At 42.6% G+C, this 104,858-nt stretch carries 93 protein-coding genes and 7 pseudogenes; 52 read left to right on the top strand and 48 right to left on the bottom strand.

Annotation, left to right across the window (positions count from 1 at the left end):
* Positions 1-106 precede the first annotated feature (106 nt).
* From KZ793_RS18835 to metC, 3 genes are all read right to left on the bottom strand, one after another.
* On the bottom strand, positions 107-601 hold the full coding sequence (locus tag KZ793_RS18835) for a type II toxin-antitoxin system YhaV family toxin (protein ID WP_225816725.1): 495 nt from the start codon (positions 599-601) through the stop codon (positions 107-109).
* 6 nt (positions 602-607) lie between these two features.
* A complete protein-coding gene (locus tag KZ793_RS18840; protein ID WP_225816726.1) occupies positions 608-958 on the bottom strand; it encodes a type II toxin-antitoxin system PrlF family antitoxin in 351 nt (116 codons plus the stop codon).
* A 145-nt stretch (positions 959-1,103) separates the two neighbouring features.
* Positions 1,104-2,312: a cystathionine beta-lyase gene (gene metC, locus KZ793_RS18845; RefSeq protein WP_225816727.1), complete on the bottom strand. Its 1,209-nt coding sequence runs from the start codon at positions 2,310-2,312 to the stop codon at positions 1,104-1,106.
* Positions 2,313-2,605: 293 nt separating this feature from the next.
* Here metC and exbB point away from each other — a divergent pair, with 293 nt between their 5' ends.
* Positions 2,606-3,634: a tonB-system energizer ExbB gene (gene exbB, locus KZ793_RS18850; RefSeq protein WP_397443640.1), complete on the top strand. Its 1,029-nt coding sequence runs from the start codon at positions 2,606-2,608 to the stop codon at positions 3,632-3,634.
* Between the two features lie 3 nt (positions 3,635-3,637).
* Positions 3,638-4,063 carry a TonB system transport protein ExbD gene (gene exbD / locus KZ793_RS18855; RefSeq protein WP_225816728.1) on the top strand — a complete coding sequence of 142 codons (426 nt, stop codon included), beginning with the start codon at positions 3,638-3,640 and terminating at the stop codon, positions 4,061-4,063.
* 173 nt (positions 4,064-4,236) lie between these two features.
* Here exbD and KZ793_RS18860 read toward each other — a convergent pair whose 3' ends face one another.
* The 3 genes from KZ793_RS18860 to KZ793_RS18870 all read right to left on the bottom strand — a co-directional run bounded on the left by KZ793_RS18860 (position 4,237) and on the right by KZ793_RS18870 (position 6,124).
* The gene (locus tag KZ793_RS18860; protein ID WP_118986878.1) at positions 4,237-4,524 is read right to left on the bottom strand and encodes a helix-turn-helix domain-containing protein; all 288 of its coding nucleotides are present in this window, start codon (positions 4,522-4,524) and stop codon (positions 4,237-4,239) included.
* Positions 4,514-4,834, bottom strand: a complete 321-nt coding sequence (locus tag KZ793_RS18865) for a type II toxin-antitoxin system RelE/ParE family toxin (protein ID WP_225816729.1) — start codon at positions 4,832-4,834, stop codon at positions 4,514-4,516. The genes KZ793_RS18860 and KZ793_RS18865 overlap by 11 nt, the downstream gene beginning before the upstream one ends.
* Before the next feature lie 108 nt (positions 4,835-4,942).
* Positions 4,943-6,124 (bottom strand): MFS transporter, encoded by a 1,182-nt coding sequence (locus KZ793_RS18870; RefSeq protein ID WP_225816730.1) that lies wholly within the window; start codon positions 6,122-6,124, stop codon positions 4,943-4,945.
* Between the two features lie 181 nt (positions 6,125-6,305).
* Here KZ793_RS18870 and KZ793_RS18875 point away from each other — a divergent pair, with 181 nt between their 5' ends.
* From KZ793_RS18875 to KZ793_RS18885, 3 genes are all read left to right on the top strand, one after another.
* On the top strand, positions 6,306-7,199 hold the full coding sequence (locus KZ793_RS18875; protein WP_225816731.1) for a LysR family transcriptional regulator: 894 nt from the start codon (positions 6,306-6,308) through the stop codon (positions 7,197-7,199).
* 510 nt (positions 7,200-7,709) lie between these two features.
* Positions 7,710-9,458 (top strand): GH39 family glycosyl hydrolase, encoded by a 1,749-nt coding sequence (locus KZ793_RS18880; protein ID WP_225816732.1) that lies wholly within the window; start codon positions 7,710-7,712, stop codon positions 9,456-9,458.
* 695 nt (positions 9,459-10,153) lie between these two features.
* Positions 10,154-11,908 carry a GH39 family glycosyl hydrolase gene (locus KZ793_RS18885; RefSeq protein ID WP_225816733.1) on the top strand — a complete coding sequence of 585 codons (1,755 nt, stop codon included), beginning with the start codon at positions 10,154-10,156 and terminating at the stop codon, positions 11,906-11,908.
* A 176-nt stretch (positions 11,909-12,084) separates the two neighbouring features.
* On the opposite strand, the gene abiEi is transcribed toward KZ793_RS18885, so the two are convergent.
* The 4 genes from abiEi to KZ793_RS18905 form a co-directional block, all read right to left on the bottom strand.
* Positions 12,085-12,642 carry a type IV toxin-antitoxin system AbiEi family antitoxin gene (gene abiEi / locus KZ793_RS18890; RefSeq protein ID WP_225816734.1) on the bottom strand — a complete coding sequence of 186 codons (558 nt, stop codon included), beginning with the start codon at positions 12,640-12,642 and terminating at the stop codon, positions 12,085-12,087.
* A gap of 261 nt (positions 12,643-12,903) precedes the next feature.
* Complete coding sequence (locus KZ793_RS18895; protein ID WP_225816735.1) at positions 12,904-13,956, bottom strand: Fic family protein; 1,053 nt, start codon at positions 13,954-13,956, stop codon at positions 12,904-12,906.
* 124 nt (positions 13,957-14,080) lie between these two features.
* Positions 14,081-14,992, bottom strand: a complete 912-nt coding sequence (gene rdgC / locus KZ793_RS18900; protein WP_225816736.1) for a recombination-associated protein RdgC — start codon at positions 14,990-14,992, stop codon at positions 14,081-14,083.
* 315 nt (positions 14,993-15,307) lie between these two features.
* Positions 15,308-18,190 (bottom strand): aldehyde dehydrogenase family protein, encoded by a 2,883-nt coding sequence (locus tag KZ793_RS18905; protein WP_225816737.1) that lies wholly within the window; start codon positions 18,188-18,190, stop codon positions 15,308-15,310.
* Positions 18,191-19,792: 1,602 nt separating this feature from the next.
* Between KZ793_RS18905 and KZ793_RS22600 the strand changes: the two genes are divergently transcribed.
* From KZ793_RS22600 to KZ793_RS18980, 16 genes are all read left to right on the top strand, one after another.
* Positions 19,793-19,924, top strand: a complete 132-nt coding sequence (locus KZ793_RS22600) for a hypothetical protein (RefSeq protein ID WP_255417047.1) — start codon at positions 19,793-19,795, stop codon at positions 19,922-19,924.
* A gap of 63 nt (positions 19,925-19,987) precedes the next feature.
* Complete coding sequence (locus KZ793_RS18910; RefSeq protein WP_225816738.1) at positions 19,988-21,952, top strand: bifunctional 2',3'-cyclic-nucleotide 2'-phosphodiesterase/3'-nucleotidase; 1,965 nt, start codon at positions 19,988-19,990, stop codon at positions 21,950-21,952.
* An 84-nt stretch (positions 21,953-22,036) separates the two neighbouring features.
* Positions 22,037-22,810, top strand: coding sequence for a ribonuclease T2 family protein (locus KZ793_RS18915; RefSeq protein ID WP_225816739.1), 774 nt, complete (start codon positions 22,037-22,039; stop codon positions 22,808-22,810).
* 191 nt (positions 22,811-23,001) lie between these two features.
* Positions 23,002-23,253 carry a helix-turn-helix domain-containing protein gene (locus tag KZ793_RS18920; protein WP_225816740.1) on the top strand — a complete coding sequence of 84 codons (252 nt, stop codon included), beginning with the start codon at positions 23,002-23,004 and terminating at the stop codon, positions 23,251-23,253.
* Positions 23,254-23,256: 3 nt separating this feature from the next.
* Positions 23,257-23,712 carry a HipA N-terminal domain-containing protein gene (locus tag KZ793_RS18925; RefSeq protein WP_225816741.1) on the top strand — a complete coding sequence of 152 codons (456 nt, stop codon included), beginning with the start codon at positions 23,257-23,259 and terminating at the stop codon, positions 23,710-23,712.
* Entirely contained in the window at positions 23,675-23,929 is a 255-nt protein-coding gene (locus tag KZ793_RS18930) for a hypothetical protein (protein WP_225816742.1), read from the top strand. Before KZ793_RS18925 ends, KZ793_RS18930 begins: the two co-directional genes overlap by 38 nt.
* A 351-nt stretch (positions 23,930-24,280) precedes the next feature.
* Positions 24,281-24,457, top strand: a complete 177-nt coding sequence (locus KZ793_RS18935) for a hypothetical protein (protein WP_225816743.1) — start codon at positions 24,281-24,283, stop codon at positions 24,455-24,457.
* Positions 24,458-24,572: 115 nt separating this feature from the next.
* On the top strand, positions 24,573-25,178 hold the full coding sequence (locus KZ793_RS18940) for a DUF1062 domain-containing protein (RefSeq protein ID WP_225816744.1): 606 nt from the start codon (positions 24,573-24,575) through the stop codon (positions 25,176-25,178).
* Between the two features lie 176 nt (positions 25,179-25,354).
* Positions 25,355-26,869, top strand: coding sequence for an MFS transporter (locus tag KZ793_RS18945; RefSeq protein WP_225816745.1), 1,515 nt, complete (start codon positions 25,355-25,357; stop codon positions 26,867-26,869).
* Positions 26,870-27,382: 513 nt separating this feature from the next.
* Complete coding sequence (locus KZ793_RS18950) at positions 27,383-27,958, top strand: fimbrial protein (RefSeq protein ID WP_225816746.1); 576 nt, start codon at positions 27,383-27,385, stop codon at positions 27,956-27,958.
* Between the two features lie 101 nt (positions 27,959-28,059).
* Positions 28,060-28,776, top strand: coding sequence for a fimbrial biogenesis chaperone (locus KZ793_RS18955; RefSeq protein ID WP_225816747.1), 717 nt, complete (start codon positions 28,060-28,062; stop codon positions 28,774-28,776).
* The gene (locus tag KZ793_RS18960; protein ID WP_225816748.1) at positions 28,776-29,348 is read left to right on the top strand and encodes a fimbrial protein; all 573 of its coding nucleotides are present in this window, start codon (positions 28,776-28,778) and stop codon (positions 29,346-29,348) included. Before KZ793_RS18955 ends, KZ793_RS18960 begins: the two co-directional genes overlap by 1 nt.
* Positions 29,349-29,450: 102 nt before the next feature.
* Entirely contained in the window at positions 29,451-30,116 is a 666-nt protein-coding gene (locus KZ793_RS18965; RefSeq protein WP_225816749.1) for a fimbrial biogenesis chaperone, read from the top strand.
* Positions 30,117-30,179: 63 nt separating this feature from the next.
* On the top strand, positions 30,180-31,001 hold the full coding sequence (locus KZ793_RS18970; RefSeq protein ID WP_225816750.1) for a fimbrial biogenesis chaperone: 822 nt from the start codon (positions 30,180-30,182) through the stop codon (positions 30,999-31,001).
* Positions 31,002-31,083: 82 nt separating this feature from the next.
* Complete coding sequence (locus tag KZ793_RS18975; protein ID WP_225816751.1) at positions 31,084-33,726, top strand: fimbria/pilus outer membrane usher protein; 2,643 nt, start codon at positions 31,084-31,086, stop codon at positions 33,724-33,726.
* 93 nt (positions 33,727-33,819) lie between these two features.
* Positions 33,820-34,974, top strand: a complete 1,155-nt coding sequence (locus tag KZ793_RS18980; protein ID WP_225816752.1) for a DUF1120 domain-containing protein — start codon at positions 33,820-33,822, stop codon at positions 34,972-34,974.
* 73 nt (positions 34,975-35,047) lie between these two features.
* On the opposite strand, the gene KZ793_RS18985 is transcribed toward KZ793_RS18980, so the two are convergent.
* The 6 genes from KZ793_RS18985 to KZ793_RS19010 all read right to left on the bottom strand — a co-directional run bounded on the left by KZ793_RS18985 (position 35,048) and on the right by KZ793_RS19010 (position 41,932).
* Positions 35,048-35,476: an NUDIX domain-containing protein gene (locus KZ793_RS18985; protein WP_118986447.1), complete on the bottom strand. Its 429-nt coding sequence runs from the start codon at positions 35,474-35,476 to the stop codon at positions 35,048-35,050.
* Between the two features lie 16 nt (positions 35,477-35,492).
* Positions 35,493-36,752, bottom strand: a complete 1,260-nt coding sequence (locus KZ793_RS18990) for an adenylosuccinate synthase (protein ID WP_225816753.1) — start codon at positions 36,750-36,752, stop codon at positions 35,493-35,495.
* Between the two features lie 191 nt (positions 36,753-36,943).
* The gene (locus KZ793_RS18995; protein WP_225816754.1) at positions 36,944-37,606 is read right to left on the bottom strand and encodes an HAD family hydrolase; all 663 of its coding nucleotides are present in this window, start codon (positions 37,604-37,606) and stop codon (positions 36,944-36,946) included.
* A gap of 2 nt (positions 37,607-37,608) precedes the next feature.
* On the bottom strand, positions 37,609-38,811 hold the full coding sequence (locus tag KZ793_RS19000; protein ID WP_225816755.1) for a phosphoribosyltransferase: 1,203 nt from the start codon (positions 38,809-38,811) through the stop codon (positions 37,609-37,611).
* Between the two features lie 2 nt (positions 38,812-38,813).
* On the bottom strand, positions 38,814-39,590 hold the full coding sequence (locus tag KZ793_RS19005; RefSeq protein WP_225816756.1) for a HisA/HisF-related TIM barrel protein: 777 nt from the start codon (positions 39,588-39,590) through the stop codon (positions 38,814-38,816).
* 1,001 nt (positions 39,591-40,591) lie between these two features.
* The gene (locus KZ793_RS19010; RefSeq protein WP_225816757.1) at positions 40,592-41,932 is read right to left on the bottom strand and encodes an MATE family efflux transporter; all 1,341 of its coding nucleotides are present in this window, start codon (positions 41,930-41,932) and stop codon (positions 40,592-40,594) included.
* A 1,405-nt stretch (positions 41,933-43,337) separates the two neighbouring features.
* On the opposite strand from KZ793_RS19010, the gene tnaC reads away from it, so the two are divergent.
* The 3 genes and pseudogenes from tnaC to KZ793_RS19025 form a co-directional block, all read left to right on the top strand.
* Positions 43,338-43,436, top strand: coding sequence for a tryptophanase leader peptide (tnaC, locus tag KZ793_RS22975; protein ID WP_225816758.1), 99 nt, complete (start codon positions 43,338-43,340; stop codon positions 43,434-43,436).
* 123 nt (positions 43,437-43,559) lie between these two features.
* Positions 43,560-44,615: pseudogene (locus KZ793_RS19020) on the top strand (tryptophanase).
* Between the two features lie 41 nt (positions 44,616-44,656).
* Positions 44,657-45,037, top strand: a pseudogene (locus KZ793_RS19025) (aromatic amino acid transport family protein); the annotation flags it as partial.
* A gap of 347 nt (positions 45,038-45,384) precedes the next feature.
* Here KZ793_RS19025 and KZ793_RS19030 read toward each other — a convergent pair.
* Positions 45,385-45,801: pseudogene (locus KZ793_RS19030) on the bottom strand (Tm-1-like ATP-binding domain-containing protein); the annotation flags it as partial.
* On the bottom strand, positions 45,726-45,935 hold the full coding sequence (locus KZ793_RS19035; RefSeq protein WP_225816759.1) for a hypothetical protein: 210 nt from the start codon (positions 45,933-45,935) through the stop codon (positions 45,726-45,728). The pseudogene KZ793_RS19030 and the gene KZ793_RS19035, both read right to left, overlap by 76 nt.
* A gap of 230 nt (positions 45,936-46,165) precedes the next feature.
* Here KZ793_RS19035 and KZ793_RS19040 point away from each other — a divergent pair, with 230 nt between their 5' ends.
* The 5 genes from KZ793_RS19040 (at position 46,166) to KZ793_RS19060 (ending at position 57,735) form a co-directional block, all read left to right on the top strand.
* Positions 46,166-46,795: a TetR/AcrR family transcriptional regulator gene (locus tag KZ793_RS19040; RefSeq protein ID WP_225816760.1), complete on the top strand. Its 630-nt coding sequence runs from the start codon at positions 46,166-46,168 to the stop codon at positions 46,793-46,795.
* Between the two features lie 655 nt (positions 46,796-47,450).
* The gene (locus tag KZ793_RS19045) at positions 47,451-49,772 is read left to right on the top strand and encodes a hypothetical protein (RefSeq protein ID WP_225816761.1); all 2,322 of its coding nucleotides are present in this window, start codon (positions 47,451-47,453) and stop codon (positions 49,770-49,772) included.
* A 283-nt stretch (positions 49,773-50,055) separates the two neighbouring features.
* A complete protein-coding gene (locus KZ793_RS19050) occupies positions 50,056-52,923 on the top strand; it encodes a Tc toxin subunit A (RefSeq protein ID WP_255619436.1) in 2,868 nt (955 codons plus the stop codon).
* 48 nt (positions 52,924-52,971) lie between these two features.
* Complete coding sequence (locus KZ793_RS19055; protein ID WP_225816763.1) at positions 52,972-57,390, top strand: Tc toxin subunit A-related protein; 4,419 nt, start codon at positions 52,972-52,974, stop codon at positions 57,388-57,390.
* Positions 57,391-57,495: 105 nt separating this feature from the next.
* Positions 57,496-57,735: a type II toxin-antitoxin system HicB family antitoxin gene (locus KZ793_RS19060; protein WP_225816764.1), complete on the top strand. Its 240-nt coding sequence runs from the start codon at positions 57,496-57,498 to the stop codon at positions 57,733-57,735.
* Between the two features lie 52 nt (positions 57,736-57,787).
* On the opposite strand, the gene KZ793_RS19065 is transcribed toward KZ793_RS19060, so the two are convergent.
* From KZ793_RS19065 to KZ793_RS19110, 11 genes and pseudogenes are all read right to left on the bottom strand, one after another.
* Entirely contained in the window at positions 57,788-58,087 is a 300-nt protein-coding gene (locus KZ793_RS19065; RefSeq protein WP_225816765.1) for a helix-turn-helix domain-containing protein, read from the bottom strand.
* Positions 58,084-58,185: pseudogene (locus tag KZ793_RS22980) on the bottom strand (type II toxin-antitoxin system RelE/ParE family toxin); the annotation flags it as partial. The gene KZ793_RS19065 and the pseudogene KZ793_RS22980, both read right to left, overlap by 4 nt.
* On the bottom strand, positions 58,145-58,354 hold the full coding sequence (locus tag KZ793_RS19070; RefSeq protein ID WP_225816766.1) for a hypothetical protein: 210 nt from the start codon (positions 58,352-58,354) through the stop codon (positions 58,145-58,147). The gene KZ793_RS19070 and the pseudogene KZ793_RS22980, both read right to left, overlap by 41 nt.
* Positions 58,355-58,441: 87 nt before the next feature.
* On the bottom strand, positions 58,442-59,497 hold the full coding sequence (gene fbpC / locus KZ793_RS19075; protein WP_225816767.1) for a ferric ABC transporter ATP-binding protein: 1,056 nt from the start codon (positions 59,495-59,497) through the stop codon (positions 58,442-58,444).
* Positions 59,498-59,512: 15 nt separating this feature from the next.
* Complete coding sequence (locus KZ793_RS19080; protein ID WP_225816768.1) at positions 59,513-61,591, bottom strand: ABC transporter permease; 2,079 nt, start codon at positions 61,589-61,591, stop codon at positions 59,513-59,515.
* Positions 61,592-61,727: 136 nt separating this feature from the next.
* On the bottom strand, positions 61,728-62,759 hold the full coding sequence (locus tag KZ793_RS19085) for an ABC transporter substrate-binding protein (RefSeq protein WP_225816769.1): 1,032 nt from the start codon (positions 62,757-62,759) through the stop codon (positions 61,728-61,730).
* Positions 62,760-62,776: 17 nt separating this feature from the next.
* Positions 62,777-64,108, bottom strand: coding sequence for an MFS transporter family glucose-6-phosphate receptor UhpC (gene uhpC / locus KZ793_RS19090; RefSeq protein ID WP_225816770.1), 1,332 nt, complete (start codon positions 64,106-64,108; stop codon positions 62,777-62,779).
* Between the two features lie 88 nt (positions 64,109-64,196).
* A complete protein-coding gene (locus KZ793_RS19095) occupies positions 64,197-65,741 on the bottom strand; it encodes an MASE1 domain-containing sensor histidine kinase (protein ID WP_225816771.1) in 1,545 nt (514 codons plus the stop codon).
* Complete coding sequence (locus KZ793_RS19100) at positions 65,738-66,370, bottom strand: response regulator transcription factor (RefSeq protein WP_225816772.1); 633 nt, start codon at positions 66,368-66,370, stop codon at positions 65,738-65,740. The genes KZ793_RS19095 and KZ793_RS19100 overlap by 4 nt, the downstream gene beginning before the upstream one ends.
* A gap of 138 nt (positions 66,371-66,508) precedes the next feature.
* Positions 66,509-66,658, bottom strand: a pseudogene (locus KZ793_RS19105) (NadS family protein); the annotation flags it as partial.
* A gap of 85 nt (positions 66,659-66,743) precedes the next feature.
* The gene (locus KZ793_RS19110) at positions 66,744-67,061 is read right to left on the bottom strand and encodes a type II toxin-antitoxin system RelE/ParE family toxin (protein ID WP_225816773.1); all 318 of its coding nucleotides are present in this window, start codon (positions 67,059-67,061) and stop codon (positions 66,744-66,746) included.
* 207 nt (positions 67,062-67,268) lie between these two features.
* On the opposite strand from KZ793_RS19110, the gene KZ793_RS19115 reads away from it, so the two are divergent.
* Both KZ793_RS19115 and KZ793_RS19120 read left to right on the top strand, forming a co-directional pair.
* The gene (locus KZ793_RS19115; RefSeq protein ID WP_225816774.1) at positions 67,269-67,748 is read left to right on the top strand and encodes a CesT family type III secretion system chaperone; all 480 of its coding nucleotides are present in this window, start codon (positions 67,269-67,271) and stop codon (positions 67,746-67,748) included.
* Positions 67,749-67,784: 36 nt separating this feature from the next.
* Positions 67,785-69,083 carry a phospholipase gene (locus tag KZ793_RS19120; protein ID WP_225816775.1) on the top strand — a complete coding sequence of 433 codons (1,299 nt, stop codon included), beginning with the start codon at positions 67,785-67,787 and terminating at the stop codon, positions 69,081-69,083.
* Positions 69,084-69,163: 80 nt separating this feature from the next.
* Here the strand turns inward: KZ793_RS19120 and ampC are convergent, their stop codons facing one another.
* Entirely contained in the window at positions 69,164-70,321 is a 1,158-nt protein-coding gene (gene ampC, locus KZ793_RS19125; protein ID WP_225816776.1) for a class C beta-lactamase, read from the bottom strand.
* 399 nt (positions 70,322-70,720) lie between these two features.
* On the opposite strand from ampC, the gene agaR reads away from it, so the two are divergent.
* The 9 genes from agaR to KZ793_RS19170 are packed head-to-tail and all read left to right on the top strand — an operon-like array spanning position 70,721 to position 79,439.
* Positions 70,721-71,494 (top strand): transcriptional repressor AgaR, encoded by a 774-nt coding sequence (gene agaR, locus KZ793_RS19130; protein WP_225816777.1) that lies wholly within the window; start codon positions 70,721-70,723, stop codon positions 71,492-71,494.
* 35 nt (positions 71,495-71,529) lie between these two features.
* On the top strand, positions 71,530-72,825 hold the full coding sequence (locus KZ793_RS19135; RefSeq protein WP_225816778.1) for a D-tagatose-bisphosphate aldolase, class II, non-catalytic subunit: 1,296 nt from the start codon (positions 71,530-71,532) through the stop codon (positions 72,823-72,825).
* Positions 72,822-74,003, top strand: a complete 1,182-nt coding sequence (locus KZ793_RS19140; protein WP_225816779.1) for an AgaS family sugar isomerase — start codon at positions 72,822-72,824, stop codon at positions 74,001-74,003. Before KZ793_RS19135 ends, KZ793_RS19140 begins: the two co-directional genes overlap by 4 nt.
* 2 nt (positions 74,004-74,005) lie before the next feature.
* Complete coding sequence (gene agaV, locus KZ793_RS19145; protein ID WP_198672799.1) at positions 74,006-74,488, top strand: PTS N-acetylgalactosamine transporter subunit IIB; 483 nt, start codon at positions 74,006-74,008, stop codon at positions 74,486-74,488.
* A gap of 11 nt (positions 74,489-74,499) precedes the next feature.
* Positions 74,500-75,285, top strand: a complete 786-nt coding sequence (agaW, locus tag KZ793_RS19150) for a PTS N-acetylgalactosamine transporter subunit IIC (protein ID WP_225816780.1) — start codon at positions 74,500-74,502, stop codon at positions 75,283-75,285.
* On the top strand, positions 75,275-76,168 hold the full coding sequence (locus KZ793_RS19155; protein WP_225816781.1) for a PTS system mannose/fructose/sorbose family transporter subunit IID: 894 nt from the start codon (positions 75,275-75,277) through the stop codon (positions 76,166-76,168). The genes agaW and KZ793_RS19155 overlap by 11 nt, the downstream gene beginning before the upstream one ends.
* A gap of 22 nt (positions 76,169-76,190) precedes the next feature.
* A complete protein-coding gene (gene agaF / locus KZ793_RS19160; protein ID WP_225816782.1) occupies positions 76,191-76,625 on the top strand; it encodes a PTS galactosamine/N-acetylgalactosamine transporter subunit IIA in 435 nt (144 codons plus the stop codon).
* A gap of 9 nt (positions 76,626-76,634) precedes the next feature.
* Positions 76,635-77,495, top strand: a complete 861-nt coding sequence (locus KZ793_RS19165) for a tagatose bisphosphate family class II aldolase (protein ID WP_225816783.1) — start codon at positions 76,635-76,637, stop codon at positions 77,493-77,495.
* A 39-nt stretch (positions 77,496-77,534) separates the two neighbouring features.
* Positions 77,535-79,439: an alpha-galactosidase gene (locus KZ793_RS19170; RefSeq protein WP_317987487.1), complete on the top strand. Its 1,905-nt coding sequence runs from the start codon at positions 77,535-77,537 to the stop codon at positions 79,437-79,439.
* 128 nt (positions 79,440-79,567) lie between these two features.
* Here the strand turns inward: KZ793_RS19170 and KZ793_RS19175 are convergent, their stop codons facing one another.
* Positions 79,568-79,978: a type II toxin-antitoxin system HicB family antitoxin gene (locus KZ793_RS19175; protein ID WP_225816784.1), complete on the bottom strand. Its 411-nt coding sequence runs from the start codon at positions 79,976-79,978 to the stop codon at positions 79,568-79,570.
* 262 nt (positions 79,979-80,240) lie between these two features.
* Here KZ793_RS19175 and KZ793_RS19180 point away from each other — a divergent pair, with 262 nt between their 5' ends.
* Positions 80,241-80,402, top strand: a complete 162-nt coding sequence (locus tag KZ793_RS19180) for an isochorismatase family protein (protein ID WP_112877039.1) — start codon at positions 80,241-80,243, stop codon at positions 80,400-80,402.
* Here KZ793_RS19180 and KZ793_RS19185 read toward each other — a convergent pair.
* Together KZ793_RS19185 and KZ793_RS19190 are read right to left on the bottom strand one after the other, a co-directional pair.
* Positions 80,389-80,547: pseudogene (locus KZ793_RS19185) on the bottom strand (IS982 family transposase); the annotation flags it as partial. The gene KZ793_RS19180 and the pseudogene KZ793_RS19185 overlap by 14 nt on opposite strands.
* Positions 80,548-80,630: 83 nt before the next feature.
* On the bottom strand, positions 80,631-81,104 hold the full coding sequence (locus tag KZ793_RS19190; RefSeq protein ID WP_225816786.1) for a hypothetical protein: 474 nt from the start codon (positions 81,102-81,104) through the stop codon (positions 80,631-80,633).
* 198 nt (positions 81,105-81,302) lie between these two features.
* Between KZ793_RS19190 and KZ793_RS19195 the strand changes: the two genes are divergently transcribed.
* The 3 genes from KZ793_RS19195 to KZ793_RS19205 all read left to right on the top strand — a co-directional run bounded on the left by KZ793_RS19195 (position 81,303) and on the right by KZ793_RS19205 (position 82,343).
* Positions 81,303-81,392: an S-4TM family putative pore-forming effector gene (locus KZ793_RS19195; RefSeq protein WP_232832504.1), complete on the top strand. Its 90-nt coding sequence runs from the start codon at positions 81,303-81,305 to the stop codon at positions 81,390-81,392.
* A gap of 309 nt (positions 81,393-81,701) precedes the next feature.
* On the top strand, positions 81,702-81,884 hold the full coding sequence (locus tag KZ793_RS19200; protein WP_225816787.1) for a type II toxin-antitoxin system HicA family toxin: 183 nt from the start codon (positions 81,702-81,704) through the stop codon (positions 81,882-81,884).
* A 51-nt stretch (positions 81,885-81,935) separates the two neighbouring features.
* Positions 81,936-82,343: a type II toxin-antitoxin system HicB family antitoxin gene (locus tag KZ793_RS19205; protein ID WP_225816788.1), complete on the top strand. Its 408-nt coding sequence runs from the start codon at positions 81,936-81,938 to the stop codon at positions 82,341-82,343.
* Positions 82,344-82,425: 82 nt separating this feature from the next.
* Here the strand turns inward: KZ793_RS19205 and KZ793_RS19210 are convergent.
* From KZ793_RS19210 to KZ793_RS19225, 4 genes and pseudogenes are all read right to left on the bottom strand, one after another.
* Positions 82,426-82,931, bottom strand: a pseudogene (locus tag KZ793_RS19210) (transposase); the annotation flags it as partial.
* A 150-nt stretch (positions 82,932-83,081) separates the two neighbouring features.
* Positions 83,082-83,876, bottom strand: a complete 795-nt coding sequence (gene speD, locus KZ793_RS19215; RefSeq protein ID WP_225816789.1) for an adenosylmethionine decarboxylase — start codon at positions 83,874-83,876, stop codon at positions 83,082-83,084.
* A gap of 28 nt (positions 83,877-83,904) precedes the next feature.
* The gene (gene speE, locus KZ793_RS19220; RefSeq protein ID WP_225816790.1) at positions 83,905-84,768 is read right to left on the bottom strand and encodes a polyamine aminopropyltransferase; all 864 of its coding nucleotides are present in this window, start codon (positions 84,766-84,768) and stop codon (positions 83,905-83,907) included.
* A 111-nt stretch (positions 84,769-84,879) separates the two neighbouring features.
* A complete protein-coding gene (locus KZ793_RS19225) occupies positions 84,880-85,227 on the bottom strand; it encodes a YacC family pilotin-like protein (protein WP_118986483.1) in 348 nt (115 codons plus the stop codon).
* A gap of 206 nt (positions 85,228-85,433) precedes the next feature.
* Between KZ793_RS19225 and cueO the strand changes: the two genes are divergently transcribed.
* The 4 genes from cueO to hpt all read left to right on the top strand — a co-directional run bounded on the left by cueO (position 85,434) and on the right by hpt (position 88,804).
* Positions 85,434-86,978 carry a multicopper oxidase CueO gene (cueO, locus tag KZ793_RS19230; protein ID WP_225816791.1) on the top strand — a complete coding sequence of 515 codons (1,545 nt, stop codon included), beginning with the start codon at positions 85,434-85,436 and terminating at the stop codon, positions 86,976-86,978.
* A 164-nt stretch (positions 86,979-87,142) separates the two neighbouring features.
* A complete protein-coding gene (locus KZ793_RS19235) occupies positions 87,143-87,682 on the top strand; it encodes a Panacea domain-containing protein (protein ID WP_225816792.1) in 540 nt (179 codons plus the stop codon).
* Positions 87,683-87,685: 3 nt separating this feature from the next.
* Positions 87,686-88,156, top strand: a complete 471-nt coding sequence (locus KZ793_RS19240; protein WP_225816793.1) for a hypothetical protein — start codon at positions 87,686-87,688, stop codon at positions 88,154-88,156.
* 111 nt (positions 88,157-88,267) lie between these two features.
* Positions 88,268-88,804: a hypoxanthine phosphoribosyltransferase gene (gene hpt, locus KZ793_RS19245; protein WP_225816794.1), complete on the top strand. Its 537-nt coding sequence runs from the start codon at positions 88,268-88,270 to the stop codon at positions 88,802-88,804.
* Between the two features lie 167 nt (positions 88,805-88,971).
* Here the strand turns inward: hpt and KZ793_RS19250 are convergent, their stop codons facing one another.
* The 3 genes from KZ793_RS19250 to can all read right to left on the bottom strand — a co-directional run bounded on the left by KZ793_RS19250 (position 88,972) and on the right by can (position 90,714).
* On the bottom strand, positions 88,972-89,313 hold the full coding sequence (locus tag KZ793_RS19250) for a type II toxin-antitoxin system ChpB family toxin (RefSeq protein WP_225816795.1): 342 nt from the start codon (positions 89,311-89,313) through the stop codon (positions 88,972-88,974).
* Complete coding sequence (locus KZ793_RS19255) at positions 89,313-89,567, bottom strand: AbrB/MazE/SpoVT family DNA-binding domain-containing protein (RefSeq protein WP_225816796.1); 255 nt, start codon at positions 89,565-89,567, stop codon at positions 89,313-89,315. The genes KZ793_RS19250 and KZ793_RS19255 overlap by 1 nt, the downstream gene beginning before the upstream one ends.
* A gap of 493 nt (positions 89,568-90,060) precedes the next feature.
* A complete protein-coding gene (gene can, locus KZ793_RS19260) occupies positions 90,061-90,714 on the bottom strand; it encodes a carbonate dehydratase (RefSeq protein WP_225816797.1) in 654 nt (217 codons plus the stop codon).
* A gap of 187 nt (positions 90,715-90,901) precedes the next feature.
* Between can and KZ793_RS19265 the strand changes: the two genes are divergently transcribed.
* Positions 90,902-91,813, top strand: coding sequence for an ABC transporter ATP-binding protein (locus KZ793_RS19265; RefSeq protein WP_225816798.1), 912 nt, complete (start codon positions 90,902-90,904; stop codon positions 91,811-91,813).
* 11 nt (positions 91,814-91,824) lie between these two features.
* Complete coding sequence (locus KZ793_RS19270; RefSeq protein ID WP_225816799.1) at positions 91,825-92,595, top strand: ABC transporter permease; 771 nt, start codon at positions 91,825-91,827, stop codon at positions 92,593-92,595.
* A gap of 99 nt (positions 92,596-92,694) precedes the next feature.
* Here the strand turns inward: KZ793_RS19270 and panD are convergent, their stop codons facing one another.
* The 8 genes from panD to sfsA form a co-directional block, all read right to left on the bottom strand.
* A complete protein-coding gene (gene panD / locus KZ793_RS19275) occupies positions 92,695-93,075 on the bottom strand; it encodes an aspartate 1-decarboxylase (protein WP_225816800.1) in 381 nt (126 codons plus the stop codon).
* Positions 93,076-93,142: 67 nt separating this feature from the next.
* Positions 93,143-93,997, bottom strand: coding sequence for a pantoate--beta-alanine ligase (panC, locus tag KZ793_RS19280; protein WP_225816801.1), 855 nt, complete (start codon positions 93,995-93,997; stop codon positions 93,143-93,145).
* A gap of 53 nt (positions 93,998-94,050) precedes the next feature.
* On the bottom strand, positions 94,051-94,842 hold the full coding sequence (panB, locus tag KZ793_RS19285) for a 3-methyl-2-oxobutanoate hydroxymethyltransferase (protein WP_225816809.1): 792 nt from the start codon (positions 94,840-94,842) through the stop codon (positions 94,051-94,053).
* Between the two features lie 70 nt (positions 94,843-94,912).
* Positions 94,913-95,428: a 2-amino-4-hydroxy-6-hydroxymethyldihydropteridine diphosphokinase gene (gene folK, locus KZ793_RS19290; protein ID WP_225816802.1), complete on the bottom strand. Its 516-nt coding sequence runs from the start codon at positions 95,426-95,428 to the stop codon at positions 94,913-94,915.
* Positions 95,429-95,434: 6 nt separating this feature from the next.
* Positions 95,435-96,799 carry a polynucleotide adenylyltransferase PcnB gene (gene pcnB / locus KZ793_RS19295; RefSeq protein ID WP_225816810.1) on the bottom strand — a complete coding sequence of 455 codons (1,365 nt, stop codon included), beginning with the start codon at positions 96,797-96,799 and terminating at the stop codon, positions 95,435-95,437.
* 289 nt (positions 96,800-97,088) lie between these two features.
* On the bottom strand, positions 97,089-97,976 hold the full coding sequence (gene gluQRS, locus KZ793_RS19300; RefSeq protein WP_225816803.1) for a tRNA glutamyl-Q(34) synthetase GluQRS: 888 nt from the start codon (positions 97,974-97,976) through the stop codon (positions 97,089-97,091).
* Positions 97,977-98,026: 50 nt separating this feature from the next.
* A complete protein-coding gene (gene dksA, locus KZ793_RS19305) occupies positions 98,027-98,482 on the bottom strand; it encodes an RNA polymerase-binding protein DksA (protein ID WP_118986499.1) in 456 nt (151 codons plus the stop codon).
* 194 nt (positions 98,483-98,676) lie between these two features.
* Positions 98,677-99,384: a DNA/RNA nuclease SfsA gene (gene sfsA / locus KZ793_RS19310; protein ID WP_225816804.1), complete on the bottom strand. Its 708-nt coding sequence runs from the start codon at positions 99,382-99,384 to the stop codon at positions 98,677-98,679.
* Positions 99,385-99,470: 86 nt separating this feature from the next.
* On the opposite strand from sfsA, the gene hrpB reads away from it, so the two are divergent.
* Positions 99,471-101,915 carry an ATP-dependent helicase HrpB gene (hrpB, locus tag KZ793_RS19315; RefSeq protein ID WP_225816811.1) on the top strand — a complete coding sequence of 815 codons (2,445 nt, stop codon included), beginning with the start codon at positions 99,471-99,473 and terminating at the stop codon, positions 101,913-101,915.
* A gap of 95 nt (positions 101,916-102,010) precedes the next feature.
* Entirely contained in the window at positions 102,011-104,473 is a 2,463-nt protein-coding gene (mrcB, locus tag KZ793_RS19320) for a bifunctional glycosyl transferase/transpeptidase (RefSeq protein WP_225816805.1), read from the top strand.
* The last annotated feature ends 385 nt before the right edge of the window (positions 104,474-104,858 follow it).

Genomic DNA, 104,858 nt, shown 5'->3' on the forward strand with positions numbered 1-104,858 from the left:
CTCGAAATCTATTAGGTATAAGATAAATTTATTGCATCTGTATATATAAAGTCAGTTTACAGTAAAAGCTTAAGCATGGCTTGATTTTATCCCTTATTAGGAGAAACTATGGCTGATGTTCATTAATAAGTTTAGTTAAGTGTGGTGAATCAATAGATTCTTTTAAAAGAGAATTCCAGTCATCTGGTGGGTGTCCAGCATTAAGCATTTCATCAAATACTTTGTAAGCATCATGCTTATCACCATATGTCCTTTTTGTTTTCTCATCATTTACCCAGACAAAGATAATAATTTTACTTTCGACGTGAAAACGGAAAAAAAGGCGATATTGTTGGAAAAATTTTGCTCTGAACCAGTGTTTTCTTTTGCCACCTAATGTGTCACCTAAACGAAAGGTTATATTAGCTGGGTCACTGGGAATAATTTCAGTGACAAGTTTTATGATTGCCGCCAAGCGTTTTGTATCATTTTTTTTCAGGTAATCATTTGGATATTTTTGCTGAAGTTGTTCTGCCTTATCTATTGCTTGTTTTAATTGTTCTATAAAGCATGGATGAGCAAAAAGAGCCCATCCGTTTATTACACATATTCGATCATACATAGTTCTTTACTCATCGTCATCGGATAATGGATTGTTCAGATCTATGTCTATTCCAGCGGTAAGTGACTTCCCCCGGTTAATGAGTTGTTCATCTAATTGTTGTACTTGTTCAGGATGTTTCTTAATGTCTTTTGCCAGAAAGTTCAGAAATGATTCCATGACAGGATCTTTTTCTTCTTTGCTGTTTTTACGACTAATAAGTACATCACCAGAAGATAAAATCTTATATGTGATACTGTCATGGCCTGGTTTTAGCTTAAGCGCTTTACGGACAGAAGTTGGGATAGTTGTCTGGCTGCGGCTGGTGAGCTTGGATTCTGCACCAACCTCGAACTCAACACGTGGTAATGCGTGCATATTTCTACCTCGTTATGCTGATTTGAGAATCTGTTTAACGAAGTGTAATGCAAATGCATTGTACTGGCAATGTATCTATATTATCGCTTCATTATGACTTCTAAGTGTTAAGTTTTTCAGTTTATTACATTGAATAACGATAAAATTAATCAACAGAAATTCGCTTAAACCCCTCAGCGAGATCATCAATCAAATCTTGAACATTCTCCAGCCCAATGTGTAAGCGGAACAAAGAGCCCGTTCTTTGTGGAATCGTCCTTTGTGAAATATCGTATTGGCGTATTATTTTTATCTCTTCTGGTTGATAACCCAGAATGAGGGATTCAAAACCGCCCCATGAGAATGCCATTTTAAAATGGTGAAAATTATCCAGATAATTCGTAAATTGTTGGGGAGTTAACTTCTTTTTCAATTGAAAAGAGAACAGGCCGCTACTGCCACTGAAATCACGGATAAAGTTATGGTGACCGGGGCAGGAAGGCAGAGCGGGATGATAGACAGCGGCCACTTCGGTTCGTTGTTGCAGCCAGCGTGCTATTTCAATACTGCTTTTTTCATGTTGTTTCAGACGAATGGCTAAAGTACGTAATCCTCGACTGGCCATATAGACCGTATCGGCATCTGCTATCTGCCCCATCAAATAGGAATTCTCTCGCAGTTGCGCCCAACAACGTTCATTAGCGACAGCAATACCTAACATTGCGTCTGAGTGACCAATAATATATTTGGTGCCCGATTGAATCGAAATATCGATGTCGAATTCTAGCGCTTTAAACAACACACCTGCCGCCCAAGTATTATCGATCATGATGACAATATCTGGATTGGTGCGTCGTACCGCACGGACAATCGCGGGAATATCCTGTACTTCCATCGTGATAGAGCCAGGGGATTCAAGAAACACCACTTTGGTATTGGGCTTAATCAGATCAGCAATCTCCTCGCCAATCATAGGATCGAAATAATCGGTGGTAATATTCATCCGTGACAATATTTTGTCGCAGAAGTTTTGCGTCGGGTCATAAGCTGAACCGGTTAATAGAATATGATCACCGGCGGAGGCAAAAGCGAGAATGGCATGACTAATCGCGGCAGCCCCAGAAGGGTAAAGCATACAGCCTGCGCCACTTTCCAGTTCAGCCATTGCTGCTTGGAAAGAGAAATGAGTCTGTGTACCACGGCGACCATAAAACAGTTCGCTCTTGCCCCGGTTTTGCGTTGCATGTCTTTTGGCGGCGACAGAATCGAAGATCACCGATGAAGTTCGCTGAATGATGGGATTGACTGCGCCTTGAGTAAATTTTTGGCTTCTACCTACATTGACCAGTAAAGTTTCCAGTTTTTTTTCTGCCATGATCCATTGCCGCCTTTAACACTTCAATTTCTGAAATGGTGTAAAAAAATAGAGTTAACACGTTAAAAGATTTAGCCCTTTTTGTACAAAGGGATTAAGACAACTTGACGAAAATTCATCTCATTACCTGTGAGTAGGGGCTCTCTAACTTTATTTTGTGAAGGGGTAATACTTTTTTATTAAACAATAATGATAATTACTATCAAATCACTTAATGTTTGATATTATCAGCCTGCATGTTCATTCAGTCTGGTGAAGATGAGTGAAGACTCAGTACAAATAAGGTTAGTGAGATGACGAAAAGTAATTCACTGCTAAATAACAAGGTTTATAGCAAAGGGAGTAAAGGCCAACTGATGCGAAATTTGACTGCTTCAATAATATTAGCGTTCGGGCTGACAGGTTCAGCATTGGCTGATACAGCATCTGCAACAGATAACAATACCACGGCAAAAGCCGTACAGATTGCAGGATCTACCCCGGCTACCATCTCGGCAACGACGGATGCAACTGCACAATCTGCAAATCAGATTGCGCCGCAAACGGCATCTGCGACAGAATCCACCCAAGTTACGCCGGTTGCAACGGATGAGGTTGCAGCTAAAGTTACTGCTGATGAAGCTAGCCTTTCCAGTGGTTTTGCTACCGATCTGTCTATTTGGGGCATGTATCAGAACGCTGATATTGTGGTTAAGGCTGTTATGATCGGCCTGGTGATTGCTTCTGTTATTACTTGGGCTCTGTTCTTCTCAAAAGGTACTGAACTGCTGGCTGCTGGCCGTCGTTTACGTAAAGAGCAATTTGCTTTAACGAACGTGAATAGCCTTGATCAGGCTGCGGAAATTGCCGAAGGTTTCAGCAAACACAGTATCAGCCGCTTGTTGCTGAGTGAAGTACAGGCAGAACGTCAATTATCTTCTGAGAGCACTGACTTGAATAGCACGAAAGAACGTGCTGCGTTCCGTCTGGAACGTTCCGTTGCGGCTATCAGCCGTCATATGGGGCGTGGTAATGGCTATCTGGCAACCATTGGGGCGATATCTCCTTTCGTTGGGCTATTTGGTACGGTGTGGGGCATCATGAATAGTTTTATTGGTATTGCCCACTCACAGACAACTAACCTTGCGGTTGTCGCGCCGGGTATTGCGGAAGCTTTGTTAGCGACAGCACTTGGTTTGGTCGCGGCGATCCCTGCCGTTGTAATTTATAACATCTTCGCCCGTATGATCTCGGCTTACCGTGGTCAGGTTGGTGACATGGCGGCACAGTCATTATTACTGCTTGGCCGTGATTTGGATTTGGCAAATAGCAAGACAAGGTGATTTATGGCAATACGTCTTAATGAAGATCTGGGCGATAGCGGCGAATTGCACGAAATTAACGTCACACCATTTATTGACGTGATGTTGGTGTTGTTGATTATCTTCATGGTAGCAGCACCACTGGCAACCGTTGATATTAAAGTGGATTTACCTGCTTCGTCGGCAAAACCGCAGCCGCGTCCAGAAAAACCGGTATTCTTGACGGTTAAAGCTGATCGCCAGCTTTATGTCGGAGATCAACAGGTCGATTATGATACTTTGGCGGCGGTATTGGATCAGACCACCCAATCCAATAAAGAGACAACCATTTTCTTTCAAGCTGATAAAACTGTGGATTATGAAACACTGATGAGTGTGATGGATTCTTTGCGTAAATCGGGCTATCTGAAAGTGGGCTTGGTAGGGATGGAAGCGGTTTCATCGAGTTAGCGGCCTCTTCACTAAATAACCGCGCTAAGAAGCGCGGTTAAGATTAGGAAGCATTGGTGGAAAAAAGTGGTAAATGAAATTTTCGGTGGGAACAGATAAACCTCATCATTGGGCTCGGATTGCTAATAACTTGGTTCAGTAACTAAGGGTAGCAACTTTACCTGTCCTTTCAATTAGACTTGAAAGCTAATACTTAAACTGACTCCACAAGCAGCAGCATAGCGCTCAAGTGTTAAGATACTGGCCTTCCCAGCATTTCTTTCCAGTTTGCTTACAGCGGGTTGAGTGATCCCCATCCGTTCGGCAACTTGGGTGCTGTTTAATCCTGCCTGATTACGCATATTAAGAAGAAGCTCCTTCAACTCTTCTTCTTTTTTCTCAGCCATATAAAGGGTGTGAACTTCTGGATCAGCAAGCAGTTCAGCTTTAACGTCGGAATATGGGACACCTTTAATGCTCATCATTCAACTCCTCAAGCCTTTTTAAGGTTATGGCTATTTCGGTGGGGGGTGTTTTTAGTGTTTTCTTTATAAATGTATGTAAGATATAAATTTTCTTTCCCTTAGCGAAGGCAAAAAAAGTTCGCGTAATATCTTTCTTGCCAACTCGCAATTCAAATAATCCCTCACGAATAATATCAGTATTGGGATAACGTAATACATTGCCTTTTGCTTCTAGTTTATCAAGTGCCGTTAATACTTTTGCTTTCATTGGCTTATCGAGCGCCCGAATTTCATTTAAAGCATCAGGGTGAAATATCAACTCAAACATTCAGCCTCCTTTAACAGAGGAGGTTATATCGCATCTTGAGGTATAACTCAAGAGTTATGTATAACTTATAGGTTATGATTGGATGTATGATTTTCACTGACGTAACTTCTATCTGCTGTTTGAGCTAAACAGAACCCTCAGAACGGCTAATAATGCGCATCCTCCGCCGCTGAAAGCGACGCCATACCAAGAAAAATACCAGGCGGCGACAGCGCCTAAAGAGGAACCTATTGCGCCGCCGGCGAAATAACAGGTCATAAATACGGTATTTAGTCGGCTGCGGGCATCAGGTAATAATGTATATAACCGTGTTTGATTTGCCACTAAACCTGCTCTGCTGCCAAGATCCAACAGAATAATACCGGCGAATAAAAATAGAATACTGTGGCTCGTGCCGCTAATTAGACACAAGGCTAATGTCACTAATAAAGCACCTGTGGCAACAATAGTTCTCCCACCAAAGCGATCTGTCAATGAACCTATTATTGGTGAAGCTAGCATTCCCACAATTCCCGTCAAACCAAAGAGACCTACGATATCGCTTCCCCATCCGTAAGGTGGTTGGGAAAGTAATAAAGCCAGAGAACCCCACAACGTATTAAAAGCGGCGAACAGTAAAAAACCGGATAATGCCGCTTCACGCAAAAGGGATTGCTGTTTTACTAATTTACTGAGTGAAATAAGAAGTTGGCTGTAACTTATCGTGGGTGGTGTTTCTATTTGTGGCAATACAAACCAGACCAGAATAAACAGGCATATATCAATTAAAGCTGCCAATACAAACATTTCACGCCAGCCGAAATGTTCTCCGACTGCGCCGCTCAATGCCCTGGCAAGCAGTGCTCCGGCAAAAAGGCCACTCATTAGATTGCCTACCGCTCGGCCGCGCTTTTCTGGGATTACCCAACCGGATACGGCTGGAATAATGATTTGTGCTGAAATAGAAGTAAATCCCACAATCAGGCTACTTATTAGAAAACATGTAAAATTCGGCGCTGTGGCACACAAGGTAAGGCTGACTATATTGCCAATTAAGAGGCAGAAAATAAGCTTGCGGCGGCTTAGTGCATCTCCAAGCGGTCCAAAAAATAAAAGCCCCGCAGCGTAGCCGATTTGCGTTAATGTCGCGATCCAACCGGATATTGAACCATTAACGTTAAAACTTGTCCCAATTACTGGCAATAATGGTTGGTTATAATAAATGTTCGCTACAGCAAAACCACAAGCAGCAGATAATAAGATAAGAGAAACGGAAGAAATAGGGTTTGGTTTAATTGCCGTATTTAACATGGGAACTCTCAGCATTTGGCCGGAATTATGATGAAATGATTTTGACACTATCCGCAGATTGCGAGAATAAAGAGAGCGAGCGAAGTTGTTTTGCGTAGAATGCAAAGATGATAGCGGTGTTAGATATTGTGTATTATTTGTAATGTATAAGATGTTTGAATATTCGAAGGTAAAAATTGCGATGAAAGATTTATTACGTACCGATATGCTAGCAACATTCATTCATGTTGCTCGTTCACAAAGTTTTTCTGCCGTTGCTCGTTTGCAAGGTATGGCGGCATCTTCTATCACTCGTCAAGTAGATAACCTCGAACAGATGCTAGAGACAAAACTATTCTTTCGTTCTACCCGTGGTTTATCATTGACTGATGCCGGTGAGATTTTATTTTCAAGGGCGCAAGGTATTATCAATGATCTTGTTGATGTTCAGGCTGAATTAGCGGCATTGGATGGCGAGCCGCAAGGGATATTACGTATAGCTTGCCTGCCAACCTTTGGGCGTCAACATATTATTCCGATGCTAGCAGAGCTATTTACTCAATATCCTAAAATTCAGGTTGAACTTGATCAAACCGAGCGTTTAACTGATCCCGTCAGAGATCGTCTTGATGCTGTTATTCGTATTGGTGAATTAAAAGATAGCACGCTTTATTCAAAGTGCATCTCTACACAAACTTGGATTATTTGTGCCAGCCCAGGCTATATTCAAAGGTATGGAACACCGACGTCATTTACCGAATTAAATAATCACTATTTGCTTGATAAACATCATGACCCCGCTGGCATTTGCTGGTCACGTTATCGGGATTCTATTAACTTCAACGATGAGAAAAGGATTCTTCGCAGCGATGACTTTGAAACATTGAGAATGGCCGCGGTGAGTGGATTTGGAATAGCGCTTCTGCCTAATTGGGTGGTATCCACAGATATTCGTTCTGGAAAACTGGTGCCTTTATTTAATGATCCAGATGGACGTAAAGAAGATATTTATTTACTGCGGGCACTTGCTCACCCGCCAGCAAAATTAACAGTATTTATGTCGTTATTGCAGAGGCGGCTTGCTAAGATTGTTTAGTCGAATCCGCCTTATATACCCGTTATCTTTCAAGCTGCTGCTTTGTTGGCTACTTTCACTCACCCCAGTCACATAGTTATCTATGCTCCTGGGGATTCGTTCACTTGCCGCCTCGCTGCAACTCGAAATCTATTAGGTATATATATTAATGGTTTTATGCGATATTATTTAATATAACTCACTCACTATATGATTTTATTGGGTGTTTTTTTACTGTCGTTATTAATATCAATTTATTATTGAAGTATATGTTCTTTGCTGCTGATTTTATTAAATAAAGCACAGGAACGATTATTGGTGTAAATAATTATATCTATGTGATTATTGATTGATGTAATAAATTAAAATTAATGGATGGTAATTTTAAGATATAGTTAAAAGTGATATTTAACTATTATCTAAGTGTTCGATTCATTTATTGTTGTTGAGTTGTCATAGGAATATACTTATTCTCCTATATTATTTTTGAATTATAGCAATATTCTTTCTTAATGAATATAGAGGTTTATTATGACTAAAGTTTTTTCATTTAATAAAAATCATCGAGATTTATCGGCAGGACACCACTCATTGCTTAAAGAGGTTAATGGTGTTAATGGTGTCCCTAAATCTTTGATGCCGGGTTTCCCTGATTTAGATGATCAATTTAATCAGATGGGAATTACCCATATCCGGCTTCATGATGGTTTTGGTATTGGTGATATGGATAATTATTTCCAGGTGGATCGAGTTAATGATCGAAATCAAATTATTGTTAATGTTCCAGAAGACAAGAAACCCGCGGCTAAAAAACTGCTCACTGATATTTCAAATATCAGAAGTATATTTCCCAATGCGGCTGCCGGGATGAGAAATAATGATATTAGTCTTGCATTAAAAGAGGCTAATTATAAAATGACTGACACTTATCTGCGCGATATTATGAATAATAAAGCCGATCTGAACCCTGATAATATTCAGCGACAAATCATGTTTCGTATTGGACGTTCCGGTGATGGTGGTTATGAAATACCACAGGATTTTGATATTTATGCAATATTAGTCAGCGTACTGGTGAATCGCTACGCTTTACACTATGCCAGAATCGGTTTGCCAAGAAAAATAACCTATTGGCAGGTTTGGAATGAACCTGATTTGTTTTTTTTCTGGAATAATAATGATCCTAAAAAATATTATGAATTATATGCCAAAATTGCAAGGATAATTAAAGCGGTTGATCCTTCGGTTAAAGTCGGTGGTGCTGGTATTGCGTTTGCTGATAGAGCACAAGAAGATTACCTTGATGGGTTTTTACGGTATTGTAGAGATAATCATGTACCATTAGATTTCTTTTCTTGGCATGGATACGTTGAAACTGGAGATCCGCAAAATATTATTGATGTGGGGAATAAAGTTCAAAAAAGTTTGCATATTTATGGTTTTACCGATACAGAAAGTTTTTGTACTGAATGGAATTCTTGTCCTATTGGGACAAAAAATACATATACAAAAGTGCAGGGTATTAAAAATGCGGCATATATCGCTTCCACGTTGATTTATATGCAATATATAAAAGCCGACAGAGCTTATTATTATCGAGGAGATGGTTCATCTTTTGGTTTATTTAACAACCAGCCCAGTTCTAAAAATCCGAGTGTCAAAAATTTCTGTACCTATTCAGCTCAATCCTTTTACCTGTTTGCCAGAATGTTCGAAACACCTTATATTTTAAGTGGTAATAAGGATTTTTCCACAGGTTTAACTGTTTTGGCAACCGAGAATGCCGAGGGTAATAGAATTAATATCCTTGCCGCAAATTATAAAGTTGATAAGAGTCTTGCCGATGGTGATGCAGCTCCTGATTATTTATATCAACAATACTATCTTGATGCTAGCCGATCACTGAATCAATTAACAGATACCTGGAGTAAGAATAAATGGTTTGGTGGCGTTGATCCGACAGCCATTCAGGTTGATAATGCGGTAGTGCAACATGAGCCTGTTAAGCTATTTCCGGATAATAATATGTTGAGAGCTAAAAGTCGTGATTATACTGATAGCGACCAGGGTGTTACCGTAGTAATTAACCATATAGGTTATAAAAAATTTAAGATTAAAGCATTCCGTATTCAAGACGGTGGATCTTTGGTACAAATGACACCACCAGAGGTGACTAACCGGATTGATGTGTCTATAGTTAATAATAAATTAACGTTGGTGGATAAGGGAGCAAAGCCTGCAACGGTAACATTATATTCATTAGAGCTAGATAATAATTGATTTTATATGTGATGGAAATATTATAGTAAATTATCCCCTCCGATCAATTAATCAATGAAAAATAAAATCATTTTAATTTGATAGGCTCTAAAAAGAGCCTATTTAATAATAACTTATTAATTAATATGTATTTATTTATAGTTTCTGCTTTTTTTGTTATTTTTATATGATTTAAAATATGTCTATAATATATATTGATGGTTTTTCTGCGATATTGTTTAATATGGCCTTCTCTCTATGTGATTTTATTTCTTGCTACTTAATCATTGTTATTAACATCAGCTCATGGTTGATTTTTATATTGTTTTTCTCTTTTGATGCTGTGTTGTTAAATAAGTTGCAGAGTGAATTTTATTATCGTAAATAATTGTATTTACCTAATGGATTTCGAGTTGCAGCGCGGCGGCAAATGAACGAATCCCCAGGAGCATAGATAACTATGTGACTGGGGTGAGTGAAAGCAGCCAACAAAGCAGCAGCTTGAAAGATGAAGGGTATTAATGTAATTGTTTGGTTAATTCAATAAATTCAAAGTAACAGCTGGGAATTTTAAGGCGTAGTTAAAAGTGATATTTAACTATTATATAAGTCTTCCATTCATTTATTGTTATTGAGTTGTCAGAGAAATGTATTTATTCTTTGATATTATTTTTGGTTTATAGGAATACAATTTCTTAATTAATATAGAGGGTATTATGACTAAAGTTTTTTCGTTTAATAAAAATCATCGAGATTTATCAGCAGGGTATAACTCACGTCTTAAAGCGGTTAATGGTGTCAATGGTCTTCCTAAATCTCTGGCGCCGGGTTTTCCTGATTTAGATAATGAATTTAATCAGATGGGAATTACACATATCCGGCTTCATGACGGCTTTGGTATTGGGGATATGGATAATTATTTCCAGGTGGATAGGAAAAACAATCAAAATCAAATGATTGTCAATGTGCCAGAGGAAAATAAACCCGCAGCTAAAAAGCTTGTTGCTGATATTGCAAATATCAGAACTATTTTTCCCAATGCGGCTATCGGAATGAGAAATCATGATGTGAGTCTTGCATTAAAAGAGGTTAATTATGAAATGACGGATGCTTATCTGCGTGATGTTCTGAATAATCAAGCAGATCTGAATCCAGATAATATTCAGCGACAACTTATGTTTCGTATTGGGCGTTCACTTGATGGCGGTTATGAAATACCAGAGGATTTTGATATTTATTCAATATTAGTTAAAACCTTGGTGAATCGTTATGGTGTAAACTATGCCAGCATTGGGTTGCCGAGAAAAATAAGCTATTGGGAGATTTGGAACGAGCCTGATTTACTGTTTTTCTGGAATACTGATGATCCACAAAAGTATTATCAATTATATGAAAAAGTAGTGAGATTAATTAAAATGGTTGATCCTGATGCTAAAGTCGGTGGTGCAGGTATTTCGTTTAGTAATCATGCGGGAGGACATTATATTGATGGATTTTTCCGATATTGTCGGGATAATAATGTACCGTTAGATTTCTTTTCTTGGCATGGATACGTTGATACTGGAGACCCGCAAAACATTATTGATATGGGTAATACGATTCAGAAAAGTTTGCATACTTATGACTTTACTAAAACAGAGAGTATTTGTACTGAGTGGAACTCTAGTCCTTTTGGGTCGAGAAATACATTTACAAAAGTGCAGAGTCCTAAAAACGCAGCCTATATCGCTTCCTCGTTGATTTATATGCAATATACCAAAGTTGACCTGGCTCATTATTATCGGGGTGATGGTTTATCTTTTGGTTTGTTTAATGATCAGCCTAATCCTAAAGACCTAAACGTTAGAAATTTCTGTACCTATTCAGCTCAATCTTTTAGTCTTTTTGCTAAAATGTTAAAAACACCTTATATATTAAGTGGTCAGAAAGATTTTGCAACCGGCTTAACGGTTCTGGCAGCTGAAAATAAATCAGGTAATAAAATTAATATCCTCGCGGCAAATTATAAAGTGGATAAAGATTTTTCCGATGGTAATGTAGCACCCGTTCCTGCGGACTTATATCGACAATATTATTTGGATACGAGTCGAACATTAGATCAATTAACGGATACTTGTAGTCAAAATAAATGGTTTGGTGGTGTTGATCCGACAACCATTCAATCTAATAATGTGGTAGTACAAAATGACCCGGTACAGCAACTTCCTGAAGATTCTCTTTTAAGACCTAAAGCTCGGGATTATACTTATAGTGATCAGGGTGTTACAGTGGTGATTGATCATATAGGTTGCAAGAAATTTAAAATAAAAGCGTATCGTATTCAAGAAGGCGGATCGCTGGAAAAAATGACACCACCAGAGGTGACTAACCAAATTAATGTGTCTATAGCTAATAATAAATTAACGTTGGTAGATAAAGGCGCGAAACCTTCAACGGTAACATTGTATTCATTAGAGCTAATTCATCATTAATTTTATATGCAGAGAAAATATTAGAATAGATTATCTTCTTTTTACGTTAATTATTGGAGAGTAAAGTTAAACAGGCTCTTATAAGAGCCTGTTCAGATTATTGACAAAGTGCTGGTTTTTTATCCGGTACTTTGTTTTAATGAAATTCTGTTCGCCAGACGGAGCTTGCCGCCATGTTAAGGACACTGGCTCTCCAAACTTTCCCGCCAGAAACCCTCTCGCTTGACGAGCTGGGTATTGCGACCAACTCGTTTTAAATCACGTAATGCGCATTCAAGTTTGGCGAGTCTCAAAGGGCGGTCTGCTTGTGTGATACTCGCTAAGATATCTTCCTGTTGGCGTTTGGTATGAGTGAATTCAATAGTACCCAGTGGAGTGTGATAAAGACCTTTTCGGCCTGTTGTCATCACGGTGAGCCTATCGATCAGGATCTGTGAAATAACGCCATATTCGCTTAATGCTGATTCAAGGCTAACGTAATTGTACTCACCACGTCGTAGAGCTTTGGCAATATGTTCAATGGTGTAACTATCGTGACTATGAGCAAAGTTAAACAGATAAACTCCGCGTACAGGTCGTGAAAGCATCGATTCTTTAACCAGACGATTTAAGCCCGCTTGGAGTGTTTTGGGGCTATCTTCAAGAAAGATTTTTCTGAGATCGGCAAGGGTGAAGACACATCGCCCTTTTTTGTCCCAGTCAATAAAACGTTTCAATGCAGTAGATCTATCCATAACTAGACAATAACTCTATTTATTTGTGGTTTTGATGTTCACTTGATTATAGTTATTTTAAGTGGACATTAAAGCACTATATTTATGGTGTTAATGTCTACTTAATGAGTTTGCCGAAATAGTGAAAGGGGTAAATGTTTCGCTGATGTGGTTGAATTATTTTTTTTAATATATTGATATTTAAGTAAATATTATAGTCCTATTTTATTTGTGCAGGTTTTCATCGAAGTCTCCGATAGGGTAGGGATTGGTTACTTTTCGCTATTTGTGGTGAGTTTTTAAATTCACCCCTTTTTCTGTCAAACGATAGCGTTGTAATGGGCTGCTAGGTTTTTCTGGATGGCTCATTTCAATTAATCCCGCTTCTAGAGCGGGTTGCAAATAGCGCAGACGGAATGAATTACGATCTTTTAATCCAAGGGCTGATTGCAGTTGCCCGCGGTTCATTTCCCCTTTCAATACCATAATTAATTGTTTAACTTGTTGGGTAGCCTGATGGGTAGCCTGATGGGTAGCCTGATGGGTAGCCTGATGGGTAGCCTGATGGGTAGATGTCAGAATTGCATCACGGATCATGTGCAGCATAAATTCAATAAATGGCGCACAATCAACGAGTTGGCTACTGAGATTAATTGCCTGATAGTAATGAGCTTGATGTTCATAAATCAGGCTTTCAACGGGAATAAATTCGAATAATGGATTCCAGTGGTTTAGGATTAGTGTTTGCCATAATCTGCCCATTCTGCCGTTTCCATCGGCAAACGGATGAATGAATTCAAATTCGTAATGGAAAATGCAACTGGCAATAAGTGGGTGAATATCGGTAGAGCCTAACCAGTGAAAAAGGTCACCCATGAGGTTTGGAACCCGATTTGCCTGTGGCGCCATATGAATGACTTTTTCTCCATCCATCACACCGACTCCACCATGTCGATAACTGCCGGCATTATCTAGTAATCCTTTCATCAGAACATAATGGGCTTCCAGTAAGTTTTGCTCTGATGTGAAATGCCAATGGTTGAGCTTTTCATAAGCTAAGATGGCGTTACGCGCTTCTTGTATTTCACTGATTGGCGCAATAACGCGCTTTCCATCAACGATGGCGGTGATTTGGCTTACATCAAGTAAGTTACCTTCAATTGCCAGTGAGCCGTGAATGGCTAGTATCCGATTGATACGTCTCAATCGCAGAGCTTTTATTTGTTCCTGCTCTGTGCTTAACCGCCCGATATTCTCGCTAATTTCAGCAACTAATTGGATCATTTTAGCTGTAATTGAGAAAGGAGGTTGATAGCCTTTTTTAGCTGAATTCATTGAATACCTAGTTGGATTAATGGGATTACCGTGAATAGCTTTAACGTTATTATTGGCTCTGGAAATAGGTTGATATTATCGCCAGTAAGGGGGAACGAGCAATAGACTGGCGATTATTGTATGGTTATTTTTCTGCTTCGCCGCCGAGCGCTTCAATGGCGCTTTTAATCAGTGCGCTTAATTCACCAGTCATCAGAATAAAGTCAGCATCGAACCGTTGGGCAAAATCTTCCCGGTCGATGTCATCATTTTGTTCACGCAAAGTATCACTGAATTTTATGCGCTTGAAAGCACCATCATCTGACAACATAAATTGAATACGCTCTTCCCAATCGAGCGCCAGTTTAGTGACACATTTGCCGGCTTCTATATGGGTGGCGATTTCGTCAGAAACCAAGTCTTGTTTTTTACAACGGATCACGCCACCTTCTTCCAGAATAGCTTTTAGTTCAGCTTCATCCATTAAAGCAAAGCCTGTTGGTAAGTCACCGGAACGTACCCATTCTGTCAGGGTTAATTCTATTGGGTCTTTAAATGTCAGGGGAACAACAGGTAAAGAACCCAGACTTTTTCTCAATAATGCCAAATTATCTTCGGCTCGTTTAGCACTGGCAGCGTCAACAATGATCAGATTATTGGCGATATCGATCCAAATATAAGTTTGGCTGAATCGGCTAAATGCCCGTGGTAGCAGGGTATGCAATATTTCATCTTTCAGAGAGTCTTTCTCTGTTTTTTTAAGTTTGCGATGCTGTTCTCCTTCCAGTTTTTCAATTTTTGCTTGTAGCGCCTGCTTAATAACCGGTGAAGGCAACATCTTTTCTTCTTTACGGGCGCAAATCAGAATTTGATTATTCGCGACATGGGTAAAGGCATCACTGTGTGAACCCATTGGCGGCACCCAACCTGTTTTCGCCATATCTTGACTGCCACATGGGGTGAATGCTAACGGACTCAATTGTTTTTCCAGTTCATCCGCAGAAAGTGAAATTTCCCGGTTTAAACGGTAAATCATTAAATTTTTGAACCACAACATAAAAATACCCCATATTTTTTGCTCAATGAATCGGTGAGCATGACTAACATAAAGTAGCATGATAGCGAATCATAGGGATAAGCCCTAGTATCTTGTGTCAATTATCCTGATTAACGGCTTTTCTTGTAAAAGGTATAGCTATTTGTACGCTTCTGAACTGACTAAAAATATTTGCGGCTAATTGGGGCTGTGCTTTTATTGGCGTATTTTGGTAATGATTATATCCGTATTAAACGCTGAGACACGCCGTGCTTATTTGTGGAAAGTACGGCGCTGTCAGGGTCATCCGATGAAGTGAGGATTCACCGGAGTAGCTCAAGTTCCTGCTTGAACGCAGTGGCGCTTTTCACTCTTTGGCGTGGGAAGGGTATCAAAGGGTTCAATTAAATAATGGTATATATCACGTTGTGGCAACGTACTGCCGCTAATCCTATTACCGTCATACCAAAGACATGAAGCAGCGGGCCCTTGACCACCATAGGGAAGATAACCGTGTTCTTCCAGATGTAAGTCAGTATTACTCAGAATACTATCTGGCAGGTGAAGGCGTTCGCTGAGTTGATGATGGATATAGTCACTGGTACCAAACAGAGATATATACATAGCATTAGTAGAATACAAAGGATCAGAAAAATAATGGATTAAATCTTGATCCTGATAATATCTTTGTAAGAAGAAAACTGGGGCAAAAAATTCTTTATAATTGCCACCTAATGATAATTCTTTCTCGAAAATCGTCGGTTTTATCATGCCATTAATGGGATTAACTTCTCCTCCATAGGTGCAGTAGGGTCTATTTGCTTTAAATATTGAAGCAATTTTTATACTGTGATCAATATCGCTATTGGGACCGACGATATTATTATAGTCATTATAAGGTCCAACTCTATCTTCAATATTCTTCAAATCAGAGATTAATCGTTGCTTGAATAGATCGTATATATCATTGTGTACTAATATGGCGTTTGGACCAGCACAATCCTGCCCTTGATTGTAAAGAACAACTCGTTTTGCACTTTCAACAGCCAGATTAATGTCTGCATCTTTTGAGATAATAAGTGGATTATGACCAGCGCCATTAAGGATAAATAAGGTATTTTTTCTGAAATGCTTACGTACTTTGAGCGCATTTTCTGGCGTTCCCGTAAAGATCACTGCATCAGTTATTTTTACTCGTTGACTTAAAAATAGCTCTTTATCTTCATAAGAAATAGATAATGTCGGAGAAAATGCGGATAAATTAATAACCTCCTCAAATTTTTTGTAATGTGTATGCATTGCTGTCGGGGGGCGTATGCACACGTTTTCTGCCATAAGTGAAGGGATAAAACCAAAACATACAGAAGCGTAAATGGGTTGGTTAAGCGGGAGGAATGATGTCACACCATAAATTTTCTTTTTGAAATATTCTCTGTTGTTATCAATATTATTTAAGACATCTATTGAACGGAGAATTTCATCTTCAGTGACGTTTTTACATTGATAGCCAGAGAGTGCTTCAACTAACGCCTCACTATTCTTCTGTAAAGCAGAGGAAAGTTCATCACATTTTTTCCTGATTTCGGTGAAATTAATTTTACTGTATAACTTAGTCATATATATTTTGTTCTCCTCGATGCTATGGTTTATTAATCTCTCTTTTTGAGATTTGTTAATTTCGTGGTTAACGATATTTGCCTCATTTTTTTGGTATGCGTTTTTATATGGGTTGTTAAAATGGGTTAAAATATGCTGCATGCAATTTAAATCTAACCATGTTTTAATTCGTGGGCCTTTGGTATCACCAAATAACCCTCGATAAAGCAGAGGCCATATTTGGGATGATTCATCATCTGAAAAATGGTCTTCATATGTACTGATTATATGTTGGAAAAGTTGATCTTTAGTGGATATTTCCCCTGAACTTATTGCGTTGGCAATGGCTGAGAAATACGTTTCCTCTTTGATGTTTTGTAACCCTTGATTTTCATTTTTACATGTCCTGATATAATAATTATAACTTATTTCCAATTCTTGACCTGAAATGGATTCTCCCGGTTTTTTATAGTGATTTAGAAAATTTTCAGCCGCAAGTTTACTTGCCGGTTTTGAAGCGTGTAATATTCTTGCTATCTTCGAAAAAGACAGTCTTTTTCCCTCTTTTTGCGAAATATTAACTTGATCATTTAGCTGTGGGGCCAGCGCTACATAAAATTTAGACGATCTCTGTGGCTCTTTTGAGAGGTAAGTACGAATTGCGTCTCGTGTCAGCAGATGGCGCATATCATCTAAAGAGAAACTATTTCCTTTCGACTTCGATATTTTTTTACCTGAATCATCAAGGAAAAGCCCATATTTGTAAAAACGTGGAATTGGCCTGTTTAGTGCTCCCGCGATCTGGCGAGCAACAGCGGCAGAAACTAGCAAGTCTTCACCATGCATTTCAAAATGAATGTTTCTGGCAAGGAGACGCATACCCCAGTCAGCTTTCCACTGGAGTTTAGATTTACCGTTTAGTACCGAAATAGTTTGCTCTTGATCTAATATTTCATTTTTATAGAATTCCCGAATTTCTACTCCATATTCATAACCGGGTTTATTAATGACTTCATCACCCGGTATGTAATAGGTTATTTCTCCTGACGCAGGGTTCACGTCTGTGACTATAATATGTTCCAGTACGGCGCCAGTTCTTTCGGAAATGGGCATGATCATGCTGTAGGTTCTTTGTCTTAAAGATCCAGTCGATTCCTTGCATATTTGGTTTAGCACTGAGAAATTTTGCAGGAATAGTTTGATTTTGTCATTGTAATCGCCATTTTGATAGGCTAAAGAGTTTCTGACTAGCTGACACTCTATTTCATATTCTCTGGCAAGTTCCATAAGTTGATATTCCGCCATTTCAGAGAATGACGGGAAATTTCCGCAAGGGTCCGGCACCCTGCTTATCGGTTGGCCTAGATAAGGCGTTAATTGTTCAGCATTTGGAATATTCAATGGCACTTTTCTGAAAGGGTCCAAATCATCTGAAATGAGATAAAAATTAACTGTTCTGCCTGCTTTCTCCAATTCGGTTTTGATGAGATTGGCACGGAGGATTTCACAAAGAGTTCCTATGTGTGGAAGCCCCGTTGGTCCAAAACCCGCTTCGATATTGATTGATTCCTCGTATGGTATAGCCTGATTGATTTCGAGGGCTTCTTTGACATACCATTTCATTTGCAGTTACCTCCATCATAATGTTTTGATTATTTTAGGGTTAATGGTGATGAATAAAGTCGGTAGAGGTGTTATTAACTTGTCAGGAAATCCTTGATAATCCTGATGAGAAAAAATTCTTTAAAAACATTATAATATTTTATGTTTTTTGTTTTGATGTCAGCGATTAACCTTAAAATCTCTTTAAAATTAATGAATAGTTAACGCTAGTTCTAGCTAATTAACTATTACTACACCCTTCATCTTTCAAGCTGCTGCTTTGTTGGCTGCTTTCACTCACCCCAGTCACATCGTTATCTATGCTCCTGGGGATTCATTCACTTGCCGCCGCGCTGCAACTCGAAATCTATTAGGTATATAATCAATTATTGTTATAAATTTATGTTAAATTCATTCAGTTCCACTACAGTGCTGAAGTGATGAAGTTTAATGATGTTCTTTCTAATATTAAATAAAATTAATGTAATTATTGTTTCTGGTCAAGAGGGGAACATAAATTTTTTTATTTTCTCTTTATTGCTGAATTGAGTGAGATAGTAGGGGCGGTGAGTGAATGTGTCATGCTGATCAGAAAAGTCGGTTATAGTCATTCTAATGGTGTCCATGTTATTGAAAAATTATAATTTTAAAAATATAAATGTAATTATTTTTCTTTTAAATCAGTATGATATTTAATTTTTATATTTTGTTTGTAAATTAATTTATTAATTTCTTATTTTTGTTTTATTATAAAAAATAAATAAGTTTTTTTACTTTTTATAATATGTTTAATATATATTTATATTTTATAGGAAATAATATTAATTAATTTTATATATTAATTTTATGTAAAGTTAATAACATTGTTTTTTATAGTTTTTAATATTTTCTTATTTTAGAATATAAATAAATTTATATTTAAATTAATTATTAAAGTTTTAATCTTTAAATGATTTTTTGCATAAATAATGTAATTAATAAAATTCAATTAAAAAGATAAAGTTACCTGATGATGTGATTATTATCACAAATAATTGTAATTATTTGTTTGTTTAACGATGTAATTGTGCATTTTATCACGAAAATGAGTTTTGTTTTTATTTATTATAGACTTACAATAGATTGTTTGGCTGAAAGTTATATCAGAAAATTGAAATATTAGTAAAATTACTCTTTTTAATTAAAAGTATTCAATCATTATAACCTAAATTAACGATTATTTTATAATTAAAAACCATAAAAGTTTATATAAGGAAACCATAATATGGATAATAATTGATTGCTTAAAGGTATTTACAATTTGTTAACAAATTTGTTTTATACGGTAATATTATGAGCGGTATTTATTAGCCTGAATATTTTACCGGTTCAATGGAATAGAGAGATTTTTGTCCAGAAATAAAGTTAATAATTAAATACAAAACATTATAGATATTTTGCTCTTACTTAACCTAAATTAAACCGTGTTAAAGGTGTCTAGAGGGCAGATTTTATCGTGTTAGTGTTATAGGAGGAGTGAGATCCTGGCAAAATGATATGCCTGCCGGTAACGCTTTGCGTGTTAAAAATGAAAAGACCCTAACCACAAAAAAACAGATTTATCTTGTTGGTTGAGATAAACGTTTGGCAATTTCTCAGTACAATAGCCTGCGTTTGTTCGTTGAAACGGCATATGATGATGTGCACAGCGACAATCCAGCTTATGAAAATAAAAAACAGACGGTTCTGGAAACGGGAGCTTGTCTGTACTTGTAAGTTGACAGTGATAAGGAGAGCTGATTTTGAGTCCTCCTAAACTAGCTAAAAAAGAGGTGTGAAATGGTTAACAATGTGTTGAAAGTGTTGAAAGTCTCCACATTAACCTTATTGGTCGCATGTAATGTCCATGCTGCAACAGTTGATTTGCGGGTAATGGAAACATCTGATGTTCACAGTAACCTGATTGATTTTGATTACTTTAAGGATAAGCTTACAGAACAATTTGGTTTGGTACGCACAGCGAGTTTAGTTAAAGCAGCCAAAGCAGAAGCCTCTAACACCATTCTGGTCGATAACGGTGATTTGATTCAAGGTAGCCCACTGGCTGATTACGTGGCAGCAAAAGGTCTTAAAAAAGGGGAATCTCATCCAGCACATCAGTTAATGAATACCATGGGTTATACCGTGGGTAACTTTGGTAACCACGAGTTTAACTTTGGTTTGGATTATCTGAAAAAAGCCATTGCTGGTGCGAAGTTCCCTTATATCAATGCCAACATCATGGATGCGAAAACCGGTAAGAACTATTTCACCCCCTATATTATTGTTGATACGTCGGTAAAAGACCGAGAGGGTAAAAATCATACCATCAAGATTGGTTATATCGGTTTTGTACCGCCACAGATTGTTATCTGGGATAAGGTTAATCTGGATGGAAAAGTTGTCGTTAACGATATTACTGAAACCGCGAAAAAATTTGTTCCTCAAATGAAAAAAGCGGGTGCGGATTTGATTATTGCTATTCCTCACTCCGGCTTTTCCAAGGAGCCTTATAAGGCAATGGCTGAGAACTCGGTTTATTACTTGAGTGAAGTTAAAGGCATTGATGCGATTATGTTTGGTCACTCACACGGTGTGTTTCCAAGTAAAGAATTTGCAGACATTAAAGGCGTTGATATTGCCAAAGGTACGGTTAACGGTGTTCCGGCTGTTATGCCCGGCCAATGGGGTGATCATTTAGGTGTTGTTGATATGGTTATCGACAACGAGGGCGGGGCATGGAAAGTGACGGAAGCAAAAGCGGAAGCGCGCCCGATTTATGACAAAGTGAATAAAAAGGCACTGGTTGAGCGTGATAGTGAGTTGGCAAAAATTATCGATCAAGCTCATCAGGGAACGCAGGGTTTTGTAGGCAAATTGATTGGCAAAGCGTCTGCCAATATGTATAGCTATTTGGCTTTGATTCAAAGTGACCCGACAGTGCAGATTGTGAATGATGCACAAGCCGATTACACGCGGAGTTTTATTCAAGGTGATCCCGATTTAGCTGATATTCCTGTTCTGGCTGCTGCGGCGCCATTCAAAGTTGGTGGACGTAAAAATGCACCCGCAGAGTTTGTTGAAGTTGAAAAAGGTGATTTAACCTTCCGTAACGCGGCAGATTTGTATCTTTATTCTAATACACTGGCTGTTGTGAAGGTCACTGGCGCTGATGTGATTGAATGGTTGGAGTGTTCGGCCGGCATGTATAACCAGATTGATCCAAATTCAACTCAGCCGCAGTATCTGTTGAACTGGAGCGGCTTCCGTACTTATAACTTCGACATGATTAGTGGTGTGAATTATAAGATTGATCTGACTCAGCCCGCTAAATATGACGTTGATTGCCAGATCATCAATCAAGGGGCGAATCGTATCAAGGAGCTAACTTACCAAGGTAAACCGATCGATCCTCAAGCTAAATTTCTCATTGCTACCAATAACTACCGCGCCTATGGCGGTAAATTTGCCGGCACAGGCGAAGATCACATCGCATTTGCTTCACCGGATGAGAACCGCGCCATTTTGGCTGCTTACATTGTCAAAATGTCTCAACAGAAAGGGATAGTAACGACCAAAGCCGAGAGTAACTGGTCGATTATGCCAATCAAAACTGACAAGAAATTGGATATCCGTTTCGAAACGTCTCCAAGTGAGAAAGCGGCGAAATTCATCAAAGCATTTTCTCAATATCCAGTGAAATATTTGGAAAATGATGATATCGGTTTTGCGGTGTATCAAATTGATCTGACTGAAAAAAAATAATTTTAATAGTCGCCTGCCCTAATTTGGGCGGGTTTTTGTTTGTTTACCATCAACAGGGAAATAATTTCCCATAAAGGAGTTAAGATGCGTTTTTTTAATTTATTATCAGCAATATTTGTTTTACTGATTGTAGGTTGCGTGAAGCAACCAGAAGTGACTGACTCGTTGGAGTCTCTATCGACATTGGAAGAGGAGGCATCTTGTATCTTACCTGCTACTCCGCCGAAAGATTATGACTTTGTTGCCAAAAGTGACCGTTATGGTCAGAACGCAACTGCATCAACAGATTACTTCAAACTGGCTATTAATTATTCACCAGCATTTTGTAAGAGCAAAGCAAAGAATATTGAGCGCCTGAAAAATAGTAACAAACTTGCTGAAGCGCAGCGTGAATATGAAAAGTTTGAATTGCAATGTTTCTCCGAAAACAAATTTAGTTGGGTAATTCACGGCTTGTGGGCACAAACCTGCAACAGTAAATCAATGGCGCAGTGCCGTGATTGGTCTGATGTCCGCAAACATCCACGTCTTTGCAAAGGGGATTTGCCGCCACTGGATTATCAGGTGATTAAACCTTATCTGTGCGCTTCTCCAGGGGCAGATCTGTTACAAGCTGAGTGGGAAAAACATGGTGTTTGCGCGTTTGCAACGCCAGATCAATTTTTCAGTAAACAGCAGGAACTGTTCGATGGATTGGTATTGCCGAGTGATCGTCCATCTAATGAACAGTTAATTAAGTTCCTCCAGAAAAATAACCCATCGTTGAAGGGGAAAGCCATTCAGATCAATCGTAATGAATTTTACATTTGCTACAGCAAAAATTTCGACGTGATTGATTGTCCAAAGCGTGAGTTGTGATTGTTCTTCTTTCTATAAAGGAAGCTCACAGTGATGTGCCTGACCCGCGGTAGCGCGGGTCAGGTTTACCTTCTCTTAATAGTCGATATCCCTTTGAGGGGATATTTCCTTTCTTATCCTCTATAGAGGATAAACTTGAATTTATCCCCTACAGGGTATATGTTTGTATTTATCCGTCATAGGGGATAATTATGAAGATCACATCACCAGCGATGCTGGCACTTGCAATGAGAGAGGCCCGTAAGAAAAGCAAATTGACTCAGCGGGAAACCGCTGATCGGGTCGGTATTAAACAGGGTACTGTGTCGGGGTTCGAGAAGTATCCAGAGGGCAGTAAGATGGAGACGTTGTTCAAGCTACTCTCCGCGCTGGAACTGGAGCTCCATGTGTCGGAGCGTGGAAGTTCACCAAGAACAGGCTCTGGTTGGAAAGAGGAGTGGTAATCAATGACGGCGTTGACGGTTGCACTTAATGGTTTTGAGGTAGGAACGCTATTTCGTGATGGCACTGGTGCGATGTCATTTCAATACAAAGATGAATGGCTGCTCCTGGATGGTGCTCGCGCTATCTCACTTTCAATCCCTCTTAGCTCCCAACGGTATGGAGGCAAAGAGGTGTTCAACTTCTTCGATAACCTATTGCCCGATTCCGATGTGGTTATTGCCAGGGTACAGGCGCGGTTTAAGGTACAAAGCAAGCATCCTTTCGATCTATTGGCTCGTGTGGGAAGGGATTGTGTAGGGGCTATTCAGCTTTATCCTGAGGGGGCAGATATCCCTTCCGTCAGTAATATGGTTGGTGAACCACTCAATGATGATGCGATTACCGAGCTGCTAGAAGGGTATAGCACCGAAGAAGGCCAAAATGGCAATGGCACTACGAGGAAAGAATCGCCAATATAACTGGGCGTATATCCAGCCTCGTCATTTTTCATCTACCGCTCAGCACGTTGGATTTTCTACTGAGACAGCAGAAAGTCTGATGACGCGGATGGGGGAAATGTCAGGAGCTGTAATCGACCAAGTTGCGCGTGAATTGCCCAAGGACTTCCCTGGTAACATTAGCGAACCGATCTTTGAGGGGCTTGAGAAGCAGGCTAAAAAACTCCGTGCTGGATAAATCAGTTACAGGAAAGGGGGGGGGGTGATTGCTATAAGATAACGAACAATTTCCCACTAAGGGAATGTGTCTTGAATTTGTATTTAATCCTTACTCTCTCTAGAGGCGGGAATATTAATCTTTTAATTTCTCGTTTTTTGGGTTTCATTCTTTTTCCCTTTCGTGATGTTTTTTTATGAAAAAAGTAGCGGAAAGTATTAATTGAAACCATTAATGATAATAGCTTGGCAAAATAGTTGATCCCTTTGAGGGCGCTCAATCTGGTTTGAACGATTTGATCAATCGCTAAATCAACACATAACACTAACTGGATCGAATTATGTCTATTATGGCGCTTATATCCCGAAATGGATGGCACCTGATGCAGAAAACTATCCAGAAAAACACGAGATAAAACGCTGCTCGCAGGCTTACGGCAATTCACGTCAAGGCCATTCCCTCTCTTCTGTTATCTGTTATCTGAATACTGTACCGGGGAATACTGGTTTTATTCGACGCCTGCAAAACATAAACATTAATGTCACCTAAGCAACGAATTGATAAAGGGTTTCAAGATCTGATGTTATAGAATATCACCAAAATCAGATCTGAAATTGACCAATTTAGCCGTAACTAACTTAACCAATTTAAACGTGGATCTATCATGGCAAATAGAAATGTTATCTGGTTAGTAAGGCCTGTAGGCTATCAGGCCATTTTGAAACGTTGCCCTGGCTGTGAAGTAAAAAAGGAGTTTTATCCAGCCGGCACTTTTAGAGTTAATGCGCAAAAAAAAGTCTTAGATGTGTGGAGCATCTATAAATGTGAAAAGTGTGATTACACCTGGAATATTGATATTTTTTCCAGGATTCATGTCAATAAATTAGAAAGCAGTTTGTATGAACGGTTTTTGCACAATGATCAAGATGAAATCCGGCGATATGCGTTTGATTATCGCGTATTGGCAAAAAATAGAGCCGAACTCGGCGCTGCTCCTGACTTTATTATCGAAGGTAAAGAGCTTCAGGATATCGCCCAAATTCCAGCGACAGAGATCACAATTCAGCTTGAATATCCTATTCCTATCAGATTAATTTCAATCTTGACCAAAAAGCTTTCGTTGTCACGTAGTCGAGTGGCCAGGCTCGTTGATCAAGGCACTATTCAGGGGGTAGCCGAAACGGAATTAAATAAAAAGTTAAAGCGAGATATCACTCTTAGTATTAACGTTAACAATTTATTGCAAAAATATGATAGTTATTGCGTCTAAATGACGCCGGATTTTCTGGAGATGACATATACCCTATGGATTTCAAGATGCATCGCGACGGCAAGGGAGCGAATCCCCGGGAGCATAGCTAACTATGTGACCGGGGTGAGCGAGTGCAGCCAACAAAGAGGCAATTTGAAAGATAACGGGTATAGTAGTAAGAATGGATGAATGAAATGAATACGATAAAAAAATGGTGGGTGCTCACGGCTGTTTCAGTCGCGTTATCGCTGGTTGCTATTGATATGACAGTGTTATATACCGCGTTACCCAGCTTGACCCACAGTTTGGGGGCGAATACAACGGAAAAGTTATGGATAGTGAATATCTATCCTCTTGTCGTCTCTGGGCTGTTACTAGGCGCGGGTACCTTGGGAGATCGCATCGGGCATAAGCGGTTGTTTGTTTATGGTCTCATAATCTTTGGATTCTCATCCTTGATAGCGGCCTATTCTTATTCGCCGGAAATGTTGGTTGTTTCTCGGGCATTATTAGGCGTTGGGGCGGCAATAATGATGCCTGCCACACTGTCGATTATTGCTTTGACATTCGAAGATGAAGATGAGAAATCATTTGCCATTGGGATTTGGACAGCGGTTGCCTCTGGCGGCGCGGCAATAGGCCCCCTGATTGGCGGCTTATTGCTTGAATATTTTTGGTGGGGATCCGTGTTTCTGATCAACGTTCCTCTGGTGATTGTGACATTAATTCTGTCGTGGTTGTTTGTCCCAACGGCGAGAACAGATTCGTCTCATCCGTGGGATCTTATTGGCTCATTGCAGATCATGGTTGTCTTGATAAGTTTCGCCTATGCCATCAAGGAGTTTGCTAAACAAGATCCCTCCTATATCGGGATATTGGTCACTTTCACCCTGACGATAGGTTTTCTGGCGCTGTTTATTAGACGGCAGAAACGCAGTGTGCATCCATTGATTGATTTTAACCTTTTCAAAAGCCCGGCCTTCTCATCTGCGGTTATCTCTGGGCTGGTGGCTTCCGCCTGTTTGATGGGCATTAATCTGGTGTTAAGCCAGCGTTTGCAATTGGTATTGTCATTAACACCTTTGCAGGCCGGGCTCTATTTTCTGCCTTTTTCATTGGGCGCGATTGTCGCAAGTCCTGTGAGTGGTTGGATTCTTCCTCGTTTAGGCAGTGAACGATTCCTCATTACCTCTTTGTTGGTGTATGCCTTTGCCATACTGGCTCTCATGGCGAGTTTCTCGATGCCTCTACCTTTGCAGGTAGTTTGCTTTTTTGTGCTGGGGACATGTATTGGGGCAACAATGACTGCGGCGTCCAGTACGATTATGCAGGCTGTACCGCCAAATCGGGCAGGTATGGCAGCATCCGTTGAAGAGGTTTCCTATGAATTGGGTGGCGGGTTGGGCATTGCTATCATGGGTAGCATTATGTCAGTCATCTATAGCTATTTCATTAAAATTCCAGTGGATTCTCCCATCTACGATGCGGCTAAAGATGGTATTGATGGCGCGTTGATTGCGGCAAAAGGCATGGCACCGGATGCGGGGCAGGCTTTGGTCAGCCTTGCTAAGTCAGCGTTCGACGAGGCTGTTTTTTCTGTGATGGGCGCAGCGTCCCTGCTTCTCCTAATAATAGCGGTGTTGGTATGGTTCAATTTTCGCCGCTCCTCACAGAGTGATGCATCTCATGCCGTGATTCATCGTCAGTGAAATAGGTGACACCAGTCGTTTCTTAATCGGAAGTTAATGGTTGAATAAGGGAGCCGCGTTTTTGCGGGTTCCCTGACCCAACACACTGGCGGCTCGCCGGGTTAAGGACGGTACTGATTGTAATAACCCACCAGCGATTGGCCGATATCTCATCCGGATAGCCCCCATCCGGTATCCATTCACTCTTCTCTCCACAATAACAGTTTGCCGGACGGGTACGTTATTTGATGCACAGATAGAACACTCACGACACCGTAACGTTCAGGAATTAATGTTGAATATGTCGGGGGGCTAATAACTGATTGTCTCAAAAAGAGAACAAACTGCCACTCAATATTTCCCGCTCAAAAATAGATATGTTAATGACGGCTTAACCAAAATTCAGGTTAGTTAATCAGCAAACAAAATAACTCAAATAACAAGTAAACGCACCGCGTTAGCGATCTGGCTATTTAACTTGTTGTGATGTTGTTTTAGGCAAAATCTATCGAATAGATAAAAGGAATAGATGAAATGAAAAAGCAAATTATGAAGACCTGTGCGATAGCGGCTCTGTGTCTGGGGGGAATGTCGCAGGCTATGGCGGAGGAAGTGAGTGCTGGTACTCTGGCGATAAGCTCTTCAGTGACTGCGGAGACTTGTAAGTTTGCAGCAATAGAGCCTGTTAGTCTCACCGCTTTGGTGTCTGATTTCACTGGGAAAGGAAATGGCTCAATCTTAGCTAACACGCAAAAATTCGTCACGATTAAAACGGAGAAATGCCCTCTGTGGAGTTCTGCGAAAAGCGCTAAATTGACGGTTTTTGGCACCTCAGCAGGACCAAGCGCCGCTTACTTTCAGCTTGTTAGCTCCACTGGTAATGGTAATCCTGTTACTGTAATCACCGACCATGCGGTTGGCCTGACGATAAATGATAAGACCGTGGCACCTGGTGCAGCAATTAACCTAAAAGATCCCCAATACAGTCCCGCAGTAGCCGGTGATAATGCCATCACGCTTAAGGTGGGGCTGGCTAAGATTGGTGCTGCTTCGGCGGTAACAGCAGCTGACTCCAAAGCGAACCTGACCGTGAAAATAGCGTATGACTAATTCAGCGCCGCTAGGCGTTAGAAACACATAACCGTGGAATTGGACAGGGAGGCCCAATTCTTACTTACGCAATACCAAACCAGACATTTTCAGGTGAGTCAGTGAAAAGATTGATTACAGCAATGATAATGACCGGTCTGTTAGGCTGCCCGGTCACTTCCGCGCAGGCGGAGGGGGTGGGGATCAATACTACCCGCATTATCTATCCAGCGGATAGCCGCGCGACAACCGCCTCAGTGAGTAATACCAGTAAAGAGGCCGTCTATCTGATGCAGGTGACAGTCAGTTCTACTTCTGAAGGAGATAAAACCGCTCCATTTCTGGTGACGCCGCCCTTGTTTCGTATGGAACCCGACAGCCAGAATCAGGTACGCATCATCAAAACTGGCCCGTCGCTGCCTGCCGACCGGGAATCTCTGTTTTGGTTTACGGCGAAGGCCATTCCGTTAAGCTCTGAATCCGATAATCGCTCCCAGAAGAATGTCTCCGGCGGAATCCAGTTTGCTATAGCTAACACAATTAAGCTGATGTATCGCCCGTCAGGACTGTCGGTTTCGCCGGAGCAGGGATTTGGTTCACTGCGCTTCAAGCCGACAGCCGAGGGAATAACGGTTACCAATCCGTCACCTTATTACATCACCTTCACTTCCCTAAAGGTAGGCGGGCAGGAGCTGATGACGCAGCAGAAAGCGAACATGGTCTCCCCGTTCTCTGACCTCTCTTTGTCACTAAAAGGGGGACATTATCCAGCCAAAGTAAGTTGGACGGTGATTAATGACCTCGGCGGAGAATCCACCTATCAGGGGGAGATACCGTAATGCGAAAATCGTGGGCCCTTATCAGACGGACAACACTAGCCAGCCTGCTCTGTACCGTCCCCCCGTCCGGGGGAGCGAGCTCAAACACGGCAGAACTGACGTTGACGCTGACGCTGGAGCAGCCAACCTGTGAGCTCAACATGCAAACATCATCCGTGGTGTTTTCATCCGTACCACTCACCGAGGTGTGGCGTAGCACGCAACATATTGATGCGGCGGGCAGCAAACCCATTACGCTGGCGTTGTCAGGTTGTGCGGGATCAGCCAGAGCGGGTCGTACCCCGGCCATTAAAATAGCCGGCCCCACGCCAGAAGACCACCCGACGCTATTTCGGGATAAAGCTTCCACAGTAGCGGGAAATGTAGGCTTTGGCCTGCGCTATCAATTGCCAGAAGGTGGGCTGGGGAGCTACCTGAAAAATGGCGATTATGTGAATTTGGCGCCACTGGGTAACGCCGCTAAAGACAGTCAAATCACTTTCCTGATGGATATGCGACATGAATCCGGCACGGCTGTGCCGACTCCCGGTGAACTGACCGCGCACATTCAATTTCAATTTGACTATCACTGAGTGCCGCTCAGATAACAGGTTTCAGGAGGTGTTGTGGAAACAGGTCGGGTACGTCCGGTGCGGTACCGGCTGGCACCACTGGTGTTTTGGCTAGGGTTAGGGATGACCGGTACAGAATCCTGTCTGGCCGCCGGTATCAGTCTGAATAAAACCCGGGTGATTTTTACCCAAGGGGAACGGGCGCAGATGCTGACGGTGGTTAATACCACATCTCAGGCGTGGCTGGTGCAGGTCAGGATAACGGAAGATCAGGAGAAAGCCGCACCGGCGTTTGTGGTGACACCGCCGCTGTTCAGGCTGGAGGCCAATAGTCAGAACAGCCTGCGTATTTTGCCCACGTTTAACCGGCCCCCTTTTCCGGTGGATCGGGAATCGCTCGGGTATGTGCGGATGAACGCCATCCCCGCGACTCAGCCAGTGACGGATGAGCCTATTCGGGATCAGGCGTCGATGAGCGTGGGGATGCGGATCAAGTTTTTCTGGCGACCGCATGGCCTGCCGATGTTGTCGGAACAGGCGTATGGGCAGCTCCGCTTTCAATCGCAACCCGATGGCATTAAGGCGTGCAATCCCACCCCGTATTTTTTGTCGCTGGACAGCCTCACGCTGGACGAACAGGCGCTCGATCTGAACCGCTATCCCTCCATGATAGCGCCGCAGGATTGTGTGACCTATACCGGGCTGGTGGGTAAAAACTCGGTGAGCTGGTCGATGATTAATGATTACGGCGGGGCTTCAAACCTATTTACCGTCAGGGTGGCGCGTTAAATCCGCCTTTGTTTTCTATGGAGGTGAAGAATTATGGAGGTGAAGAATTATGGAGGTGGAAGAATGAAGAGAGCCAGTACCCGGCATGGGCGGACACACTGGGGGTTAATGCTTTACTCCCTCGGTTTCGCTCTGCTGCTAGGGAATATATTCAAGGCGCAGGCGGTTGATAATCAGGGGCTATCGTTCTCTCCAATGCAGCTCTCTTATGTGGCTAAAGATAGCCCGGGAGGCGTGACGCTCAGCATGACGAATCACACAGCGCAGAACTATCTGGTACAGGGATTTGTCAGCCCAATGGACCCCGATACCGGTCGCTTTGACACCCAAGCCGAGCAAGTTCCCCCTTTTATCGTTCTGCCGCCGTTAAAACGGGTCGATGCTGGCGAGAAATTTTCGTTCCGTATTCGCCAGCTTGGCGGGCAATTACCGCTGGATCGGGAATCGGCCTTCGTGGTCTCGCTGCGGGCTATTCCGGGCGTTGCCGTACCGGATACCGCGAATGCACCAGTATTAACCCATCGGACAGACAAAGCGTCGCAGGTGCAGGTCGCCTTACAGATGAATATCCGGCTTTTTTATCGTCCTCAGGGAGTTCCTGTCCGGGATAACGCCAAGGTGGCTAAACAGGTGAAATTTTCTATTCAGGGAACGCAGTTGCGGGTGGAAAACCCCACGCCCTATTTTTTGGCCTTTTCTGTTCTGAAAATGGGCGGCCAACAGGCAGATGACCACACCCGTCAGGCAATGGTGCCCCCGAAAGGCATACAAACCTATTCGTTTCAAATCCATTTGTTTCAAACCCATTCGTTTACTGCCGGGATACCGGGGCCGTTGGTCTGGCGTTTTCCCGGCGATAGTCAGGATCGCCATGTTCCGTTATGACTCGTCTTCACCTGCGGGTGGCGACCAGCAAAGTGATCTCAAGATTAACTGCATAGGCTTACGTTGGAAGCAGAGATGAGCTATGGCAATAAACATTTTATTTTCGTCTGCGCGGCCGGCGGGTAGCCAATGTGTGCCCGGTCAACCGGGCAGTTTCCGGCTCCGTCCGGTATATGTCTGTCTGCTATGTTCACTGACGGCGACAACCTTGCCCGTCTCTGCGCGGGAATATTTTAATCCCGCTTTCCTGATGGGAACGACGGGGGAGCAGGAGCATATCGATCTCTCGGCGTATGAGCTCGCCGGGTATGTCGCACCGGGCCGCTATCTGGTGGATGTCTACATGAACCAGAATAAGGTGGATAACCGCGAAATTGAATTTAGGTTGATCAATGGTCATCTGCAACCGGTATTAACGGTTACACAGCTCGAAGAGTATGGGGTTAATATTCGCGGATTACCGGCTTTTCAGGGAAAAACGAGCGACAGCTCCATCATGGACCTGACGAAACAGATCCCACACGCCCGCGCGATATTGGATTTCGCCCGTTTGCGTCTGGATTTGAGTGTTCCTCAGGCAGTCATGCAGCCTCACCATTCTGGGATGGTCGATCCGTCACTGTGGGATAACGGTATTCCGGCCTTTTTGATGAATTACACCGTCAATGGTTCGGAAGGGCGTTATGACGGTCAGGAAACCGGCGGCGGATCACGCTCCCGTAACCTGTTCGCCTCTTTTCGTAATGGGTTGAATCTGGGGCCGTGGCGTCTGCGTAGTACGCAAACGTACAGTTACAATCGCCAGCGCAACGAAGGGCCTTCCGGTTTTTCCCCCTCTACGCAGACTCAATGGCAGGTGAGTAATACCTATCTGCAACGTAACGTTCAGTCACTGCGTGGTGAATTTACGGCCGGTGAAACCTATACCGGCGGGGATATTTTTGACAGTATCCCGTTGCGGGGCATGAAACTGGCTTCTGAGGAGGCTATGTTGCCTGACAGTCAGCGCGGTTTTGCCCCGGAGATAACTGGGGTGGCGAGCTCTAATGCGCAGGTAACCGTATCTCAGAATGGTTATACCGTGTATCAAACCACGGTAGCGCCGGGGCCGTTTCGTTTCACCGATTTGTACACCATCGGGGACTCTGGCGACCTGACGGTCACCATCAAAGAGGAAGATGGCAGTACTCGTGTCTCTCTTCTCTCCTCTTCGTCTGTCCCGATGATGCAGCGGCCCGGCGGCATTAAATATGAGTTGACGGCCGGTCAATATCACGGCGGCAACCTCACCGATGGCAGCCGTTCTCCGGTATTTGCGCTGGGCACGTTGGTTTATGGTTTGCCACATAATATCACCCTGTACGGTGGGGGACTGATTGCAGGCAACTACCAGTCGAGTGTATTAGGCTCAGGCGTGTCACTGGGGGCATTTGGCGCATTGTCTGCGGATGTGACGTTTACCCGTGCCCAGTTGCAAGGGGTTAAGGGTCAGGAAAATAACCGGCAACAGGGCCAGGCTTATCGGGTGAAATATGCCAAGAACTTAGTCAGTACCGGCACTGGCATTGATCTGGCTGCCTATCGCTATTCCACTCCGCATTATTACAGTTTCAGTGATGTTAACAGCATGGGGTACAGCCTGAATGAATATCAGGTGCCGTGGGCGCTTGACCGACGTCAAAGCACCTGGCAGGTGAACCTGCACCAAACGCTAGGACGTTGGGGCAGTCTTTACGCCTCCGGGACGCGCAACGATTATTGGAATGGCCGTACCGATAACAATTTGAATTTGGGTTATAACGCGATGTTGATGGGGATCAGCTATAACCTGAGTTATAACATTTATCGTATGGAAGGAGCCGGCCACTGGTCGGAGAATCGTCAGGTGTCATTCAATATGCAGGTCCCACTCAGTCTCTTTGGGTCATCGTCTGCGCTACGGGGTGCTTACACCCGCTATACGATCTCGCGCGACTCGCAGGGTAACCTTACTCAGCAGACCGGGATCAGTGGCATGTTATGGGATAACCGCCTGAATTATAACCTCCAGCAAGGTTGGGGGAATAGCGGCCAGCAAAACAGCCGGGCTGTGTCTCTGAGTTATCAGGGTAGTCAGGGCAGCGTTAATCTGGGCTACAACGACAGCGCCAATAGCTATCACTTCACCTACGGGGCTTCCGGTGCCCTCCTCATCCATCCTTACGGCATGACGCTATCACGCTCACTGGGCGATGAAGCGGTATTGGTCCGCGCGCCTGGGGTGAAAGGGGTGACGGTCGGTGATGGCAACGTGCAGACAGACTGGCGTGGCTACGCCGTACTGCCGAGCGGATCGGTCTATCACAAAAACACCATCAATCTGGACCCGTCCACCTTGCCGGATGGGGTCGATATTGACCAGACCAGCAAGAATGTTTACCCGACTAGAGGAGCCGTGACGCTGGCAAATTATCAGGTTCGCTCAGGCAGTCAGTTACTGTTGACGTTGACACATCATGGCAAACCGGTGCCCTTTGGCGCCATCGCGATGCTGGAAGAGAATGCTACTCAGGCCGGCGGCGGCATTGTGGGCGATAACGGCCGGGTTTATTTAAGCGGCATGCCCCCCGCTGGTCGCGTGAAAGTCAAATGGGGAAACGGGGCAACGCAGCAATGCACCACCCGTTATCAGGTGCCGTCCGATACGCCCGGGCAACTAGTGCAGGCCGATGCTGTGTGCCTGTAAGCGTTACCTTCATGTGGGCACCGCCAAAAGCGAGGTTATCCCGGCAGTTAAAGTCAGCGATTTGAACAGATGAGTCATTTGGAGAGAAGAAGAATGTTAAACACTGAACGTTTGTGGGGCGGTCATGTAGAAAACCCGGTTCAAATCCTCGTAGGTTTGGGCATATCACTGCTCTTTTTGTTGACCACTTTGCCCCTCCAGGCGGCAGAGAGTTATCAGGACTGCGAGATTGAACTGGTACAGAGGGTTCGTCATGTCACCGGTTATGCCATGGTGCCAAACAATAAAGATAAGCGAGATTACTCACGGGATGAGATAGTGGGTTATACCACCAGTGGTCCCCTTGACTGGTCGACAACTTGTCGCGTTCCGGCTGGAACGCAGTTTATGGCCTACACAGTGGGATCGGTAACGCGCCCATTAATCTCTTCGTTGTCACCGAGTAGCGTCCGGGTAGGAAGGGCTGGCGACTTTATGGTTGATATCGGGCAATCTTCACTCTCTTGCCAGACGCACGGTTCGCCCAGTACCTATCAATCAGCCAGTCTGACCAAGGGGAATGCCGGTGTTAGCATTCCCTGCGTTCCTGATGCCAACGGTCTGGTTGATGTCAGTGTCCGCACCGTGACAGGGGCCATTTACCCGGACAGTGACGGCAATTTTAATGCGAAGGCAGGAGGCAGTCCCCTGTCAGTGGGCGCGATCGGCTGGACTCCTGCGTCCATATCGGGTTCTAACGGCATGCTGAAACCCCTGTGGGCCACGGTTATCCTCTCACCAGTCAAAAAGCCATCCACCTGTGCAGTTGTCCTGACACCTTCATCGGTGGATTGGGGCACGGTGAAAAGAGCGGGCAAACAGGCGGGAGACTCACTGGCGTCGGCCAGACAGATAGGGATAAACAGTACCTGTTCCGGCGATGACGGGGTATTCCAAAATTCACGCCTGCTTTACCGGATCGATGGGCCATTCGTGCCGGGGAAACCGAATGCATTGGCCTCGTCAATAGAGGAAGTCGCCTTCGTATTCTTCGATTCTGCCAATAAACCCTTATTACTCAGTACTGGGCACCGAGGTACAGGGGAGGACGCAAGATACGTTAAGTTCGGGGACGATAGTTATACCGCTTCAACGCAACTGTCTGTGGTGCCAATTCTGTTGAAGACCGACGGCGCTGGCGGGCAAGCCAGGGCTGTTGCGGTGATTTCCGTGTGGTCGGATGTTAACTTCGCTGATCCATCTGCTTAGAGAAGCACCTATTTTAAGCACAGGTGCTTCTGTATTTGTCAGAATATTAGGTATAGTATTCGCTATACTGTATCTAACCTCGCATTTCTGTTATTTCTATTTCTTTATCGAAGCGTAAATGCTCATCGGCCGCCATCGGGATCAACCAACGTAAATTATAGATCACATTATCGGGTAATGAATTTGCTTCATAGATATTAACGATCTCTTTTTCAATAGAATCGACAGAATAGACACGATCATCATACATATAGAGAAAATTTACCTGATAAACGTCAGGGCGGGTTAAAACAGTAAATAATCTCCACTCTTCGGGACGTGTTTCAATACCGGCTTCCTCAGCAAACTCCCTTGCCATTGCCTGTTGAGGGCTTTCACCAGCTTCTATTTTTCCACCAATCCCATTGAGCTTCCCTTTTTGCCAACTGGGTTGTAATTTTGAAATCAGGGAGACATGTTTTTTATCTTTAGAAAACATAAACCCTGTTACATAGTTAATCATTATTTTCTCCACGCTTTTATTTCACTACTAATGTCTGATTCCTGTCTGGCCCGTATGAAATATACTTAATTGGGACACCCGCATAGTCTTGAATAAAAGATAAGAAGTCAATCAGCTCAATAGGAAGCTCGGTTAAATGTGTATATGATGAGTGAAGTGCGCTCCAGGATTTAAATGTCTTATAGAGAGGTTTGGTTCTATCGAGCTGCAATAATGCGTCATCACAACAGACGAGTTTATCATCAATTTCATAGGCAATAGCGACTTTTATTTCATGTAAATCAGCAAGAACATCAACATTCGTTATGGCGAGTTCTGTTACGCCATTGAGTTTCACCGCATGTTTAATCAGGGATAAATCCAGCCAGCCACAACGCCTTGGCCTTTTTGAAACGGTGCCATACTCGTTCCCACGCTCTCGAATATAATTAGCCTGTTCTGTCGATATTTCTGTGGGGAATGGTCCGTTACCGACACGGATCATATAGGATTTCATTACACCAACAATATGCATTTTCTGTGCCGGTATACCTATCATCGCAAAGCAGGTTTGCACTAATGTCTGATATGCCACGGTATAGGGATAAGTACCAAAACTATTATCCAAGAAAGTGGCTTGTGATGTTTCAAGTAAAACATCTTCTCCAGCATTAAGTAAATCACCGATAACTTCATTAGTGAACGTGAAATAGGGTTCTATCCTCTTGCCATATTGATGAGTTGTTTCTAACATCTCTTCAAAATCTAATGTGGTTTGTGCATTAAAAACATGGTTAATCTGCTTTTTTCTGATATTCCAAAGAAATTCTAATTTACTCCTTAATTTTTCTTTATCAAGGGTATCAATAAGCCGAATGCCATGACGGTTGGCTTTGTCTTCAACACAGGCCCCCACACCGACACCAACTGAACCTATCTTCTGCTTACCTTTATATTTTTCTGACGCCCTATTTACCTCAGAGTGTAATGGTAAGACGATATGGCATCGCGGATCGATAAATATATTAGAGTCAATTTTTTCTTTTTGTATAAAATCGATCTCTTTAACCAGCACGGGAAGACTAACTAAAGCACCTTGGCAGATATATAAATTCTTTTTGTTGAGTGACGCCGGTAATTGAGAAAATGAGCTTCTTAGATCACCATGTTGCACAGAATGACCCGCATTAGCGCCACCATTAAATCGAGCAATGTTATTGATGTTGCCAGATAAATAGTCAACAAATTTTCCTTTACCTTCATCTCCAAATTGGAGTCCAACTACAGCAGTTAACATGAATCTATTCCTTATTATTTATTGACTTAGTTTAAATAGCAGTTAAATCATTATCTTTGATGATCTTTTTTAAATGAATAATCTGCTTTTAAATACTAAGCTGTTCTTTTAGCACTAATGTGCTAAATATCTATTCGTACACCGTTATAAATGATCCCTTTGTTATCGGATTATTTTGAACAGCCTTTCTATTACTGTTTATGGACCAAAGAATCTGCTATTAATAAGGCTTCTCTTAATGTATCAACAATGGGAACGCCAGCTGTTTCAAGACTGACACGGCTGTGGGTTCCTCCGGTATAAAGAATGGCATGAGCTCCTGTTGCTAATGCGGCAATTGCGTCATCGGTAGCGTCTCCAATAACCACACTTTGCTCAGGAGCAACATTGAGTTTTTTGAGATGGTTAGCTAACTGCTCTGATTTGCCGGTTGTCAATAATGGCGTATTTCTACCATCTATTTGGGTAAAGAATTTACCAATACCATGATTATCAAGCATAGGGACTAAGTCATGATGTTCCATCAGTGAACATAATGACTGAGTTGCGCCTGTTTCATAACGAGAAGCGAGGAGTTGACTTACACCTTCCGTTAAACTGGCTTTCTGAATACCTGGGCGATAGTGAAAATTAAACGTTTTTCCGATCATTGACCATTCAGAGGATGAAGGTTCACGGCCAATCACTTGTTTATAGAAAGTTTGTACTGGAACACAATAATATTCCCGATATTGTTCCAGCGTCAGTGGTTCAATACCCATTTCTGCTAGTGCGAAATTGGTTGCACTCAATGAAACATTGACATCATTAAGTAATGTACCGTTCCAATCCCAAATAATATGTGCTGTTGTCATGATCAATTCACTCCCTTTCCAAACGAGTTTTTGCGAGCTGAACATTCAGGGCATTGATGTGTCAGGGCTTTAAATGCATCGATTGGTTGTTCATAATTCAGCGGTATTTGTGCTTTTAGATTTAATAAAAAGCGCAATAATTTGGCTGCCCATGTTGAGTCTGTCAGGGTGTCATGAAGGATAGATAATAAACTGTATGAATAGGCAACCCAATCTGCCGTGGTTGTGTGAGCATATTTATCATCCGCGAAAGGCTGATTAACTAAACGATTCAGGACCTGATGATGTCTGAAACACCAAGGCGTCAAGACATCCAAGGTTTCAGGACTGAATACACGATCAGCATGCCCATAAACGCGGGCACGTAATAATTTTTCCCAATGCAGTTCGACGGCACGGGCCTTTGGACGTTGTCCGGTTTGGGCCATGATTAGATCGATTGCCTGATGTAAGGTGTCGCCTGTTCCGCAATTATCATCAATAATTGTCACGGTTCGCCCGGATGGAATATTGCGCCCCCAGAGATGATTGCTCTTGCAAGACGTATCATCGTAACGTGAAACTTTCACTAAATTGAGCTCACTATCCCATGCTGCGGCTGTGACTGCCGCTGCCGCTGATCCTCCCAACATGATGCCAACAACAGAGGAGTTGCGGCATATGTCAATTTGGGCAGCGGCCAAAGTTAACAGATGATTATCCCCTTCAATAAACGGTCTGGGCACTTTGTGTTCCGTAGGTGAAGGCAATTTCAGGTCATGGATCGGAGAGGATGAAAAAGTAAATGGTGTGCCCATCAGTGTTGAGCTGACGACTTTTGCACACTCTTTGATCCCATCGATGAATGGCACAATATCTTCGTTAACCGTCTGCGGAGAACTTAATAAGCTATCAACAATTCTGAGCAATTTTGCCAGGCTATGATCGGCCAATATATATTTTGATGGGGCAGTACACAGCTTGTCGGTACACTCAAGTTGAGAGAGGTATTCCGTGTAATATTTCGCCGTCATCAGTAGCTCGTGACAAGGTTTTTGTTCGTAATAGGCCGCACCACGGGAGCCTACGAATGTTGGCTTCTCCGTGAGTAAACCAGGCAACGCCATCACTTCTTTCGTTAAATAGCTTGTTTCAGGTACGCTACGTAATTCGCCCAGCAAACCAATAGAGCGAAGATCCAATGCAGTAGATAAAGATTCAGACATATTCAACGTCTCGGTGATTGTGTTGCAGCAAGGGCATCTTCGAGAGGAACCTTACCAATATGTAGAGCTTGACCAAGGATTGCCCCTTCGACACCGATAGTGGACATATCCGCTAAAGCGCGGAGATCATCCAGGCTCGATACTCCGCCGCCGGCAATAACGGGTGATGACGTTTTCGCGCAGACTTCCTGTAATAGCGTGAAATTTGGCGAACTCATCATGCCTCCCCGCTCAACATCGGTTACGACGTAGCGTTGGCAACCTTGTTTGTCGAGGCGCTCAAGAACATCCCAGAGATTGCCTTTGCTGACATTCCATCCATGCGTTGCCAGTTGATAACCTTCTGATGTGCTTTTTATGTCCAGAGCAATGGCGATCTTATCGCCATATTCGGCAATGGCTCGGGCACACCAAGCTGGATTTTCTAATGCTGCGGTCCCCAAATTAACTCGCTGGCATCCAGTTGCTAATACTTTGCGCAAGATGGTTTCATCTCTGATTCCGCCACAGACCTGTACGTTAATATCGACCGCAGCCAAGACATCGGCAATAAGATGGCTGTTTGAGCCCCGTCCTGATGCAGCATCAAGATCAACAACATGGATCCATTTTGCTCCGGCATTTTGCCAGGCTAGTGCGACTTCTGTCGGGGTACCTAAAGGTCTCCGTAATGTTGAGCTTTCACCACGGGTTAATCGAATTGCGGAATTCGATGTCATTGCTATTCCGTCAACAATATCCACAGAGGGAAATATCTCGAATGTTTCCTTACTTATCATTGAATGCCCCTAAATGATCCTAATTTAATGATTTAAAAATTAATAACGATTGTGATTAATGAAATTATAAGTTGTAACGTAGTAAACAAATATGCTTAAAAATAAACGAATTAATTTAATGAGCTTAATAACCGTTCATCGATTCATAATAGTGGAAAGAAAAAATTTCTCAACAGGGTTATTAGTTAAATGTAACAATTTGGATAACTTTGTTAAGCCAGTTAATCTTATATTTACTTAAGAAGAGTTAATTTAGGGGTAGGTAAATAGAGATTCAGTTTAAATATATATACCCTTCATCTTTCAGGCTGCTGCTTTGTTGGCTGCTTTCACTCACCCCAGTTACATCGTTATCTATCCTCCTGGGATTCATTCACTTGCCGCCGCGCTGCAACTCGCAATCTATTAGGTATAGGAAATGAATTCTGCTAATGTTGATAGAGGGGATTCGTGTTATTTATCTAATGTTTTAATTATTGAAAATAATATAAATCTGTTTTTTTATTTAATGATTTTAATATGTGATTGTTTATCTCAAATAAACATTATTAATAATTATATTTATCAGAGTGGTTAATTTTAATTATAAGGGAAATATAATTACCGATAATTTAAAATAGTAACGATGATTAATGTATAATTATATTCTATTTATTTTTTGGAATTATATTTTTATATTATATATAAGCATGTTACATAGGTGGTTTTTATAAAATAGTTTGTTTTTATTATCGGTAACAATAACTTATGATATAATTTCATTGGTTATTTGGTATGAATATATATTTACAATGATATTGATCGTAATGTTTAGAATATAGAATTTCGCTTATTAGCAATATTCCTTAATTTAAATAGGTAATTAAGCATAAATGCAGTCTGTTACCAGACTGCGTTCCGCTCGATGATTAACAAGAGGTACCTATTTGGGCACCTCTTGTTGTGGGGGTAACTGGAAGAAACTATTTTAAGGAGACTGGTTGAATAGTTATTTTAATCATTCAAATATCGAGTCGCTTAGTTTGCCATTTTTTAGATTTCCAACGCCAGATATTAGTGAGCCCACGCAACCATTCGTCACAGAAGAAACCGATCCAGATACCTAAAATGCCCATTTCCATTTTGATCCCCAAAAAGTACCCTATCGGAACAGCAATACACCACATAAAGAATATGGCCGCATATAGTGGGAAACGCGCATCACCGGAAGCACGCAACGCGTTCACCATAACGATATTTGCGGTACGGATTGGCTCCAGAAAAACGGATAGCAAGAATAGTGGTAACAACAATTTGATAATAGCTTCATCTTGCGTCAGAAAATGCAGAATCGGCATTCTGAACAGCCAGAAAGCAGTGACCACGCCAATAGTGACGATACAGCCGATTTTCAGACTATTAATGCCACGAATATAAGCATCTTCAAACCGCTTCGCACCGACCAGATGACCAACCATAATTTCGTTACCAATGCTGGTGGCAATGCCAAACAACATCACAAACAGTGATAGCTGGAAATAGAGTGTTTGTGCTGCCAGTGGAATTTCACCCATCAGTCCAATGAATGCTATGGCCGCCATATATTGCAGTATCCACACGACGTTTTCACCCGCTGCGGGTAAACCGATATATAAGATTTTGCCCAACATACCTTGTGACCAACGCAGGAAACCTGCCAGCGTAAATTTGATCCGCAGGCCATAACTGAGCAGACAGAATAATAGGATCACGGCAACAACCCGGCCAAAGACCGTAGACCAGGCGACACCTTCCAGACCATATTTAGGTAATCCGAAGAAACCATACAGGACGATCATATTACCTAGCACTGTCAGCACGTTAGCAATCAAAGTAACATACATTGCCGGTTTCGATTTCCCATAAACCCGCAAACACGCAGCCAGAATAATCGAAATAGCTTCGGGGATCAGACAGATACCCAGAATGTGCAGATAGTTAAAACCATCTTCCATCAGATGTTCCGGCATGTTCATGATATATAAGATTTTATAGCCGAAGAAGATAGTAATCAGTGCACAGATAAACCCAAGCAAGAAGTTGAATGCAATAGAAATATGGATCGCCTGGCTAGCCTTATCCCGTTTGCCTGCACCAATATATTGAGCAATAACGACACTGCAACCAACACTGATAAAGTTGAAGATAGTGATAAACAGATCAAATACCTGATTACCTACGGCCATGGAAGCTAGATAAGAAGTAGAAACATGGCTCACCATATAAGTATTAATTAATAAAGTGGCCAGATGGAGAAGAATATCAATAAAAATCGGCCAGCTTAACGAAAAGAGTGAGCGCTCAGTAACATCAGTTTGATGCATTTGAAAAACCTGCTTATTGAAAAAGGTAAATGAATTATTTCTTGAGATGCCGCGTATTCAGAAAATATTCAGGTATTGTACATGGTTTATTTATCCGTTAACAGGGATGAGATATATACCCTTCATCTTTCAAGCTGCTGCTTTCACTCACCCCAGCCACATCGTTATCTATGCTCTTGGGGATTCGTTCACTTGCCGCCGCGCTGCAACTCGAAATCTATTAGGTATAGAAAGATAAAAAGGTGAATTCTGTGATTGGATTTTTTCTGCTTGAATAACGCCTTGTGGCACGAATCAAATAACGATCAATGAGCATCATAAAGGAAATGATTAGCAGCAAATATTAGCATTACTATTTGTCGGATGTATTAGCGGAATTGATAACAAATTCAAATACCCGTGTTAAAAATATTTTACACAATTTTTTAATGTATTAGTGGTGCTTATTGAATGTCAAATTGGCCAATATATGGGTATCTATATATGTATGCCTAATGAATCATTATGGGATATTGTTTATGGTTTGATATTGATGAATAATTTTGTTGGATTGTAGAGATTCTTCAAATCGGGTCATTAAGTTTTTTATGATAACTTAAACGATTTATCAACAAAGTGATAGAAAAATCTTTGTGGTTAAATTTTGTCCTATAATTAATTTAAAGGAGTCGAACATAAGGAAATGAAAATATACCATTCAGTGAGGTGATATGATGATAAATAGATTACAACACCAGTTACTTTGGGCCCTTTTAACGTTGACTTTTTTTTCTGCTTTTTCTACATCTACTTATGCTTGTGTGCTGCAACCACATTTTCCTATATGTGCTATAAAATGTATCGTTTTTTCATCTCATACTGCAACATGTATTATCGGTTCTCACGTTCCTAATCATTTAACCTCTGATTATCCAACGCCTGTTGTAGTTGAAAAAAATAGTTAATCGAAAGGGGAGCTATATTGATGTTCAGCTAGTGCAATTATTGTATTATGCGGAATTCTACCTATGTTTTTCTCTATTTTCCGCCCTTTATTAAAGGGCGGTTTTTTGTAAATTATATTCGTGGTTTATTGTGTTAGTAGTTTATTTAATTAATGGTGCTTAATTGCATTGTTATATTTTTTTATTAAATCCGTTGCCTATTTATCTTGATAATTTATCTGATTAACTAAATTGAATCTATACCCTTCGTCTTTCAAGCTGCTGCTTTGTTGGCTGCTTTCACTCACCCCAGTCACATAGTTATCTATGCTCCTGGGGATTCATTCACTTGCNNAAATCTATTAGGTATATATATAAAATTATATTTTTGATGCTTTCTATTTTTGTGGAATTGGTCACGGATAATTTAAATATTATCTATATCTTAATGGCTGATTTTAATCAGGGAATAAATTCATTTTATGATTTCTATATTTTTACGTTATCATCTTATTTGTTCTTGTAATATGCAAGCATGGTTTAATGTCGATCACCGTATTTCTCATTTTTTCCCTGATTAGTTGTTCTGGTTATATTTAAAATTAAATCTTGTAATCACTATATTTATTCTGGCGTATTTCTGGTTGTTTTTGGAAATTTGTCTGAATTATGCAGTATAGCCAACTATTGGATAAAAAATATATATGAAACGTATTCCAGAACCTTTCCGTATTAAAATGGTAGAAAATATTCGTATGACTACCCGTGCCGAACGTGAAAAAGTATTAGCAGAAGCCGGATATAATCCATTCCTATTACCCAGTGACGCGGTTTATATTGATTTGCTGACAGATTCTGGCACTGGAGCAATGAGTGATCGCTAGTGGGCGGGGATGATGATGGGGGATGAAGCTTATGCAGGTTCCCGTAACTATTATCATTTATGTGATAAAGTTAATGAATTAATTGGCTACCAATATACTATTCCAACCCATCAAGGGCGTGGAGCAGAGCAGATTTTATTTCCGACATTAATTGCTCGGAAAAAAGCACAAGGTGGTGCAACACATCCGGTGTTTATTTCTAATTTCCATTTTGATACGACAGCGGCTCATGTTGAATTAAATGGCGCGAAAGCGATTAATGTTGTCACACCAAAAGCCTTTGATACCACCACCTATTATGAGTGGAAAGGCGATTTTGATATTGATGAATTGAAAAAAACGATAGCGGAACATGGCGCTGATAATATTGTCGCGATTATTACAACCGTTACCTGTAACAGCTCCGGTGGTCAGCCTATCTCTATTGCTAATATGAGCACTGTGTATGAGATAGCAAAGCAACATGATATTCCTGTGGTGATTGATTCAGCCCGTTTTTGTGAAAATGCTTGGTTTATTAAGCAAAGAGAAAAGGGCTATGAAAATAAATCCGTTAAGCAGATCGTCAAGGAGATGTATCAATATGGCGATATGTTAACAATGTCAGCTAAAAAAGACCCTTTGGTCAATATTGGTGGTCTTTGCTGTTTCCGTGATGATGAAGATCTCTTTAATGAAGTGCGTACCCGCTGTGTGCCAATGGAACTTTTGCGATTAACTATTCCTCGTCGCGTCTATACTAATGATCATATGGATTATGTTGTAGAAGCCTTTATTTCTTTAAAGGAGCGAATTCCTCAGATTAAAGGATTAATGTTTACTTATGAGCCATCCGTATTACGACATTTCGTTGCAAGATTAAAACCAATTAAATAATAATAATCGGGGTGCTCCTTATTTAAGAGCATCCCAAATTTTTTTCTAACTTTGCGGTTGCCAGCTCATTCCTTGGTGTCACGCTTGGATTGTTCGATTACTTAGCTGATCTGCTTAAATTTGATGATACCAAGCTAGGGCGCTTTAAAACGGCATTAGTGACATTTCTTCCGCCAATGGTTGGTGGAATGATTTATCCGAATGGCTTTATTCATGCGATTGGTTTTGCTGGCCTTGCTGCAACAGTTTGGGCTGCTATCGTTCCTGTGTTACTTGCCAGAGCATCCCGTAAACGATTTGGTAGCCCTATGTATCGAGTTTGGGGAGGTAATGTGATGCTCGGCTTGATTTTGCTATTTGGCGTACTAAATGCTGCTGCCCATATCTTATCAAGTTTTAACCTGCTGCCCGTTTATTCATAAAAAAACTCCTGCGGTGGGGGCCGCAGGAGCCTGGTGTTGACGGAAATAAGCTCCGAAAGGGAGAAAACAAAGCCGGTATGTTTATGTTTTAATTTAGTTTGTTAACTCCTAACATCTTACAGCAGGGTTATTAACAGGAAGTTCTTATGGCTTCCCTTTAGAACACGAATAGTTAACTGCTTTAATTTCTTTTAGTACAACGTCCTGACAGACACATCGTAAATTCATCACTGATAGAACAATAGCATTAGAATGCCCTCTTTTGGCAACTTTTTGCCTAGTCATTAATTAGTTGTATATAATCTTTCAGTGTCAGTGTTGTTTTTGCAACGGTATTATCGCCGGTGCTAAGCCATCATTTGCTGGTATTCGTCAATCACCTGTTGGCAAAAATCAAGTGAATTCACATGATGAGGGCTTTTAATGAGTTGTCTATTTTTAATATCCAGAGCGGGAAAATCACCTTCTGGAATAATAAATTTTACTTTTCCTTCGCACTGATTGAGTTTTTCAGCGATCCAGATTCCCATTTGTCGGTTCTCTTCCGGTATGGTGCGCATCAATGTTACTTGCGGATTGTGACGGTAAAATTGCCTGTATTTGTAGCGTTCCGGGATAGAATTCAGATGACTGAAATTCACCATATCCAACGTTTCGTAAGAGCTGATATAAGGTATTCTCGTGCGGATTATTGCCCCCAGACGGTCAGCGTCACCGGCAAGAACACCGCCAAACAGATAGTCACGGATTTCAGTGGTAGTGAGCCAGGTTGAGTAGTCAAACCCACAGTTCGAACGGCAAGGCCAGCTTTTTTGATCAGATCCTTGACGTAGAAAATTTCTGCGCGCTTGGTATCAAAAATAGTAGCGATATAAACATAGCCTTGACTTTTTTTCATTATAATTATGGATACTTCCCTGATGCTGACTACTCATTCATGGACAGATTATAGTCAATATGAGACTCAAGTATCACTGTTATATTACCAAATTGAGACTGTCATCTCATTTTATCCATAAATAAATTGAATCAATTTGGTCGTTTTGTAGATGGTTGAGTAGAGTGATGATAGCGAAAAAATATTTTAACCATAAGTGTTAATGTTACGATTTCTATTGTGAAAGAGTTATGGCAATGATGGACTCGAAGACGAAAATTCATTTTACTGGTACTCGGAAAAAAACTTATACATTGCTAATAAATGCGGCGCTGGAACTTTTTGAACAGAGAGCGATACCTTCGGTTTCTGAATTGGCAATGCATGCGGGTGTTTCCAGAGCAACGGCATATCGCTATTTTCCGACGCAAAGTGATTTAATTGATGCCATTGTTGGCGCCAGCCTTGGGCCGATCCTCACCTGGAAGCCTGCTAGTGAAAAGACCGAGGAGCGGATTACTGAGTTGTTGGATTTTGCCTATCCTCGAATGTTTCAACACGAAGGCGCATTGCGAGCTGCTCTGTTAGTTTCCTTGCAACAATGGGCTCAGGGATGTTTATCTGAGGATAAGCAGGAAAAGAAACTGGTACGTGGGCATCGTAAAGATATCCTTGCAATGGTTGTTGAACCATTAAAAGGGCATTTTCCGCCGGATACTTTGGAAAATGTCATTCGGTCTTTTTCCTTGATTTATGGCTCGGAAGTCTTTTTGGTGATGAAAGATATCTGGCGGATGGATAATGCGGAAATTATTGAGATCACTAAATGGATGGCAAAAGCGATAATTAATCAAGCGCACAGAGATTCTGAGTCAGCGTAGCCAACAAAGAGGCAACTTGAAGGATAACGGGTATAGTCATAAGGCGTTATTTACTGACTTACTTATTTGTCTATGTTTTATATAACTTGCAGTTATTCCTATGCAAAATATTCCTGTTTATGGTGATGTCATTGCTGCCGACCGCCAAATAAGTCAATCATTGCGAAGCTAAAAGGGGGGATTATCGTCAGTAGCGGTAATGTGGATATTGAGCATTATTGTGCTGTGTTGGCAAAGCAACTTTAGACGTAATAGGTCACGCAGAAGGGGCTTTTGATATTCGCAGAACTTATAATATGTGTTTTACAGTGTAATTGTCATTTTTTATTTATTGATTTTTGTATTTAAATATTAACTGTGGGGCTAATATTATATATTATCCATTGCATATTTTATGTTAATATTTAGCTATGTTATATTTCCATTAATATATGTTATGCTTATCATATCTATCCTAATTGATTATTAATCCATCAGAATAGATTAGGTAATATATATTTGTTCTGCATCTTATCGCTAAGCTAGAAATATAGAACATAAATATTCACTATTCTGATTATTACTTTTACGTTGAGATAATATAATAGCAGTAGCTATTGTTTGAAATTTTTCCTTTAATAACAGAACTTTTATGACGTCTAAAATAGGTGATTATATGACCACAGAAAATAGCATTATTGATGATTTTAATGGTAAAACGAAGACTCTTGGATGGGATATTATTGCTGCCTATGATAGAGCTAAAATAAATATGCTGTTTGAACAGCAATATGTGAGAAAAGTGAGTGAAGGTACACATTTTTCGCCTATTTGCTGGGAAAGTGAGAGTAAAAAGATAAAATTTGACAATTTGGTATTGGGAGTGCCGTTAATTTCCTTTGAAAATTCATCAATTGAACGTTCTCAGGCAACGGTAAAATTAAACTTTATTGCTGGCACGATAGTAGAACTTTATGATGATGGTAGAGTAAAAAATTATCAAAGAATTACACCGAATAATGATTACCATATGACCATAACTGTTGACTTGATTGCGGCAACAGGATCTGTTGGTGGTGATGGCAAAGTTGTCGTTGAGTTTAAAAAAGGGACTTTGGGGGTAATCAATGTTATTGACGATGCGCCAGCAGAAGTAAAGGAGTTTTTCCGTAATTGGCTCAAAAATAATGATGTCACTTATGAGTTAGGTGTTTTGAAGTTGGGTAGTTCGTATGGGTTAGTACCAACAATGTTTAAAATCAGAACTCAACCTGCGCCCGGTGCTAATTCATATGGTGCTGATAATTATGGTCATGGGGCGGTGTTGTTATTTATTGCAACACACTATAATCCTAATGGTGGAGTATTACCGACTAACTCAAGTAATTTTCCTTATTTGATACCCGATAATCGTTCTGCGGTATTAATTATCAGTAATAAGACACTTTTTGAGAATATTCTTAAACCGCAATATGAACGTTTATTACCGAGTTCGACGGGAGTAGAATTAGAACTGATCAGTCTCAATTATCAACAAGATGATTCAGCTAAATATTTGAATATAAAAAGTGGATATTCTGAAAGTAATGAGCCTATAAAATATAAAAGAAAGCCCTATACAGTATGGACGGGATTGGTTAAATATAATGGTGCCAATAGTGTTTGGCCAGAAAAGGTAAAAATTCCTTATTCTGGAATGTATATTAAACCTGGAAAGGAAAAAATTGTCTTTTCTGGAGTAGGTAATAATGGTCAAGCTTATCGTTTTGCTCAAAAAGTCGGTTTCTTAGAAAGTACTCTAATAACTGGTCATTATTCTAGCAAGGAAATTGATTTCTATGTTGACGGATCAATAGATATTACGCCTACAGTTATATCTAATGATGAAATTAAATTGGAATCACATTATGGAATGAGTACCCGTTATGACAAACAAGGTGCATCTGGTTGGGGAGGTATTATAGGCCCTGATTTTGAATCAGAGTTTATCGATAAAACAGCAGGAATTGTTAAAGATATCGTTGAAAATAATTTAGCCAACGTGGCAAAGATTCAACTCGATAGCATACGTCTATTTGCAGTTAATCACCTTCTTTTTCCTGAAAGTAATTATCTTGAATTTGATAAAGTGTATGTGCCTGGGGATATGGTGTTATTTGGTAATATTTCCCCAACATTAACTGCATTTAGAATCAATGATCTTCAATTAACGATGCCAGTGAACACTAAGCATAAATTTACAACCAACATCAATGCAACGGTAAATTGGTCTATTACGCCAGCGGGATTGGGGAGTATTGATGCGAATACCGGCGATTACACTGCACCGGCTAAGATAAAAGGGAATAGTCAAATTGTGACAATTACTGCGACAGACTCACAAACAAACGCTAAAGCTTCTGCGGTTGTAACTCTGTTGCCTTCCTCCGTATCGGTTAGCCCTTCTTTTGTTGTTATCAATGAAAATGATGTTAATAAGAATGTCAATTTTACTGTTTATGGCAATAAGAAAGTGAATTGGAATGTGGAAACGGGTGCTGGTTATGGCGTTGTCGATACGAGTGGCAAATATACGCCTCCAGCCTCTTTCCCGGCCGGATATAATATGGTCACGGTGACGGCTGTTGCTGATAATGGCGATTTAGATAAAGTCAATATTCTGCTTATCAGTAAAAGTACTATAGCTGAATTCAAGATTGATCCTAGCTATAATCAGGAGTTATTAACACCAGATGCAGTAATGAAGTTCACTTCTATAGGTAATGATTTGACTTCTCCAAGTGAATGGAGCCTTATGCCAGAAAGAGGAAGTATTAAGGTAGGAGAACCAGAAGTCATAAAAGATGAGTTTGGTAATGACATCGAGAAATATACGGCAACTTATACTGCGCCAAGTGATATTACTCGATCAGAAGTTGTTTTGCTCAGAGTGACACATAAAAATAAACCCAATCGTGCGGGATATGCTCTGATTACACTTGAGCCGAAAATCAGTTAATAATTAACTATTCTTAATAACCATCAGATGATGCAATAAATTTCTTATTGTTTATTGCATCTCTGTTCTCTAATTTATTGTTTTTTTTTATAAAAAAATATCCATCCTGTATATACCCTATGGATTTCAAGATGCATCGCGGCGGCAAAGGAGCGAATCCCCGGGAGCATAGATAACTATGTGACTGGGGTGAGTGAGTGCAGCCAACAAAGAAGCAACTTGAAAGATGACGGGTATATTTCTAATAAATAAAGGCGATCCTATGAATCATGATATCAGCCCATTGCTGGAGACATTAGGTAATAAATATAACTTTACCGATAAGATAATCGAATTAGGATATAAATCTGTTTTTGATATTATAAGAACACCTCGTAATCTATTTTTAGCGAAGTATAATTCAGAACATCAGGCAGAAGATATTTATGATACAGCAAACAGCTATGCCATACAAATAGCGCGTAAATTTCGCCAGCAGCATTACACTCATCATACATATGCCAGGAGTTATTCTTCTCTTTCATTAAAAGAAGGTCCTCAATATCAATCCTTATTTCAGGATAACTGGCAGCAATATTGCCCAAATAGCGCCCCGGAAGCGAATAATTCACCGGTTGCTTATTTAGCAGAAATTTATAAATTAGCTATGGATATTGAATCGAATGCGGGTTCTGAGGCAATTAAAATAGATGAGCGCCGCTCTGATTTGGCACATTTAATGTTGGATGAAGTCAGTATTAATCAGGAGATTACAACACTGTCATTGGTTAATACTATGCTCAGTCAGCGTTTGGAAGCTATGCTAAAACAGCAAGGAAAGGCCAATTTATCCAGTTATGATCTTTTGGCTAATGTACGTTATCCATTCCAACTCCCTTATGATTATGCACAAAACCAAATTAATCTAACGTTTGATAATAGAAAATTTTTTTGTTTGGAAATGATGCAACAAACAGATAAGAGTTATCCTTATTTTCTTAAATCCAATTTGAATACTGCTAATGGAGAATTTGTAACACCTTTAGTAAACCAGTTAGGTATTTCTCAGCAAAAAATAATTAGTGAACCATTGAATCCATCTAATAACCAATTCTATCAGGATAATTACGGTGTTAATAATGCAGCATTGCTTGAATTGTTATCAAATTTTACTACACAAACCTCTCTCTCAGTAGCGGAAGTTGAGCAATTATTATGTATAAAAGGAATATCTACAAATAAAGGGGCGGCATTAGAACAAAATAATGTGAGATTATCCAGCAATGTACCAAAATTGAATATACCTGCGGCACCTTACAATTATGGGGCGGTTTTTATTAATGGGTCAAATGCAAAAGAGAGTGATTTTTTACATTTGTCTCGTGAATTTGTCTCAAGTGGTAATTTGCAACAAGAGGTAAATAAATTATCGGGTGTGAGTCATGAACGCTTTGATAGATTAAATCGCATGATACGGTTGTGGAAATGGGTTAATTTGCCAGTAGATAAAATTGATTTATTGGTGACTGCAACTATGCGGGCTGAAGGGGATAAAAATAAACAATTACAAATGAATGATAATACTTTACGTATGTTAGGTATTTTCCATCATTGGAGCAAAAAATATCATATTTCGCCTGATGATTTTGCCGCATTGATATATCAAATTACCCCTTTCTCAACGGGTGCCGCGATTCCTTTCTTTGATCAGATATTCAATTCATCTTCGTTATTTGCTGCGCCCTTGGTGATTGATGATAGTAAGTTTTATTCGGAAATAAAGCAGGATGATACTATTATTAGTAAGTTATGTGCTGGATTAAAAATTGAAGCGAGTACTTTTGCTCTATTAGCGCCATTAGTTGCCGAATCGATTGGCAAAAAGAGTTTAACGTGTTCACTTCCTGTTGTTTCTGCGTTTTATCGCATTGTGCAATTATCGAGAATTTTGGGGTTAACACCACAGGAAGGTGTGGTTCTTTTAACGCTGATAGGTGGAAATAAAGTATTAAAACAGGTCGCTGGTATTCCTTATTTATTGCCATCAGGAAATAATAGGCAAACAGATATATTGGATATTATGATTGCAATGGAGCAAGCCACAGAATGGTTGGCAAAAAATAAATTATCTGTTGGTGCTCTCCAGTTATTTTTATTACCGGCTAACGAAGTTGTTATGACCGGAAATGCATCGCAGGTGGCCTTTATTAATCAAGTTGGACTGCATCGTGATTCAGAAAGCTTAACCCTGGAAAGTTTATCGTCGAATACTTTGCCAGCATTAGATAATAATGGTGATTTGATTAATTGGTTAACCCCACGTCAAACTGTTTTAAACGCGGTATCGCATCAAAAATATGGTTTAGTTAAGCCTGATGTTAATATTACTAATGAGATTAATAAAGCGATAAAAAGTATATTACTTGATGAGAAAGTTAAAGTATCTATTACTGAGCAGTGGGCTGCAATTATCACTCAAACTCAATCTGCACAACATGCAATATCAGCCAGTATGTTGGCAAATGCATTTCAGTTATCACAACCGTTTCCGTTATTTATTTTAAATTGGATTGGTTCAAGTAGTTATGATTTCTTATTGAAGTCATTTGAATTATTTGATAATAAGAATTTGCAGCCAGAGATGATCGGTCAGGATTATTTGATACTGATGTATGATTTATCGCGATATATTTCAGCAATTAAAACTTTCCAACTGAGTACTGTGATGTTGAATCATTTTTCTGAACATCCTGAAAGGTTTGGCTGCAAAAATACACAATTTTCTTTATCAATTATTTATTATTTCAGTCGCTACCGGGATTGGCTGCAATTAGCTGCTTCTTTAGATAACGCGGAAGATAAAATATTGCGTTATTTGCAGTTAGTTAATACGGATGGTCAAAATAACGATAAAGCTAATATGGTGAAAATATTAACTGAATTATTGTCATGGCAGAGTGATGAAGTGCTATTAGCTCATTCATATATTATTGGCAAGAAAGATAATAGAGTAAAAACATTGGCCGAAATAGATACCATGATGAGACTTAAAGTTTGGTCTGAGGAGATGGCGCTTTCCATGCGTTTATTGTTAGCGACGATAAATATTAATGCTCATTCCTCTTATGAGGATTATAAACAGGTTGGTGCTGCGATGGTAGCAACTCTGTAAATATAACTGTCATGATGGAATAAAAATTTTCTAATAGAGGTTCAGGATATGAAAAATATTGTTTCTAAAAAATTAGCTGAGAATATTCGTGATGGATTAGTTAGTTATTACTTGGGGCATATTTCAAAAACAGCTAATGTACCCGATTTAAAAACGCCGGATGATTTGTATCAGTATTTACTTATTGATAATCAGGTATCTAGTCAGGTTAATACCAGTGTCGCTGCACAAGCGATTTCCAGTGTTCAGCAATATATTAATGGCATTATGCTTAACATGGAACCAGGGTATGATTATCAACATGAAGATAAAGTAGAGAAATGGAATGATGTTTTAAGCCAATATAATATTTGGGCTGGTTTTCAACAATTATGGAATTATCCAGAAAATTATATTAGTCCTATATTACGTCAGAATAAAACAAGTGATTTTAAAGAGTTGGAGGATAATTTAAATAAAGGTAAATTGAGTGATGAGGTTGTTCAGGAAGTCATATTGAATTACTTAAATAAATTTAAAGAAATAAGTAATTTAGAGTTAATGAGCGGTTATATCAGTACGACTAAGGAATTAGCACCCGCTCAGGCTGAATATTATTTCATTGGTAAGATGAATATTACGCCAGGTCAATATTATTGGCGATCGCTGAATATGGCGAATCGAAATATGCAAGATATCATTAATCCTACCGCTTGGAAAGAATGGGAAAAAATTGGTATTCCTGCTACTGGGGAAATCATTAAGATCCGTCCAGTTGTTATTGATGGTCGTCTTCACATCGTTTGGTTGGCGCATGAGCTTGATAATAATAGTGAAGAGAAAAATTATTATAGTATTAATCTGATATATCGAAAATTTAATGGTGAATGGAGTATTCCAAATAAATTACGTACTTTTACTGGTGATAAGAATAAAGTTAATAATGATTTTGAACTAATTGCATTAATGGATTTGCGAGCTGAACCTGTATTAGTTATTTCTGCTATTTATAAAACAGAAAAATCAAATAATAATATATCAGAAGAAGAACATCATCAGTACTCTTGTAATTTACTATTTAGTGAAGTTCCTGTGCCTAAGGTTGGTGACCATTTATTAGATATTTATATTTATCAACAGATTAAATTTAATTCTACAAAAGATCTTGCACAATATAATATGTTGTCAGCTTATTTTGGCGATACCTATAAATTAGTTGATAAACCGGTTTATCAGGAGTCAGGAAGTTATCCTGGGCTTGCGACAGGGAAAATGACACTATTTGCTGAAATGGGTAATGGAAAACTACGCCTTAGAGGTAATAATAGTTTATCAATTGGGAAAGAGATTATTAAATCTGTAGAATGTAATGTTGATCTTAAAAGTAAATCGAGTGAAAAAGGAAAGGTTAATATTTCACTCGCCGGTGGTGCTAAAGAGAATAATGGGAAAATAATGGTTTCTGTCGCGGTGACTATTAATGATAATGGTTATGCAGCAGGTGACTATTTTTATATTATGTTTAATTCCAGTCAGAGTGGTTATCCTGAGTTGACGGTTAATTTTTCTGAATGGGGAGAAAAGCAAGGTAATGCCTATCATTTTACCAAAGAAATGGAGGTGCCACTGTCTGGATTACAAGAAGCTAAAGTATTTAGTTCAGAGCTTAATAAATCTGGCGGTAAACTTGTTGCTTCTGGAGATGGAACGCCAAAAGTAGATATTGACCATTCAGGTTATAGAGAAGCTGATTTCTGTTTATGGAATACTAAGAATGGTAGCGATAATCTGTTATATTCAAAAGGTCAATTACTCAATGGAAGTAGTATTATTCCTCCGGTAGAACTTGATCTCAATGAAATAAATGGTAATGATTCGAGTGTGTTTTTAAAGTTAGGTTATAAGAAAGCAGGGGAAGATGCGGATTTAGGTTATAACTATTATGAAGTTAAACTCAGTAAAACTCCCTATCCTAATTTGCTGTTGGCCTATGATAAAAAAACGCAAGCACAGTATCTGGATATTACTGAATTGCAATTTAAGTATCGATCTATCAGATTAAATACTTTATTTGGCAAGGAGCTTATTGCACGGGCTAACTATTCTATTGCTGATGTATTGAATTGGGAGACGCAACATATTAAAGAGCCGCCTATTCCGGGTAGTGATGAAAATAATGACTCAGCACTTAACGGGGCAAATAGTATTTATTTTTGGGAGCTCTTCTTCCATGTTCCTTATTTAGTCGCATATCAACTCAATACCTCACAACAATATCAGGATGCCCAAAACTGGTTGCATTATATTTTCAATCCAGGGGGTAAAAATAAGAATAATGGTAGCCCAAACTATTGGAATTGCAGCCTGTTAGAGGTTTCTCGAGATAGCTCAGTACAACTAAAAGGATTACAAGATCCAGATGCAATAGCTTATGCAGATCCGGTACATTATAAGAAAGCCATATTCCAAATGTATGTGCAGAACTTAATTGATTTTGGTGATAGCTTTTATCGCTTTCTGACCAATGATGGATTAAATAATGCTAAATTACGCTATCTTCAAGCACAGCAATTACTCGGTCCCAGACCCGATTTTGATTTGGTCAGTCATTGGCTACCTGTTGAATTGGCAGATATCACCTCTTCAAAGAATAATAAATTACGCGAATTTGAGAGTAATATTGTTCCTGATATGTTAATTGATCTTCCAGCCACTAAAGTCGGTGCTCATGCGGCAGTGGATAATGCTATTTTCAGAGTGCCTTTGAACAATGATTTATTATGGTATTGGGATATTTTATCCAGCAGATTTTATAATTTGCGCCACAACTTGACTTTAGATGGTAAACCGTTGTCGTTACCATTATATGCAACACCGGTTGATCCGAAAAACTTGCTCGCTTTACTGGCAAACGGCGGATCATTATTGTCAGCAGGTAGCAAGGGTATTTTGAATATACCGCCTTATCGTTTCCGGGCGCTATTACCCAGTGTTTATCATGCGGTAGATACATTAAGTCATTTTGGTGATTTACTCTTAAGTGCGCAAGAACGTAAAGATCGCGCGGAACAGGAAGAGTTGAATCAATTACATTTAAAAGATTTAGCTATTTTCGCTATTGCATTGCAGAAAGATGCTGTCGCAATTGCTGAAAAAGGAAAAGAGGCATTATTAAAAAGTCAGCAGACATTACAACAGCGGATTGATCATTATAAGGCGCTTTATGATGAAAACATTTCTACAGATGAAACCAATGCGCTGAATTTACAAGGTACGGCAAAAATTATTTCTTCTGTTGAGGAAGGAATGTTAACCGCTGCTGGCGCCGCTTCGCTGATACCGAGTATTGCGGGAACGTCATTTGGTGGGCAACGATGGCATATGCCGCTTATTTGTTCTGCGGGTATTACACGTACTGCATCATTAATTATGCAAATGGCGAGTGATACGTTGAGTGTTAAAGCAGGTTATAACCGGCGACGTGAAGAGTGGGAGATTCAATATAAACAGGCGGAAAGTGAACTGGAAATGTTGAAAAAACAGCTCGAACAGCAAGAGGCACAAATCTCCGCCGCAAATACAACGCTACAGCAATCTCAGGCACAACTGCAAAAAGAGCAGGATATGTATCAATTTTTTACTGTGACCAGAGTAACGAAATCTTCTCTTTATCAATGGTTGAATGATCAGATGATGTCATTATATCGTCAGGCTTATGATGCAGTACTGTCGCTATGTTTAAATGCACAAGCATGCTGGCAATATGAAATGGGGGATTTTTCCACACAATTCATTGTGCAAAATGGTTGGGACGATAACCATAATGGTTTATTGGTAGGTGAAAAGATTAAATTGAATCTACTGAAAATGGAGTCAGCTTATTTGAATCGTAATGAACGTCGTTTAGAGTTAACTAAAACAATTTCGTTAAAAAATCTATTATCTGGTACTAAGAAATGGGCAGAGATTCAATCTGAACTTAAAACCGGTGAAGGAATGACATTTATACTGAATGAAAAATTATTTGATCAAGATTATGCCGGGCATTATTTACGCCAGATCACTTCTGTATCGGTCACACTGCCAACATTAATGGGTCCTTATCAGGATATTAAAGCAATTTTAACTCAAACGAAAAGTTATACGCTGAAAACGCCAGATATTAATGGTGTGAAATATTTACTGTCAAATAAGGAGGGCGATAATAAACAAATTGTCACCAATTTGAGAGCGAGTCAACAAATCGCACTTTCATCAGGTATTAATGATAGTGGTACATTTAATCTTAATTTCGGTGATGATCGTTATCTGCCTTTTGAAGGAACCGGGGCGGTTTCTGACTGGAAACTCACCTTCCCATCAGCGGCAACAGACAGTATACAGCGAGATATTCTGGATAATTTGACCGATATTATTTTGCATGTACGTTATACTGCGAAAGATGGCGGTGAGGCATTTGCCGCTCAGGTAAGAGAACTACTTAAATAATATGTTTATTTGTCGCTGGTTTTGTATTTAATATTTAATCAGGAATCTGGTAAATTTATTTCCATTATTTGCCAGGTTCTTGCTGTTTTAATTAGGAATTGAGATATGATGAACAGTACATTAAAAATTGCCGACCATGTGGCTGTTATTACTTTTGACCCGAAAATCAAGATGTTTCGCGGTGAGTTTGTCGGGTTAAGTGGTGCTGCTGACTTTTACGCTTATAACATTGGTGAGTTGAAGGAAGAGGGCGTTAAATCTCTGGTTATCTTCTTTGATGAGTGTAAAAAAGATGGCATAGAACCTTACAAATTGTATAGCGGTAATGAAATCAGGGGCTTTTAAGTAAAAGTGAAATTCAGCATGCTAAGCACTAGATCTCACTTTTGAGAGGGAGTTAAACGGCAGGTAATGCGGTTAAAGCGACTTCTGGCATATGCCGGATATACACACCTGCATGAGCCATCATCGCAATCAGTTTATCCACACTGAAAAGCTGTATTTTCCCCCTGGCAAGCTCTGAAACACGGGGCTGGGTAACCCCTAGCATTTTGGCGGCTTCAGCTTGGGTAAATTCCCGTTTTGCAATCCATACATTGAGCATATTCATTAGCTGCGCTCGGATCTTCATGTTTTCGGCCTGTTCTGGTGTATCACTGATCGCGTCCCATACGCTTTCAAAAGTCTGCATTTTCATAATTTCCGCTCCTGTATCAGTGCTTTAACGTGTTTTCTGGCAAGTACCGCATCCTGCTTACTGGTTGTCTGTTTTTTCTTTTGGAAGCAGTGCAGTACTTAAATTGCGAGCCTGAATTTTAGTTTCAAGTTTTTTGGTTAAATCACCGTTAGAAATACCAGCCTCTTCCAATTCTTTGGCAAAGCCAAGCATTTCGTTCAATTTAGTGCTCACTTTCACCTCTACTAAAAGTCTTGGTTCGAGCATTTTTTTATCATCATACTTCAAAAGTTCTGCGGTAATGTCTTTTTTTCATTATATAGGCCACCATCTGGCGGCCTTTTGATCGAAAAGTCAGGATTTTTTGCAATCAAATTAACTGCTGCTTTGTTCTGCCAAAATAAACATCCCAAACGGATGAATTTCCAGATAGTAATTATCGCCGACATTGGGTTGCAATTGGGTGGCGTTAATCTGTAATAACAGCGTTTGCCCTTGCCAATCTACGGTGACTTCATATTGTGGCCCCATGTAAGCCACATGGCTGATGGTGCAGCGTTGGCTGATATTTCCATCACGGTTCAGGGTAATGGCTTCCGGTCTGACGCCTACCGTTACCGATTGTCGGTTGGTGGTAAAGTTTGCTGGTCGTGGCAGGCGATATTGGAAAATCTCGACATAATCAGTCGCTAAAGTCGCCGGGAAGATATTGGCATCTCCCATAAAACTTGCCATAAACTCAGATGCTGGCTGACGATAGAGTGTTTGTGGCGTGCCAATTTGCATGATTTTACCTTTATTCATCACCAATACCGCATCGGAAACGGCAAATGCTTCACTTTGATCATGAGTGACATAGAGCGAGGTGATATTAAATTGTTGCTGTAATTCGCGGATTTTCTCGCGCATGCTGCGGCGCAGATTAGCATCAAGGTTACTCAGCGGTTCATCGAAAAGTAAGACTTTAGGCTTGAGGATCAGTGCGCGAGCAAGAGCGACGCGCTGTTGTTGACCACCAGAGATTTGGTCCACATAACGATCTTCAAAACCGTCTAAGTCCACCAGCTCCAGTGCTTCTTTAACCCGTTCGCGTATTTCTGCTTTAGGCCGCCCTAGCATTTTCAGCCCGTAGCCAATATTTTCCCCTAGCGACATATGCGGGAACAGGGCATAGGATTGAAACACCATACAGATATCCCGTTGCTGGATAGAGCGATCTGTAACGTCTTCACCATCAATGAAAATCTTACCTTCACTCGGTTTTTCCAGCCCGGCGACCAGACGCAATACGGTGGTTTTTCCACAGCCAGATGGCCCTAACAGTGTGACCATATGTCCCTGTGGAATAGACAGTTCCAGATTATTGATCACGGTGTTGCTACCGAACCGTTTGGTTACATTTTTCAGTTCGACAAAATTTTGTTGTGTCATATCGTCACTCCGTGATTACTGTGCATTTTTGGCTTTGGAACGAGAGATCCGCGCTTCGCCAATCAGATAGTCAAATAAGAAAATAATGGCCAGCATAACTACAATCAGGATCGAGCCATAAGCGATAGCAACCCCGTATTCACCATCTTCCACCCGATTCAGGATGTAAGAGGTTGCTACCCGGGTGTCAGGTGTCACCAGGAAGACAATGGCGCTGACGGTGGTAATCGCACGAACGAAGCTGTAGATCAGTGCGGATAAAATCGCCGGGCGTAGTAAGGGTAGCAGAACATGGAAGATGGTTTTCATCGACCCGGCGCGCAGGCTGAGTGAAGCTTCATCCAGTGATTTATCAATTTGTCCAAGACCCGCAATACCGGCACGGATACCTACCGGCACATTGCGCATGGTCATGGAGATAATGACGATGGCTGCGGTTCCGGTGAGATAAAAAGGTGAATCGTTGAAGGCCAGAATGTAGGAGACCCCGGCGACGGTACCCGGTACGGCAAAGCACAGCATGGTAGTGAATTCGATAGTTTTTTTACCGCGAAATTCCTGGCGTACAACAATGTAGGCAATTAGCAAACCAAGGAGTGCGGTAATGGGGGCAGCGATACCGGCGTAGAGCAGGGTATCCAGTAGTGATGGCCATGCGCCATCGTGCAGACCTTGACCGAACAGTTTGATGAAGTTATCCAAGGTCAGTGTGTAATCCACTCCCCAGTTGACGGTGAAACTGCCGTAGAAGATGCTGCCGTACAACAGAATGTTGAACACAACCCAGATAAATAGGATGGCACAGACGCCCCAAACCAGTGAAGTTGGTAGCGGTTGTACATCACCACGGTAGGATTTACCAGAAACCGTGACATAGGAGCGCTTACCGATCCACAGATATTGCACGCAGAAGATCAGCAGCGAGAAAAGTAGCAGCGAAGCGCCGAGAGTACTGGCGGCTTGATAGTCGAGTTGAGAGCCGGTGATATAAAAATAAATTTGGGTCGCCAGTACATCAAAGCTACCGCCCAGTACCAGTGGGTTACTGAAATCCGCCAGCGATTGAACAATCACGATCAGGAAAGCGTTTGCTAGTGCCGGTTTCAACAGCGGCATAAAAACATGGAAGAAAGTTTGATAGCGATTGGCGCGCAGAGTATAAGCGGCTTCTTCCAATGAGGGATGGATGGTTTTGATGGCGCCATCAAGGATCATAAATGCCATTGGTGTGAAGGCCAGAACTTGAGCCAGCCAGATCCCGGTAAAACCATATAGCCAGTTGGTATTGGTTAAACCAAACCAAGTTGCCATAAATTCAGTGATATAACCGGAACGACCCATCATTAGGGTGACGCCTAAACCGACCACAAACGGCGGCGTGACGATGGGTAAGATAGAGAAGACCCGGCCAATAATGGCGGAACGTCGGGCGATTCTGGCGGTATAAATTGCCAGTACCAGCCCGAAGAAAGTGCAACCTACACCAACGGCTAGAGAGAGCAGAATGGAGTTGATGATAACCTGAATAATATGCGCCTGCCCCAGGATCGATATAAAAGCAAATGGGGCAAACTGACCGGCATCATCCGTAAACATCGGAATAAAGATGGCAATACTCGGATAAAGGATAAATATACCGATTAGGGCAATAACCGCGACCAATGAGCCGATAACAAAACTATCACCACCTAGCCACTCAAGGCGAGACAGGGCCAGAGTAATAATCGCGCCTAGCGAGATAAACAGGAGAATCGTAGAGTAGCCCAGTCCATGACCGATAATGGCTGCACTGATAACCACAAACAAAGCGCATAAGAAGGCATAACCAGCGTCAAAATAGTGGCGGTGAGGTTGATTGCGGTTTGCTGGTGTGAATGGACGTAGTAGTAGTGCTGAGGGTAACAGGAACCACAGTAAGCTGATGTTTAATCCGTTCCAGCCATAGGCGGCGAGAAGTTCATCTTGAGTAGAGTCGAATAGGCCGTAGTCCAGGCTCCATGATGGCAGAAGCGCGAAGGCCAGCCACATCAGGGCAATCCACCAGAACACGGCATCCTGCTTCTGTCTGATAGGCAAGGTAAAAGCGTGAGACATAATTTCCCTCTGTTTTATTATTATTGTGAGATGGCAGCAGTAAGAAGCTATCCTCTAGGGCATTATTGGTGCGGGAAAAATAAGGCAGCCTGATGGATAGTTTCTAAGGGCGGAAGTGATCCGCCCTTGGCTGACTTTATTTAGCCATTTTCACTTCTGTTACCCATTTGGTAATTAACTCTTTGCGTACATCATTGGCGCCATATTTATCCATGTCGTAATTGATCAGTTTCAGATCGGATAATTTAAGTGCCAAAGGCGAAGCTTTCGCCTTGGTATTGGTCAGGATTTGGTAAGCTTTCCCTTTCTTCCAACTCAATTCCTGTGCTTCTTTGGATAACACCCAGTCAACAAACAGTTTGGCGTTGTCCATGTTGCGGGCATTTTTGATGATACTTACGCCGCCGATTTCGTAACCGGTGCTTTCACATGGCGCGATAAGTTTTAATGGTGCGCCATTTTCTACTTCCAATGAGTAATCATGCAGGAAGCCGATACCAATCGCAGATTCGCCACGGGCGGCATTTCGTGCTGGCGCAATACCGGATTTGGTGTACTGAGAAATATTGACGTTTAGTTTTTTCAGGTAATCAAATGCCTGATCCTTGCCCCATAACTGAACAAAGGTTGCTAACGCGGTGTAAGCGGTGCCTGAACTTTGAGGATCAGCAATCTGAATTTCGCCTTTATATATCGGCTTGGTGAGATCTTTCCAGCAGGTTGGAATCGGCAGATTTTTCTCTTTTAGACGTTCAGTGTTGACGCCATAGCCGAGAATGCCGACGTAAACAGCGGAGCTGTAGTTGCCTTTACGTTTGGCCGGGTCGCGGAACTGGGGCATAATTTGCGCCAGATTAGGGGATTTATAAGGTTCTAGCAGATCCATCTCTCCCGCCTGAGATTGCGGGTCCAGGGTACCTCCGTACCAAACATCAGCTTGTGGATTGCGTTTTTCGGCTTCAATTTTTGCCAGAGTACTGCCTGAACCGTTACGGACAAAAGTGGTTTTTACATTATATTTTTCACCGAATGCTCTGGTTTCTGCTTCACACAAGGCGTTAGTCGCGCTGCAATAAACGATCAAACGTCCGGCGGCCTGAGCACTGTTGGTAAATGCAGCAACGGCCAGACCCGCTGCGATAAGTGTAGAGAGAGGTTTCAGTTTCATTATTTTATCCTTAGTATTCAAAACTGCTTATTATTGGAAAGTAGCGAGGCTACCCCTGCCATATGTTCCCTTTTACCAACATCTGCCATTAACAGTGGCATCAACAGCAAACCCATCATGGCGGCCGCGGCCGTGAGCAGGGCAAACATCCCTGACCAGCCATAGTGGGCAACCACCTGACTTAGTGGCCAGCCTGCGATTGCTGCGCCCAGATAGGCGTACAATCCTAGATAACCCGTGACGGTGCCGGCAGCTTGTTTATGGCAATATTCTGTTGCTGCCAGCCCTATCAGCATTTGCGGGCCAAATACAAAAAAACCGATACTGAAAAAACAGACTGCCAGCAGCGCGTAGTGATGAATGGGCGTGAGCCACAATGCGGTGACAGCCATAAATAGTCCAAGCGCAAACAGGAGAATCATTGGGGCGCGTTGGCCGCGGAACAGTAAATCAGATCCCCAACCGGAAAACAGAGCACCGGTTAAACCACCGAGTTCAAACAATGAGAGCGTCGCATTGGCACTGAGCAGATTGGCGCCATGTGTTTCTGATAACCACAGATTTCCCCAATCGTTAATCGCCATTCTGATGAGATAGACCAGAATGTAGGAGAATCCTAGCAGCCAGATAGTTCTGTTAGTTAAGATCGTATCTCGCAGTATTTGCATCATCGGCATGGGAGGCGATAGCTGTTCATGTCGAAGCTCCAGTGAGTCCTGCCGCCACTGTCCCACACTGGGCAAACCGTGCTGTTGTGGTATGTCGCATAACTGATGGCAGAGCCAGATGCCTAATAAAATGCCGATAATTCCCGGCATCATCAGCGCTGTTTGCCAACTGTAAGTTGTCGCCAGAAAAGCGGACAACATTGGGACGGTAATGCCGACAATATTGATGGAGATATTCCAGTATCCCCACCAGAAGCCCCGTTCATTGCGAGAGTACCAGTGTGTCAGCAATCTGGCGCAGGGCGGCCATCCCCAGCCCTGAAAGAAGCCGTTCAGTGTCCAGATAATCAGCAGTGCGGAAAATGATGAGCAGAAAGCGAAGATAATGTTTAACACACCTGTCATCACTAATCCGGCACCCATAAACCAGCGATAGCCGGTGCGATCATGAAATACACCGGAAATAAATTTTGAACTGCCGTAGGCCAGATAGAACAGCGTGGTTATCCAGCCAATATGCCCTTTGTCCAGTCCCAGTTCCGACTGCATAACCGGCATGACAAAGTTGAAGCTTTTTCGCGTCAGATAAAATGCGGCATAGCCAATGATCATGGAAATCAGCAAACGGCTGCGCCAACGGCGATAGTGTTGTGAAATCTGTTCCTGGCTGGTGGCTTGCATACCCGACTCCTCCATGAAAGGAAAATATAAAGAAAGATTAATGAAAATGGATGGGATAAGGTTTTAGGCAACTAGGAATAATTCTTAGTTATGCCTGATTTTCATCAGAATTTGTGGGCAGCTTAACAATTATGCGCGTGCCGTTATCATTGCTTAACTGCCAATCTCCACCTAACGCACGGATACGTTCTTCAATACCCTGGAGGCCAAATCCGCCTTTTCTTTTATCTTCTGTAATACCGATGCCGTTATCACTGATTCTGAGTTCAATCACATCCCTGTGTTGCCGCAGGATGATAGCGATTCGAGTCGCTTTGGCATGTTTGCTGATGTTGTTCAGTAACTCCTGTACCAGACGGTAAAGGGTAAAAACCACTGTTTCATTGGTTGGATTTTGAGGAAGCTGGTAATTCAACTGGCAATCAATATCTCGTTCTTTAAATGCAAATTCATGGATCAGATGATGAAGCGCTTTTTCTAAAGACATCTCTTCCAGAACTGGCGGGCGCAATTGGCGTAATAATTGACGGGTGGATTGATGGATCTGTTGGGCTAGGTTATTGATCTGTTCTGCGATCATTTTTGTTGCTGGGGCGCTGGCGGTACGTTTTATCAGCGTTGCTTGAATTTGAATGGCAGTAATATTCTGGCCAATTTCATCATGTAACTCGCGGGCAATACTTTTACAAACGTCTTCTTCTGTGTGAACCAGTTGCTTCATCAGGTTATGGCGGGCGGTTAACTCCTGCTCTAAGAGTTCACGGTAACGTTGCAAATTTTCAGCGAGCTGTTGTTGACGGCTGATTGCTATCCCCAGACCTATGCCTAACAGGGCCTGAATAGTCAGGAACATTTCCAGTTCGCCTAAATCATTAAAAGCGCCACTAAATTGCCGAGCTGACGTGATCATTAGGCTCCCTAGCAAAGCCGCCAGTACGCCGCCTTGCCAGCCATAACGGTAGGCCATAAAGACATTGGGGATAAATATTAGAATCACCAAAAGATTCTCAATTTCTGGTGACATAAAGATCTGGGCGCTCAATCCTAGTAAGCAAAATAGACAACACCACATCAACAAAGAAGGGCGTAACTGCGGATCAGGATCGCTCGGTTGCAGCATATTTTTTAGATGTTGCTGACGTAGATATTCATAGATCAGATAAACAAAAGGTGACAGTAAAACACCACCGGTTAATGAAGTGAGAAATAGGTAGCTGGCGCTGGCAGTCAGCGTAAATCCCAGACAAACAGCCTGCAACATGCTATTGGCGGCTACGCCAGCCAGCAGAATTGAGAGCCGTTGCCAATACAAGGGATAGCGCCCCCAGAATTGTTGCACGATAAGGGTGGGTATTAGGCTAAGAAAGGGGGATAGCAGAATGATATTGTGAGTAATAAATTGTTCGCTGCCAAGCCATAGCAAAATGATAGTCTCAGTGACTAATAAGGTTGGTAAGTAACGACGCCCCAGTAGGATAAACAGCGCCAGCCGTAACCCTTGAGGCAGAAGTAGTGCAGCTTGTTGCCCATTGTCATTCAGGTAGAAGCTGATGGTCCAAAGAGCAAGCCAGCTCAGAGAATAAAAAATCAGCAGAAAGAGTGATAACAGGCCGAATCGTGATCTTCTGTTCATGGATTCCCTATCAAAATCTGGTGTTGCAGGGCGTAATGAACCAGATCAATGGTGCTATTGCACTGGAGTTTGCTGAGAATATTGGCACGATGAACATGAACCGTTTTATGACTGAGATAGAGTTGTTCTGCGATAGTTTTAACATTAATGCCATTGATAAGCAGATCAAATATTTCCCGTTCTCTGGGGGTTAGAACTTGCAGTGCTGTAACTTTCTGTGAGGTTTGACGCAGTGCTTTTAGCGCATCAGCACACAAATAGCATCCCCCTTGATGTACGGAGCGTACTGCCTGTACCAACTCTTCTGGACCACATCGTTTGGTGAGGTAGCCGCAGGCACCGGCATCCAGCGCACTTTGGACAAATGCGGTGGTGTCATAAATGCTGAGAATAATGGTGCGAAAATTAGGCCGTTTTTGCCGTAACCGGTTGAGCAGGTATAAACCACTTTCATCCGGCATAGCGATATCCATCACGGCAACATCAATCGGGTTTCTGAGTAAACCCGCCCAGGCTTCGCTGGCACTGGCGTATTGCCCGGCAATTTCAAGATCATTTTCAAGCGTGAGTAATTGGGCAAAACCGGAACGGACGACTACGTGGTCATCAATAAGTGCAACTCTAATCATAATTTTTTAATGAATAATGCTAGGTACAATAAGTTGCATGATGTGCAGGAAAGGCAGGTTGTGCAAATTAATAAGTTGAATTTGTAAGAAAGCTAACAAATTTAGGGAGTTGTCGGATAACTAAGTAGATGGAGGGAGTTGTTTCAGGTCAGTTGCTTCGCGTATTGCTTTCACGTCAATTTCCGTGAAAGTGTGAACGTGTTCCGGTTTTGGCGTCAGTTCACCTTTTTCAATTTTCACCATTTCTTCCGCACTGGCTAGCAGATCGGCAAACAATTCATGTTTCATAAATACCTCAGCCGGCTATTTCAGTAAATCATATATGATATTTTCATCACACAGTTTAACCTTGCTTGTTGTTTCAACAAGTAATTTAATCCAAGAGAGTAGACATTTTCTTTAATGTTTTCTTCTGCCCTTCCGTTAAATTATCTAGCTCACTTTTTGGGTAAATTAATGCTAAATAAATACGACCTTTACGGGTGACATTATAGTAAATAACTTTAATACCACCTCGTTTTCCTGTTCCCTGACGGCCCCAACGTATTTTGCGAAATCCGCCAGTATCAGAGATAGTATCTCCTTCTTCGGGGTTATTAATCAGAACTTCTTGAAACTTTCGATATTCATCATCAGTTAGCCGCGTTTGCCGTCTTTTACTGAAACCTTGTAGTTCAATGAACGTAAACATTGAGTCCCCTGATTATGAACTGAGCGCGGTGGATTCAAGCCGTATTTATGTAAACCAACTGCCGATAAGGCGCTATTTTGACGGCGATATAAAAAACTTCGCCCCAGAGATAAATCATGGCTTGCCTGTGATTGTTAACATGCTCTCACTTCTTATTGCGTGCGAAACCCTTCGTCTGTAAGGGATAACGAGCGGAGAACATCATTAGTGAAAGCATATCAACAGACAATATCGGAATGGTTGCACCTTGTTGGTGAGCGTCAAGGCGTGGCTTTGAGCCTTGGCAGCGATGGTCACTGTACAGTACCTTTCGGCCAAGGTGGAGAGTGTATCATTGAAGTGCCGGATAATGACGATGCTCAGGCATTTTATCTCTATATTCCTTTGTTGCGATTGCCAGCAGATGAACCGAGCCAGTTGATGCTGACTCGGGCAGCCCTTGAGCTGAATATGTTCGGTCTCACCACGGGTGGCAGTCAGATCAGTTTGGACAGCCGCACCAATTATCTGGTGTTGAGCTTCTCTGCGTTGATCGAGATGTTCGACGAAACTGCATTTATGCAGACTCTGGGTGAGTTTCTCGATCTTGGGATCAGTTTGCAGTCTCAGTTTCAGGTGATCAACACCCAGCAGAACGGTGCATCATCTGCGCTGCATCCATTACCCGGCTCGGCCATCGTATGCTAAGTAGCGGTCATCTGAATAACCAAGGAGAATAATAAGATGTCTATTCAAGGTATTGGGCATACTCCCAGCGCCACGGCGTTGGCGCCCCTTTCGAACGGAGAAGTACAGACACCGTCTCGCAATAACAATGTTCATCATCAGCTTGCCTCCCATTACACCAGTACTGGTTTTGGTACTCAGGTGTCTCCGGGTAAGGTGCTGACTACCACACTGAAATACCTGACCCTGAGTGCTCCCGCTCGCAAGATTGGCACTGCCATACAGGGAGGGCATGACTCCCATGCACAGAGTGCCAAAGGTAAAGCGCGTTACTGGACCGGGGCCATTGTCAAGGGTTTGGCTAATATCACTGGCGGTGCCAGTAGCGTAACGAGTGGTGCAATTACGGTCGGTGTTGCAGGTGTTAAAAACTTGGCGGAATCCACAGGGCGTTTGCTGGCATCCTCTACCTTGGGGCTGGCTGGCGCAGGCATGAAGGGAGTCTCACATCTACCGCTTGGTGCGTCCGATCGTTTGCAGGCTGGAACACGTGCCGAGCAATTGCTGAATTCCGCCAAGGTGATCGCTAAACCAGCCTTTGTGGCTAAAGCGGAACAAGAGCCGTTGAATGCTGTCGGAGCTAAAGCAGTGATGGATGCGGCTCAATTGGCGAGAGTCAGTTGCTCCAGTAGTTATCGGGATATGCCGGCAGGTTACAGTCATGCCACTTTGGCCGATATCCCGTCCTCGATACTGGCTCGCCGGGAGGATGGTAGTGGCGGTACCGGCAGTGAGTTAACCCTGCATGTTCGCCCCAGCAAGGGGGAGAATGATCCTTTGCTCCTTGAGGGGGATCGCTGGTCTGCGCTCAAGGTTGCTGTCTACAAGCGTGACGATACGATGGTGCTTTCTTTCGTGGGTACTCAGCCAACTAAGCGTCCCGGTACTGTGAAGAGTGATGTCGGCGCTGCTTTAGGGATCAAGGACAGCGCGTTTCAGGATGCTGACCACTTGGTCAAGGCTTTTACCAAACAATATGGCGGCAAGGTTGAGGTTCTGGGCCACTCCTTAGGCGGCGGGCTGGCGCAATATACGGGCATCAAACATGGGATCAAGGTCACCGCATTTAACAGCATGGGATTGCATGTAGGATTGCGGGATCGGCTGGCTGACAAGTTGGATAGTGCCAACGTCACCCATATCAATACCAGTGGCGATCCGCTGAGTCAGAAGGCCGAACATGGTATTTGGGGCCTGGATGCCTCTTCTCAGGTAGGCAAGCGTTATGTGATTGAGCACTCAGGTGGTCACCGCATGGAGGCGGTGACTGCTGGTCTGGAAGCTTTACTAGCTTAACGACTCGATATGTCAGGACAACGCCTCCCTCGGGAGGCGTTGTCGTTGCCAACAGATACTGTATTTAACGCAATTGTGCGTTATTTCAGTGCGTTGAGGATTTGCCAGGCTGCTTTGATGCGCGCCTCGTTGGGGTAGTTTTTGTTGGCCAGCAGCACAATACCCATTTGCTCTTGCGGCACAAACGCGACATATGCGCCGAAGCCATTGGTGGAACCGGTTTTATTGATAAAAAGCGCATCCGTTGGCGGCTCTGGCGGCGATAGTTCCGTGGTTTTGTTGGCCTGATAAGCGATCTGCGCCGAGTTGCCGCTCAGTACTTGCTCAAGGGTAACGGGCCAGTGATAAAGCTCCCAGCCCAGCCCTTGTGTCATTTCCCCCACCCGATAATAGCCGGTATGGGTTGCCCGAATGGCTTGTGCCAGCTTGCTATCACTTATGCGGGAAGGATCGATATTTGCTTCAACGAAGCCGATCATATCTTGCGCACTGGCTTTCAGACCATAGGCTTCCTCATCCAGCACACCGGGGTTTATGCGAATCGGTTTATTCTCTTTCGAATAACCCCAGGCATAATTCTTCATCTCCTGCGCGGGCACGTTAAACCAGGCATGATGCAGACCAAGCGGTGTAAGGATCTGGTTTGCTACCAGTATTGAGTAAGGTTTTCCAAGGCGTTGGGCAGCGATATAGCCGGCCAGACCAATGCTGGGATTGGAGTACTGGCGGTAGGTTCCGGGCGTATACTTCGGCTGCCATTGCTGATACCAGTTCACCATTTTGCTATTGCTGTCGATCTCATCAGGGAACTGTAACGGCAGGCCGCCTGCGGTGTAGGTGGCAATATTCAGCAGGCTTATGTTGTCAAAGTCGCTGGCTGCAAGCGGTTGAAAATGCTGGCTGGCCTTATCGGAGAGGGAAATGGCTCCCGTCACCTGCGCCCAAGAAATCAGGCTGGCGGCAAAGGTTTTGCTGACCGAACCTAATTCAAAGATTGTCTCTTTGGTGACCGGCGTGTTGCTCTCTTTTGACGCGTCACCGTATTGATAGAAAAAATGTTGCCCGTGGAAAGTCACCGCAATCGCCATTCCTGGAATGTCATATTCCTGCATCAGGGAGTGTATGGTCTTATCAACAGTATTTGTCAAGCGGGTCTGATCGGGTGTATTCGAAGCCTGAGCGCCGAGCGAAGCAGCGAGCAACAGCCCACCAGCCAGCACCGAAAATCGTTTTGTCATGTGGTGTGTCCTTAATTACAGTGAGAGCGTTCAGTGCTGGATTTTATCAGGATTTGTACATCCAATCACAAAATTTGTGATCTCTATCACCTGACAAAATAAAACTTTGTGGTTGCTGATTGAAAACCTAGGGCTTTCGTTTCTTTATATCAATTTCTACTAAAAAAGCGGATGAAAGCTTATTTTGGGGTAAAGAGTCAGTAACAATAGAGCCTAATATTTTCTTTCGTTTTGTTTCTAATCGAAACTTTTTTCACCTTATTTTGTCTATATAATAGACTGCAACACCGATCACAATTTCATTTCATAGCTTTTGTTGTAATTTAATCGAAAGAGAGAGAAAGCAATTCGTCACAGGCGACGTGAGCTTGTCGCTGGAAATCTGAGGAGCATAACGGAATGGCAATGGACACTGTAAAAAGACGTGAACAGATTATTGACCTGCTGTGCCATGAGGGCAGTGTACGTGTTGAGCATTTAAGTTCCCGTTTTGGGGTTTCCAGCGTCACTATCCGTAATGACCTGCGTTATCTGGAACAAAAAGGCTGTGCATTACGTTCCTATGGCGGTGCCATGTTGAATCAGCAATTCGCCTTTGATCGCCCCTTGCAAGATAAAGGCCGGATGAATCGTGATGTGAAATCGCGTATTGCGGCCAGAGCAGCACAGTTTGTTCAGGATGGTGATGCCCTGATCCTTGATTCCGGTTCGACTACCACGCAAATCGTACCATTTCTTAAAGAACGGCGTGATTTAGTCGTCATGACCAACGCGTTGAATATCGCCTATGAACTGGCGGGGTTTGACCGGATGGAGGTGATGGTACTTGGCGGGAGTGTGCGTCAGAACTCCTACTCGCTCTACGGTCCGGCTGCGGAACAGCAATTGCGTCAATATCGTTTTGATACCCTATTTCTTGGCGTCGATGGTTTTGATCTGGAAGCAGGGATAACCACGCCACACCCCGGTGAAGCCCACCTTAATCGCGTAATGTGTGAGGTGGCGCATGAAATTATCGCGGTGGCGGATGCCAGTAAATTTGGGCGCAGAAGTTTTTGCCTGATCCGTCAGGCCGGACAGATTCATCGGCTGATTACTGACAGTCGGATCCCCGATAACTACAGGCGGGCATTAATTGAACTCGGCGTGGATGTGATTATTGCCGACGAATAGTTCTTACCGAGATTCTTGCCCGCATGGGAGACACCATGCAGTCACTATTACAACTTATCCGTCGTCACAAATCAGGTGAAGCAGTGGGGATCTATTCGGTCTGTTCCGCTCATCCCTGGGTATTGGAAAGTGCTTTGCGCGTCGCTAAAGAGCGTAAGACCTCGGTGCTGATTGAAGCAACCTCTAATCAGGTCAATCAGTTTGGTGGTTATACCGGGATGAAACCTGCTCAATTCCGGGATGCCGTCTTGCAACAGGCCGATCGCATTGGTTTGCCGCGTGATCGTGTCTGGCTAGGAGGCGATCATCTTGGACCAAATGCCTGGCAGGATCGTCCCGCTGAACAGGCAATGAAACTGGCTGAAACGTTGATACACGATTATGTGGCGGCGGGGTTTCGTAAGATACATCTTGATTGCTCAATGTCCTGCTTGGATGATCCAACGCCGCTGGGTGACAAGGAGGTTGCGGTACGCGCAGCTCGTTTGTGTCAGGTGGCAGAACGTTGTTGGCAGCAGGTGGGGGGAGAACCGCCGGTTTATGTGATAGGTACCGAAGTGCCGGTACCGGGTGGCGCTAAAGAAGCGTTGGAAGGAATGCAAGTCACGACACCGCAGGCAGCGGCCACAACGTTGAATGTACATCAACAAGCTTGGAGATTGGCCGGGCTGGAACCGGTATGGCCGCGAGTGATTGCGCTGGTGGTGCAACCGGGTGTGGAGTTCGATCACCATCATATCGAACATTATCAACCTGAACGTGCCACGGCACTCAGTCAATATATCGAATCTCAGCCCTATCTAGTTTATGAAGCCCATTCTACTGATTATCAAACGGCGCAAGCTTACCGTGAATTGGTACGCGATCACTTTGCCATTCTGAAAGTCGGTCCAGCGTTGACTTTTGCTTTACGTGAGGCGCTTTTCGCACTTGATAAGATCGATGGTGAATGGAATGGGGAACAGGGAGCGGCTCATCTGTGTGCCACGCTAGAACAGGTTATGCTTGAGCAGCCGGAGCACTGGAACCGCTATTACCACGGTACACCGCATCAACAGTTTATTGATCGTCAATACAGTTTGAGTGATCGCGCTCGTTACTACTGGCCGCATCCGCAGATACAACAGGCAGTGAATACCTTGATGGATAACCTGCGTTGTCGCCCGGTTTCTCTTTCTCTGTTGAGTCAATACCTACCAGAGCAGGCGCAGGCGGTTAACGCGGGAAGGTTGGATAATGACCCACACGCTTGGGTGTTGGATAAAATTCGTTCTGTGCTCTTGAGCTACGCGCAGGCTTGTGAGCCAGAGGTACAAGGAGCTTTAGCATGAATGAGCTGTTTTCCTATACCAAAGTCTGGTTGCGTGAGCATCATGCATTGCATACTGCCAGAGAGATTCACCAACAGCCTGAGCTTTGGCGTCAGTTATATCAAAATCTGCAATGTGAGGAAGCGTTGTGGCGACCTTTTTTGCTGCCTTTGTTGTCTGATCCGCAGTTACAGATAGTGCTGTGTGGCGCAGGTTCATCCGCGTTTGTCGGGCGCGCGCTGGCTCCTTGGTTGCGTGAGCAGTGCGGGCTGAATGTAGTCGCGTACAGCACCACGGACATTGTGCCTTCTCCTTTGCAATACCTCGATCTAACACGTTCAACCTTGCTGATTTCTTATGGGCGATCGGGTAATAGTCCGGAGAGCGTGGCAGCGGTAAAACTGGCGGATCAGATACTGCCACGCTGTTATCACCTGATGCTGACCTGCAATCCCGATGGTGCACTGGCACGTTATGCCGAAGGACGCGCTCATGTCTGCTCATTGAATATGCCGCAGGGTTCTCATGACCAGAGTTTTGCTATGACGTCCAGTTTCAGTTGTATGACGCTGGCGACAGCGTTGCTGTTAGGGCCGTTAACGCTGGAACAGAGTGGTGTGCCACTGATGGCGATGGCTGAGTTGTGCGAGCGCGAGTGGAGACAGTGGCAGGTACAAACTAAGCGGCTGGCACGCAGCGGTTTTAAGCGCATGATGTGTCTGGGCTCCAGTTGTTTTACCGGTATAGCTGAAGAAGGGGCGCTCAAGATGCTGGAGCTGACCGCCGGGTATATCGCCACCCGTTACGATTCATCGATGGGAGTGCGTCATGGTCCGAAGTTTATGATCGAACGCGATACGCTGGTGGTCATGATGCTTTCTGCTGATAAGTATCGTCGTCGTTATGATCTCGATTTGTGGCATGAACTGAATCATGACGGACTGGCGCGTCAGGTTGTTGCTCTGAGTGGCACGCCGGGGGAAGGATTTACAGTGATTAACAGTGAACAAGATGATCTCTGGCTGCTTTTTCCCTATTTGATGTTTTTGCAGATGTTAGCGTTTGAAACCTCGCTGGCGTTGGGTATCACGCCAGACAATCCATGCCCAACAGGGGAGGTCAACCGTGTGGTGAAGGGGGTGGAAATTTATCCTTATCTCCCATCTTATTCACAAAGAACAGCATGTAAGCAGGAGTGATTATGTCGATACCGAATATTTTAATGACCCGAATTGATAACCGGTTGGTGCATGGTCAAGTCGGTGTGACTTGGACCAATTCACTGGGGGCCAATTTGGTATTGGTGGCTAACGATCACGTTGCCGGTGATTTGATGCAGCAAAATCTGATGGATATGGTGGTTTCCGATGGGGTTCAGACTCGTTATTTCACCCTGCAAAAAACCATTGATGTGATTCATAAAGCGGCTGAACGCCAGAAAATTTTTATCGTCTGTAAAACACCGCAAGATGTACTGACGCTGGTTAAGGGGGGAGTGCCGATCCGATTTGTTAACGTGGGCAATATGCATTTTGCTGAAGGGAAGCGCCAGATCCATAAGACTGTTTCGGTTGATGATAGTGACGTAGTGGTATTTCGTGAACTAGAGCAACTGGGTGTTACCTGCGAGATACGGCGGGTACCAGATGAAGCGGGAGAGCTTATCGATAAATTGTTGTTCTAAAGAGGTGAGTTATGCTGATTGATGCGATATTGATTGGATTACTGGCCGGGTTGGCGGGAGTGGATCTGTTTGATGGATTGACCCATTTTCACCGCCCTGTGGTGATTGGCCCGCTGGTTGGGTTGATTTTAGGGGATGTACAGACGGGGTTGCTGGTGGGTGGGACACTGGAGCTGGTCTGGATGGGAATGGTGCCACTGGCTGGCGCTCAGCCGCCAAATGTGGTGATTGGCGGGGTGATTGGCACGGCATTTGCCATTTTGACTCATGCTGATCCTAAGGTAGCGATTGGTATCGCGGTGCCGTTTTCCATTGCGGTACAAGGCTGCATCACCCTGTTGTTTACCCTGTTCTCACCCATGATGCATAAATGCGATCAGATGGTAAAAGCGTTGAACTGGCGCGGTGTGGAACGCGTGAACTACTTGGGTATCACCATTCTGTTTTGTTTCTACTTTATCGTGGCATTTCTGCCGGTCTATTTTGGTGCCGATGCTGCCAGCGTCATGGTACAGAAGGCGCCGCAATGGTTGTTGGATGGTCTGGCGGTTGCGGGTGGCATGATGCCGGCGATCGGTTTTTCTATGCTAATGAAGATCATGATGAAAAAGACTTATATCGCTTATTTCATTCTGGGTTTCATTTCAGTCACATTCCTTAAGATGCCGATTATTGCTGTAGCACTTGGCGCTTTTGCGATTGCATTGATTGATTTCTTTAACCGTTCCCGTATGGAAGAGGCTGCTGAACGCAGCGTACCTACCACTCAATCTCAGGAGATGGAAGATGGCATTTAATGACACCGATGCGGCTATGGCAGCTAAAGCTGAGAAAAGGATGGCGCAGGCACTGGCAACCAGTCAGGTTGAGCAGGATGATTATCAGGACAGTACACCGGGTGAAGAGCTGACTAACCGCGATCTGAATCGTATGGCGTGGCGCTCCCTGTTATTACAGGCATCATTTAACTATGAGCGTATGCAAGCGGGTGGCTGGTTGTACACCTTGATCCCTGGGCTGCGTAAGATCCACAAAAATCCGCAAGATCTCGCAAACTCTATGAAGATGCACATGGAATTTATCAATGTGCATCCGTTTGATGTCACCTTCCTGTCCGGGTTGGTGCTGGCAATGGAACGGAATAAAGAGAAAATTTCCACTATTCGTGCCGTGAAAGTGGCGCTGATGGGGCCACTCGGTGGGATTGGTGATGCATTGTTCTGGTTGACGCTGCTACCCATTTGCGCGGGTATTGGGGCTTCTTTGGCGCTACAAGGCAGTCTATTCGGCCCCATCATATTCCTGTTGTTGTTCAATATTGTGCATTTCGGCTTGCGTTTTGGTTTGGCGCATTATGGCTATCGTGCAGGAACCAGCGCGTTGGCATTATTGAAAAAGCATACCAAGAAGATCTCTCATGCTGCTTCAATCGTGGGAATGACGGTAATCGGGGCGTTAGTGGCTTCCTATGTTCATCTCTCGACACCGGTGGTGGTCAACGCCGGTAAGGCCAGTGTGGCGTTGCAAAAGGATGTGCTGGATAAACTAATGCCGAATTTATTGCCGTTGTGTTTCACCCTGCTGGTGTTTTGGTTGATGAAAAAAGGATTTTCCCCGGTCAAGTTGATTGGTTTGACCGTCGTGATCGGGATTGTAGGGAAGTTTGTTGGTTTTCTGTAATAAACGACACTGAGGAGAGGCAATGTTAGGTATTGTAATCACCGGTCATGGGCATTTCGCCAGTGGGTTGTTGCAGGCAGTGGAACAAGTCGTCGGACGACAACCTCAGTGTTGCGCTGTCGATTTTCCTGAGGGAACCAGTACGCAGCAATTATTGGTGTTGTTGGAAGCGGCCTGCACCGCCTGTAATAGTGGTGAGGGTGTCATGATTCTCAGTGATTTACTGGGTGGATCACCATTTAGGCAGGCGGCGCAACTGGCAATAGCTAATCCATGTTATGAAGTTATCACCGGGACTAATATGCAATTGGCGGTAGAGATGCTGCTGGACCGTGAAGATATAACCTTGGAAACATTTCGTGATATGGCGTTGGAATGTGGGCGGCGGGGATTAACCAGCCTGTGGCATGAACAGCAGAAACGCAGGTATGACAGCCTGAATCTGGATGGCATTTAAGGAGCTTATATGTACCTGATTTCCAGTCGTCAAATGTTGAAAAAGGCCCTGCTTGAAGGCTATGCGGTTCCCGCTTTCAACGTCCATAATCTGGAGACTGTCCAGGTGGTAGCGGAAACTGCGGCACGTCTGGCATCACCGGTTATTTTGGCAGGTACGCCGAGTACTTTCAGTTATGCGGGGACTGACTACTTGGTGTCAATCTGTCAGGATGCCGCTCGCCGCCACAATTTGCCACTGGCATTGCATCTCGATCATCATGAGGAATTGGCGGATATCAGCCATAAAGTGACCGCAGGTGTACGTTCAGTAATGATTGATGGCTCGCATTTACCCTTTGAGGAGAATATTCGTAAGGTGGCTGAGGTGGTACGATTTTGCCATCGTTACGATGTTAGCGTTGAGGCGGAATTGGGGCGGCTAGGCGGGCAGGAGGATGATTTGCAGGTCTCCAATGCCGATAGTTTTTTTACCGATCCGCTGGCAGCAAAAGCCTTTGTTGCCCGTACCGGTATTGATTCTCTGGCGGTAGCGATTGGCTCTGCGCATGGTTTGTATCATGGTGAACCGCATCTGGATTTTGATCGGTTAGCAGCAATTTGTGAACAGGTGGATATTCCGTTGGTGCTGCATGGCGCATCGGGTATTCCTGAAGTGATGATACAGCAGGCGATTGGTCTTGGCGTATGTAAAGTCAATGTGGCGACCGATCTGAAAATTGCTTTTGCTGATGCGGTAAAGGGTTATTTCATCCAGCATCCAGATGCGAATGATCCACGTAAATATATCGCACCGGGAAAACAGGCTATGCAGGCAGTAGTAGAAGAAAAGATCCGGATTTGTGGCAGTACAGGCAAGCTGTATTCGTGAAGATTCTGTTTTTTCATTCTGACTATTAAGGAAACTGCTGTGAAAATAAGAACGTTAAATAAAATTACGTTGAGTTTATTAGCCAGTTCCGTGTTGTATGGCGCTCCAGTCTGGGCAGATAGCTGGCGATTGGCGGGTGACAATTACCATGTAGCGGTTAGCGATGAACACGGTAAAGTGACGCAACTGAAATTTGAAAATCCGAAAAACCACGATCAAATCATTACTGACAGTCTGTTTGAAATCACGTTGAAATCAGGAGAGAAGCTCACGGCTAAAGATTTTCAGATTACTGATATCAGTAAAAAGCACAATCGTATTGTTGTTTCCTTGAAACATGGCGACATTCAGGTAAGCAATATAATTACTGTGGAGGGTAAAGATAAGTACGGCTCGTTTGAAATCACCATTACACCGCAGGAAAACGCGTTGGAGCTCAGCTCCGTCTCGTTGATACCATTTCACACTAAAACCGCTTTTGTTCACGGCTCTATCGTCAGTTCACCGATTATCAGCGATAGCTTCTTTATTGTTCCCGGTAACCCATTGATTAACACTGAGGCTTATAAAGGGAACACTTCGCAAAAAATTGCACTCTCTATCCCGTTAGAGCCGGGGAAAACGTTAAGTTATAAGACGTATATTGGTGTTTATCAAGAAGGGCAATTGCGGCGCAACGTCAATGAGTTTTTGAACAATGCTCGTCCGCGTGAATACAGCCCTTACCTACATTACAACTCTTGGTACGATATTGGTTTCTTCACTCCTTATACTGAACAAGAGTCGTTGACCCGTATCAATCAGTTTGGACAGGAGTTGGTGACTAAGCGCGGTGTGAAGTTGGGTGGTTATCTGTTTGATGATGGTTGGGATAACCTCAAAGGAGATTGGGGTTTTAGTGAAGCATTTCCCCATGAATTTAAAAATCTTAAACAGGCGGCAGATCAATATCGTGCTCGTTTAGGTATTTGGCTTTCTCCTTGGGGCGGTTATGGTAAACCTGGTGAGCAACGTGTTTCTCATGCGGAGGAGTTTGGTTATGAAGTGATAGATGGCCGATTTGCGCTTTCAGGCCCTAATTACTACGCCAATTTCCATAACCGGGTGCTCAACCTGATTCAACAACAAAATGTATCCATGTTTAAGCTAGATGGCACCGGCAATGCTGATCGTGTGATTAAAGGGAGTTCATTCACCAGTGATTTTGATGCCGCTATCCATCTTATTGAAGATATGCGCGGTACAGGAAATGATCTGTTTATCAACTTGACCACGGGCACCAAAGCCACGCCTTCCTGGCTATTTTTCGCCGATTCTATTTGGCGTGGTGGCTATGATGTGGAGTTTTACGGTAAAGGTTCCAAAGTGCAGCAGTGGCTTACCTACCGTGATGCGGAAACTTATCGTAATGTCGTAACAAAGGGGCCGCTGTTCCCACTGAATTCGTTGATGCTGCATGGCATTGTTTATGCTAAACAGGCTAAGCATCTGGATAAACAGTCACCTAAAGATTTTGCCGATCAGGTTTGGAGCTATTTTGGCAGTGGCACTCAGTTACAGGAGATGTATGTTACGCCTGAACTGTTGACCACAGAGGATTGGGATACGCTGGCAAACGCGGCGAAATGGTCAGAGAAAAACCAAGATGTGCTGTTTGATACGCATTGGATTGGTAAAGATCCCACCGATCTAGCGGTGTATGGTTGGGGAGCCTGGAGTCCGAAAAAGTCGATTATTACTTTGCGCAATCCTGCTGATGAAGTGAAACAATATTATCTGGATCTGCAAAGCGATCTTGAATTACCGGATAATCAGCCTTTGGTATATGACGTTAAGATAGACTATGGCGAGAACAGCTCGGTACCGAAGTTTATCAATAAAACAACGCTGATTACTCTCCAGCCGTTGGAGACGTTGACTTTTTCTTTGACCCCATCGAAATAATTACCGTGTTATAAACTACCCTGAATAAATAATTTTATTCGGGGCAGTGATTATTTTGGGACATTATTGTGATGGTGTTTTATTGGAAAAAATCAGCATATTGTCAATAAACTAACACTTGAGACATATTAGATTTTGGTTTTGCTAATAACTTTTTCTGTCGCTATATGTGATAGAAAACCTGAACGACTCCCGTATTCTGGATGGCTTGCGACGAATTGATCGATACGGCGGATTAGTAATGATGGAAGAGTTACGTTGATTTTCTCTGACTTTCCCATTAACCGTGTAATATCCACATCAATTAATGCCCATATTGCTCCCATATATTCAGGGTCGGCAAGGTAGTTTTCTACGCTTGTCGCTTCTGGTACCACTTCATTATCATCAATCAGCAACTCGATATGCGCTTCAATTGCTTCACGGGCGCTTTCTATCGCGTCTGTAAAATTATCTCCGCCAGAAAAGCAACCTGGGATATCTGGGACACGGACGCCAAAGGATGAATTACCTTTGTCAATGGCAACTGGATATAACATTTATACCTCCAAGAAGTGGGCTAAAGCCCCGCCTGTTTTTGGATACTTTTTGGGATTGTAATAACTCTATAATGTTATGTGTCAAGATAATAGGGGTTATTGGCGTTATTATTAGCTGCTAGAACAGCTAAAAAGTCGGCCATCCCAGTTTCATGAGCTAATATTAATCATAAGAAAATCTTGTCAGAATTGTCTGTAACTTAGTGGTGGAAGTCAGTCACTGTAATTGTTTTTGTACAAACAAATTTAAAGGACAAAACGAATGAAAGCGTTGATCGTAATTGACATGCTGAACGATTTTGTCACAGGATTACTCGCCAATGAGGCGGATGCGATGAAGATCGTACCGGTAATTAAACGGCTGATTGATCATGCCCGGCGTCAACCGGATTGGCTGGTGGTTTATGCTAATGATGCTCAATGAGGAGCATCATGACTTCACTGAGAGAAAGGGAAGCGTCGCGGCGACGTTTGAGCAAGCCATTTTCAATTAACTGTTGATGCCAGAGAGGAATAAATTGTTGGCAAAAGTCATCGACGCCGCAGTAAAGTTCTTCTAAATTAGACATGCCTGAGGATCTCCACGATTCTGTTTTATTTGACAAAAACTTTGATCGTGCCTCAGGCACTTAGTTCCCTTCTTAAGCAAACCTCAGGTTACTTGATTAAAATACCATGGACGATAGCCAGCAGGATCAGGATCAGCAGAAAGACAAATTCTATGACGCTCCTTAATAGGATCATATACAATAATAATATATTCATTGTCTAATGAATATAAGTCATAACTTTGTCCAAATCCAACTCTTGATTTCTTTAGTCTTACTTGTAATTTTGATTTTGTGGGAGGTTGATACGCGAGCTCAATGCCCATATAACTTTTCCTGCCAGCAGTAAAAACACCTCCGTGTACCCAATACAAATCTGTATCCGGTTGAGAAATAGTTGTAATCATTCCATCCACAGGCACAGGAGTATTATTGAATACCCATTTAAATGAAGGGTCTGTAGATGCAGGTGTTTGCGTATGATCAGCTGTTAATATACTTACCTGATTAACGGGCACTCCAGCTTTCGCATATCTGTAAGCAAAGCTTTCCTGTCTATAAATATGATATGTAGCCATTTTTTAAAACCTCCAATTAAAATTAACAATTATATACTAGATCATAAAAAATTTTTTCACATTCTTATTTTTATATATGACTTAATAATAACCATAATATTTCGACACTATTTTTAAAATTTCTATAAATAGGGATAATATAGATGCACAGCGTGGTTTTACTTCAATGAAATTATTTTTTCTGGTATTTTTCCCTCAATGAAAAAGACTGCGTTGACCATTCAGGAAATATATGACTGTGATGTTCTACATATTCCATGGAACGAGTTTAAAGTTGGAAAAAATTAGTCGTGAGAATATTTTTAAAGCATCTTCTTACTATAAAAAAGGGTGATAATAGTCAATTTCGTAACAGAGCACCAAGTAACCCGCGCTTCCGGAATTAAGCTAGGGAGAATTGGTTTAAATGCCATCAATTGAGCTAGGTCTTAATCCAGGTTTATAATGAGTAATGCTAGTTATTCGCGTTCTAAACCTGTGAGTGACAAAATAGTCGGCTACCCGAACAATATTTCTCATACCCACCATGGGTATTGGTGTTGATGGTGGGTATTAGAGGTGCTATCATTCTCTTGGTTTTGATTAAAGAGAGGGATAATGTCTAGCGATGAACTAATAAAGCAAATCAAAGCGGTTGGCTGGAATTTTGTGCGAGCCAATGGTTCGCATCATGTTTTCGAGAAATCAGAGGAACCCAGCCCGATAGTAATTCCGCATCCGCGCAAAGATTTGGCGGTCGGGACGCTCAATAAAATACTTAAACAGGCAGGACTGAAATAACTTAATTAAGCGGTTGAAAGGCCGCTCTTTAATCAAAGAGAAGGTGTAAGCATGAGATATCCTATTTATTTACATCAGGCTGACGACGGATCGTTTTCCGGTTTTGTGCCAGACGTGATCGGATGTTACTTTGCTGGCGATACCATTGACGACGCTATTAGCGATGCTCAAAACGCATTAGATACTTATTTTGAATACATGAGCGAAAAGGGTGAGGCTCCAGCACAAGCCAGAACTGTTGCTGACCATCTAAGCAATGAAGATTGCACCGGCGGCAGTTGGGCTTATGTTGACATGGATTTAACTAAATACGATGGAAAAGCCATCAAGCTAAACATTACTATGCCCCAACTTTTGTTGGGTAGAATTGATGAATATGTGAACTCACATCGTGAGTATCATAGCCGCAGCGGATTCTTGGCTGAATTGGCTCGGCGTGAGCTGTCGAAACACTCGTAAGATAATTCCTCTATCAAAACCATGAAAAGCCCGCTAACAGCGGGTTTTTTCTTTTAAGAATACCAAAGTGACATGACTAACCTCAGCTTCGTTTAAAAATAGCGATATCACAATCCCGTAAATTCAAGCTTGGTTTTTTAGGTTGGAGTGTATAAGCAATTAAGCCCGCGACGATTTCCAATAAAAAACCGAGCTGACTGCGGTGTCTTGAATGCGCCAAGGCCTGTGACAAATCCCCTTTATCGCCATACAAACACCCTGTTAACCCTTGTACCCGTGCTTTGACTGGATGATGATCATCTTTATTTCCTGAGGTCAACTTAACCGCCAAAAGTTCACCACAATCATTGATAATCAGATGAAGTTTAAAGCCATAAAACCGCCTGTACTCGTTTTCCCTCGCTGTGCGACGCCCTTAAATACGCGATGACGGGGAATACGGAGGTTGTGACAAACGGCAATTTTGGTTGAATCAATAAAAGCGATCCCATGGGTTTCAGCTTTGCGTGACGAAAGAAAAGCACAGAGGGGAATGAGCGCCCTTTGCTTCAAGGTTAACATCAGGGTGTAGCTGACCAATTTGGCAAAAGTCATCGACGCAGCAGTAAAGTTCTTCTAAATTAGATATGCCTGAGGATCTCCACGATTTTGTTTTATCTAGCAAAAACTTTGATCGTGCTTCAGGCACTGAGTCCCCTTCTTAAGCAAACCTCAGGTTAAATAATAAGTTAGTGAAAGTTAAACAGCGGGTAAATTACGTCCATAGTAAATTTCTTGTATCTCTTTTTTTAAGAGATGGGTAATTTCCAGCTTTTCAGTTTCACTTAATTGCTCTGGTGTGGCATTAAATAAACAATCATTCAGGTCAAATTCTTTTAGCATCATTTTTGTATGAAATAAATTTTCCTGATAAATATTGACATCCATCATGTAATACTGTGATTGTACTTCTTCGGTCATATAATTCTGAATAGAGCTGATTTCATGATCAATATAGTGCTTCACGCCATTCACATCTCTGGTGAAGCCACGCACGCGATAATCCATCGTGACAATATCTGATTCCAATTCGTGGATCAGATAGTTCAGCGCTTTGAGAGGTGAAATAACACCGCAGGTTGATACTTCAATATCAGCCCGGAAAGTGCATATACCACCGCCCGGATGGCTCTCTGGATAAGTATGAACACAGATATGACTCTTATCCAAATGGGCAACGACAGAATCGGGTAACGGACCTGGGTTTTCAGTATTGTCTACATCCTTTGGGTCCATTGGTTCTTCGCTGACTAGTATGGTAACGCTTGCCCCTTGTGGCTCATAATCCTGGCGGGCAATATTCAGAATATTTGCACCAATGATCGAACAGGTTTCGCTAAGAATTTCCGTTAAACGATTAGCGTTATATTGTTCGTCAATGTAGGCGATATAACTATCCCGATCGGCTTGGCTTTTTGCATAGCAGATATCGTAAATACAAAAACTCAGGCTTTTTGTCAGGTTATTAAAGCCGTGCAATTTCAGCTTGTGCAATTTATTTCACCTCCTGGCTAATGGGTGATTATGGGTTCTCGGATAGGGCATCCAGCAGATATTGCGGTAGAGCAAAGCTACCTACATGAACGGCTGGATTGTAGTAACGGCAGGTAAAACTTGCGTTGTCAAAGCGCTGTTGCAATGTTGCCAGATCCATATGGCGTAGTGCCGGGTTCTGGCTTGCCCAGGCAAAGGTCATTATTCCGCCGTAATAGGTTGGAATCGCAGCCTGATAGAAACTGCTGTCGGCAAAATAGTTGCTCAATTTTTTATGGCTGGTTACCGCTTCATCCTGTTGTAGAAAACAGACGCCATTCTGGGCAACAAAAATGCCACCTTCATTCAGACAACGTTGGCAACCTTGATAGAATTCCGATGTGAATAATCCTTTACCAGGCCCGATCGGGTCCGTGCAGTCGGAGATAATGACATCGAATTTCTGATCGGTGGTATTAACGAAATTAACACCATCGTCAATGATAAGATTGAAGCGTGGATCATCATAAGCACCGGCATTATGGTTAGGCAGATACTGACGGCAGAATTCAACTACGCCAGCATCGATTTCAACCATAGTGATGCTTTCAAGGTATTGATGACGGCAGACTTCACGTAACATACCGCCATCACCACCGCCGATAATCAGCACGTGTTTAGCGTTCCTGTGGGCGAACAAAGGAACATGAGCCATCATTTCGTGGTAGATAAATTCATCACGTTCAGTCGTTTGTACTGTGCCATCCAGCGCCATGATGCGGCCTAACTCCGCATTTTCAAAGATGATCAAATCCTGATGCTCAGTTTTATCGTGATAAAGCACTTTATCGACGGAAAAATACTGACCAAAATTGGCGTGCAGGGTTTCGTACCAAGTTTCTTTTTGTGACATGCCGCGGCTTTCCTCCACTGTGATGGCCGTGAAAATTGGGCTCACATAATAGCCAACAATCCTCACAGTTGCACGGTGAAATTTACCCCTTAACGGGTATGAGGGGCGGAACTACTTCACGTAGGCAAATAGGCTCAACGAATCTCTGGCGAGGGCATGGCATTTTATCGCATTGGAGAGGTAAATACCTTTCAGATCCTGATAGCTTTCTTCATTGAGTCTATCCATCAATTGGCTGTTGTAATTGGTCAAATCCCACTTATTACGTTGAGCAAAATAAATAATGGCTCGTTTAATTTCCCGGTCAGGAATTTGGCTGTAACCACAGTCATATTTCAGGTAGATAAACACCGCTGTCAGATCGGCCAGATCTTCAGCTTCATTTTCTGTCAGCGCTTTTGCGGGGTGGGAAAAACCGAAAAGAACCAGTATGTAAGTCAAGAGAGCTAATTTTCGCATTTGTATTATTATAATCAATCAATGTCATATTACGTTAACATATTAATATCTTTGTTAGGTAAAATTTATTTTTTAAAATTACTGTAAAGATCGACTTAAATCACATTCCCTTCGCTTGACCTTCCTGTAAGGGTAGCCCTTACGTTTCCTTTATGAGATGTTTTTTTGTTGTCTATTTTTTGGGTTGATTTAACCAGGAGGTGAATATGCAACGACGTGATTTTATCAGATTAAGTGCCGTTATGGGTGTATCCAGTATATTGCCTGCATGGAGCCGTTTCTCCTTTGCTGAATCTTATCCGGTATTACCTATCCCTCCACAACTAGAGCCAGATGCGACAGGTAAAATCGCTATTGAAATCAAAGCGGGAAAATCCAGTTTTAAAGTAGGAACGGTGACTAAAACTTGGGGTTACAACGGTGATTTACTAGGTCCGGCACTGAAATTGATTTCAGGTAAACCTGTCACTATTGATATTCGTAATCATCTACCAGAAGAGACCACGGTTCATTGGCATGGCTTGGAAATTACTGGCGAAGCCGATGGTGGCCCGCATGCGATGATTGCGCCAGGAGGGAACCGGACGGTCAGTTTTACTCCTGAACAACCGGAAGCGACTTGTTGGTTCCATCCGCATACGCATGGCAAGACGGGTTATCAGGTGGCAATGGGGCTTGGAGGATTAGTACTGATTGAAGATGAGAATAGTATTAATACGGGTTTACCAAACCGGTGGGGTGTGGATGATATTCCGGTGATGTTGCAGGATAAGCGCTTGAATAACGCTGGTCAGATTGATTATCAACTGGATGTGATGAGCGCTGCTGTTGGTTGGTTTGGCGATATGATACTGACTAACGGTGTTATTTTGCCCCAACATACTGCACCGCGCGGCTGGTTACGTCTGCGTTTGCTAAATGGCTGTAACGCTCGTAGCCTCAATATTGCGACTAGTGATGGCCGTCAATTGTATGTTGTTGCCAGTGATGGTGGTTTGTTAGCGGAACCGGTTGCGGTTAATGAGTTACCGATTCTGGCGGGGGAACGTTTTGAAGTAGTAATAGATGCTTCGGATGGCACATCTTTCGATCTGGTGACGTTACCTGTGGTTCAGATAGGAATGACATTACCACCATTTGATCGGCCCCTGCCGGTTTTACGCATTCGACCTCAGCTTTTTTCTAGCCGCACAATACTGTCGGAGCAGCTTGCAACGCTTCCTGCATTGCCTTCTTTTAGTGGTTTGAATAGGCGTCGTTTACATCTGGCGATGGATAGTCGTCTGGATATGCAGGGAATGATGTTGCTGTCTGAGCGCTACGGTGAGCGAGCTATGGCGGGTATGGGAATGCATCATGGGAATATGAACCACGGAGATATGCATCATGGTGGTGAACTAAATTTCCATCATGCGAATACCATTAATGGACGGGCTTTCTCCATGATGGAACCGGCTTTTGATGTGAAACAGGGGCAGTATGAACGTTGGGTGATTTCGGGGGTTGGCGATATGATGTTGCATCCGTTCCATATCCACGGCACCCGTTTTCGTATTTTGAGTGAAAATGGCCGCAAACCTGCCGCTCACCGCAGTGGTTGGAAAGACATTGTTCATGTGGAAGGTAAAGAGAGTGAAGTGTTGGTTCAGTTCAAGCATACGGCGGGAGCAAAACACCCATTTATGGCGCACTGTCATCTACTGGAACATGAAGATACTGGCATGATGGTGGGTTTTACTGTCAGTAAATAATTTTGCTCACATTGCCATTGATTTTGTTTTATCGTGTTTTTTAGGCCATGGTGGTGGTCGGCATCAATAGAACACCACAAAGCGTTGTACAGTGATTGCTGTAGGCACTAAAATAGACGCAGATTTTTGAGTGTTATTTGTCCTGTTTAAATGAAGGTGTTGAGATGCTTAATGTAAGGTTTGACTCAGAAAAGGCTGTAGAGGCTATTCTGTATGTTGCCTCTGTAGCGCCAATCCCTGATATTTATCATGTGGGTAAAATTCTGTATTTTGCTGACAGGCTCCATTTAGAACATTATGGACGGCTTATTACCGGTGATAACTATCTTGCGATGAAAGATGGGCCTGTCGCAGAAAATGCTTATGATATTATAAAGATAGCCAGAGGTGACGGGCGCTTTATTCCAAATGGGTGTGACATTGATATTATTCGATCAGCTTTGTCAGTAGACGGCAGTACTGGAAATCATCAGGTGCATGCGTTACGTAATTTCAATGAAGATGTATTCAGTGATTCAGATATTGATTGCATAAATGAAGCAATTGAGAAGTATGGGAATCTTTCTTTTAAAGAAATACGTGATATCAGTCACGATAGCGTTTGGATGGCCGCTGACCAGAATGGTGAGATTCCATTGGAAGTGATAGCTGCCAGTTGCAAAGATGGTGACAAATTAGTTGCTTATCTGACTTCTGCTGAGTAGCTGATGACTAATCTTGGTGACAAATTTCCTGCATCTTTTAGGGCAGATTTTTTAGCCCGGCAGAGTTTGGCTATAGGAGATGTTCTTTATCTTCACTGTTCTTTTACAACGCCTCCAAAGTTAAAATATTTGTTGGTTTGCTGCTTTGAGCCGCTGCTTGTTCTGATAATTAATTCTAAAATCAGCCAATTTATCCAATTACGGCAGGAGCTTCTTCAATGTCAGGTTGATCTGCCTCAAAAAGATCATAAGTTTTTGCAATGGGATTCGTTTATTAATTGTATAGATGCTCATGCGGCATTTGATATTAACGATATTAAGGGAAGGATCAGCACTGATTATCATAATATTGTTAAGGGTAAAATCGCTGATTATTATATGTGTGAAGTTTATAAGGCGGTTAAATGTTCCCCGACGATGAAACGTGGTCAGAAACGCAAAATATTAGAGTCGCTAGAACGATTTGTTGGTTAGCTGTATCTTATCCGCTCAAAAGAACGGAGTATCAATCGGCATACTAATAATCATGATTTTCACCGTGCTTTATCATGATTATTTTTTTAAAAACAACTGGTTATATTTATAATGAAACACACTGTAGAAGTTATGATCTCCGAACAGGAGGTTAAGCAGCGTATTGCTGAACTGGGAAAACAGATTACTGAACACTATCGTGACGGCGGTAGTGAGCTGGTATTGGTCGGATTGCTGAGAGGTTCATTTATTTTTATGGCTGATTTATGCCGTGAAATTCAGATCCCTCATGAAGTCGACTTTATGACGGCTTCTAGTTACGGTAGCGGTATGAATTCCACGCGTGATGTGAAAATCCTGAAAGATCTGGACGAGGATATTCGCGGTAAGCATGTACTAATTGTAGAAGATATTATTGATTCAGGTAATACCCTGAATAAAGTGCGTGAAATTTTGGCGCTGCGTGAGCCAAAATCACTGGCAATCTGTACTTTGCTGGATAAACCTTCCCGCCGTGAAGTTAATGTTCCGGTTGAGTGGATTGGTTACTCAATTGAGGATAAATTTGTGGTGGGTTATGGTATCGATTATGCGCAACTTTACCGTCATTTGCCTTATATCGGCCATGTGGTTTTGTTAGAAGAGTAGTTTTTATCTCATTTGAAAGCGGCAACTTTTAGGTTGCCGTTTTTGGCTTTTTGATTCAGGCATGGTGTGTAGAGGGCTGCGTCCCTATCTACATTTCGGCACTGGTGCCTAATATGGCTTCCGGTCGTAGAACCATATCGGCAGATATCCCTGATTGACAGTAGAATTTATTCCAATATGCTGGACACCATGGCTAAAATTTCATTAACTACAGACGTCGGTGCCTCTTCAATTTTTCTTGCCTGTCTTGCATTTAGATCGACGGAACGAATGCCATTCGCTAATAGCACTCCTTGATTCTGTGTACCGGTGCCCATTAATGTCACGGCAAAACCTGCGAACCTGGCATAATTTCCTCCTTGTGTTATAGGAGCAATAATTGTTAAACCTAATTTGTTAAAATTGTATGGACTTATTACTAAGCATGGTCTTTTGTCACCTTGCAGTTCTTGACCCGCGACTGGGTTTAAGCAAGCTTCAATAATATCCCCTCGTTGAAATATTGCCATTACACTTCATTCCCTACAGGTTTACTAGCATCCCATTCTTTTAATATTTCAGGCATCGGTGCTTCTGAGTCACATAGAGCGAGTAGATCGGCCAATTTATACTTGGGACGATGGTTTACCGCAGAGATTACAATTTTTCCTTGTTCTTCGACAATTGATAATTGGTCACCCTCTTTCAGGTGGAGGGATTTCAATAGCTGAGCTGGAATAATAGTACCAACAGAGTTTCCAATTTTTCTGACATGAGTGAGCATAGCACTTTCCTCGCAAGTAACGGTTATCACATTGTTGACACTGTAGAGTGGTTTTACCTAAGTGTCAACATTGTTACTACAGATAATGTGATTCAATAGCCCATAAAAATGTTCTTTTTCATGAACTATTTTGTCCATTCAAGGAAAATTTGAAACATTCCTTATTTTAGTAAAAAACGCTAAATAAGATTCCAAAATAGTGCTACATCTTACATCACTCATAATTCTATGCATAACAATGGGTTGAAGAGGGTCATGTGTAGCAGAGTTATGAAACGTTAGATGATGAATATATTTATCATGAATTACGTTGTTTTCTTTTTATTACCATATGCGTACATTCGTAAAATAAAGAAATCAAAATAAATACTTGAGATTTAAATAGGCAGCGATTTAATAAAATGAAAATCTGTATAAATCTTTGCTTAATTACACTATAGAAAAGGTTAAATATAACCTTTTCTACAGCGTATTTTGTTAGTTACCTGAAAACTTACTTCTTATTCGTCAATTTAGATACAGTTTGACGATAAGCAAGTTCCAGTTTTTCACGACTATCAGCCGTCACTTCTAGATCTTGCAATTGACCATTATGAATACCGTAAACCCAACCGTGGATCATCACTTTCTGGCCCCGTTTCCATGCTGATTGCATAATAGTTGAGTGACCAAGGTTATATACCTGCTCAACAACGTTAATTTCGCACAGACGGTTCAGACGTTCATTGGGGGGTAATTCACCTAGCATAGAACTGTGTTTATACCAAAGATCACGGATATGTAGCAGCCAGTTGTTAATCAATCCCAGTTCGGTGCCATCAATCGCGGCTTCGATACCACCGCAACCGTAGTGTCCGCAGATAATGATATGTTCAACTTCCAGTACATCTATTGCATATTGAATAACTGAAAGACAATTTAAGTCAGTATGAATAACCAGATTTGCAACATTTCTGTGAACAAATAAGTCACCGGGGGCGGCATCAATTAGTTTTTCTGCGGGTACCCGGCTGTCTGAACAACCAATCCATAAGAATCGAGGTTTTTGTGCTTTTGCTAATTCTTTGAAAAAATTTGGGTTTTCTCCGTTAACCGATTCTGACCACTGCTTGTTATTGGCAAGCAGCTCTTCTATTTTTTTCATCATGATTCATAGCCTGGTAGTGTTTCTTTAAGATAGAATCATATACAACATCAATTAAAATTTTAATATTTTGTTGCTGTTTGTTTTTAATCTTTCTGCTGTTTTTGCAAAGAAAGTCAGGCAGAAAAGGAGCATTATGTTTTCATATTGCACGCAAAAGCGACCAGATAATAAAGGTGTTTTGTAATTTATGACTTATGCATTGGAGTTAACGCAGCTTACTAAGACCTACACTGATGGTGTTAAGGCGCTGCGTGGGATAGACCTGAATGTGGAAATTGGAGACTTCTACGCATTATTGGGTCCGAATGGTGCAGGGAAGTCCACCACAATCGGCATTATTAGCTCTCTGGTAAACAAAAGCAGCGGTAAGGTTAAGGTGTTTGGCTATGATATTGATACTGATATTGTGAATGCTAAACGCCAGTTAGGTCTTGTTCCGCAGGAATTTAATTTTAACCCGTTTGAGACGGTGTTGCAGATTGTTCTCAATCAGGCCGGTTACTATGGTGTGCCGCGAAAAGTGGCTCAAGCCAGAGCGAAAACCTATCTGTCGCAGTTAGATCTGTGGGAAAAACGTAATCAACGGGCGATTCGTCTGTCTGGTGGGATGAAACGGCGTCTGATGATTGTACGTGCTTTAATGCATCAGCCTAAATTATTGATCCTTGATGAACCGACTGCCGGTGTTGATATTGAACTTCGTCGCTCTATGTGGAGTTTTTTGCAACAGCTGAATGCACAGGGAACGACAATTATTCTAACGACTCACTATTTAGAAGAAGCAGAAATGCTGTGCCGTAATATTGGTATTATTCAGCATGGTGAATTGGTGGAAAATACCAGTATGAAAAATTTACTCAGTCGGGTGGAATCAGAAACATTCTTCTTCGATCTGGCAATGCAAAACCCAATTCTTGAACTGGTAGGATATGATTATCGACTGCTGGATGCCTCGACTTTGGAAGTGGATGTTCAACGTGGTCAGGGAATAAATAGCGTATTTACCCAATTAAGTGCTCAGGGGATTCATATTTTGAGTATGCGTAATAAAGCGAACCGTCTGGAAGAGTTGTTTGTTAGCTTGGTGAATAACAAGTAAGGAGATAGTCAATGATTCAGTTGTACTGGGTGGCGCTAAAAACTATCTGGATTAAAGAAATTACCCGTTTTGGTCGTATTTGGGTACAGACTTTATTACCGCCGGTTATTACTATGTCGCTCTATTTTGTTATCTTCGGTAGCTTGATTGGTTCGCGTATTGGAGAAATGGGGGGTGTCGATTATATGCAGTTTATTGTCCCTGGCCTTATTATGATGGCGGTGATTACTAACTCTTATGCCAATGTTTCTTCCTCTTTCTTTGGCGCGAAATTCCAGCGCAGTATTGAGGAATTATTGGTAGCGCCGGTTCCGACACACATAGTTATTGTGGGTTTTGTTGGTGGTGGTGTTGCCCGTGGTGTCTGCGTCGGTATTCTGGTGACATTGGTTTCTCTATTTTTTGTACCGCTTCATATTCATGCGTGGTGGATGATTGTTGTCACGTTATTGATGACCTCCATTCTGTTCTCACTCGGTGGTTTGCTGAATTCGATTTTTGCTAAAACATTTGATGATATTAGCATTATTCCGACCTTCGTATTAACGCCACTGACCTATCTTGGTGGGGTGTTTTATTCATTGACATTATTACCCCCATTTTGGCAAGCGGTTTCCAAGCTGAACCCGATCGTTTATATGATTAGTGGTTTCCGTTATGGTTTCCTGGGAATTACTGATGTTTCTTTGATAATTACATTAAGTGTTTTGACTGCATTTATTGTGGTTTTTTATCTTGTTGCCTGGTATTTAATTGAAACAGGGCGGGGATTGAGGACTTAATTGTAGATTTTTTTGTTATTAAGTGGTGATGAATGGGTAGGGGAAATTCATTTGCAATGTCTTCATAGCCTACCCATTATTGAGCGCTTAAATTAATATTTAAGCTACCTGAACTGGCACAGCTTTAGCTATACGGCTCATAATATTATCACCGTCGAAGTAAGCGATATTAGGCTTATGGTGATGGGCATCTTCGTTAGGGATTTGTACATATGAACAAATAATTAGCTTATCACCTACCGCAGCACGCCGTGCTGCTGCTCCGTTAACTGAAATTATTCTAGAACCACGTTCAGCGGCAATAGCATAAGTGGAAAAACGCTCGCCGTTATCCACGTTATAGATATCAATAGCTTCATATTCCAGAATACCGGTTGCATCCATGAAATTCTGATCAATTGCACAGGAACCTTCATAATGCAAATCTGCCTGAGTGACTTTCACCCGGTGCAATTTCCCCTGTAGCATCGTGCGCAACATGGTTTTTCTCCTGATTAGATGACAATTTAGAACCTTTTTGCATCAATAACGCCTGATACAACGGCGATTATTGCGTTAAATCTACCTGCTGATTATCAATCAAACGGGTCTGCCCTAACCAGGCAGCTATTAGAATAACGGCTTGTTTACTTTCGGTATTTAACGGCGCCAATGTTTCGGCGTCACGGATAAACAACTCATCAGGTACAAAGCCCGCTTCGTGTAGCTGTGAAGAAGCTTGAATGAGCAACTGTTCTGTGTGACGTTCACCCTGTGCCATTTTTTCAGCGATAGATCGCATTATCTTGCTGAGTTCTGGGGCGATTTGATGTTCATCGGCTGTTAAATTGTTATTACGTGAACTGAGAGCCAGGCCACTTTGGTTACGCACCGTGGGTACTGAAACCAGCGTAATATCATAAGCCAGGTCGGCAATCATTTTGCGAATAAGCTGCAATTGTTGAAAATCTTTTTCGCCAAAATAGGTTAAATCGGGTTGTACTAGATTGAACAGTTTGCTCACCACGGTTGAAACACCACGGAAATGACCGGGACGACTGGCCCCTTCCAGCATGGTAGAAAGTCTAGGAACTTCAACATAAGTCTGATGTTCCATTCCATCAGGGTATATTTCCTTATCAGCAGGAGCAAATACCAGATCGACACCGTGTTGATGAAGTTTTTCGCAATCTTCCTGTAAAGTACGGGGATATCTTGCCAGATCATCCTGACGATTAAACTGCATCGGGTTGACGAAAATAGAGACGATCACAATATCTGCTTGCCCTTTGGCTGTATCGACTAACGTCATATGGCCGTCGTGCAAGTTACCCATTGTTGGCACTAGTGCAATGCGTTTTCCTTCCTGACGCCAGCGGCGGATTTCACGGCGTAGAATCGGTACAGTCTCGACAATCAGCATTGCTTAATACTCCTTAATGTGTTTACAGCCTTCGGGCTAACAAGGGTAATTTATTAATAAAATGAGTGTTCTTTTCCAGGGTAGGTACCGCTTTCCACCTGTTCTTTATATAAGCGGATGGCGTCACGTATATTTCCTGTTTCTTCAAGGAAGTTTTTCGCAAATTTAGGCGGATTTGCTGTAATGCCTAGTACGTCATGCATCACTAAAACTTGCCCATCAGTCACATTACCAGCGCCAATACCAATTACCGGGATCTGTAATTCATCGGTGATACGTTTAGCCAATTCAACGGGTACGCATTCTAGTACTAGCAGTTGTATGCCCGCCTTTTCTAAGGTAATTGCATCTTTTATCAATTGATTCGCTGATACTTCATCACGTCCTTGAACTTTATAACCGCCCAGAATATGGACTGACTGGGGAGTTAGCCCTAAATGAGCGCAAACGGGTACAGAACGCTCGGTAAGCATGCTAATGGTATCGTATAACCAGCTACCGCCTTCAAGTTTCACCATGTTAGCGCCAGCACGCATAAGCTTGGCAGCGTTTTCGCAACTCTGCTCTGGTGTGGCATAACTCATGAAGGGCATATCGGCAATAATAAAAGTATAAGGTGCTCCGGCACGGACGCAACGAGTATGATAGACGATATCTTCAACCGTCACTGGAATAGTGGTATCAGCCCCTTGCACAGTCATACCCAGTGAGTCACCAACCAGCATGACATCAATGCCTTGTTCGGCAAACAGGTGGGCAAAGCTGGCGTCATAAGCGGTAATAGTCGCGAATTTACGTTTTTCTTTTTTGAGCTGATTCAGATCAGTCATGGTCATTGGTTTCATCATCTATCTTCCTTCTCCTGCAATTTTTCTTGTTATATACAGAAATCGGCCACGGACTGAACTGAGATCCTTATATGTAATGATTAGAATCAGAGGACTGCGGTTGCAGCCAGAGTGCCAGGCCGTTTTCTGGGATATGTTTCAGTCTTTCAGATAAAGCTTCCCCATCAGGAAATATGAGATCAGGGGCAATCTCAGCTAACGGGTAGAGCATAAATTCGCGCTGTTTTAGTCCGTAGTGGGGGACTGTCAAGCGTTCGGTATTAATCACCTGATCACCAAACAGCATGATATCCAGATCAAGTGTTCTTGGCCCCCAGCGTTCATTTTTTCTTACCCGTCCCTGGGCCAGTTCAATCGCCTGAGTGTGATTGAGTAATTCTTCCGGTGTTAGCGTGGTTTCCAATGCGACTGCCACATTCAGAAAATCAGGTTGATTCTGCGGCCCCATCGGTTTAGTACGATACAGCGAGGAGCAGGTAATAAATTCTGTTTCTGGTAAGTCTTTTAATGCAGCAAGTGCATTTTTTACTTGCTGCATAGGTTCTGCCAGATTGCTACCAACAGCGATATAAACACGAGCCATAATTTATCAACTGTTCCTGCTCAGTCTTGGTTTATAGTGACGGCGAGGTCGTGTACGACGACGGACAATCTCACTGCCCAGTTCGGAAATCATACTCCGTTGCTGTGATGCATTGACTTGCTGAAATTCTCCCCACCAATGGACAAGATCTTTTAGCTCATTGCGATTTTCAACATTGGCTCTCAGTTCCAGCAAATCATAGGCAGCACGGAATTTAGGGTGTTCCATCAGCTTATTTGCCCGTTTACCATGACGGCGTGGCAGACGTAACTGTAATTGCCAGATATCACGCATGATGGTTGTCAGGCGCTTAGGAATGGCAATGGAGTGGCATTGCTCATCCAGAATATCGTTCATGGCCAATGCAAAAGCATCGTAGTAAGCCAAGCCACCTTCTTGAGACAGTTTTTCCGCATGTTCAACCAGTGGATACCAGAGCATTGCGGCGAACAAAAACGCCGGGTTAACCCGTTTATCATTTTGTAACCGGTAATCGGTATTCTTCAAAACCTGATTGAGCATACGTTCCATAGGCGAATCGTTATTTGCGGTGAAATAGCGTTGAACCAATGGGAATAGCGGTTGAAACAGGCGGTATTCGCGCAGAAGTTTATAAGTGCTGTAGCCTTGACCGGTTTGCAACAGTTTTAACGATTCTTCAAACAGACGAGCGGGTGGAATATTACTCAGCAGAAAAGCCAGACGGGAAATAGGCTCGGCAGTATCTTCGCTGATGGTCATATCCAGTTTGCTGGCGAAGCGAACTGCACGCAGCATTCTGACTGGATCTTCCCGATAACGGGTTTCTGGATCGCCAATTAAACGGATAACACCGGTTTCCAGATCATGAAGGCCACCGGCATAATCACGCAGAGAGAAATCATTGATGGCGTAATAGAGACTGTTTATGGTGAAATCGCGGCGCATAGCATCTTCTTCAATTGAACCGAAGATGTTATCCCGCAGTAGCATACCGCTTTGTGCTTGTTGTGACTGATTTTTATCATCAGAACCCGTTTGTTCATGTGGACCACGGAATGTTGCGACTTCAATCACTTCCTGACCAAACATAATATGAGCTAAGCGAAATCGGCGTCCAACCAGACGGCAGTTACGAAATAATTTACGCACCTGTTCTGGCGTTGCACTGGTGGCAATATCAAAATCTTTCGGTTTCGTACCGAGTAATAAATCACGAACACCACCGCCAACCAGATAGGCTTCAAAGCCGGATTTATTCAGACGATAAAGGACTTTCAGTGCATTTTCACTGATGTTTCTGCGGGAAATACTATGTTGTTCCCGTGGAATTATCGTTATCGATAAATCCGAATGGGGATTCTCCTGTTCAACCTCCCTTGGTGTTTTCATATTGGATAAGGGTTGATAAGGGTTTTGGCGATTAGAGTGAAGAGTTACGTACTCTTCCTGAGTAGAACTGTTAGATCCGGTGACTGATCTTTCACTGGCTGCCTGTGGTTCGCGGTTGGTTTTCCCTTCGCGGATCAATAAGTTACGGCAGAAATTTGCTACTCGGTTAAAAATGGTACACCTCGATAAGTAACTAATCATATAAAACAAATAAAAAACAGCGGCTAATCATAGCCTACTGTGTATTTTTTGAGAATGGTTGTTATGACTAACCGTCACTTTATTCATGTTACCTGTGTATTTTACCTTGTTGTGGAATTCGGTCCAGATCCCAATGCGCTGTTGCTTTTTTCAACAATTGATCACGGGAAAGATCTTGCCAGTTTTCTATAACAGATTGATTAAGGAAAGATAATACTTCAATCAGTAATGGCCGGGGATCATCTAATGGGATCGGTTGAGCATGATTCTGTTTGGAAAGTTTATTGCCATCCTTATTCAGAGCGAGTGGTAAATGAATATAGTCAGGTATTTTGAGATTTAACTGCTGATAAAGCGCAATCTGACGGACGGTTGGTTCGATCAAATCAGCCCCTCTTACCACTTCGGTCACCCCTTGGTAATCATCATCAATAACAACCACTAAATTATAGGCGAATAAACCGTCGCGACGATGAATGATAAAATCTTCTTCGGCCATGACCGGATCGGTGTTCAGATATCCTTGCAACTTATCTTCAAAACCGTAAACCGGATGACGCTGTTTGAATCGAATTGCGGCATGATCAACAGGCAGATTTAATTCACGACAGTTTCTGTCATAAAAACCATTAATCTGGTGAATGCGTTGACGGGTACAGGTGCAGTAATAGCTTAACCCTTGTTGTTGCAATTGATTAAGGAGATGACGGTAAGCCTCATGGCGCTGAGATTGATAGAGAATTTCACCATCCCAATGTAAACCGTAATGCTCAAGTGCGTGAAGAATACGGCCGGCAGCACCGGGAACTTCTCTAGGCGGATCAATATCATCAATACGTATCAGCCACTTTCCTTGGCAAGCACGGGCTTGCAAATAGCTGCCAATGGCAGTGATTAATGAACCAAAATGCAGGTCACCAGAAGGAGATGGGGCGAAACGCCCAATATAAGCCCGGGAACGTTCAGATTTTATCATATGGGGATTTATACGGCGTCATGAAGACGCCGTATTCAGAGCACCATTAATTAGCCAGCCATCTGTTTTTCACGGATTTCGGCCAGAGTTTTACAATCAATACACAAATCTGCGGTTGGACGGGCTTCCAAACGACGGATGCCGATCTCAATGCCACAGGATTCACAAAAACCGAAATCGTCATCTTCGACTTTTTTCAGGGTTTTCTCGATCTTCTTAATCAATTTACGCTCACGATCGCGGTTACGTAATTCAAGACTGAATTCTTCTTCCTGCGCCGCACGGTCAACTGGATCAGGGAAGTTCGCTGCCTCATCTTGCATATGAGATACAGTACGATCTACTTCATCCCTGAGCTGATTGCGCCATGCTTCAAGAATTAGCTTGAAATGCGCCAACTGGGCATCGTTCATGTATTCTTCACCTAGCTTTTCTTGGTAAGGTTCTACCCCAGCGATGGCGAGAATGCTTAAGGACGAGGTTTTACGTTTTTGCCCTTCTTGCATAATACTTCTCCTACACACGCACTATCAAACAAACCCCTAGCGGGGAAAAAAACAGGCCGCTATAAATAGCAGATGGAACATGGGTTGGCAATTGTTCCTGCCATTAGTTTCACTATGGTGTGGAAGCAAATGTATTGCATGCCTTTACACCTTGTACAACCTAGCTGCAAATATTAGGTGAATCGGTAAGTTAATCATTTCAGTAAAAAAGTTAACTTATCGCCTAAAACCATCCCTTTTCCCGTCATGTTGGCCTGGTAACAGATAACTTCGACCCCAGAGTTTTGCGCTTGTTCCAAAAGAGATGAATAATTATGATCAATATGTGCAGCCGCGGCGACCTGATTGATCCCAGAATGCAAAACAGCAAAAAATAAAACTGCTCTTTGCCCTTGCTCTGCTATGTGTTGCAATTCCCGCAAGTGCTTCTGTCCGCGGGTCGTGACAGCATCTGGGAAATAGCCACAATTTTCTTGGAGCAGTGTCACTGATTTCACTTCAATATAGCAATTAACTTGTTGTTCTGCTTGTAACAGTAGATCTATCCGGCTGTTCTCTTTGCCATATTTCACTTCCCGACTGGTTTTTTGATATTCAGAAAATTCTGGAATGGCATTTTGTGCAATAGCCTCGGCGACTAAATCATTTGCTCTGAGCGTATTGACACAAATCCAGTGACCATCCTGTGTTTCTGTCAATTCCCAACTGTTGGGGTATTTACGTTTTGGATTATCAGAGGTGGAATACCAAACCGTATCTCCCGGTGTCGCACAGCCAGTCATTGCACCCGTATTGGCACAGTGGATAGTCAGTGTTTCACCTTCCGGTGTGATGACATCAGCCAGGAAACGTTTATAGCGACGAATTAGTGTGGCGGATTGTAAGGGCGGATGGAATTCCATAAAAACTCCTGAATGACTGATGGCATAAGATTGAAGCAGGCAATGCTACAATGCCGGCGGTTGAAAGTTAACTTTCTTTGTATGGAGTGTTTGTGTCTTTATTGCCTGTATATGAGGTCGTCGAACCTGTCCTGAGTGCGTTGAAAAGTTCACAACAGGTCCTGCTTCATGCTCCGGCCGGTGCCGGGAAGTCGACGGCTTTGCCATTGGAAATTCTGAAAAAAGCCGATTTCTCTGGGCGTATCATCATGTTAGAACCACGGCGGATTGCTGCTCGCAGTGTCGCCAATCGCCTTGCTGCTCAACTGAATGAAAATATCGGGCAGACCGTGGGTTACCGGATGCGTACAGAAGCAAAAGTGAGTGCAATTACTCGCCTTGAAGTGGTAACAGAAGGCATTTTAACCCGCATGTTGCAGCAAGATCCCATGCTAACAGGGGTTTCTCTGGTGATTCTGGATGAATTCCATGAGCGCAGTTTGCAGGCTGATTTGGCTCTGGCATTGTTGCTGGATGTACAGGTAGGGTTGCGGGATGATCTGCGCGTTTTGATCATGTCAGCCACACTGGATAATCAGCGGCTCTCTGCTTTGTTACCTGATGCGCCAGTGGTGACTTCTCAAGGACGAAGCTTTCCTGTGACTAGACATTATTGTCCTTTGCCTGCTCACCAACCTTTTGAACAGAGTGTAGCCACGGTTGTATTACGGTTACTCCAACAGGAACAAGGTTCTGTGCTATTGTTTTTGCCGGGAAGCGGGGAAATTCAACGGGTATTTGGACTTCTTAGCGGGAAAGTTGCTGAGGATACCGATTTGTGCCTGTTATACGGTGCGTTGTCATTGGCTGAACAACAAAAAGCTATCGAACCTTCACTACGTGGACGCCGTAAAGTTGTTTTGGCGACCAACATTGCCGAAACCAGCTTAACGATTGAAGGTATTCGATTGGTGGTTGATAGTGGCCTTGAACGCACGACGCGTTTTGAACCCAAAAATGGATTGACCCGCCTAATCACTCAACGCATCAGCCAAGCCTCTATGACGCAACGGGCTGGCCGTGCAGGACGGTTGGAAGCGGGAATTTGTTGGCATCTATTCAGCCAAGAACAGGCAGAAAGAGCGGCAGAGTATAGTGAACCCGAAATTCTGAATGCTGATCTCAGTGGCTTATGGTTCTCCTTATTGCAGTGGGGGTGTCATGATATTTCCCAATTGCACTGGCTAGATATTCCCCCTGACGCAGCTTTGGCAGTAGCCAAATCGTTATTATTACGGTTAGGTGCAGTTAATAACAATGGTCAGTTAACGTCCAGAGGCAGAAAAATGGCGGAATCCGGTAGTGATCCGCGCCTGGCTGCAATGTTATGTGCAGGGTTGGAACAAGGGGCCGATATGCTGGCAACCGCCGCTATGCTGACTGCGATTCTGGAGGAGCCGCCCCGTGATGGTCAGTCGGACATCACTTATTGGGTTGAGCAGCGACAAGCTCATTGGTTACGGCGGGCAAAACGGTTAGCTAGAAATATGGGTGATCATTTTGGTGAGCCAGACTGCGGATTTGCTGCAATGCTATTAGCCCAGGGTTTCCCTGACAGAATAGCCAAAAATCGGGATAAGGGAGGGCGTTTTCAACTGGCTAATGGTTTGGGGGTGATGATCGATGATGATGAAAAGTTATCTAGCGAATCGTGGCTGGTGGCTCTTTCATTATTACAAAACAGCAGAAATCCTGACGCGCGTATTTTGCTAGCTTGTCCTCTGGATATTGAACGACTGGTACAGCAACAACCGAATTTATTCAGTGAGCAGAGTGTCGTTGAATGGGATGATAACAAAGGGACGTTGCGAGCATGGAAACGGCTGCAATGTGGCAGCTTGACAGTAAAAGCCCAACGATTGGCAAAGCCTTCAGATGAGCAATTACAACAGGCCCTGCTAAACTGGTTACGCAGTGAGGGATTACATGAACTGAACTGGTCACCAGCGGCAGTTCAGTTGTGCATCCGTATCCAATGTGCGGCTAAATGGTTGCCTGAAATGCAGTGGCCGGCAGTAGATAATGATGTATTAATGGCTTCTCTTGATCATTGGTTAATGCCGTTCCTTACTGGTGTGCGTGATTTGAAAGGGCTGAAACAGATTGATTTGTTGCCAGCACTGGAAAATTTGCTGGATTGGCAACAACAACAGTGTCTGGATAATGAACTGCCTATTTATTACACTGCCCCTACCGGCAGTCGGATAGCAATCCGTTATTTCAGTGATAAACCACCGGTATTATCTGTTCGGATGCAGGAAATGTATGGAGAGCAGCAAAGTCCATCGTTGGCAAAAGGGCGGATAGCATTGGTGCTTGAATTATTATCGCCGGCCCCGCGCCCATTGCAGATCACGCAAGATTTGGCTGCTTTTTGGCAGGGGGCATATCGGGAAGTGCAAAAAGAGATGAAGGGGCGCTATCCAAAACATCTATGGCCGGATGATCCGGCAAATACGGCACCCACTCGGCGGGTAAAAAAATATTCGTAATAGAATTTAACAACTTTCTTGTAGGCGAATAAATTCATTAAAAAAGATATGAATACCCATTATTCAGCGTTTGAATGGCTTTGGAGAATTTTGGAATGTCTGGTGAAGATCATCAACCAATCGGACGTAAAAGCAAGAAACCGGTGTCCCGCCGTAAACCGCCATCGAAAAGACGGCATTTGTTGGATGATTATGATGATGGTTACGAAGATGACGACTACGATAATGAAGAGGATCAACCCATGACAAAGAGAGGAAAGTATTCCCATCCACCGAAGAAAAAGTGGCGTTGGTTCTGGCTGTTATTCAAGATATTTACTATTTTTGCCGTATTACTGGTGGCTTATGGTATTTATCTGGATGGCAAAATCCGTGACCGCATTGACGGAAAAGTTTGGGAGTTACCTGCGGCAGTTTATGGCCGAATGGTCAACCTTGAACCGGGTATGAACTACAGTAAAAAAGAGATGGTACATCTGCTGGAAGGCATGCAGTATCGCCAGGTGACGAAAATTACCCGTCCTGGGGAGTTTTCTGTCAGAGGTGAAACCATTGAGATGCTGCGCCGTCCATTTGATTTCCCAGACAGCAAAGAGGGGCAGATCCACGCTCTGCTGACTTTTAGCGATAACCGTTTGGCGGGGATCGAAAATCTGGAAAATCAGCGTCAGTTTGGGTTCTTCCGTCTTGATCCGAAGCTGATTACTATGTTGCAGTCACCCAATGGGGAGCAGCGGTTGTTTGTGCCGCGCTCTGGTTTTCCTGATTTACTGGTCAACACCTTGCTGGCGACAGAAGATCGTCATTTCTATCAACATGATGGTATCCGCATCCTTTCTATCGGGCGTGCGTTTCTGGCTAACGTGACTGCCGGGCGCACTGTTCAGGGAGGAAGTACCCTGACGCAACAATTGGTCAGAAACTTGTTTCTGACCAATGAACGTACCTTGGTGCGTAAAGCAAATGAAGCTTACATGGCGGTTTTGATGGATTATCGTTACAGCAAAGATCGGATTCTCGAACTGTATCTGAACGAAGTTTATTTAGGCCAAAGTGGTGATGAGCAGATCCGAGGATTTCCACTGGCGAGCCTCTATTATTTTGGTCGCCCGGTGGATGAATTGAGTTTGGATCAGCAAGCATTGCTGGTTGGTATGGTAAAAGGAGCTTCACTTTATAACCCGTGGCGTAATCCTAAACTCGCTCTTCAACGTCGTAATGTAGTACTTAAGCTGTTACAAAATCAGCAAATTATTGATGAAGATCTTTACAAGTTACTGAGTGCTCGCCCATTGGGAGTAAAACCGAAAAGTGGTGTTATTACCCCACAACCGGCATTTATGCAGCTAGTTCGTAAGGAGTTGCAGGACAGACTGGGGGATAGAGTGAATGACCTGTCCGGCGTGAAAATCTTCACTACTTTGGACCCGGTATCTCAGGATGCGGCTGAAAACGCAGTAGAAGAGGGGATTGCCAGCCTGAGAAAAACCCGCAAAATTGCTGACCTTGAAGGGGCAATGGTGATTGTCGATCGCATCAGTGGTGAAATCAGGGCGATGGTTGGTGGTTCTCAACCTCAGTATGCTGGATTTAACCGAGCGATGATGGCACGTCGTTCAATTGGTTCATTGGCAAAACCTTCTACTTATTTGGCAGCATTGAGTGAACCTGATCAATATCGGTTGAATACTTGGCTGGCGGATGAACCTCTTGCGGTAAAACAGCCGAACAGTAAGGTTTGGGAACCGAGAAATTATGACCGTCGTTTCCGTGGGCGTGTCATGTTAATAGATGCGCTGGCGAGTTCATTGAATATTCCTACAGTGAATCTTGGATTGGCGGTTGGTCTTGATCATGTCAGCAACACCTTGATCCGGCTTGGTGTACCGGAGGAGGTGATTCAGCAGGTTCCAGCGATGTTACTGGGTTCTCTTAGTTTGACGCCATTAGAAGTAGCGCAGGAATATCAGACGATGACGAGCGGCGGCAACCGCGCGACACTTTCCGCGTTACGTTCTGTTATCACGGAAGATGGCACGGTGATATATCAGAGTTACCCACAGGCTGAACGGGCTGTACCGGCTCAGGCGGCTTACCTGACGCTATATGGTATGCAGCAAGTTGTGGCGAGAGGGACTTCGCGTTCTCTGACGGCTAAGTTTGGTCGTTATAATCTGGCAGGTAAAACAGGCACTACCAATGATCTGCGTGATAGTTGGTTTGCCGGGGTTGATGGCAAAGAAGTGGTGATTTCATGGGTTGGTCGTGATAACAACGATCCGACTAATCTGACTGGTGCCACTGGTGCGCTAAATGTGTATCGCCGCTATTTGGAAAATCAGACACCGCTGGTGCTGAACAACATTCCACCAGAAGGCATTGTCGATATGGCGGTTAATCAGGACGGCAGCTTTAATTGTAGCGGTGGCAGTGGCTGGAGAACATTACCGGTTTGGACTTATGATCCACAGAGTCTGTGCCAGCAAACAGCGGTGTCAGCACCTGTTCAACAGCAAGAAGAAGCGCCGGGTTGGTTACGAGAGATGTTTGGACAATAATATACCCGTTATCTTTCAAGTTGCCTCTTTGTTGGCTGCACTCACTCACCCCGGTCACATAGTTATCTATGCTCCCGGGGATTCGCTCCTTTGCCGTCGCGATGCATCTTGAAATCCATAGGGTATAAATATTTGATGAGATGAATGACAAAGCGCTGATCTTCTGGTCAGCGTTTTGACTTTCTGAGTATTGTTTTTCGTCTGTAAAGCCACCGTTCACCGTTTTTTTCATCAGCTTCCTAAACATACCGCGTCATTACCTTTTCAGCTTTACACCATTATCGCAGTAGTAATGCTCATATTTGTTGTATTTTTGTATAAAAATTGTTGATAAATATGATTTTTTCACCTGTTTGAGACAAAAAAATCAGCCACTTTCGGAATA

The sequence above is a fragment of the Photorhabdus antumapuensis genome (assembly GCF_020387775.1).
GTDB lineage: Bacteria > Pseudomonadota > Gammaproteobacteria > Enterobacterales > Enterobacteriaceae > Photorhabdus > Photorhabdus antumapuensis.

Bases quoted from the DNA above. Each gene is read 5' to 3' on its own strand.
- KZ793_RS18835 (WP_225816725.1), bottom strand. From the start codon at position 601: ATGTATGATCGAATATGTGTAATAAACGGATGGGCTCTTTTTGCTCAT.
- KZ793_RS18840 (WP_225816726.1), bottom strand. From the start codon at position 958: ATGCACGCATTACCACGTGTTGAGTTCGAGGTTGGTGCAGAATCCAAG.
- metC (WP_225816727.1), bottom strand. From the start codon at position 2,312: ATGGCAGAAAAAAAACTGGAAACTTTACTGGTCAATGTAGGTAGAAGC.
- exbB (WP_397443640.1), top strand. From the start codon at position 2,606: ATGACGAAAAGTAATTCACTGCTAAATAACAAGGTTTATAGCAAAGGG.
- exbD (WP_225816728.1), top strand. From the start codon at position 3,638: ATGGCAATACGTCTTAATGAAGATCTGGGCGATAGCGGCGAATTGCAC.
- KZ793_RS18860 (WP_118986878.1), bottom strand. From the start codon at position 4,524: ATGAGCATTAAAGGTGTCCCATATTCCGACGTTAAAGCTGAACTGCTT.
- KZ793_RS18865 (WP_225816729.1), bottom strand. From the start codon at position 4,834: ATGTTTGAGTTGATATTTCACCCTGATGCTTTAAATGAAATTCGGGCG.
- KZ793_RS18870 (WP_225816730.1), bottom strand. From the start codon at position 6,124: ATGTTAAATACGGCAATTAAACCAAACCCTATTTCTTCCGTTTCTCTT.
- KZ793_RS18875 (WP_225816731.1), top strand. From the start codon at position 6,306: ATGAAAGATTTATTACGTACCGATATGCTAGCAACATTCATTCATGTT.
- KZ793_RS18880 (WP_225816732.1), top strand. From the start codon at position 7,710: ATGACTAAAGTTTTTTCATTTAATAAAAATCATCGAGATTTATCGGCA.
- KZ793_RS18885 (WP_225816733.1), top strand. From the start codon at position 10,154: ATGACTAAAGTTTTTTCGTTTAATAAAAATCATCGAGATTTATCAGCA.
- abiEi (WP_225816734.1), bottom strand. From the start codon at position 12,642: ATGGATAGATCTACTGCATTGAAACGTTTTATTGACTGGGACAAAAAA.
- KZ793_RS18895 (WP_225816735.1), bottom strand. From the start codon at position 13,956: ATGAATTCAGCTAAAAAAGGCTATCAACCTCCTTTCTCAATTACAGCT.
- rdgC (WP_225816736.1), bottom strand. From the start codon at position 14,992: ATGTTGTGGTTCAAAAATTTAATGATTTACCGTTTAAACCGGGAAATT.
- KZ793_RS18905 (WP_225816737.1), bottom strand. From the start codon at position 18,190: ATGAAATGGTATGTCAAAGAAGCCCTCGAAATCAATCAGGCTATACCA.
- KZ793_RS18910 (WP_225816738.1), top strand. From the start codon at position 19,988: ATGGTTAACAATGTGTTGAAAGTGTTGAAAGTCTCCACATTAACCTTA.
- KZ793_RS18915 (WP_225816739.1), top strand. From the start codon at position 22,037: ATGCGTTTTTTTAATTTATTATCAGCAATATTTGTTTTACTGATTGTA.
- KZ793_RS18920 (WP_225816740.1), top strand. From the start codon at position 23,002: ATGAAGATCACATCACCAGCGATGCTGGCACTTGCAATGAGAGAGGCC.
- KZ793_RS18925 (WP_225816741.1), top strand. From the start codon at position 23,257: ATGACGGCGTTGACGGTTGCACTTAATGGTTTTGAGGTAGGAACGCTA.
- KZ793_RS18930 (WP_225816742.1), top strand. From the start codon at position 23,675: ATGGCAATGGCACTACGAGGAAAGAATCGCCAATATAACTGGGCGTAT.
- KZ793_RS18935 (WP_225816743.1), top strand. From the start codon at position 24,281: ATGGCACCTGATGCAGAAAACTATCCAGAAAAACACGAGATAAAACGC.
- KZ793_RS18940 (WP_225816744.1), top strand. From the start codon at position 24,573: ATGGCAAATAGAAATGTTATCTGGTTAGTAAGGCCTGTAGGCTATCAG.
- KZ793_RS18945 (WP_225816745.1), top strand. From the start codon at position 25,355: ATGAATACGATAAAAAAATGGTGGGTGCTCACGGCTGTTTCAGTCGCG.
- KZ793_RS18950 (WP_225816746.1), top strand. From the start codon at position 27,383: ATGAAAAAGCAAATTATGAAGACCTGTGCGATAGCGGCTCTGTGTCTG.
- KZ793_RS18960 (WP_225816748.1), top strand. From the start codon at position 28,776: ATGCGAAAATCGTGGGCCCTTATCAGACGGACAACACTAGCCAGCCTG.
- KZ793_RS18965 (WP_225816749.1), top strand. From the start codon at position 29,451: ATGACCGGTACAGAATCCTGTCTGGCCGCCGGTATCAGTCTGAATAAA.
- KZ793_RS18970 (WP_225816750.1), top strand. From the start codon at position 30,180: ATGAAGAGAGCCAGTACCCGGCATGGGCGGACACACTGGGGGTTAATG.
- KZ793_RS18975 (WP_225816751.1), top strand. From the start codon at position 31,084: ATGGCAATAAACATTTTATTTTCGTCTGCGCGGCCGGCGGGTAGCCAA.
- KZ793_RS18980 (WP_225816752.1), top strand. From the start codon at position 33,820: ATGTTAAACACTGAACGTTTGTGGGGCGGTCATGTAGAAAACCCGGTT.
- KZ793_RS18985 (WP_118986447.1), bottom strand. From the start codon at position 35,476: ATGATTAACTATGTAACAGGGTTTATGTTTTCTAAAGATAAAAAACAT.
- KZ793_RS18990 (WP_225816753.1), bottom strand. From the start codon at position 36,752: ATGTTAACTGCTGTAGTTGGACTCCAATTTGGAGATGAAGGTAAAGGA.
- KZ793_RS18995 (WP_225816754.1), bottom strand. From the start codon at position 37,606: ATGACAACAGCACATATTATTTGGGATTGGAACGGTACATTACTTAAT.
- KZ793_RS19000 (WP_225816755.1), bottom strand. From the start codon at position 38,811: ATGTCTGAATCTTTATCTACTGCATTGGATCTTCGCTCTATTGGTTTG.
- KZ793_RS19005 (WP_225816756.1), bottom strand. From the start codon at position 39,590: ATGATAAGTAAGGAAACATTCGAGATATTTCCCTCTGTGGATATTGTT.
- KZ793_RS19010 (WP_225816757.1), bottom strand. From the start codon at position 41,932: ATGCATCAAACTGATGTTACTGAGCGCTCACTCTTTTCGTTAAGCTGG.
- tnaC (WP_225816758.1), top strand. From the start codon at position 43,338: ATGATTTCTATATTTTTACGTTATCATCTTATTTGTTCTTGTAATATG.
- KZ793_RS19035 (WP_225816759.1), bottom strand. From the start codon at position 45,935: ATGAAAAAAAGTCAAGGCTATGTTTATATCGCTACTATTTTTGATACC.
- KZ793_RS19040 (WP_225816760.1), top strand. From the start codon at position 46,166: ATGGCAATGATGGACTCGAAGACGAAAATTCATTTTACTGGTACTCGG.
- KZ793_RS19045 (WP_225816761.1), top strand. From the start codon at position 47,451: ATGACCACAGAAAATAGCATTATTGATGATTTTAATGGTAAAACGAAG.
- KZ793_RS19055 (WP_225816763.1), top strand. From the start codon at position 52,972: ATGAAAAATATTGTTTCTAAAAAATTAGCTGAGAATATTCGTGATGGA.
- KZ793_RS19060 (WP_225816764.1), top strand. From the start codon at position 57,496: ATGATGAACAGTACATTAAAAATTGCCGACCATGTGGCTGTTATTACT.
- KZ793_RS19065 (WP_225816765.1), bottom strand. From the start codon at position 58,087: ATGAAAATGCAGACTTTTGAAAGCGTATGGGACGCGATCAGTGATACA.
- fbpC (WP_225816767.1), bottom strand. From the start codon at position 59,497: ATGACACAACAAAATTTTGTCGAACTGAAAAATGTAACCAAACGGTTC.
- KZ793_RS19080 (WP_225816768.1), bottom strand. From the start codon at position 61,591: ATGTCTCACGCTTTTACCTTGCCTATCAGACAGAAGCAGGATGCCGTG.
- KZ793_RS19085 (WP_225816769.1), bottom strand. From the start codon at position 62,759: ATGAAACTGAAACCTCTCTCTACACTTATCGCAGCGGGTCTGGCCGTT.
- uhpC (WP_225816770.1), bottom strand. From the start codon at position 64,108: ATGCAAGCCACCAGCCAGGAACAGATTTCACAACACTATCGCCGTTGG.
- KZ793_RS19095 (WP_225816771.1), bottom strand. From the start codon at position 65,741: ATGAACAGAAGATCACGATTCGGCCTGTTATCACTCTTTCTGCTGATT.
- KZ793_RS19100 (WP_225816772.1), bottom strand. From the start codon at position 66,370: ATGATTAGAGTTGCACTTATTGATGACCACGTAGTCGTCCGTTCCGGT.
- KZ793_RS19110 (WP_225816773.1), bottom strand. From the start codon at position 67,061: ATGTTTACGTTCATTGAACTACAAGGTTTCAGTAAAAGACGGCAAACG.
- KZ793_RS19120 (WP_225816775.1), top strand. From the start codon at position 67,785: ATGTCTATTCAAGGTATTGGGCATACTCCCAGCGCCACGGCGTTGGCG.
- ampC (WP_225816776.1), bottom strand. From the start codon at position 70,321: ATGACAAAACGATTTTCGGTGCTGGCTGGTGGGCTGTTGCTCGCTGCT.
- agaR (WP_225816777.1), top strand. From the start codon at position 70,721: ATGGCAATGGACACTGTAAAAAGACGTGAACAGATTATTGACCTGCTG.
- KZ793_RS19135 (WP_225816778.1), top strand. From the start codon at position 71,530: ATGCAGTCACTATTACAACTTATCCGTCGTCACAAATCAGGTGAAGCA.
- KZ793_RS19140 (WP_225816779.1), top strand. From the start codon at position 72,822: ATGAATGAGCTGTTTTCCTATACCAAAGTCTGGTTGCGTGAGCATCAT.
- agaV (WP_198672799.1), top strand. From the start codon at position 74,006: ATGTCGATACCGAATATTTTAATGACCCGAATTGATAACCGGTTGGTG.
- agaW (WP_225816780.1), top strand. From the start codon at position 74,500: ATGCTGATTGATGCGATATTGATTGGATTACTGGCCGGGTTGGCGGGA.
- KZ793_RS19155 (WP_225816781.1), top strand. From the start codon at position 75,275: ATGGCATTTAATGACACCGATGCGGCTATGGCAGCTAAAGCTGAGAAA.
- agaF (WP_225816782.1), top strand. From the start codon at position 76,191: ATGTTAGGTATTGTAATCACCGGTCATGGGCATTTCGCCAGTGGGTTG.
- KZ793_RS19165 (WP_225816783.1), top strand. From the start codon at position 76,635: ATGTACCTGATTTCCAGTCGTCAAATGTTGAAAAAGGCCCTGCTTGAA.
- KZ793_RS19175 (WP_225816784.1), bottom strand. From the start codon at position 79,978: ATGTTATATCCAGTTGCCATTGACAAAGGTAATTCATCCTTTGGCGTC.
- KZ793_RS19180 (WP_112877039.1), top strand. From the start codon at position 80,241: ATGAAAGCGTTGATCGTAATTGACATGCTGAACGATTTTGTCACAGGA.
- KZ793_RS19190 (WP_225816786.1), bottom strand. From the start codon at position 81,104: ATGGCTACATATCATATTTATAGACAGGAAAGCTTTGCTTACAGATAT.
- KZ793_RS19195 (WP_232832504.1), top strand. From the start codon at position 81,303: ATGAAAAAGACTGCGTTGACCATTCAGGAAATATATGACTGTGATGTT.
- KZ793_RS19200 (WP_225816787.1), top strand. From the start codon at position 81,702: ATGTCTAGCGATGAACTAATAAAGCAAATCAAAGCGGTTGGCTGGAAT.
- KZ793_RS19205 (WP_225816788.1), top strand. From the start codon at position 81,936: ATGAGATATCCTATTTATTTACATCAGGCTGACGACGGATCGTTTTCC.
- speE (WP_225816790.1), bottom strand. From the start codon at position 84,768: ATGTCACAAAAAGAAACTTGGTACGAAACCCTGCACGCCAATTTTGGT.
- KZ793_RS19225 (WP_118986483.1), bottom strand. From the start codon at position 85,227: ATGCGAAAATTAGCTCTCTTGACTTACATACTGGTTCTTTTCGGTTTT.
- cueO (WP_225816791.1), top strand. From the start codon at position 85,434: ATGCAACGACGTGATTTTATCAGATTAAGTGCCGTTATGGGTGTATCC.
- KZ793_RS19235 (WP_225816792.1), top strand. From the start codon at position 87,143: ATGCTTAATGTAAGGTTTGACTCAGAAAAGGCTGTAGAGGCTATTCTG.
- KZ793_RS19240 (WP_225816793.1), top strand. From the start codon at position 87,686: ATGACTAATCTTGGTGACAAATTTCCTGCATCTTTTAGGGCAGATTTT.
- hpt (WP_225816794.1), top strand. From the start codon at position 88,268: ATGAAACACACTGTAGAAGTTATGATCTCCGAACAGGAGGTTAAGCAG.
- KZ793_RS19250 (WP_225816795.1), bottom strand. From the start codon at position 89,313: ATGGCAATATTTCAACGAGGGGATATTATTGAAGCTTGCTTAAACCCA.
- KZ793_RS19255 (WP_225816796.1), bottom strand. From the start codon at position 89,567: ATGCTCACTCATGTCAGAAAAATTGGAAACTCTGTTGGTACTATTATT.
- can (WP_225816797.1), bottom strand. From the start codon at position 90,714: ATGATGAAAAAAATAGAAGAGCTGCTTGCCAATAACAAGCAGTGGTCA.
- KZ793_RS19265 (WP_225816798.1), top strand. From the start codon at position 90,902: ATGACTTATGCATTGGAGTTAACGCAGCTTACTAAGACCTACACTGAT.
- KZ793_RS19270 (WP_225816799.1), top strand. From the start codon at position 91,825: ATGATTCAGTTGTACTGGGTGGCGCTAAAAACTATCTGGATTAAAGAA.
- panD (WP_225816800.1), bottom strand. From the start codon at position 93,075: ATGTTGCGCACGATGCTACAGGGGAAATTGCACCGGGTGAAAGTCACT.
- panC (WP_225816801.1), bottom strand. From the start codon at position 93,997: ATGCTGATTGTCGAGACTGTACCGATTCTACGCCGTGAAATCCGCCGC.
- panB (WP_225816809.1), bottom strand. From the start codon at position 94,842: ATGAAACCAATGACCATGACTGATCTGAATCAGCTCAAAAAAGAAAAA.
- folK (WP_225816802.1), bottom strand. From the start codon at position 95,428: ATGGCTCGTGTTTATATCGCTGTTGGTAGCAATCTGGCAGAACCTATG.
- pcnB (WP_225816810.1), bottom strand. From the start codon at position 96,799: ATGAAAACACCAAGGGAGGTTGAACAGGAGAATCCCCATTCGGATTTA.
- gluQRS (WP_225816803.1), bottom strand. From the start codon at position 97,976: ATGATAAAATCTGAACGTTCCCGGGCTTATATTGGGCGTTTCGCCCCA.
- dksA (WP_118986499.1), bottom strand. From the start codon at position 98,482: ATGCAAGAAGGGCAAAAACGTAAAACCTCGTCCTTAAGCATTCTCGCC.
- sfsA (WP_225816804.1), bottom strand. From the start codon at position 99,384: ATGGAATTCCATCCGCCCTTACAATCCGCCACACTAATTCGTCGCTAT.
- mrcB (WP_225816805.1), top strand. From the start codon at position 102,011: ATGTCTGGTGAAGATCATCAACCAATCGGACGTAAAAGCAAGAAACCG.